Below are 112,685 nucleotides of genomic sequence, written 5' to 3'. Positions count from 1 at the left end.
CAAAGCGACCCAAAAACAGGAGAGTCCCCATGAGGTTGAGATCACTGGTCCCGTTTCGCGAACCCGGCGCGCTGATGCAGCCCGATTTCGGTTTGTTCGGCCTGCATCGAGAGATCGACAGGTTGTTCAACGAAGTCGCCCAAGGCATTGGCCCAAACGGCGCGCAGCTTGTCCCCAAGATCGATGTCTCGGAGAACGATAACGCGATTGAGGTCAGCGCTGAAATGCCCGGCCTCGAGCGCAAGGACGTCGAGATATCGATCGACGACGACATGCTCACCATTCGCGGCGAGAAGAAAATCGAGGACGACAAGACGGACAAGAACGTCCAGCACAGCGAGCGCAGCTACGGCGTGTTCTTGCGCGTCCTGCAGCTTCCGCCGGGAATCGACCCGTCGAGCGTGCAGGCGACAATGTCAAACGGAGTCCTCAAAATCTCGATTCCCAAGCCGGCAAAACCCGAACCGAAGAAAATCGAGGTCAAGGAAGGTAAGGAAGAAACCAAACAAGCCGCTTGAAGTCCCCAGGCGGCTTGCGGGACGCGCCTGCCGTTTCCCTCCCAACGGCCCAGGCGCGCCCCGCCTTGATGCGGAACTGGGCGCAACAAGCCGAATGTGCCGATGTGCTGTATAGCCGTGCCACGAACTTCGCCTGCCAGGTCGACGAACGTCAATGCGCCGGCAGTTCAAGCACCCAGGCGAACGAGCAACAGGCAGCGAAACCGATCAACGTGAGCCCCCATTCCAGCAATCCCCAATCCCGCATCAGCTTGCGGACGGGAGAGATCACCTGTCCAGGTGACATGGCGCAGAGCCAGATGTTCATCGGCATCATCACGAAATATGCATATGGCCAGCTCGCCAGGATCGTGATGCCGCCGATGATCCAGCGCACGTCGCCGTCAAGTCTGAACTGAATGTAAGCAAGGACAGCGGACGCGACCGCGAGGACGGACAGCGTGAGCGTGCCGCGACGAAAGCCAAACGTCCATTCCTTCAACATCGCGCGGCCGCCGAGCTTCAGACGGGCTGGCTGCTCAACTACCCCGATATAGAGCGTGGCCCCGAGAAAGGCGGCTGCGACAGCGAAGGCGTAAAGACCAGGCCGCATGCTGCGGGCTCCTCACACAGATCCAGAAACGGCATGGTCAATGCGACATGAACACCGGAACGGTCATCGACTTCAACATCTCACGGGTGACACCACCGAGAATGAACTCGCGAATCCGTGCGTGGCCATAGCCGCCCATGACGATCAGGCTTGCTGAGCAATCAGCTACGTAGGACAGGATGACACTTGCGACATCAATGTCGGGAGCCGGCATGACCTCGACCTCGACCTTGACATCGTGCCGGGCGAGGTGGTCCGCCATCTGAGCGCCGCGACTCTCATGTCCATCATTCTTTGTCTTCTCGTCAAGAACGATCAGCAACTTGACGGTGGTCGCCCTTACAAGCAGCGGAAGCGCATCGTTGATCGCGCGCGCGGCGGTGTTGCTTCCGTCCCAGCAGCATACGATGCGGTCGAGCTTCAAACGGTCCCTCTGGACGTACGGAACGACAATCAGCGGACGCCCTGATTGAAACAGCGAGCTCTCGATCAGGGCATCGTTCTGCACGCGCTTGGTATCGGACTGCATGAATACGCCAAGATCGAACCGCCGGACGAGCTTCGCCAGCATCGTGGGCGCGCCCTCTCCCATCGTTCTTAGCAGACGATGTTCGGCAGAAAGCTGGCTGCTCCCGGCGGCCGCGTCGAACTGATCGATCGCGGCCATCGCGACCTTCTTGCTCGCCTCGATCATTTGATCGAGCATCTCAGGCTGCAACTGTGGCGTCACGTAGCCGGGAAATTCCGGCACGTATACGAAGGTAACGCCGACGATATGCGCGTCGAAGCTCTCAGCAACCGAAATAGCAAAATCACGGGCCCGGTCGCGCGCGACGTCGTGCTCCAGATTGACGATGACGTCCTTGATCATCCGATGCTCTCCCGTCCAAACTGCGCGCGTTGCTCACGGGCACATCCTTCGGTCTGCCATCCATGAGTGTCGCTACTCCGTATTCGCCGGCGCATCGCGCTCCTTGGCAAAGCTCAGTAACAGTCCTCTACGCTGCGAAAGCGCCAAGCCCATCCATCCCAGATCCGCTCGCGTCTGACGATACAATGCGGTCCGTAGAACACGGGCTCATATACGTAATATGGCCTTGGTGCCGCGAGCGTAGCGCCAATCAGAGCCCCTGCCGCGAGCCCGCCCACCACCGGAGCGACCGGGAAAGGGTGCCTCCAGCGAGCTTGCACCGGTGACGGACTCGCAATTGCGGCAAAAGCAAAAGACGTTCCAGTGACGAGCGTTATCAGAACCTTCTTCATCGCAGATCTCCACTTTGTCTGCCTGACGAATTGAGCATCCAACCCGACAAGCGCAGCATACGTACACCCAGCCCAACTAGCCCATCGCCATGGAGATGCTACCCGCGTGCTCCGCTCGCGCATTGGCGTTCGTCAACGATTGCCCGACAATATCCGGGATGGGAGTACCGAGCTTGAGAGCGGATCGCATTGGCAAGACGATCCACCCCCTATTGTGGCGATGGCCAGAAGGACTATACCGGCTACCCTCGCTGACGCGGGATCGCGGCGAACAAAGGCTGCGTCGATCAGCATCGGCGGTGAGCGCGGTAGCTAGCCGCGCTCGACGCGCGCCTGCGGCTCAATAATACCGGGGAATCGGTCCGAGATGCGGCGTCGGCCGGTCCGAAAGATCGAACATCGTCTCGTCGACGTAGCACCAGCCCCAACCCTCTGGCGGATCATACGCCTCGATAATCGGATGTCTGGTCGCGCGAAAATGCCTGGTCGCGTGCCGATTGGGCGATTCATCGCAGCAGCCGACATGCCCGCACCGTCTGCAGACACGCAGATGCACCCATTGTGAGCCCGTCTTCAGGCATTCCTCACAGCCCGGTGCGCTCGGAACAACGTCGCGGATTGTCGCCAGGTGTCGGCAGAATATCGGCATGTGCGCCTCTCAATCTAATATATGCCTATCACAGCTTGGCACACGCCAAATTGACGGCCGTCAAAGCGCAACCGCGGGAGGGCAAACCAGAAAAGCGATCCGCCGCCTGGATCGGTCCGGTAACGAAGGACCCCGCCGTGGACGTCCACAAGCGAACGGCAGCGAGCGCGTGAGCCGCGGCGAACCCAATGATCATTCTCCAAATAGCTTGGATAGCCATCCTTTTGCAAAGCTCTTACGAATGGTTCTTCCGTCAGGAAGATGAACTACAAGGTCGATCGATCGCTCTTGCGCGATCTGTTGGGCGACCCGCTCCGCCGTTTCGCGCGTAGCATAACGAGCGATTTCATTGCCCGCGTCGGTTCGTACGATCCAGTCGTCGAAATTGGTGTTGGGGATTACGTGAACCGCGGCATCTGACATCATCTGAACTCCACGTGGGAAGCTGAAAGCTGGATAATGCCAGTATCGTTGAAGCACGCTGACAGACGTCAATCGTTCACTCGCCAGGGGCAGAACGGATACTGACCTTGACTGATGTCAACTTCTGATGCCTTTCGAGGTAATGGGACGCCATAGCTTCGCCCGCACTGATGAGCGGCGGCCCGGGTTGCTCCAACCCGGACGATTCAACGAGAAAGTCGATCTAAGTTTGGCACCGTTTCGGTTTGAGCCGCTTGCGCCGATTGACCCTGCGGCGTGCCCCGCGCTTCTAGTGGGGATGTCTCGCGAGAAAGGTTCAACGCGCAACAAATCAAGCCCACATGGCTGTAGGCTTGCGGAAAATTACCAAGCATGCGGCCGGCGAACGGATCGTATTCCTCGGCAAGCAGACCCACGTCATTGCAGCGCGAGAGGAGGCGATCAAACAGCCTACGGGCTTCCGAATAGCGTCCCTGGAGAATGTAGTTGTCGACGAGCCAAAAGCTGCACGCGAGAAAAGCGCCTTCTCCCGGCGGCAGCCCGTCGCTGTGATTTGCCCGTTCATACCGCAGAATGAAGTCGTCCTGGATCAAAAGTCTCCTCTCAATGGCCCGAACCGTGCTCTGCACGCGTTGATCACTTGCCGGCAGAAAGCCTACGAGCGGGATCAGCAGCAAGCCGGCATCGAGCTGTTTAGAGCCATAGGCCTGCACGAAAGTCCCAAGATCCCGGTTGAAGCCCCGCTCGCACACGTCGGTGTGGATTTCATCCGCCACCTCCCGCCAATGTCGTGCTGCCTCGGTTGATCCCTCGGTAGCGAACTCCTTCGCTGCGCGATCGAACGCAACCCAGGCCATGACTTTGGAATGGACAAAGTGCTGTCGCTCGCCACGAACTTCCCAAATGCCTTGATCTGGTTCTCGCCAGGCGCTTGCGAGATATTCCAACATGAGAGGCCGCAGGGCGCGCCCGCGATCGGTCAAACCTATTCCCCCCTTGGCGGCGTGGAACATGGCGTCAGCGACCTCGCCGAGCACGTCGAGTTGAAGCTGCTGGTAGGCCGCGTTTCCGACGCGCACCGGCGGGGATCTCTCATAGCCGGCGAGCCACGGAACTGTCATCTCGGGCAACCAGCGTTCGCCCCCTATCCCGTAGACGATCTGCACCTGCTGTGGACTGCCAGCGACAGCACGGAGCAGCCAGTCCCGCCACGCCCGTGCTTCGTCAAAATATCCGAGATGCATCAAGCCGAGCAGCGCAAAGGTGGCGTCGCGCAACCAGCAAAAACGATAGTCCCAATTCCGGATTCCTCCGATAAGCTCCGGCAGCGAGGTAGTGGGAGCGGCGACAATCGCGCCGGTCGGGGCATAGGTCAGGGCTTTCAACGTAATCAGCGAACGTTTGACGGCCTCCGTCCATGGTCCGACCGCGGGACACCGATCACTCCATCCGCGCCAAAATTCTTCGGTTCGCTTCAGTGCATTGAATGCACCAATCGCCGGTGGAGGGGCTTGAAACGAAGACCCGTAGCTAAGGACGAACGGGATTGACTGCCCTGCTTCGAGGGTAAACTCACCAACCGTCTTCAAATCCTCGCCGTGAAGCGGCGTTGCCGTACGCAGCACCAGTCGCTCCGGACCGGCGATCGCGCTGATACCCCCGTCGTCGAGCCGGCTGACCCAAGGGACCGTCGTGCCGTAGTCGAAGCGAACTACAAATTCAGTGCGAAAGTCTACTCGTCCGTGTTTGCCGATAAGAATGCGCACAAGATTAACGCCGTCTCCAGGCGTCATGAAATCGACCAGTGTCGCAGTGCCTGTCGTGGTTCGAAATTCCGTCTCGAGCACCAGAGTGCCTGAACGATAATGTCGCGTGGTCTCGATCGGCTCGCCCTTTGGTGCAATGAGCCAGCGCCCGTTGCCACTTTCGCCAAGCAGGGCCGCAAAGCAAGCTGCCGCGTCAAATCGCGGCCAGCACAGCCAATCGATCGAGCCGCTGCGCCCAACCAGGGCGACGGTCTTGCAGTCCCCAATCATTGCATAATCTTCGATTCTGAGCGCCATTTGATGCCTCAGGCCGATACCGACGAAAGCAAACGTCGGTGGGGATAAGTGACCTGCCAAAGTTGTCGCTGCCTCCCCGGCCTTTCCTCCCTGACTTGCGCCGCGGGCGCACGCCTTGCGGTCGCTTTATCATTTGGACTGCTTGCGGGAGTCGGAATACCGGAAAGGGCGACTGACCGATGAGCGTTTCGGCAATCCATTCAAGGCTCGACGCCAATCAATTCACGCCAAACGGTAAGCAGAGCCGCCATAATCACCGGGCCGAGAAATAGACCGATCAATCCAAACGATTCGACCCCGCCGAGGATTCCGATCAGTACCAACAGGAATGGTAGCTGCGCAGTGCCTCCAATCAGCGCCGGCTGAACGAGATTGTCACCGATCAGCAAGATCGCTGCGCCAAAAACGAATAAGCCTACGGGCGCCAGCAACGCACTGCTGTGCGAAGCCAATATCAGTGCCGCCGTGGTGAGCGCGATCCATGCGCCGAGAGGCACCATAGCCAACGCCGTCGTCAGAGCCGCGAACAGTAGCGGATGCGGCACTCCCATCGCGACATACGCGATACCGATGGCGGCGCCTTTCAGGATTGCTGCTGCGATCGTCCCGTTCACGGTGGCGCGGATTGCATCGGCGATCCTGCTTACCAAGCGCGCGCCGCGATGTCCGACTAGATTGTCGGCCGTGGTCAAGGCGCGATCAGCCAGCCAGTCTCCATCGCGAAGCGCGACAAACAGAGCGATCAGCGTAATTGCGAAGAGAAATAGGCGATGCAACAACGCTCCCCCGAGGGCTCCGGTCCAGGACGTGAGTGTTTCGATATTCACGCCGCGAAGCCATTCCCTCAAAACATCCGGATTGCCGAGGTTGGCGCGCCACCAGAGTTCGAGGTTCTGGCCGGCGATCGGCAGTTGCACAAGCCAGACCGGGACTGCAATTCCGCTCTCACGCAGGCGATAGAGCGCCCGTAGAAAGGCGCCGCTTCCCTGTGCAATCTGATGCGCCACCAAAATCAGGGGCACAAGCAGAACAAGTCCGGTCAGAAGCGTAAACAGCAATGGAGCTGACAAGGAAGCACGGCGGCGGGAGATCAGCCGCGCGAACTGAATGTAGACCGGCCAGATCGCGATGGCGATTAGCGCTGCCCAGGTCAGCGCCACCAGAAACTCACGCACCACCCAGAGCGCCAAGAGCACCACTGCGATCGCAATAGCCAATTGGGCGATCGCCCGGGTGCGTGAATCGAAAGTTGGCTCTAACTTGCCGATCGACCGGAGCCCGCCATCATTGCTCGATGTGAGTTCATAAAGCTGCATCTTAGCTCACGAATGTTTCGCCGTAAAATGACTGGCTGCAGTAGACAGAATACAACGCGTACCTTTGCACACATTGACGGCCATCAACTGCCAGCGATGCTGCACACCGTGCGCCGGGTTCAGGGATCGTGGGCCGCCCCGCGGCAACAAGGCAGCCTACCCGCCAGCTGCCCACCTCCGGCAGGGTCACACTGAGCTTTTCCGCTGGTACATCTCAAGACTTGGACGAGGAACGCCCGGAGGCAAGACGCGTTCAGAGCACCATCATCACTGGAGGCCGCAATGAAAGCCGTCAGCAATACTGCCCTAGCACTGCTTAAGGCGGCCCCTATCGCAATCGCGCAGTCATGCCCGGCAACAAGAACGGGCCGCAGGCCAGCCGCCATCGAAGTCGCGTAAACAATGCCTGCGTGGCCAACGTGCGCGGCCACGCCGGCAAACTGATGATAGGCGGCGCAAACCATTTCGGGCCGTCGCGCGTTTGCTGCTTATCAAGCAAAGCTGCTCCGGGCATTCGCGGCTACCTGGCACTGCGCAAGCAGGACCGCATGGAGACGCCATGACAGTCAATCTCGAAACTCTCAAGGCATCGTTGGTCATCTACGGCCTGGACGCAATCTACGCCGCGGTTCTATTGATCGTGGGCTGGTGGCTGTCGGGCGTGGCGTACCGCTCTGTGTGTCGCCTGCTGACCCTGACCCATCGCGTGGACGCACTGGTGACGGCGTTCCTGGCGAGCCTAGCCCGCTATGCGACGCTCGTCATCGTCGGTATCGCCGTGCTGCAGATGTTCGGAATCCAAACGGCAAGCCTCGTCGCCGTGCTGGGGGCGACCTCGTTGGCCATCGGCCTGGCGCTGCAGGGTACCCTCTCCAATCTTGCGGCTGGCGTGATGCTGCTCATCTTTCGGCCCTTTCGGATCGGCCACGAGGTCGATGTCGGCGGCAGGGCAGGCACGGTGAACTCTCCCTCGCTGTTCATGACGGAGCTCGTCGGGGCCGACAACACCCAGATCCTCCTGCCGAATGCCGCTGTCTGGGGTCAGCCGATCCTGAACCACAGTGCCTATCCCAGGACCGGCGACGTCAAGGTCTCCTTCCCGGTGCCGGCCGGCGCACCGGCAGACGCGATTGCTAACACCGTGTTGCGGGAGCTCCGCAGCGACCCCCGTCTGGATAGGCGAGCTCAGCCGGCGGTGCATGTGTCGCGCGTGATCGACATCACCCATGCGGATCGTCCCGTCGTCGAACTGACCGTGACGGCTGCCGTGAAGCCGACGGACACGGACGCCGTGCGGCAGGAGGTGCTGGACCGGGTCGGACGCCTGGTGGCGGAGACCTCGCCTAGCGCGTCCGCAGAAAGGTAATCGCGGGAGAGACGCGCTGAGTCCACGAGCTTGCCGGCTCCGCAGGAATGGCGGTCATCGGTACGTAGATGAGAAAGAAACGCATGAAGAAGAAAAAGGAGAGAAAGCGTAGATCGCGATCCACGGTCCTGACGATCGACGTAGGCGGGTCTCATGTGAAAGTCATGACCGACAAGGGCCGTACGAAACGCGAGTTTTCGTCTGGGCCGCATTTTTCCGCCAAGAGGATGGTGAAGAAAGTCAAAGAGCTCACAAAGGACTGGAGCTACGACGTCGTCTCGGTGGGATATCCCGGGCCCGTTATCCGCAACCGCCCGCTCGCGGAGCCCCACAACCTCGGACCCGGATGGGCGGGATTCGATTTCGAGAAAGCGTTCGGCCGTCCGACCAAGGTGGTCAATGATGCCCTGATGCAGGCCTTGGGAAACTATGAAGGCGGCAAGATGCTTTTTCTCGGGCTAGGCACGGGCCTGGGATCCGCCATGATCGTCGACGGCGTCCTCGAACCTATGGAGCTCGGACACCTGCCGTACCGGAAGGGAAAGACCTTCGAGGACTTCGTTGGTGCCGCCGGCCTCAAGCATCTCGGAAAGATAAAATGGAGACGGAGCGTCGACGACGTGGTGAAGCGCCTGATTGCGGCGCTGGAGCCCGAGTACGTCGTTCTGGGGGGCGGCAACGCCCACAAGATCGGCAAGCCGCCTCCCTACGCGCGACTGGGAACCAATGACAAGGCCTTCAAAGGCGGATTCAGGCTCTGGCAGGATGGGGCGACTAAACCTTCGGAGCACACGGTCGGAGGCCAAGAACTACGAGCGGGAAGTTGATGGTCGTCATGCCCCCCTGTCCAGAGGTTCGTACGATGAGCTGCAATCGTCCGAGTTTCATTCTTGCGGAATATGGAGCAGATCATGAAATCCGACAGCGAAATCGAACGAGACGTTCGTGATGAACTGCAATGGAACCCCGACCTGAACGCCGGAGATATCGCCGTCTCGGTCAGGGATGGCATCGTCACCTTGGCGGGCTTCACCCGTAGCTACACCGACCGCCTCGAGGCCGAAGCCGCTGCGAAGCGAGTTGCCGGGGTTCATGCCGTTGCCAACGACATCGAAGTGCGCCTCCCCACAATCGACCAGCGCCCCGATCCCGAGATCGCACGCGATGCGGTGGCCGCGCTGAGGTCAGAACTGCCGATGTCCCACGACAAGATCAAAGTGATCGTCAAGGACGGCTGGACCACGCTCGAAGGAACAGCCGAGTGGCAGTACCAGAAGACGATCGCCGAAAACGCGGTGCGGAAGATCAAGGGCGTGAAGGGTGTCACCAACGTGATCCAGCTGAGGCCGGCGGTCCAGCCCACCGACATCCAGCGCAGGATCCAGGAAGCGTTCAAGCGAAGCGCGACGCTCGATGCCAATCGCATCAGTGTCGAGGCCAGAGGCAGCGAGGTAATCTTGAACGGCACCGTCCGCTCCTGGACGGAGCGGGAGGAAGCCGAACGCGTTGCCTGGTCAGCGCCAGGTGTGACGCACGTTGAAGACGCATCGTGATCGGTCTCTGACCACAAGCGATCCATCCAAAGGACCGACGGAGAGTGCCCAAAGGAAACCGACAAGGCGATCGCCATTGACGAAGCCGATCCGAATGAAGCCGCCCCGACAGGGGGCCGGCCCAGGCAAACCGTCGGTCGTGGTACCGGAACGGCGAGCCGAAGACCGATCGGACGACGGCGATCAAATGAATTGATAGCGGAGGATTGCCGCCAACGGCGCGCGCTCCGGCAATTGTTCTCGCGACGCGGCCAACACTCTCGCCCCGGTGCACAACGCTCGCCGCGCCACCTCGTCGACGACATTATAGACTTCCGCATCGTCGGAAGCCGCATAGGTCACGCTGCCGTCGACATCGCTGACGAGCCCGGGCACGACGGCATCGAGGTCCACAAGCAACTGATCGACCGCACCTGCGGTCGCCGCATGGGCTGCGTAAGAGAGGTCCGTTGTGGCGCGCCGCGGCTTCAACTCCTCATATCGCGCGATCAAGTTGGTGACTTCCCGTGCATAGAGCTGATCAAGAATCGGAATCGCCCGATCCTCCAGTTCAGCGTCGGTAAGCCGGTCCGGATTGCCCTGCATGGCTTGCTCGACAAACTCTGGATAGTCGCAAACCGCGCGGAACATCGAAGCCAGCGGCTCGACAGCCACGAGGATAAGCGGCGTCGTATGCCCGCGCAGCACATTCTGGACGGCGTGATCCACCTTCTCGACATATTGGTGCAGGAGCACTTTCTCGCCTTCGAGATTTTGCAAGCGTCCCCGGGGCGCACGGACATGGAATGATGGACGATGCGACGCCTCCTCCGCATTCTTGGGCAGTCCTGGCACCCACACCCGCAACGGCGGAGAATTGGCAAAGACTTGCACAAGCCGGACGCTTTCTTCCGCGAGCGCCAGCACGAAAGCATCGTGCCGCGAGGTCATCGCCCGCAACAACGGCGCCAATTGCAAACGGTCGGCCACCTCCACCAGCTGCCTCGGTGTTTCCGCCATACGGAACGTGTGCAACATTTCGGGTACCGCCAGCACGGCAAGTCCGTTGCCTTGATAGTGCCAAAACGAGAGGCTCTCGTCCGGCTTGGCCCGCTGGCGCTGCCGGACCTTGTCCTGATCCGGATCGTGTTCGCCTCCGGCGAGTTGCTCGAAGCGCGATTCGAACGCCTCAATCACGCGCGTGTTGACGCCTGCTTGCCTCAATTGGACGAGCGCCTCCTTCGCCAGGTCCTTGAATAGCGTGCGATTGGCCTCGGCGTTCGCACCAAGCCGAGACATGGGCATGTACATGGAAATGCAGAACTCGGCCCTGAGTTGCGCAAGATCCCTGAACTCCGCGATGGTTGGAATATCGATGTGAAGCATCGGGTCCTCAAAGGCTGCCAGTGAACCGTCCATGCAATATTCGCGACATCGCCACCGAATGACCTTGACGACCGTCAATCACGGCGACTGCTCCATGCAACCGCGCCGCGCATGTCGCCGGCGAAAGTAGAAGCGTCATATTCTCGCGCTCGATGACTATGTCGCCAGGCGGACGTCCAAGCCCGATCTGGCTGAGATGCGGCCACAGCAGCCCGCCAGCAGCAAGGGTAGACCGAGCACGATGAGAACGGGCGCCATCCAGGCCGAATCCCTCATCAATTCTGGCGTCGCTGACCGAACAGTTGCAGCAGCAGCATGAATAGATTGACGAAATCGAGATAAAGTGCCAGCGCTCCCATCACGGCCTTCTTGCCGGCCGACTCCTCCGTGTCGGATTCCAGGTACATGGCCTTGATGCGCTGGGTATCGTAGGCAGTGAGCCCCACAAACAGTATCACGCCGGCGATTGAGATCACGAACTGGACGGCATCCGATCTTGTGAAGATGTTCACCAGCGAGGCGATCACAATGCCGATCAGGCCCATGAACAGAAAGGAACCGAACCGCGAGAGATCGGCACCCGTTGTAAACCCGTACAGGCTCGTGACGCCATAGGTTGCCGCCGTTATGAAGAAGACACGCGCGATGGAGCTTCCGGTGAAGACCAGGAAGATCCCGCCCAGCGACAGGCCCATCACCGCAGCGTAGATCCAGAACAGCAGGATCGCGGTGCCGACGCTGATGCGTTCGATCCCGAAGCTCAAAACCAGCACGAATCCAAGCGGCGCCAGCATCACGATCCAGAGCAGCGGCGTGCCTTCGATGGCCTGATAGAAGCCCGAGAACGCGGCGGCATAGGCGACGAGGCCGGTCAATATCAATCCACCTGCCATATAGCCATAAACGCGCTGCATGTGCTGCCGCAGCCCGGCTTCGATGCGAGCTTCCGCTGCCATTCCGAACGATGCATTGGGATCATTGGGCGTATAATAGCTCATCACTCGCTCCTGTAAGCTCGCTCGGTGCTGCAAGCGCAATAGCCAGTCGTCGTCTCGATCGCCGTGCCTCCCGGCAAGGCGGCTCAGCGGCCGTGCAGTGCTCGTTCACAGCGGACCTGGTCGGCGGTGTAGGGCGGCGCCTTGGGGTCGAAAGCGAGCCAGCCGGCCTTGCGATAGATTTCACTCCGCTCTTCAAGATTTACGGCTCTGCAATTCATCAATGGTTCGATGCGAGGCACATCTTCCTGCGCGGCGCGTGCGGCAACCAATGTTCCACCGCGCCGCACGCCCTCGACCAGAACATGTGCACCTTCTTCGTTGATTCCCGCGTTCGTGAGAGCGCTCAGAAGGCCGCCAGTTACTCCACCAGCCGCCATGCCGCCCAATATGGCTGCGAGCCAACCGACCCCGACCACAGGCCCGATCCCTGGCACGACGAGCATGGTGATAAGGCGCGCGGCAGTTCCAACGGTTGCCCCGCCCCCAGCACCGGCGCTCGCATCTTTAATGCTTGGGCCGGCGACGGTGGTTTCGCTATGCTTCCGCAAGGGCACAAGGTTAGATGCCACGGCGCCGATGTACCAGGCATCACAATTGTTGGAAACAAGGCTGGCGTCTGAAACCGGACCGCCCTCAATGTCCAACGAAAGAATGACGCGGTTGCCATCGGCGTAATCATCGTAGAAGCGACAGACCGTGGGCATGATGCGAGCCTTACGCGTAAACGACCAATCCCCACCGTCGGCGGTAAAGCGGCATTCATCACATCATCACGCCAATTGCACCTTGACGGTTATCAGTTGAAATGCCCGCAATCAGCTGGATGCGCTCTCGACTCCTCTGAAAGCGAGCATCTCTCTCCGCGAGCTCTTGCTGATGGTCGGCGTTGACATCCCCATTCAACTTTTCAGGGTTAATGCCTGGACGCTGGCGGTTCACAGCCGCGAACTGATCGAGGCGTGGCAGCGCATCACGGACGAGGTACATTAGACGGCAGGCCTGATGTTTGGCAGCTTCCGGGGCGGCGTGGACCAGACCAGGCCATAACTACAGGCCCCCGCGCGCAAACTGGGCAAATTGACGACCGTCATGGTTCGTCAGACCTCACATACTCATGGTGACTGACGCAGCGGACACCCGACCGAGCTGCTATGCGAGGACCATCCGCCATGACACTTCAATCGATCAACCCCACCACCGGCGAACTTTTCGCAGCGTATGAGGAATGGTCGACTGAGCAGGCGCAAGACGTCGTCTGTAAGGTTCACCAGGATTACGTCGCGTGGCACCGAACCGGCTTCGATCGCCGGGCTTCGCTGATGCGCAATGCTGCCGGGATCCTTAGGGACAACGCACGCGAATATGCAAAGCTGATGGCGGAGGAGATGGGAAAGCCCTTCCTCGACGGAATTGCAGAAGCCGAGAAATGTGCCAAAGCTTGCGAGTACTTTGCCGAAAATGCGGAGACTTTCCTGTCACGTCAGCCGGTATTGACTGATGCACGCAAAACCTTCGTCGCGTTCAACCCTCTTGGGGTGGTGTTGGCAATCATGCCCTGGAATTTTCCGTTCTGGCAGGTCTTTCGTTTTGCAGCACCGAGCCTGATGGCAGGAAATGCAGCATTGCTCAAGCATGCCTCGAATGTGCCGGGTTGTGCGCTCGCGATTGAAAAGATCTTTCGCGCCGCCGGCTTTCCCGAAAACCTGTTCCGCACATTGATGATCGCGAGCAAGCAGGTCGACGCCCTGATCGAGCATCCACTCGTGCGCGCGGTGACCCTGACGGGTAGCGGCGCCGCCGGACGCGCAGTCGCGAGCAAGGCCGGCGCCGTGCTCAAAAAGACCGTGCTCGAGCTCGGCGGCAGCGACCCGTATTTGATCCTGGAAGATGCCGATCCCCACTCCGCGGCAGCCATCTGCGCCAGAGGCCGGCTGGTCAATTCGGGCCAGAGCTGCATTGCTGCCAAACGGTTTATTGTGGTGGAAGAGGCCAGGCCGGCTTTCGAGAAACGCTTTGTCGAGCTGATGAGCAAGGCCAAGATGGGAGACCCGTTCGAGGGTGGGACAGAGATAGGTCCGCTGGCGCGGCACGATTTGCGCGACACCTTGCACCGGCAGGTCGTCGCTAGCGTCGGAAAGGGAGCGCGCCTCCTTCTCGGCGGCACCGTCCCCAATCATCCGGGTGCCTACTATCCGCCCACGGTTCTGACGGACGTCGGGAAAGGCATGCCGGCCTATGAGGAGGAATTATTCGGCCCGGTCGCGGCAATCATCCCCGCCAAGAGCGAGGCCGAGGCGATTGCGATCGCGAATGACACCTCCTTCGGACTTGGCGGCGCCGTGATCACCCGCGATCTTCCACGTGGAGAAAGGATCGCCGAGTTCGAGATCGAATCGGGAATGGTCTTTGTAAACGAGAACGTTCGTTCCGATCCGAAGGTGCCCTTTGGTGGTATCAAGGAAAGCGGCTATGGGCGTGAATTGTCGTCATATGGCATCAAGGAGTTCGTCAACATCAAGACCGTGATGGTGTATTCATGAGGCGGCAGATGCGGCTGAAGGCGCATGCTGGCGCAACCATTGGCCCAAGGCCTTCGCACGACCTATCCCGAACGAATGAGCCAAGCTGGCAGCTTCCTGAATGGCGAGCCTTGAGCGCTATCAATTCAGGAATGCAGACCCGGCTTTGCGGGCCGATATCCGCGCAACGCTGCGCCGCGCGCCGCAACAGTCAGCATGCAATGCATCCCCATGTTGATTCAGCGCAGGCACTGCCATGCAGAGAAATGTTGCTCCGGTTCCTTGTCCCGTGTGTGCAAGGCCGATCCGCTTCGTGATCCTAACGACGGACACACTTGAACTTGTATGTGTCGATTTCCGGGGCCGCGATCCCGCTGGATTGGCCCAGCTCACCAACTCGCGCGCGCGTGCTGGCGCCGAATGCAGATTGCCAGCCGAGAACGAAGCATCCGCAACGGTGCCCCCGAGACGTCTGGCAGCCCCACTTGCCTTTTGAGCTGCCCGGACAAGCACGGCCTTGACGACCGTCAAGGCGTACGCGCCTCTGATCGCGGATTACGACCAAGTCGAGGAACGTGGCAATCAAGCTGTCGCCGCTTCTTTGGAGTTTTTGCGCGTGATTGCGGAGGAGTGGCCGGTTTGGTCTTCTCGGGTGACGGATCGGTCAGGCCGTGCGGGCACAAGTGTTGCGCCGAGGGCTTTACCCTGCCTTCAGCATGGCACGATGGCAATGGATCGCCGGCGTTGGCTTGCCAGCGGCAAGGAGTTCGAAACGAGCCAGCGTGTCGGTCGCCAGAGCGTCGTTGATCGTGCACGTATCGGATTTGCTGGAGCGGAGATCTCACAAATGCACATCGAACCGGCCTTTCTATTTGACCTGGATGGCACCCTGGTCGACAGTGTCTATCAGCATGTTCTCGCATGGAAGACCGCGCTCGATGCCGAGGGTATCGAAATCTCTGTCTGGCGCATCCACCGCAAGATCGGCATGAGCGGTGGCCTGTTTACCCATCAGCTGTTGCGTGAGACCGAGGTCGAAATTGATCCCGAACGGATGGAACGGCTGCGGTGGCGCCACGCCGAGGCCTACCGGCGATACGCCGGCGACATCAACGCACTGCCTGGCGCGCGCAAGCTGCTCGCCTGGCTCGCCGAGAGCGCGATACCTTGGGCAATTGCGACCAGCGGGCGGATGGAAACCGCTGCGGTCAACCTTGCGGCACTGGATGTCGATCCTCGGCAGACCATCGTCATCACTCGCGATCAGGTTAAGTACGCAAAACCAGATCCAGACCTGTTCCTCGCTGCCGCGGCCCGGCTCGAGACCCCGATCGAGAACGCATTCGTCGTTGGCGACAGTATCTGGGATATGCTCGCGGCTACGCGCTGCCGGGCGTTGGGCGTCGGGCTGCTCAGCGGCGGCTACGGTTCGGACGAATTGAGGCAAGCCGGAGCTGTTCGCGTCTACGAAGATCCGGCTGATCTTTTGTTCCACATCGACGAACTAGGCGGCCGCTAATCAACTGTTCCTGCAAACCCATCGACGTCAGAGCTTCCGCCAACTTCGACCATCGCGCCTTAACAGCTCGAATGCGCCAGGAGGACCTTCGCTACCCGCGGGATAGAATTCCAATCCCTTTGTACCCACTTTTCTCCAGGCATCAAGAAAGGGCTGAACCGCCCGCCAAGCGGCCTCAACGCCGTCGGCGCGTTGAAACAAAAGATTGTCGCCGATCATGCAGTCGTAGATCAAGGTCTCATAGCCAGTTGCCGGCTCGGCCTCGAAGTAGTCCTTGTAGAGAAACTTCATTTGTACGCCGTCGATCCTGATCACAGGCCCCGGCACCTTGGTGTTGAATTGCAGCGTGATGCCCTCGTTTGGCTCGATGCAGATGACGAGATAGTTCTCAGCCAATTGCTCGACGGGCGTGCACCGAAACATCGCGAACGGCGCCTCGCGGAATTTAATCGCTACTTCCGTGCGCTTCATGGGGAGCGCCTTACCGGTGCGCAGGTAAAAGGGGACACCCGCCCAGCGCCAGTTGTCAATGCTCAGTTTCAGCGCGACGAAGGTCTCCGTAACGCTGTCCGGCCCCACGTCAGGGCTCTTGCGATAATCCGGAATCTCGGTGTCGCCGATCTTCCCGGCGGTGTACTGACCGCGCACCGAGTTTTTCAGCGCCTCCTCTTCGCTCTGGGTCTGGATCGCCGTCAGCACCTCGTCCTTTTCCGAACGGACGTTGTGGGCGTCGAAGTGTGTCGGCGGCTCCATCGCGATCAACGATAGCAGCTGAAACAGATGGTTCGGGACCATGTCGCGCAACGCGCCGGTCGCGTCATAGAAGCTGCCGCGGTGCCCAACGCCGAGCCGCTCATCCACCACGATCTGGACATGATCGATGTGATGACGGTTCCAAATCGGCTCGAACATTCCATTGGCAAAGCGCAGCACCAGGATGTTCTGGACAGTCTCTTTGCCCAGGTAATGATCGATTCGATAGATCTGGTGCTCGTTGAGAATGCTCAATAACTCCGCATTCAGCGCGCGCGCCGACGCCAGGTCAGTCCCAAAGGGCTTTTCGATCACGAGCCGTCGCCAAGCGCCATGATCCTCCTTCAACAAGCCGAGACGGCCGAGCTGGCGCACGATCGGCGCAAAGGCATCAGGCGGCGTTGCCAAATAAAATAGCCGATTGCCTCCGGTGCCGCGCGCGGCTTCCAATTCTTGAAGCTGCTCATTGAGACGGTCGTAAGAGGGACCGTCGTCAGGATCGGCCTCGACAGAGGTGATGCATTCCAGGAGACGGTGCGCGATCTTGTGATCGACCCGGCGCGTTGCAAACTGGTGCAGGCCCCTCATTAGGCTCTCGCGCAGTGCTTCATTCGTCATGGCGCGGCGCGCGACGCCGATGATACAGAATCTATCTGGCAAGAGTTCGGCTGCGGCGAGATTGTAGAGCGAAGGGATCACCAGTCGGTTGGCCAAGTCTCCCGTGACACCGAAGATGACAAAGGCGCAGGATTGCGGCTTCTGGTAGGGCTGGTCATTATTCATGAACAGCTATGGTCTGCGTCAAGGTCGGGATCCCATTCCAAACTCATCACGAACCTCGCGTTCGATTTGGCTGTCTGCCTTCATAAAACACCAACTTACTAGCGACACCGCCTTCGGGCCAATGTAGGAGCGGCGAGCATCATAGCGATGACGGGCGTCAACTTCTGTATGAGATTTGGCGATTCTGACAGATGTCACCTGTGGGTGAAGTTTTCGGATTACGGTGCCTGTGCGGCAGGCCGCCTGCCCGCCTCATTGAGAATCTGCTCGCCGAATTCCTTGGTGCGTTCATTCTTCCACTCCAGAGTAGCCTCAGCGATGCGTGTTGCCGATACCCGCTGCGGCACGAGGTCCGCCACTCGAATTCCTTCCGAAATTGATGACAGTCATGGCGGCTGCAGCCAGCTCACCCAAAATGGCCAGCAGAAGCGTGGCGCATTTGGAGGTGAAGAGTCATGGCGAAACAGCTCGAAAAATCGCAGTGGGGTATTTTCTTCGACCGGATTACGAACGCACTGCTGACCGGCAAACGAGCCGAGATAGAGGTCGCCTCGCTCAAGCTGGGCGACCAGATCGAAGCGGAATGGTTGCCATTGCTCGGGATTTCTTATGATCCAAAGGACGATGTTCTGGATGTCGACCTCGAAGGCCACGATCATCAGATTCGCAACCCTCGGGAGATCTATGTTGAAGCGCAGGGGCTGGAGCTATCTAGCATGGAAGTGATTGATGCCGACGGCACGCGCCACATCGTCATTCTCAGGGACCCGCTAGCGCTACCAGCTCCCTCTGCTGCTGCCGCTGCTCGATAGGTGAAGGCGCCTGCCGAGATGGGGTGCCCGTATGCGCGGCGTCCGGCTCACCATCCGGCACCTGCCCAGGTCCGGGCCGATCCCGCATTGGTCTCACATAGATCAAAGCGCCATCGCGAATACAGCGCAGGCTTGAGTCTCCCAATTGATACGATCAGACGAGCGTCGTTCTGACAATATAACGTACGCCATGGCCCTATATCGCGTCGAAGCCTTAGAACGAAACGCCCTCGGTCTTCACCAGACCGTCGACTTTCATGAATACGATGCCCCCGACCTGCCCGCTGCTCTTGCCGCTGCCGACACTTGGCTGCGGGCAAAGGATTTCGGCCAAACCACGGTCACCGAGGCCCAGATTACGGTCGGCGAGCGTATCATCGCGGTAAAGGAACTGGGGCAGTCGACGTGGAACGACCCATCATAGGTCTCGATCTTGCGACGGGACCGGTCGTTGACCCGACATCAGATCGCGTCCCGCCGCGGCATCCTCCCTCCGCGATCTCCTCGGCGCTTGAGCACTTCGCGCCGCCCTTGAAATCGGGCTTTCAGTGATGTTCTGGGGTGGCGTCGTGGGCGACCCACAAGCAGGGCGAGACTTGCCGATCCCAGCCGCAACATGGATGCCAACGCCCATCTGACGGGGTTCGCCGTTCGGCAAGACAAGCGACGCCTCCAAAGTGTTCGTTTTCGTGTCGGGCTACTCACACGACGAACTGCTGAGCTGCTGCCCGCCGCGCCCCTTCATCGAACGTTGTCGGTTGTTCGCTTGCAAAAATACCGTTTGAAAAATCAGAAGATCAAACGGCTTTGCCGGCCAAGATATTGAAATGGTGGGCGCACCAGGGCTCGAACCTGGGACCCGCTGATTAAGAGACATGATACGGCCGTTGATTTTTCAAGGGAATTTTTCCAACTAAGCCAAAATCCCACCGTTAGAGATCAATAGCTTACAAGGAGAAATCCAACTAAAAGGACGGTCGCGCTCCGTTCCCCAGGCCCACACGCAAGGAGGCAGCCGTGCTCCGCCACTTGCCCTCGGCTCAAGGCGTCGAAAATCGGTCGTAACGGCAGGGAATTGTAGGATTTCGCAGCGCCGCCCCCTTAAATCGAGGTCTTAGCTGGCGCTATCCGGACTCGTTCGGTGATTGGTGCGCTGCAAAGCTCGGGCGACGTATGGACAAGAAAGCTCTGATCGAGCCTGCGACGGAGTCCCAGGCCGATGTCGCTCACCGGCGTTTAGAGGAGATGATCGTCACCCTCCAGCTGCCGCCCAGCAGCCGGTCGTTCGCGCTTGACCGCGGCACGAGATTCAGCTCGCCTTTGCGCGCAGAAGCGTCTCCAGAAACAACGACGAGTCCATCAGCTCCAGATCGTCGGCGATCTTCCACGGCGCAAATTCCATTTGGTCAAGAACGTCGCGACGAACGTCGATGCCGGGTGCTACTTCCGTGAGGATCAGCCCATCTTGCACAACCTCGAAAACTGCGCGCTCCGTGATCACGCAGGCCGTCTGCCCTCCTTTTATACCGCCGGCAACCGAATACGTGATGTGGTCGGCCTTGTTGACGAATTTGCGAACCTTGCCTTCTTTCGCGATCCGCAGCTTGCCGTCTGAAAACGCCACTTCCAGTCCGCTCGTGGTAAAGGTGCCGGTGAACACAAGTCGGCTCGCACTTTCCGCAATGTTCACAAACCCTCCAGAGCCGGGATTTGCCACACCAAACTTCGATACGTTTACAAAGCCGCTTCGATCGAATTGAGCGAACGCCAAGGCGGCAAAACGGCACAAGCCGCCGTCGATGACATCGAACTGATAGACGCCATCAAGGATCGCGTCCGGGTTCAAGTTCGCCGAGAACTGCCAATCCGACATGACGACGCCACCGTATGACCCGTGCTCGGTGGTGAACCAATAGTCTTTCAGGTTGCCGTCGTCGAGTATACCTCGCTCAGCCATGACCAACGGCACGTCGGCCGCAGCGCCGAAGCCGAAGATTGACAATTCTCGCTTTCGAACCTCCCTCGCCGCACGCAAGGCCACCACCTTGTCCGCCGACATCGGAATAGGAGGCAGTTGCGACAATGGAACGCGCTTCCCACCGAAGTAAGCAGGTTCGAACTTCACCTCTGTCGTCATCATCATGGATGGGTCGACCACGACCGCATCAACGAAGATGCCCGGAATGCGGATCTCGGACGCAGGTCGCGAACCGTAGGGCACTGTCCGACGAACCTGGGCCACGACACGCCCGCCACTGGCCTTGGCCGCGAGGATCAGCGCGACCGTAGAGGAAATGAGCGCCTCGTTTTCGAAAGAGAGGTTACCCTCGTCGTCAGCCGATGACGCGCACACGAAGACAGTGTCAAGCTTCCAGCTTGGATAGAACAGATAGGGTTGACCATCGAGCTCGATCCGACGAATGAGGTCTTCACGCGCACATTCGGTGAACTTGCCACCGCCGTTCTCGGGATCAATATATGTGCCAAGTCCGACCCGCGTTATGTACCCCGGGCTGCGTCGCGCCACTTCGCGAAGCCAATGCATGGTCGTTCCGATCGGCTACGAATAGGCTTCGACCTTGTTTTCGCGGATCAAGCGCATCAGTTCAGGACGCTTGCCGGTCGTTGGATCGACCGGGTTGATATAGGAGCCGGAGACAATGCGCTTCATCAAGCCTTCTTGCGCAACGTGGTCCATTCCCTTGATGCCCTGGGCATCGCCCGTTCCCACGGGGAAATAGAAAGTCAAAGCACTCGGACCTGACGTCTTTCGAAACCGCTCGCCCAGCGCTCGCAACAGCGCATCCGGCGTCACCCAGCCGATCACGCCCACGCAGCCAACAGTGGATCCGTTCGGAATAGAGGCGACCGCAGTCGCAGCATCAACGATCTTGCTCACGCCTTCACCATGAAACGTTCAAATGTCCTGATCGAGCTCGGAGATTCGCAGTTCGACGCGAATTCTCTCGAGGCGACTTCGTCCAGGCGCTCCGCATCAGCCATGATCAAGGGTTCGTAGAACCGCTTGGTCGAGGCGAGCGCTTCGCGCGGAACGGCCGCAAGTCCCTCGGCGACGACGATCGCGTGAGCGAGTGCCTTGCCCGGCTCGACCACGTCGTCGACCAGTCCGATGCGCGCGGCCTCGATGCCGTCGATCGGCATCGCGCCCCAGGTCAGGCGGCGAGCCCGTATCGGGCCGGTCCGTGCGACCAGCGCAGTCAGGCCCCACGGAGGCAGCCAACCATTCGGGGTCGCTTGAGTGGTGTTGGTCAGCAGGGCATGCAGGTCCTGCGGCACCGTGCCGTCTGACAAGGCGATGACGTTGACCGCACCGCAGGCGTATTTTGCGCATAGATATCTCCTGAGGTTGGATAGGTGATGATCTAGGCGGGCGCCCACACCTCGCGGAGACCTATGGCGTCGATTGGAGGCATCGACGCTGGCTATGCCCTCCGCGCGTAGTGGTGGCTCGTGATCGCTGCTCGCGTGCCGACATACGGATTGTTCGTTGCCTTACGGGTAACGTGCCGATGCCGAGCTTGCTTCTATTATCGCTTACCGAATTGAGCTTCGATGGCGAACCTCACACATCCAAGCACGAACAAGAGCATCGGCACATGCGGACTCCGATCAAAACGTTTGATGGCCACAATGACGCGCTCCTGCGTCTGTTGAGATCAACGTCAGATGATCCTGTCGGTGAGTTTCTCGGTGGTGGACCAAAAGGTCATATCGACCTGCCAAAGGCGGCACCAGGGCACTTTGTCGGCGGCTTCTTTGCGCTCTATTCGCCCTCGGTAGCGGCTCCAATCGACTTCAACAACATGACCGAAGAAAGCTACGCTCTCGACATGCCACCGCGATTGACGCTGGGCGAGGCCCGGCCTCCAATATTCGCGATGATTGCCACCTTGACACGTGTCATCCGCAGATCGAACGGACGGGTCGCGCTTTGCACGACATCGTCCGACATTGAAGCCGCGATCAATCGCCAGTCACTCGCCGTGATCCTTCATCTCGAGGGCGCAGATGCGATCGACGAGGATTTGCATCTGCTCGAAGTCCTCTACGCCGCCGGTCTGCGCTCGCTTGGGCCGGTCTGGAGCCGCAACAACATCTTCGGCAGCGGCGTGCCGTGCCTGACGCCTCTCTCGCCGCCGACGATGGGCTGGTTGCGCCTGAGTTCGTGTGGTCTGCGCTGGACTGTCCGACTGGCTATGTATCTCAGTTCGATTCCGAAACTGGAAATTTCACGATCTTGCCGATATTGCTCTGCCGTCTTTCTGTGCGCATCGATCGACGTCCGCGACCGGGGGGCTTTACCCGAACGGATGTAGCCGATGTTACGGCTGCTAGACGAAGCGCCATATCCGAACTGACGACTGGGCTTTCGACCTTCCCGGGATGACATTCTGTCTGAAGTGTAGAACCCGTCCGATTGCGTGGAGCGATTGTGATGAGGGAGGCTACGATGGATTTTTCGCGGATGTCGGATGGGATCCGGCTGCATCACGCGCCTCATCGGCACGATGGGTACGCTGGTGACGATGAGGCGGGTCCGGCACCGAGCGCCCCGTTCCTGACCGCCGCGGTCGGCGGTCCCGACCCGTTTGCAAGTCAATTTGCTGGTCCTGCAGCGGCCCCCGCTAGCCCGAATACCCAGGACACGGGCGGCCACGCCGGTAACCACGCTGCGGCGAGCCTGGATGTTTCGTCCACCATGCCCGCCTCCAGCGCATCACATTCGGCGATGGGAATTGCTATAGCCGAGAGCGGAGCCAACACGGCCGGGAACGGCGGAGATGGCTACTTTTACGGAAGTATCATTCACGCGTCCCTGTTGATCTATGAACCGATCAACATCTCGGTGAGTTTGGGATACGGCTCGGTCGCCCTGGCCGACCAGTCCAACAATTTGAATGTCGATCAATCCGCCTTTCAAATGGCCGGCGTCGGCGGCCATGGCGGCAATGGCAACATTGCATTGGGAGGGAGCATAGGTACGTCCTCAGGCTCCGGCGTGATCGCGAGCGGCGACAACGGCGCCGGAAATGGGGGCAGCGGTTATTTCTCGGGTGCATTGGTGGACGCTCCCGTGGTGATCTACCATCCGATCAATATTGGCGTGGCGGGCTCGGGCGGCACTGCGCAGGCAAGCCAATCGAACACGGTCCACATCGATCAATCGGCCACTCAGATCGCGGGCATCGGCGGAAGCGGCGGAAATGCCAACGTGGCCGCCGGCGGCAGCGTCATGACGCTCGACCCCAGTTGGGGATCAAGCAACGGAGGGGGCGTCCCGGACGTTCACACCGGCGGAAGTCAGGCCGGCAATGGTGGTGACGGCGCATTCTACGGCGGTCTCGTTCATTCCTCCGTCGTGGTTTACGACCCGATCAACATCGCAGTCGCGGGCTATGGCTCCAACACTCATTCGGTCCAGACCAACGACGCCTACGTGGATCAATCCATCATTCAGATCGCCGGCATTGGCGGGCACGGCGGCAACGGCAACGCCGCGACGGGCGGCCATGCAAGCCTGCTTTCCCATGGCCTGTGGGGCGGCTCCGACACGATCGCGACCGGTTCGAACGGCGCAGGCAATGGCGGCAACGGATATTTTGCCGGCAGCCTGGTCGATGTCAGCGTCGCGATCTATGCACCCATCAATATCGCAATTGCAGGTCCCCATTCGACGGCCGTGGCCGATCAGGTCAACAACGTGCACATCGACCAGAGTGCGGTCCAGATCGCCGGTGTTGGCGGGGACGGCGGCCACGGCAATCTCGCGCTGGGTGGCGATCTTTCCGCACATTTTCTGTCGGATCTTCACCTGATGGGTTAGCGAAACATCACGCCGCTCGCACAGGTCCGATCGCGAACTGCGTCGATGCTCTGCGCATGCAAGCTCGCCCTGCGGGCCCTCCTGGATGCTTCGAACTCCGATGTTGCGCGACGAATGTTATACTTTCGTACGTAGGTCGACCAAGCCGGATGGTGTCCGATTTGGCATCTATCGCCACCGCGCGTGGGCGGATCAGACTTGCCGCGCGCGTCCGCCTGATCGGGATGGATGATGCACGAAAGCCAACAGAGGGAGGCACACATGATGCCCAAAGCGATCCACATTTCGGACTCGATCGAATTCAAATCGATCAGCACCGGTGGTCAGAACGTCGGAAATGGCGGTGACGGCAGCTTCAAGGGCGCTATCATCAGCAAGCCGACGCTCAACTTCGATCCGACCAACAAGGCGGTCGGTGCCGACGTGCACGTGAACACCGGCGATCACGTCAAGCAGACGGCAGATTGGGACGCCGGCGGCGCCAAGGCGACGGCCTCGTGGTTTTCGAAGGCCCATGGCGGAGACGCCGAGTCGAACGGAAGCCAGAAGTCCTACAGCGGTTACGATACCTCCAAGGTATACGCCAATACGGATGCGACCCAGATCAACAAGGTCTCGGTGGACCAGCACCAGGAAGTCGTGGCCGGCACCGGCGGAAATGGCGGAGACGGCAACGCCGCGCTGGGCGGAGAAGTGAGCTTCCACCTCGATACGTTCTGACCACCGGCTCGTCCGACTGTGCAGGATCGGTGGCCACCGCCACCGGTCCTGAAGTTCGAGTTAATACCCCGCTGATACCGTTGGCAGATGGTGTTGGCCATCGGTGAACTACGCCGGACCTCGATTTCAGGCGGTGACGATCATGCTGATGCCGCCCATTCGGTTGCCTATCCTGCCGCAGATCGGGACGCCACTGCACGCGGCCCTCCGGTCCTGCGCGGGACCGCTCGGTCTCGTATTCGCATATAGCTGCAGCTACAACCTGCTTCTGTTTGCGCCCTCCATCTATCTTCTCCAGATCTACGACCGGGTGTTGTCGAGCCGGAGCGGCGACACCTTGCTCCTGCTCACACTCATTGTCGCGATCACGGTGGTCGTCGGCGGCGTACTCGATGCATTGCGGCGCGCCGTCCTTGGACGCCTTGGCGCCTGGCTCGACGATCGCCTTCGTCCTTGCGTGCTTTCGGCAGGCCTCGAATCGGCGCTCCGCAGCGATTGGACGCGAGCTTCTGGCGCGTATCGGGATCTCACCGTGCTGCGCCAGTTCGTCGAGTCCGGCGCATGTCCGATGCTGTTCGATGCGCTCTGGGCGCCCTTGTTCCTCCTTGTCCTGTTTCTGATCCATCCCCTGCTTGGCGTGGTGGGCGCCTGCTGCGTCGCCTTCCTGTTCGCGCTCACGGTTGCCGGAGAGCTGGTCACGGAAGACGTTCTGCTCAGATCCGGTGCCGCGCTGTCCAGAAGCTGCGGCCGCCTCCAGACTGCAGCGAGCAACATCCACATGATCCGTGCCATGGGAATGCTCGATAGCGCTGCGCGCATGATCCACCGTGACGCGCAGCACGCCCGCAGAGAGCACGATGTGGCACTCCGTCGAGGCGAGATCGTCTCACTGGCCACCAAGCCGGTTCGTGCGCTGTCGCAGGTCCTGATCATGGGGGCTGCCGCGTGGCTCGTCCTCGATCACGGGAAGAGTCCGGCAATCATCTTTGCTGCTACGCTGATGTTCAGCCGGGCGCTCGCGCCGACCGAAAGTGCGGTCGCAGGCTGGAAATCACTCGTGACGGCGGTGAGCGCCTGTCAGCGGCTCGGCGAACTTCTCGCCGCATTCCCCGTAGCGCGGCAAGAGAGCGCCGTGGCTCTCCCGCCGCAGGCGCGAAGCGGCCTCGTCGTCGATAATGTCAGCGTGTGGCTTGCGGGGACCAACCATCTTCTGCTGAACAGCGTCTCGTTCAGCCTCATGCCCGGAGAATGCCTTGGCATTATCGGTCCGTCCGGGTCAGGCAAGTCCTTGCTCGGCCAAGTGATCGCTGGGCTGTCGATGCCGACGCATGGCCGTGTCCTCCTCGACAATACCGACGTCCCGCTGCTTCGCGAGGGCCGAAACGGCGACCGCCTCGGATATCTCCCACAGGACATCAACCTGATCGGCGACACCATCAACGACATCATCGCACGCCTTGAAGATGCCGACCGGCGGAAGGTCGTCGAAGCGGCCAAGCTCGCCGGAATCCATGGGGCGATCATGCGCCTGCCGGAGGGTTACGACACGGTGGTTCAGAGCGAAGCAACCTTCTCGCGCGGGTATCGGCAGCGCCTCGGTCTTGCCCGCGCCTTCTTCGGCAGTCCGCGCCTCATCGTTCTCGACGAACCCAACGCCAGCCTTGACTACGGGGGCGAGCGATTGCTCCTTGATGCCATCGAGCGCATGAAGCTCGCAGGCGTCATCCTTGTCGTCATCACTCACCGGACGGGTCTTCTCGCCGCTACGGACAAGATTGCCATCATGGAGGACGGTGCGGTCGCCGCGTTCGGCGACAGCGAGGACATCTTCGAACGGCACCTGAGCCGCCCCCAGGTTACTTCGCAGATTGCGCCATGATCTGGAACTCTCTCACCACCTGGAAGCTTCCCGCCGTCTCGAGGCTTCCCGTGATCTGGGACCAGCTCATGCGAGCGCCGGCGAGCCCGCCGCCCGCCCGGCGATTTGGCGTCGTGGTGACCGCAATCGATGATTTCGAGCCTCTGGAATTTCCGTGGTGCTCGACGCCCACGCCGACCTCTCCGCGCGGAAGGCTTCGCGGTATCACCGTCGCGGGCAATCTGCTGGTGCTCTGCTTCATGCTGGGGCTCGGGACATGGGCGAGCCTCGCGCCGCTCGAGAGCGCCGCGATCGCCTCCGGCGTCGTGGAATCGGAATCGAGCCGCAAGACGATCCAGCATCTGGAAGGCGGTATCATCAGCAAGATCCTGGTTTCGGATGGCGATATCGTGCGCAGCGGCCAAACACTGGTCGCGCTGGAGGACACTAGGGCGAGCTCGGAGGTGCAAAGTCTTCAAGGCCAATTTTGGGATGCAGCTGCTCGTGCCGCTCGGCTTCAAGCCGAGCAGCAGAGATTCGAGAGGATCGCAATTCCGGACGCGCTGGAACAGGACAGCAGGCAGAGCGGCGTGGCCGCCGCTGCGGTGTCGGCGCAGCAGTTCATTTTCCAGGCGCGCCTGCAGGTTCACGAGTCGCAGCTTGCGGTCATTCGCGAACGAAGGCGTCAAGTCGAGAAGGAGATCGAAGGTCTCAAGGCTCAGGAAACCGCCACCGGGCAGCGGGTCGACATCGTCCGGGAGGAACTGGATATGGTCGCGACCCTCGTCAACAAGGGACTCGAACGGCGGCCGCGGCTCCTGAACCTGCAGCGGGAGCTGGCCGACGTCGAGGGCCGCCGCGGCGAGATCACCGCGCAGATTTCCCGCGCCGGGCAGGTCATCAGCGAACAGCAGGCCACATTGTTCAAGCTCGAGAGCGAGAGACAGAACGAGATCGCACAGTCGCTTCGTGAAGCACAGAGCCAGATGTTCCAGCTTCGCGAGCGGTTGCTTGCGGCCAGGGATCAGCTATCGCGAACGGAGGTCAAGGCGCCCGAGGACGGTGTGATAACCGATCTGCGGGTTCATACATCCGGCGGCGTCATCGGAGCGGGTGCTCCGCTCATGGACCTGGTGCCCCGGCAAGACCGTCTCATCGTAACCGCGCGCCTGAGGCCCGAGGACATCGATGTAGTTCATCCCGGCCTCAGTGCCGAAGTTTACCTCGTACCGTATAATCAGCGTCGCGTGCCTCGCCTGAAGGGAACCGTCGTGCACGTATCCGCAGACCGGCTCCTCGACAAGCGCACCGACCAGCCATACTACGCGACCAGGGTTCGGATCGACGACGGGCAGATCGTCGCTAACGACATCCAGATCCTCCCCGGCATGCCGGTTCAAGTGTTCATCACGACAGGACGCGGCACCGTGGCTCTCTACGCGCTCAGGCCCCTGCTCGACAGCTTCCGTGGCGCATTCAGAGAGGACTAAGTCTCGTGCATGGGAGCCGCGCCGGGGTCATGATCGCGACTCTGCGCGGGCAACCGGCCGCGCCAGCGGAGGACGGCTTCCGTGCGATTGTGCGCAGCACATTTCCTCATGATATGCTGAATGTGCATTTTGACTGTGCTTTCCGAGAGGCCCAATTTGGCGGCGATCAGCTTGTTGGGCAGGCCGAGTTCCAGTTCCGCCAGAACCTGTTGCTCGCGAGGCGTGATATCGGTCACCCTCCTGTCGATAGCCACTCTGGTTCCCTCGCCCATCAGATATGAGGGCGCAAGCGCGCGGACATCCGGCGGCTCGAAATCCGGTATCCTGTTCATCCCGGCCACGGACAACGGCCTGTAGGCGCCGCCGACAAGAACAAGGCGCAGGCCAGCTACCGCGATCTCGATGGGCAGCGACGTGGAAAGAAAGCCACGCACGCCCCGCTGCATCGCGGCCTGCACGGTCGGCTCGTCGTCATGGTTTGACAGGACCACAGTAGCGGCGTTGGGACAACACTCCGCAACGAAGGCGAGATCGTCCTCAACCGAGGGATCGCCGATCGGCTTGTTCGCGATACTCAGCATCACCAGACGAACATCGCGGGCTGACGTGCAGTCCAGGCCTTGGACCGTTGCCATGTCAAGGATCTCAACTTCGTCCAACTCCCTCCTGAGGACGTGCAGAATGCATGTACGAGGCAACAGGAGCGGCTCGATGATCACCAGAACCGGCAAGTGAAGCGATTCATTGAGCCGTTTTGAAGTGTTGGTTATGTCGTGCATGATGTCCTCGAGATGAAAAGAATTTCCGCGATATTCCCATTCCGTATTGCGTCTCCCCTGCAGCTGCATTCATCCCGAATGCATCATCACGAGAGGTAGTGCCGCATCCACTGCTGGATCGCTTGACACCTGGGTGGAAATTCTTTCCCCTCAAATCATTTTTGCGTATACCGCGCGGTGGCTCAGTCGACGCATCACCTAATTGCAGATATTTCGATACGCAGTTGAGGCCGCCGACCCTGACTTGCCGTCGACGACATATGCTTCATCCTCCTTCACGAGATATAGAAACGGCCTCTCTCCAGTCTCGCCGCCTGACGCGCTTCTTCCTTTCACGCGCCCGCAAATCGTATCCACGCGACGGCCAAGTATGTTCTTTCGCATTGCGCGCTTCACGTCGCTGAGTTCGACCGTTTCCGGATCCCCCAACTGCGTCGCGATCGCAACCTTCGCCTTGTCCAGAGCAGGATCCGACTTTTCCGCAGTCCGCTCCGGTGCCGGGACGCTGATCGTCGTCCGCGGGGACGCCGCTTTGGCAAGGTCGGCCGATCCGCGTTTCTTCCGAGATGAAGTCCTGCCGGGCTTTGACGGCGTTGCGGAATTCGATCTGACCACCGCAGGCTCTTGCGCCAACGCCGTCGGCATTGGTCGCGCGGGTTGGGCGACGGCGCCCCTGTCGAAACAGGGTCGTGACGCGCACCCGAGGAAATACCCTCGGGAAGGCGCGAACCAGCCAAAGCCGATCAGGATTCCTGCCAGCACTCCGACAAAAATCAGTCCCATCCGATTCCCCTCCTCGGGAGCTCGGCTCGCATTCGTAACTTGGACTTCCGCGCTGGTGATCTATCTGTTGCGCAAAAGCATTAAGCGCCCATTAAGCGCGCGCCGTTGTCCGGCCCATGCCTGGAGGGGCGGATGAGATCGGACTCCAGACCCGGGCCGACATGACCGCAAAAGGCCAATCGTGAAAGCAATCATGGCCGATTTGGTCCGCCCTTGGACTCTTCTGCAATTTGCGAGTTCATCTGAAGGTTTGCGCTACCAACCGCTGCCGATCGCCGACTCAGGGCCTTCGGGCGGGTTTCGGAGCACCGCACCAGATTCGCACCAGAAACTGCGTGAACGAAAAAAATCGCAAGAGATAATAGGAGCTGACCAACATTCAGCCGCTCATAACGGTCTGGTTGCGTCGGCGTCACTCAGGCCGGACATCGGAGATCAAGAACGGAAAGATCAACCGGTTCAGCCTGAGCATGCTGGTCCGGCTTGCGCAACGCGCCGGGCTGCGCCCCGGGATCAAGTTACAGAAAGCGGCGTAACAGACTGTACGTCGCGGCGCCGGCCTGGTCGCGTGGAAGCTTGACTCTCTTGCCCCGAATGTCATCGCCGGCTCAGGCGCCATACTGCTCCGTCATGTATTTCAGGTAGTTGCCGAGGTGGTGCTGCCAGAAATAGTCCAGCTTCTGGCGCGGTTGATCGCCTCGACGACGAGCGAACCTTCCCGCGTTAGCAACGGCAGGCACTCCGTCCAGCCGGTGGCGACATCGACCATCGTGAGGGTTTGGATGAACGAGCCAGCCGCCGACGTGCCGCCATGGGCGCACGAGCTTGCCAGGCCCATGCAGCCATGGGCCACGTCAAACCGCGAAGACAACCGTATGCTACGAAGCCTTATGCCTTGTGATGGACGGCTTGCAGGCCATAGACGGGGGTCGGGATGCCCTCATAGCGAGCTTTCAACTGTAGGGACAGGAACTGCGAGTAGTGACGCGACTGGTGCAGATTGCCGCCGTGGAACCATAGCCCCTCCTGTTGTGTGGGCTTCCACATGTTGCGCTGCTCGCCTTCCCATGGGCCGGGATCCTTGGTCGTATTCGAGCCTAGTCCCCAGACCTTGCCGACCCTGTCGGCCATTTCCCGGCTGATCAGATCGGCGACAAAGCCGTTCATCGAACTGTAGCCCGTAGCATAGACGATCACATCGGCAGGCAGCTCTCTTCCGTTGTCGAGTTTGACACCGCTGGGCGTGATTTCCTCGACCTGGCCTGCGACCAGCTTGACCTTTCCGTCGATGATGAGCTGCGAGGCGCCAACGTCGATGTAATAGCCCGAGCCGCGACGCAGGTACTTCATGAACAGGCCGGAATCGTCGTCGCCGAAGTCGAGCCGGAAACCGGCTCTCGTCAACCCTGCATAAAAATCGGCGTCATCCTGGCGGATCTTGTCATAAACCGGCTTCTGCAACTGATGCAGGATCTTGTAAGGCAGCGAGGCGAAGATCAGGTCGGCCTTGGCTGTCGTCATGCCACCGCGGACGGCGCGCTCTGAATAGAGGTCGGCGATGGATGCCATCAGCGAATCCGAGCGCACGACATGGGTCGTCGAGCGCTGCACCATGGTCACGTCGACGCCGGCCTCGTGCAGCGCGGCGCAGATGTCATGTGCCGAGTTGTTCGAGCCGATCACGACTACCTTCTTGCCCTTGTAGTGATCGGGACCTGGGTGGCGCGAGGAATGGTGCTGTTCACCCTTGAAGGTATCCATGCCCTTGAATTGCGGCATGTTCGGCTTGGCGGACATGCCGGTCGCAAAAACAAGCTGCTTCGGGTTGAGCGTAATCTCCTTGCCATCGCGCTCGACGAGGACCGTCCATTCTTTTTTGGCGTCGTTCCAGTCAGCGTGTTTGGCCGTGGTGCCGGTCCAGTAGTTCAGCTCCATGACCTTGGTGTACATCTCCAGCCAGTCGCCGATCTTGTCCTTGGGCGAAAACACCGGCCAGTTCTTCGGAAAGTCGATGTAGGGCAAATGATCGTACCAGACCGGGTCATGCAGGCAGAGCGACTTGTAGCGGTTGCGCCAGGAGTCGCCGGGACGGGCGTTCTTCTCGACGATGATGGTGGGCACGCCGAGCTGGCGCAACCGCGCGCCGAGTGCGATGCCACCCTGGCCGCCGCCGATGATGAGCACGTACGGCTGTGTTTTAAGGCCGAGCTGCTCGGTTTCCTCGTCCCGCAATTCTTTCCAGGTTTTGGCGCCTGGATTGACGCCGTGGCGGGCGCCAAGCGGCCGGGTGAAGCCCGCCTTCTCCTCGTAACCCTTCAGTTCGACCATCGTCGTCAAAAGCGTCCAAATCTGGCCGTTCTGGAGACGGATTAGACCGTAGCCGCGAGCGACCTCGGTTTCGAACGAGATCCAGCATTCGGTCACTCCGTCGGCTTCAGTAGCGCTTTCCTCGTCGGCTATTTTCCAGCTGCGTGGCTTTGCGTGCGCCAAGCAAGAGTTGAGCATCTCGCGGATCTGATCGCGACCTTCCATGGTCTTGATGTTCCAGGTGAAGGCAACGAGGTCGCGCCAGTAGCACTCGGGTGCGAACATCGCTACGGCGGCATCCACGTCGCCTGCCACAAGCGCCGCTTCGAATTTGTCGAGAAAGGCCTGGATGCGCGCGTTAGGGGTGGTGTCGAGCATCATTTCCTCCCAAGGACTTTTGTTCTTTCGGCAACTGTCGCAAGCTTATCCGAACTTTCGACCGAAACCAGACTCACGCGGATCAACTTTTTCACAGCACTTCTAATCGAAGACCGGCACCTTGCCGCGCTGCGTCAATCTGCGGATTGCTCATGTTTCGCTTTGCCGAAAGGTTGTCATCAGGAGATGTCATAGCACCATGGCCTTGCCATCGTCCTTGCGGAAATTCGCAATGGTCTTGAAGTGTTAATCGGCGTGGGGTCCCTGCGCCGATCGGCGCGCTAAGTCGTTGATTCAGATGGCAGCGAAGGAATCGTGGTTCGGCGCCGATTTACAGCCCGGTCGCCTTGAGGCAGGCGTCCTCGGTTGCAGAAGCGATATCATCTTTTTGCGTCACTCGGGTACTCCCGCTCGACGAAACACTTCCGCAGCCTGCCGTCCGATTTCGTATGACGCGGCGGGAGAACCTTTCAACCAGCCGCTGACCGTCATAGTCGGCTGCAGCCTCAACAGCTCCTGCACCGTCTTGTGCGCATCGTCGTGCTGGCCGAGCAGCCATTGCGCGACCGTCATGACGCGCAGCGTCGAGGTGTGCTTGCGATTGGCCTTGAACGACCGCTGCGCCAGTTCGAGCGCGCGCTCGTACTTGCCGGCGGCGGCGGCAGCGGTGGCGGCCAGCGAATCGTAGAAGTAGCGGTGCGGATCGAGCGGCGACAGCGCCAGCGCGCGCTCGGTATGCTCGACCGCCTGCTCTCCCTTGCTCTTGAAAGCGTGCAGTGTACCCTTCAGCAGCCAAGCGAACGCGTTGCTCGGATTGGCGGCCAGGGCACGCTCGTAGGAATTCTCGGCAAGGTCGAACTTCTTCAGGAGATTGATGTGCACGAACCCGTTGACAGCAAGGGCCAGCGAATTGTCAGGATCCATGTCGAGCGCACGCTTGGTGCACTCTGACGCGAGATAGGTGTCGCGCTGCGGATCCTCGGACCAGCCCTGCGAGACCCGCAAGACGTGCCAGGTGCCGAGCCAGGCCACGGGAAGCGGATGACGCACGCCGCGATCGATCAGCGGCTGCAGGAGGAGATGGGCCTCCTCGAAGTCGGGCAACGACAGGCGGTGCATCAGGCTGACGGCGCCCACAGGCGCAGAAGCATCTTAAGCCGTACCCACTGAGAACGGCCTATTCAATTCATGAAGCAAGCCGTTTTGGAGATTGGCCAATCTGAAAAATCGAAATCGACCCGTGCCTGGGGTGATCGCTCCCGACCGGAACGACGATCATTCCCTGGCAGTTTGAACCGACACTGGATACGGCCACACTAAGAGCCGGGTGCGATGTCCGCGCCTGTGCCTTGACCCTACCGATCGGCGGCACGACGGCACCGGCCACCGATGGTTGACAAACGGACGTTCTATGCAGTTCTTCCTTTACGAGATCGCTGCGCGCCTGTTCGGCCTCTATCTGGCCGTCGATTGCCTCCGCACGCTGCGGGCCGGCTATGGCGACAGGAAGATCAGGAGCTTCTATCACAGTTCGACCATTCTAGACTGGGTGATCGACGTGTGGCTGCCGAGGCCCGTCTACGAACGGGACACATCGCCGGTTCGCTACTGGATGGAGATGAGCGGGCAGGCGTTCGTCTTTCTGTGCTGCGTTGTGATGGTGATCTTCGGCTGGGTCAGCGCGAGCACCTGAGCATCCGCCGATGGCAGCGGCGCGTCGTTCTGACGAGCGATCCTAGCGCACGCTGACGAACATGCGACACAGATTCACGCCGCGTGCAATCTTCCATCCGTTTAGCCCTAGCAGTTTGCTAGGGCTAATTTCGGCCCAAGACCTACGCGATACCTGCGTCATGCTTCTCGATCGGGCTGGCTGCGACTTGCTGACGATCTGCGACATCACTGGGCATTCATACCGAAGCGCGCAGACTATCGTGAAGCACTACCGCGCCCGCAATGCGGCTCGCGCCGATTCCGGTATCGACAGGCTTGAATTGCAGGTGCGGAAGGAGGGCATGAAGAGCTAAACGCACACCGGTAGGTCTCATTTGGCTGCGCGTTTCAGCGGGAGACCTAATTATCCGACTCGTCGCACGGCGTGCGACCATTAAAAGCGTCGCACGAGACCGGTTTGTTCTGCCGAGGAATTTAAAAAAGCCCTTGCGGGCCAATCTCTTAAGGGTGGTGGGCGCACCAGGGCTCGAACCTGGGACCCGCTGATTAAGAGTCAGCTGCTCTACCAACTGAGCTATGCGCCCGAAAGGCGGTCAATGCCTTGCGAGGCCGGTCGTTTAGCAAAGCGATCCGGGTCTGGCAAGCGATGCGAGGCATGTTTTCCAAGGTTCTTCCACAGCCCCCGGAAAGGCGAAAAGCCGCTGGATTCCAGCGGCTTCGCAGAGGTTAATGCCCCGGAAATCCCGGTCCGCTCAGAGCCGGCCTTCCCGGTCGGCGCCCTCGTCCCGGTCGCCGCCGCGCATGTGGTCCATGCCGTGATCCATCATGCGGTCCATGCGCTCCCTGAAACGGTGGGGCGGGCCGTCTTCGCCGCCGCCGAACGGGCCGCGATGGCGGGTCAGCAGGGCAAGGCGACGCTTCTGGCCGTCATCGAGGCTCTTGTAGAGCGGATCGGCGGCATCGGCGATCTTCTTCAGGGCTGCCGAGCTCGCGCCCATGTCTTCGGCGCGCTGGCGCAGGCGGGCGACGGGGTCATCCGGCTTGTCGGGGTCGCCGGGACCATTCATCCGCGCATTGGCGCGGTCGAGCCGCAGCTTGGCGAAGTCGCGCACCGCGGCCTCGACCGGCGGCCACAGCTTCTCCTGATCGGCGTTGAGCCTCAAGCCGGCATGGACGGCAGCAATGCGCGCGTCGACCAGGGCCGCGCGGTCTTCCGGGTTCATGCGGATGTGGTGGAAATGCTCCATCCACGGGCGATGAAATTGGGCATAGACCGCGCCCGAGCCGGCGATGCTGAGCACGGCGATGGCGGCGATGGTAAACTTCCTCATCCGAACCTCCTCTGGAAGGATACGCTGAAGATGAGCGTCGGAAGGCCGGTGCGCAACTTACAACTTGGACAGGAAGGCCCGTTCTTACGGGATCTAACGCCTATTAATCTTGGTTCAGCCGCAACCGGAAATCATTCGCAACAAAGAGCTTCCGTGCGGCTCGCACGGAAGCCTCATCCATCGTTCATCCAGACTGGTTTGTCGTGCTGTTAATTAGTAGTGCTCTTGGCTTCCTTCTGGAATTCGTCGATCAGCGGCTGGCCGACGCGGCTCGCGGCGTCCTTGTAGACCGGCTCCATCGCCTTGCGCATCGCTTCGTCCTGCTCGCTCGTCAGCTTGATGATTTCGCTCTTGCCGCTCTTTTTGATCTCGGCGAGCGCGTCGTCGTTTTCCTTCTGCGACTGCGCGTTGTTGAAATCGGTCGCTTCCTTCATCGCCTTCGCGAGCTGGTCGCGGATGTCGGCCGGCAGGTCGTCCCAGAACTTCTTGTTCACGATCACCACGTAGCCGATATAGCCGTGATTGGTCTCGGTGATGTACTTCTGCACCTCGTGCATCTTCTGGGTATAGATGTTCGACCAGGTGTTCTCCTGCCCATCGACCACGCCGGTCTGCAGCGCCTGATAGACCTCGCCGAACGCCATCACCTGCGGCAGCGAGCCGAGCGCCTTGAACTGGGCCTGCAGCACACGCGAGGACTGGATGCGGAACTTGACGCCCTGGTAGTCAGCTGGCGCGATGAGCTTCTTGTTGGCGCTCATCTGCTTGAAGCCGTTGTCCCAATAGGCAAGGCCGGTGATGCCCTTCGGCTCGAGCAGCTTGAGCAGCTTTGCACCGAGCGGGCCTTCCGTCACCTTCCGCAGCGTCTTCAGATCAGGAAGGATATAGGGCAGGTCGAACACCTCGAACTCGCGGATGCCGAGCGGGCCGAACTTGGAGTTGGACGGCGCCAGCATCTGCACGCTGCCGAGCTGCAGCGCTTCGAGCTCCTCCTTGTCCTTGTACAGCGTCGAGTTCGGGTAGACCTCGACCTTGACCTTGCCGTTCGTGTACTTCTCGGCGAGCTCCTTGAATTTTTCCGACGCCTTGCCCTTCGGCGTGTCGGTCGCAACCACGTGGCTGAACTTGATGATGATCGGGTCGGCGCTGGCCTGGCCGGCAAGGCCAAGTGCCAGTGCCGCGACGGACGCCGCGATCGCGAAGCTGCGCATAATCTCTCCCTGTTGTTGTTTGGGCCGCCCGTGCGCGGACGGCCGATCTTTATGCCGACAGCACCAATAGCGGCTCGCGCATCGAGCCGCTATTGGCCGTTCGCAGGGCAGCTATTCGTGATGAATGCGAGCCGTCATTCCGGGGCGATGCGTCAGCATCGAACCCGGAATCTCGAGATTCCGGGTTCTCGCTGCGCGAGCCCCGGAATGACAAGCTTTGCTTGTCAGCTCGCCGCGGCCGTCGTCACGGTGTCGCGCTGGCGCTTCATGACGATCTTGTTGAGGGCGCCGAGATAGGCTTTGGCGGACGCCACCAGCGTGTCCGGATCCGCCGCGCGGGCCGTCATCGAGCGCCCCTCCTGCGACAGCCGCACCGACACTTCCGCCTGCGCATCGGTGCCTTCGGTCACGGCGTGGACCTGATACAGTTCGAGCTTGGCCTCGTGCGGCACCAGGCGCTTGATGCAGTTGAATACCGCATCAACAGGACCGTTGCCCTCGGCTTCCTCGATCTTGATCTGGCCGTCGACATCGAGCTTCATGGTCGCGCGCTGCGGGCCATGAGTGCCGGCGATCACGGTCAGCGAGGTCAGCTTGATGCGGTCGTGCGAGGCGGCCATCTCCTCATCGACCAGCGCCTCGATGTCCTCGTCATAGATGTCCTTCTTGCGGTCGGCGAGCGCCTTCATCCGCGTGAACGCATCTTCCAGCTGGTTCGGGCCGAGCTTGTATCCCATCTCCTCCAGCTTGTGCACGAAGGCATGACGGCCGGAATGCTTGCCCAGCACCAGCGAGGACTGCTTCAGGCCGACCATCTCGGGCCGCATGATCTCGTAGGTCGAGGCATCCTTCAGCACGCCGTCCTGATGGATGCCGCTCTCATGCGCGAACGCATTGCGGCCGACGATCGCCTTGTTGTACTGGACGGGGAACGAGGTTGCGGCCGACACCACCTTCGAGGCGCGGGTCAGCTGCGTGGTGTCGATCTTGTTCCAGTAGGGGAATTTGTCGTTGCGCACGTTGATCGCCATCACGATCTCTTCGAGCGCGGCATTGCCGGCACGCTCGCCGATGCCGTTGATAGTGCATTCGACCTGGCGGGCGCCGCCGACGACGCCGGCCAGCGAATTCGCCACCGCCATGCCGAGGTCGTTATGGCAGTGGACCGAGAACACGGCCTTGTCGGAGTTCGGCACGCGCTCGATCAGCGTCTTCATGAAGTGGGTGTATTCCTCCGGCACCGTGTAGCCGACGGTGTCGGGGATGTTCACCGTGGTCGCGCCGGCCTTGATGACGGCCTCGACGATGCGGCACAGATAATCCATCTCGCTGCGGGTGCCGTCTTCGGCCGACCATTCGACGTCGTCGATCTGGTTGCGGGCGCGCGCGACCATCGCGACCGAGGTCTCGATCACCTCTTCCGGGGTCTTGTTCAGCTTCACCCGCATATGCAGCGGCGAGGTCGCTATCACGGTGTGGACGCGGCCGCGTTTTGCAAACTTCACGGCCTCCGCGCAACGGTCGATGTCGGCCGGGTGCGCACGGGACAGGCCGGCGATGACGGCATTCTTGGAGCGGCGGGCGATCTCGCTCACCGCCTGGAAGTCGCCCTCGGAGGTGATCGGGAAGCCGGCCTCGATGACATCGACGCCCATATCATCCAGCAGTTCGGCAACCTCGAGCTTCTCCTCGAAGGTCATGGTGGCGCCGGGGCATTGCTCGCCGTCGCGCAAGGTGGTGTCGAAAATGATGACGCGGTCCTTGTCGGACTTGTTCACGGAGGCCATTCTAAATTCCTTTTGAGCTTTCGCGCCGTCAGTCTTATGGGCGCCTGAGGTGTCCGGTGATCTCGACCAACCCCTGAGTGCCCAGGCGCGCAGCGCCCAGCCGGCCCTCAGGGGCAGCTAAGAAGAAGCCCGCCAAGAAGCAGGGTGGGCAGCGCGGCCGGGATCGCGGCGGCGGCCAGAGCCACCTCCCCAGAAATCCCATCGATTTGGCCGCGAATCAGCATTGCCAGACCCTTTTGAGCCCCAAATCCTCGGTCAAAACCGTTGACGGTTGGTTGCCGGGAGGCTCGGTGCACCGTTTCTAGACGACAAATGGCAGCAACTGCAACGCCAAAAGATGGTCAGGGGGGCTGACCTTATTGGGGGCGCTCTCCGTGCCCCGGACGCGCTGCAGCGTCCAACGCTGCCATACTCTCTCCACTCGTCATTGCGAGGAGCCCTTGCGACGAAGCAATCCAGAAATCCCTCCGCGGAAAGATTCTGGATTGCTTCGCTGCGCTCGCAATGACGGAGTGTGAGGCGGCATCGCGATCGTCCAATGCGCATTTCAATATAGACACGTCTTCGCGTCCCCGCGGCGCGTTTCGCCCGAGCTTTGCTTTCCTTGTCTCGCCCCTCTCAAAACAGAGGGTGCAGGGAAGGCCAAGTGCCGGCAGGCACCCGCGGTCTGCTGCGCGAAGATGTAGCGCAAAGAGACCGCACAGCAGCATACACGACAAATCCGAATTTCGGCAAAGCGGAATATCTCAAGGGGTGGTTTACCGAACTGTGGGATGTTTTGCTTGTAGCCCGGATGAAGCGCAGCGCAATCCGGGACAGCTCGTGTTTGTGGCACGCCCCCGGATTGCGCTGCGCTCCATCCGGGCTACGAACCAACCAATGTGCGAGCCGAGCCTATCCCACCCGGCGCGCGCGGGCCCTGCTCTCCCAGCGATCCAGCATCAGACCGAGTTGACCAAGCTCGCCGGTAGCCGCATGTGCAATCTGATTGGCGGCGGTCGCGTCGTTTGTGTTGGCGGGCGCATTGGCGTTCAGCCAATCCGGTTGCGCGTAGCCGCTCCAACGGCGGGCTTCCGCACGACGTTTACGAGACTGCTGATCGCGCAGGAGATAGCCCGCCGCAAACGCAATCCCGAGCAGCACGCTCAATATGACAACTTCCACAACCAACTCCGACCTTTCGCCCCAAACAGTTTTTGCGAAGCATCGCATGCGAGGTCAAGGCTTGACATGAGCGAAGCTCGCTTCCCGCGAACTGCAGAGACAGAACGCACTGCCAGCCGCCCAAACGCGGCCGCAATGCGGCCATGTTTCGACCTCGACACGCCAGATTATCTCGTAGAGGATGCGAACCTTCCTCTCGCAACCAGGCGCGGACCAGACTAACCTTGCACCTGCTCGGCCGGATCAACCGGCCAGCCAATATGATCCGGGAGGACGCGAATGACACGCCAACAGCCGCGTGAGCAGGATGCTGCGCTTTCACGACGAACGCTGGTTCAGGGCCTTGCGCTCGGAGCCGCGGCCACGATGGCCGGCACGGGCACAGCGCTCGCCCAGAACGGCCCTGCCGCCCCGCCGACGACGATCACCACGCCGCCGCGCGACTTCGGCCCCCGCGGCGCGCCGACCACTTATTTCTGGGACCCCGACATCATCGCGGTCGATCCCTCCTTCGAGGACCTCGCGCAGCCCAACACCGCGATCAAGCGGCTCTATACCGGTCTGTTGTGGGCGGAAGGCCCGGCGTGGAGCGCGCAAGGACGCTATCTGCTCTGGAGCGACATTCCCAACAACAGGCAGATGCGCTGGAGCGAGGATGACGGCCATGTCAGCGTATTCCGCATGCCCTCCAACAATTCCAACGGCAACTCGTTCGATTTCCAGGGGCGCCAGCTGTCCTGCGAACACCTGACCCGGCGGGTGACGCGCTACGAGCATGATGGCACCGCCACCGTGCTCGCCGACAATTACAACGGCAAGAAGCTGAACTCGCCGAACGATGTCGTCGCCCATCCTGACGGCAGCTACTGGTTCACCGATCCGCCCTATGGCGGCCAGCTTTACGAGGGCGAGCCCGACGGCCCGGGCGGACCGAGCAATGCGGCCGGCAAGCTCAATCCGAAGATCGGGCAGCCGGCCGGCTTCGCACCCGGCAAGCGCGAGCTGCCGACCAACTGCTATCGCATCGACCCCTCAGGCCGCGTCGATCTCGTCGTCACCGAAGATCAGGTGCCCGACCCGAACGGCCTCTGCTTCTCGCCCGACTACAAGAAGCTCTACGTGGTCTCGACCGGCAAGGGCCCCGGCGACACCGGCGCCGGCGGCAAGGGCGAAGTCTTCGTGTTCGATGTCGGCAGCGACAACAAGCTCTCGAACCAGAAGAGGTTCAGCGACTTCATGATCGACGGCGTGAAGTGCGGGCCGGACGGCGTGCGCTGCGACGTCAACGGCAATGTGTGGGCCTCCAGCAATGCCGGCCGCGCGGTCGGCTATAGCGGCGTGACGGTGTGGTCGCCGGAGGGCAAGCTGCTCGGGCGCATTCGCCTGCCCGAAGTCTGCGGCAACGTCTGCTTCGGCGGACCGAAGCGCAACCGCCTGTTCATGGCCGCGAGCCAGTCGCTCTATGCGGTGTACACGGCGACGCAAGGCGCGGGGCCGGGCTGAGGGGGTGTAGGCTGAATTGCGACGAGGCGCCGGCGTGCCCCGCCGGCGCCGACTTGTTTCGAATGTTCATCATCGACGGGTGAACATAGACGCAAAAGAGGTGACTTCCGCGCGAAGCGCGTGATAGTTGAAGCATGGCAGACAAAATTCGCGTTGTTGTTCTCTATGGCGGCAGGTCCGGCGAGCACGAGGTCTCCCTGAAATCGGCCGCTTCCGTGCTTCGGCATCTGGATCGTGCGCGCTTCGAGGTGATCCCCGTTTCCATCGACAAGACGGGGCGGTGGCAGTGGAACGATCTGGCGGCGATCGACCCGGCGCAGCCGTCCTTGCCGATCCTGCTCGATGCACCCGAGATGCGGCTCGCCAGAGGCACTGACGGACGCGGCGTTCTCATGCCTGTTTCCGCAGGCGCAGTTGGCCCGATCGAGATCGACGTCGTGTTTCCAGTCATGCACGGTCCCCTGTGCGAGGATGGCACCGCGCAGGGCCTTTTGGAGCTGGCCGAAGTCGCCTATGTCGGATCGGGCGTTCTCGCCTCCGCCATCAGCATGGACAAGGACGTCGCCAAGCGGCTGGCTGAATTCGCCGGCGTTCCGGTCGCGCCCTATCGCGTGCTGACGCGTAAAGCCTTCGCCGCCGATCGCCCCGCCTCTCTCGCCAGGGCGATCGAGGGCCTGAGCCTGCCGGTGTTCGTCAAGCCGTGCAACATGGGCTCCAGTGTCGGCATCCACAAGGTGAAGACGCTGGATGCGCTTGGGCCCGCGCTCGATGATGCGTTCCGCTACGATCTCAAGGTGCTGGTCGAACAGGGCATCGACGCCCGCGAGATCGAGGTTGCCGTGCTCGAGGGCGAGACGCTGTTTGCGAGCGTTGCCAGCGAGCTCAATCCCAACGCTCAGCACGAATTCTATTCCTACGAGGCCAAATATCTGGATCCCGACGGCGCGCGCGTCGATCTTCCGGCCAGGCTCGATGCCGCCCAGATGGCGCGCGTGCGCGCGCTCGCGGTGCAGGTGTTCGCGGCGCTCGAATGCGGCGGCCTTGCGCGCGTCGATTTCTTCCTCGATCGGCAAACCGGCGAATTCTGCTTCAACGAGATCAACACGCTGCCCGGCTTCACCTCGATCAGCATGTATCCGAAGATGATGGAGGCCTCCGGCGTGCCGTACGGAGAGCTGCTGACACGCCTCGTCCATCTGGCGTTGGACCGCCATCAACAACGCCAGGCGCTGGAACGCGGCTATTCGAGTTAGGTTGTCTCCGCAACAATAGGCGCCACGTCAGGGATAAGCCATGCGCGTTGTGATCTGCGGCGGCGGCGTGATCGGGGCCTGCACCGCCTACTTCCTCCGCCGCCACGGCGCCGAAGTCATCGTCGTGGAGCGGACCGAAGTCGCGGCGGCGGCCTCCGGCAAGGCCGGCGGCTTTCTGGCGCGCGACTGGTGTGCGGGCACGCCGCTCGACACGTTGGCGCGGCGCAGCTTTGCCCTTCACGCACAACTGCCCGGCGAGATCGCCGGCGATTGGGGCTATCGCCCGATGAGTGCGTATAGCGGCTATGTCGCGACCGATGACGATCCGCGTCGGACTACGTCGTCCGAGCTCGACTGGCTGAGCGATTGTGTCGTCCTCACGCAACGCATCGGCACGACCGAGACGACCGCGATCGTTCATCCCAGAAAGTTCACGTCGGCCGTGATGAACGCGGCGATCGCGCAAGGCGCCGAGCTTCGCCATGGCCGCTTTACTGGCATCGCGCGCGACGCAGATCGCGGCGCTGTCAAGGGCGTCGGGGTGGAACACGATGTCATCGAAGCGGATGCCGTCGTGATCGCAATGGGGCCCTGGTCGCTTCTCGCTGCAAGCTGGATGAGTCTGCCAGCCCTCTATGCCCAAGACAGCCCGAGCATTTTGTACGACACAGGCACAAAGGTCTCGGCAGACGCCTTGTTTCTGGATACGGAGATCCACGGCCACGCCACCAGCATCGAGGTGTTTCCTCGCCCGGACGGCAGCACCTATGTCACCGGCTTCCCCGACACCTCTGCCTTCCCCACTGATCCGGCCGACGTGGAGCCCGGGCCGAACACCACCCGATGGCTGCAACAGATATCGGAGCGACTATCGCCGCTGTTCCGGCCGGAGAAGATCATCGCGAGACAGGCCTGCTTTCGTCCGGTGACGGCGGACGGCTTGCCGCTGATTGGCCGCGTACCGCAGGATGAAGGGCTCTATGTTGCGACCGGACACAGTGTCTGGGGTATCCTGAATGCCCCTGCAACCGGTGAAGCCTTGGCGGAGTTGATCGTCGAGGGCGCAACGCGCAATGTCGACCTCGCGCCGTTCGATCCTGCCCGGCTCAAGCCACTCGATCTGCCGCGGCGGCGATGGCCCTGATACGCTTGCGCGCCGCGCTGCGCTCGCATGCCAGCCGACGAAATCTGCATGCCTGCGTGCGGAATAACGCTCCGTCCTGCCCGGTATTTACGCAGCTAGACTTTAGTCCCCTTCGTACACTCCTGAATACAGTTCCACTTGCCGAGGATTCTCTCGCCGTTATAGTCGCGCGCCAATAGCAAAAAGAAGCTTGGTTCAAAGGGAGAGAACAATATGAATAAAGCACTCTCTGGTGCATTGCGATGTGCGTTTGGTGCCGCCGCCGCGGGCGTCGTGTTAGCGGCCTCAAATGCGGCCTTTGCAGCCGATCCGATCAAGATCGGCGTGATCGCGGAGGCGCAGGCCATTGCCGGCGCATCGATCCCGCAGGCGGCGCAGCTCGCCGCCGACGAGATCAACGCCGGCGGCGGCGTCGATGGCCGCAAGATCGAGATCATCGGCTACGACAATCACTCCTCCTCGGCAGATTCGGTGCGCGCGTTCCAGCGCGCGGTGAACGAGGACAAGGTCAACGTCGTCATCGCCAGCTATATCAGCGAAGTGGTGCTGGCGCTGGAGCCCTGGGCCTCGCGGCTGAAGACGCCGTTCGTGACGCCGGGTGCTGCCTCCAACGAGATCAGCAAGAGCGTCCACGCCGATTACGAGAAGAACAAGTACACGTTCCACGGCTACCTGACCTCGGCGGCACTGGCGCTTTCTGTGTGCGACGGTGCCAAGGACCTGCTCGTCGACAAGATGCACATGAAGACGGCGGTCATCATGAGCGAGGACGCCGCCTGGACCAAGCCGCTCGACGTCGGGTACGAGGAGTGCCTGCCCAAGGTCGGACTGAAGGTGCTCGACCACATCCGCTTCTCGCCTGATACCACCGACTTCACCCCGATCTTCAACAAGATCGAGGGCGCCAAGCCCGACGTGATCATCACCGGCATCTCCCATGTCGGCGTGCAGCCGACGGTGCAGTGGAAGAACCAGCAGGTGCCGATCCCGATGTTCGGCATCTCCTCGCAGGCGACCAACGAAACCTTCGGCAAGGACACCAATCAGGCCGCCGAAGGCGTGCTCTATCAAGGCGTCTCCGGGCCCGGCGTCGCCGTGACGCCGAAGTCGGTGCCGTTCGCGGAAAACTTCAAGAAGAAGTACGGCAACTACCCGTCCTATGCCGGCTACACCGCCTATGACGAGGTCTATTACATCGCGGATGCGGTGAAGCGCGCGGGCTCGACTGATGCCGACAAGCTGGTCGATGCGCTGGAGAAGACCGACTGGGAAGGCACGATCGGCCGCGTCCAGTTCTATGGCAAGGACGATCCGTTCACGCACTCGATCAAGTACGGCAGGGGCCTGATCACCGGGCTGATGCTGCAATGGCAGGACGGCAAGCAGAGCGCGGTCTGGCCCAAGGAGGTCGCCAAGGTCGACATCAAGTTCCCGAGCTTCATCAAGCTCAGCAACTGATCGGAACAGCTCCCGGGGCCATCGCCCGGGAGCTTCCACTTGCGGCGCTGCACCTTTCCTCAACGCCGCAGCCTGACTGCCAGCCCATAGACCGGATTGCCAATCTTCAATGCGAGCTTTCCAGATTCTGATCGATGGCTTTGCCATCAGCGCTCTCTACGCTCTCGGCGCCACCGGCTTCACACTGATCTTCGGCGTCTCCGGCGTGCTCAACCTCTCCCACGGCGCCATCATGGTGGCGGCTGCGGTGGCGGCATGGGCTGCCGCGAGCATTCTGGGCGTCGGCACCTATGCCGGCGCACTTATTGGCGTCGGCGTCGCCCTCCTCACCGCTTTCCTCACCTACTTCGCCGTCGTGAAGCCGATCCAGGATTCCCGGCGCATCCCGAATGAGGAAAAGGAGATTTTCGTCCTCACCGGCACCCTGCTCTGGGGCATCATGATCCAGGAGCTGATCGCCTATTTCTTCACCAACAACGCCAAGACCGTGCTGCCGATCGTCGAAGGCGTGGTCGATATCCTCGGCGTCCGTACGCCCACGAACGAGATCTTCACCGCGATCGTGTGCTGCCTCGTCATCGCTCTGTTGTGGCTCCTGGTGAACCGCACCCGCACCGGCAAGGCGGTGCTGGCGGCCTCGATGAACCCGCGCGGCGTCACCCTGCTCGGGCTCGAGCTCACCAACATCTATATCGTGGTGTGGGCGATCTACGGCATCCTCGCCGGCATCGCCGGCGTGCTGCTCGGCATGTTCCTCGGCGTCAGCTCCTACAGCGTCGGACCGTTGACCGCGAGCGCGTTCTCGATCGTGGTGCTCGGCGGCCTCGGCAGCGTCTCCGGCTCGCTGATCGCGGCCTTCGTGGTCGGCTATCTCGAAACGCTCACGGCCTATCTGGTCTCGCCGGCCTATCGCACCATTCCGGCGCTGCTGCTGCTCGTGTTCGTGATGTACATCCGGCCCCAGGGCCTGCTGGGGAGGCGCTGAGATGGCCGGCTTCTTGACCTCGCGCCTGTTCTTCGTCTCGCTGGCGCTCGTCATCATCGCGGCGACGCTGCCGCTCTACGTCTCCGGCTACGTGCTCGGGCTGCTCACGGTCGCGTTCTATTTCGGCGTATTCGCGATGGCATGGGATCTGCTGTTCGGCTTTGCGGGCGAGGTCAATTTCGGCCCGACCTTCCTGATCGGCGTCGGCGCCTACACGGCTGGCATCCTCAATGCCCAGTTTGGCTGGTCGGTCTATCTCTGCATCGTGCTCGGCGCGCTTGCCTCGGTCATCGCGGGCCTCGTGCTGGCGCTGCCGGCGCTGCGCGTGCGCGGACCGTATTTCGGCCTGACCACGCTGGTAGCGGTGCTGATGCTGCAAAACTTCGTCGTCGTGTTCGCCGACCTTACCGGCGGCGAAATCGGCCTCACCATCCCTGACGTCATCACCATCAATGCCGGCGCCAATTACTGGATCGCGCTCGGCTTCATGACGATCTCGGCGGCGATCCTCTACGGCCTATCGCAATCCCCTGTCGGTCTCGTGCTGCAAGCGAGCGGCCAGGATCCGGTGCAGGCCGGCGCGCTCGGCTTCAACATCGTCAAGCACAAGCTCGCCGCCTTCATCGTCAGCGCGTTCTTCTCGGGGCTGTCGGGCGCGCTGCTGGTGTTCTACTTCGGCACCGCCTCGGTCGGCACCGTCGTCGACGTCGCGGTCGGCGTCAACGTCATCGTCTCGGCCGTCCTCGGCGGAAGGCGCACCGTGCTCGGCGCGGCGCTGGGCGCGATCTTCCTGATCGTCGCCGGCGAGTTTCTGCGCCCGACGGGCGAGCTTGCGACCTTCATCGTCTCGGCGGTGGCGCTGCTCGTCGTCCTGTTCTTCCCCGGCGGCTTCCTAGGAGCGGCCCTCTCGCGCGAGGCTCGCTCGTAATGGATCAGAGGCTTTCCAACCGGCCCGTGCTCGAAGTCCGCGGCCTCACCAAACGCTTTGGCGGCCTGACCGCGGTGAAGAACCTCAACTTCGACGTCAACAGCGGCGAGATCTTTGGCCTGATCGGGCCGAACGGCTCGGGCAAGTCGACCGCGATGAAGAGCGTGATGGGCATCGAGCGCCCGACCGCAGGCGACGTCGTGTTCGAAGGCGAGAATGTCGCCGGCCTGCCCGCACACAAGATCGCGCGCAAAGGCTTTGGCATGGTGTTCCAGCACTCGCGGCCGCTGAACCGGCAGACGGTGCTGGAGAACATCATGGTGGCGCTGCTGCCGGACAGCCTGTTCATGCTGTTTCCGGACAAGGCGCTGGTCGAGCGCGCCAAATGGATCGCCGACCGTGTCGGCTTGGGCTCCGTGATGAACCGCCGCCCGCCGACGCTGCCCTTCGCCGATCTGCGCCGGCTCGAGCTTGCGAAAGCGATCGCGCGCGACCCAAAAGTGGTGCTGGTCGACGAGCCCTTCGCCGGTCTCACCCGCGCCGAGGTGGACGTGTTCTCCGACCTGATCCGCAGCTTCCGCGATGACGGCCGCGCGGTGATGCTGGTCGACCACAACGTCAAGAGCGTCGCGGCCCTCGTCGACCGCGTGCTGGCGATGTATCTCGGCGAGGAGATCGTCACCGGCAGGGCCGACGACGTCATGCGGAACGAGACGGTGCGGCGGGTCTATCTCGGCGGCGCCATTGAGACCCATGCGCGGCCCGAGACGAGCTTCAAGGACAAGGTGCCGCTGCTCCAGGTCGAGAATGTCAGCGTCCATTACGGCAAAGCGCAGGCGCTGGAGAATGTCTCCATCCACATCCACGAAGGCGAGTTCGTCTCCATCGTCGGCCTCAACGGCGCCGGCAAGACCACGCTGTTCAACACCATCTCCGGCTTCCTGCCCTACACCGGCGAGATCGTCCGCGGCGGCGAGAAGCTGCGCGGCACCAGCCCCGCCAGGATCGCGCGCAGCGGCCTCGTACAATGCCCTGAGTCCCGCGAGCTGTTCGGCGAGATGACCGTGCGGGAAAATCTCGATCTCGGCGGCCAGCACCTGGACGACGAAGCAAGGGCGAAGCAGCTCGCCTGGCTGTTCGAGCTGTTTCCGATCCTGAAGGAGCGCCAGGGGCAAATGGCGCAAACGCTGTCAGGCGGCGAGCAGCAGATGCTGGCAATCGGCCGCGCGCTGATGATGCAGCCGCAAATCCTGATCCTGGACGAGCCGACACTCGGCCTTGCGCCCGTCATCCTCGAGCTGCTCTCCAAGGCGCTGGAGAAGTTGCGGCAGACCACATCGATCACCGTGCTGCTCGGCGAGCAGAACGTGACCTTCGCGCTGCCCCATGCCGACCGCGTCTATGTGCTGGAGCACGCCAGGATCGTCTGGGAGGGCGATCCCGGCCGCTTCGCCGCGGAAGCCGGTGCCGATTTTCTCTAAGTCGCGCGTATCAACAAAGAAAACAACGAAAGGGAAACGACCATGCGATCATCGACGGTTTTGGGTGCCGCCTTCCTCAGCTCCGCTCTGGCGCTATGCCTCGCAGCTCCCGCCTACGCGCAGTCGAACGACCCGATCAAGATCGGCGTCATCGCCGAGGTGCAGGCGATCGCAGGCGCGGCGACACCCGGCGGCGCGCAGATCGCTGCCGACGAGATCAACGCGAGGGGCGGCATTCTCGGCCGCAAGGTCGAGATCGTCACCTATGACAACAAGAGCTCCTCGGCCGACTCGGTGCGCGCGTTCCAGCGCGCGGTGAGCGAGGACAAGGTCTCGGCCGTGATCGCGAGCTACATCTCCGAGGTCGTGCTGGCGCTGGAGCCCTGGGCCGCGCGGCTGAAGATGCCGCTGATCACGCCAGGCGCCGCCTCGAACGAGATCACCAAGGCGATCCATAACGACTACGAGAAGAACAAGTACACCTTCCACGGCTACCTGACGTCAGCCGCGCAGGCCCAGCTCGTCTGCGATGCCGCCAAGGACCTGCTGGTCGACAAGCTCAAGTTCAAGACCGTCGCGATCATGAGCGAGGACGCCGCCTGGACCAAGCCGCTCGACGTCGGCTACGAGGCCTGCCTGCCCAAGGCCGGGCTGAAGGTCGTCGAGCATGTGCGCTTCTCGCCTGACACCACCGACTTCACACCGATCTTCAACAACATCGAAGGCAAGAAGCCCGATGTGATCGTGACAGGCATCTCCCATGTCGGCGTGCAGCCGACGGTGCAGTGGAAGAACCAGCAGGTGCCGGTACCGATGTTCGGCATCAGCGCGCAGGCGCTGAGCCCGACCTTCTGGAAGGACACCAACGGCGCAGCCGACGGCGTGCCCTCGCTTGCGGTCGCGACGCCCGACGTCGCCGTGACCTCGAAGACCAAGCCGTTCGCGGCCGCGTTCAAGGCCAAGTTCGGCGCGCCGCCGGCCTATACCGGCTACACCGCCTATGACGAGGTCTACATCATCACCGACGCAATCAAGCGCGCGGGATCGACCGACCCGGACAAGATGGTCGCCGAACTCGAGAAGACCGATTACGAAGGCACGATCGGCAAGATTCAGTTCTACGGCAAGGATGACGAATTCACCCACGGCATCAAGTCCGGCCCGGGCGCGGTGACCGGCTTGGTCTTCCAGTGGCAGGACGAGAAGCAGGTCGTGGTCTGGCCGGAGAAGATCGCGGAAGGCAAGCTGAAGTTTCCGAACTTCGTGAAGCTGTCGCAGTAACAGGCCTAAACGCCAGATCACATGCGCGATGCCCGGGCCCTCCCGGGCATTTCGTTTTCGACCCTTGAAGCGAACCACGCTTGCAAAATCGTCAGGGTCGATCAAACTAACGATCGCACGCAGGCCACCTTAAGAATCTGCGGCTTATCGCGGAGGACGCATGCTCCCCTATGTCGTTCACGACCCTCGCTTCGAGAAGCTGGTCATCGGCCATGTCAATCTCGAAAAGCTCTTCACCGGCTGCCGCTGGGCCGAAGGCCCCGCCTATTTTCCGGCCGGGCGCTACCTGATCTGGTCCGACATCCCGAACAACCGGATGATGCGCTTTGACGAGACCGACGGATCGGTGTCGGTGTTCCGCGCGCCGAGCTTCAATTCCAACGGCAACACCACCGATCGCCAGGGCCGGCTGGTGAGCTGCGAGCATTTCATGCGGCGCGTTAGCAGGACCGAGCATGACGGCTCGATCACCGTGCTGGCCGACGCGTTCGAGGGCCGACGGCTGAATTCGCCGAACGATGTCGTGGTCAAGTCGGACCATTCGATCTGGTTCTCCGACCCGACCTACGGTATCGACAGCGACTATGAGGGCCAGCAAAGCCCGTCCGAGATCGGCGCCTCCAACGTCTATCGAATCGATGCCAACACCAAGGCCATCACACGCGTCGTGTCCGACCGGGTGCAGCCGAATGGCCTCGCCTTCTCGCCGGACGAGACGCGGCTCTACGTCGCCGACACCGGCGCGACGCATGTGCGCGGGCTGCCGCCGACGATCTGGTCCTACGAGGTCAAGGGGCAGACGGTCGGAGAAGCCTCGCTGTTCGCGACCTGCCCGGACGGGCTCTATGACGGTTTCCGTGTCGACATCCATGGCAACATCTGGACCTCGGCGGGCCGCAGCGTGTTCTGCTACGCGCCTGACGGCACCCACATCGGCACGGTCCCGATCGGCGAGATCGTCGCCAATGTCTGCTTCGGCGGCCCGCGCCGCAACCGCCTCTATATCTGCGGACAGACCTCGCTGTATTCGATCTATCTCAACACGCGGGCGGCGGTGTAGGGCGTGCGAGGCTACACCGCTTCTCTCGCTGCATATTGCTCGCGTGGGGCTGCCTGATACGTGCCAGCGTGCGACGCACTCGATCGGGCCTCGATGTGGTCTGCCACAAACTCTGCATCACGCCCGATGCCGACGAACCGGCCGGAGCCCCAGGTGTAGAGCCAGGGCAGGCCGATCACATAGGCGCCGTCGACCGACGTGACGCCCCGCTTGTGGGTTGGATAACCGGTGCCGTCGAACATCGGCAGGTCGACCCAGGACCAGTCGGAGCGGAAGCCGGTCGTCCAGATGATGCTCGTGATGCCGCTCGCTGCGAGATCGAGCTCCGTGGGCACCGCGGCGGGGGTCCACACGGGCTCGTAGTGAGGCGTCTCGGGCGCGGCGATCCTGTTCCTAGCGATGTGCTCGTCGATCATCCGGCAGATGCCGTTGTAGACTTTGTCGGCATTGTCGAGATTGACCTGGAGATCATCGCCAAGCTGCAGGCGCGTTCCACGACCGTCCTTGAGGCGACCGTAGAGCTTCATGCCCTCGAGCGCGAATTTGCGCAGATCGATGTCGCGGCCGCCGTCCCGTCCGGTCAGGTAATGGTTGGCGTTCTTGCGGACCCCCTCCTTCAGCGAATGCTTGTCGACCGGCAGGTCGTACTGGCCGAGATCGTCGAGCCAGTCGACGGCATCGCGGCCGCGATAGAAACGCGGGCACCGCGGCGCGCTGCCGACGGCGAGATGCACCTTGCGGCCCGCCAGGTGCAGATCCTCCGCGATCTGGCAGCCCGATTGCCCGCTTCCCACCACGAGGATCTCGCCCGGCGGCAGCTGATCCGGATTGCGGTAGGCAGAGGAGTGGATCTGCATGATCGAGGCATCGAGCCGGTCGGCAAACGGCAGCACTTTTGGAACGTGATATCCGCTGACGGCGAGCACGACATTGTCGGCGGCGATCTCGCCTGCGGTGGTCTCGAGCATGAAGCCGCGACCGGATCGCCACAGACGCGTCACGGCGACGCCCTCGCGGACTGGCGCATCGATGTGCCTGGCGAAATCCTCGATGTATCTGACGATCTCGTCGCGCAGCATGAAGCCGTGCGGATCGCTGCCGGCATACGGAAATCCCGGCAGCTTGCATTGCCAGTTCGGCGTCACCAGGCAGAACGCGTCCCACCGCTGCGTCTTCCAGGAATGCGCGATGGTGTTTTTCTCCAGCACAATATGCGCGATGCCGCGCGCCTTGAGCTGCGCGCTCATCGCAAGGCCAGCCTGGCCGCCGCCGATCACGACGACCGGATAATGGGTGTGAAGGTCGGACATGATCAGCTCCTGCTAGTCTTCAAACGAGACGATGGTGACGGAGGCGCCAGGCGTGGCCTCGAACTGCGCGGCCGCCGCTTCGATCCGGGCGAGCTGACCGAGGGCGCGCGAGCAGAGAAAGCCGTACTTCTCGCGGACGCGCTCGGCCGCGATCGTCAGCGCGATGCGGCTGCGCTCGCGGAAATCGTCGAGCGCATAGGTCGTGCCGACGACGAAGTGGTCCTTGATGACGAGGGAGGGCGAATAGCAGGCCTCGATCCGCTCATCGGGCCAGCGCACGTGGAAGTGCATCTCAGGCATAATGCACCTCGCGCATGTCCTGATAGGTCGTCATGTGTGCCTTGGCGGTGCGGCGCCAGTCATGAAGCCGGGCGACCCTGGCGCCATTCGCAATCAGGCGCGAGCGCAGCGGCTCAGTGAGCGCGCTCAGGGCGGCATCCGCGATCGAGCCGGGATGATGCGGATCGCACCAGGCAACATCGTCCGCGCCGAGATATTCCGTGAACGGCGCGAGATGCGAGACCACCGCGGGCACGTTGCTCGCCATCGCCTCCAGCACGGCCAGGCCAAAGCCTTCGCGCAACGACGGGAACAGCAGCACATCGGCCAGACGAAACAGCGATGGCATCTCGGCATCCGCCAGCGGACCGGTTTCGATGACGGTATCAACAGGCAACCCCGCATCGCGCAGCCGCGAATTGAACTGCTCTCGATACGCGCCATGATCCAGCAGAGAAGCCCCGCCGGCGATGACGAGCTGCGCGGACCGATGCACGGCGTGCACCTGGCGGAACGCCTCAAAAATGCCGAGCGTATTCTTGCGCTGCTCGACGCCGCCGATGGAAAGCAGGATCGGGCCTGCGCGAAGGCTGAGCCGTGCACGCAACACCTGGTCGCCAGGAGCAACAGTGGGCGAATAGCGCGCCGTGTCGACACCATTGCCGACCAGCGTCGCCGCGCGTGACATCTCCGCCTCCAGCTGCGCCTGCCAGAACCGGCTGACGACGAACAGGCCATCGGCGTGGACGATCGAGCGACGGTCGAGCTCGCCGAGCCGCTCGTCGGCGAATGCATCGATGTGATGAACGGTGCGGACATAGCGCTGGATCAGGCCGCGCTGTTTCAACGTCGCGAGCGCATTGCCGGAGATGCCGTCCTGGGCGTGGAAGACGTCGAACTGACGATGCGCTGGATCCTCAAAATATTTGACATAGTCGGCGATACGCGCCTCGACCATCGCGACGACGTCGCCCGAGACTGATGATGCAGGCACCGAGCGCGTCGCGGCGACGCTGCGGCGGAAGAAGCCTCTGCCTGTTGGGTCCGGCGCATGCGCGACCGGCCTATGTCCGAGGTCGGCAAGGGCGTCCGCCAGCGCGAGCGCATGCACCACGCCACCTCTTGGATTGGTGGAGTGCGCGAGGATCGCGATACGAAGCCGGGGCAAGTCGTCGCTCATGCCACGCTCCGCTGCTGATGGCCCTGCCTTGGCGCACAGCCGATCAGCGGCTGCGCCGCAAAATCCCAGACCGTTGCCCGAGCGGAACCGGCGCTGATATCGACTGATGTCCCGGCGGCGACTTCTCCGATCGCGGCGGCCGCAATGCCGCGCCGCTGGAAGCGCGACAGGATCTCGTCGACGTCTCCGGGCCTGGCTGACAACAGATAGCCGAAGCTCGGAAACGTCAGCAGCCAGCGCTCGAGCGGCGCGCTCGCAGGAATCGGAATCGCCTCGACGTCCAGGGTGATGGCGACCTGCGAACACTCGGCCAGCATCGCCGCGGTCCCAACGATGCCGCCCTGGCTGATGTCCTTGGCGGCAAGCGCGAGCCCCGCCTCGGCAATGGACGGCAGGATCTCCAGATCGCCCCGCAAGCGCTCCGCCGGCGCGTCGGTCGCTGCCTCCCAGTTCGCGAACGGCTCGCGGTAACGGCCGCGCAGATCGATCGCCGCGATGAGCTTGTCGCCGGGCCTGGCGTCGAAGCTGGTGAGAAGCCGTCTGGCGCGACCGAGGATCGCGACGGCGAACTGGCTCTGGCTGCTGCGCACATTGGTATGGCCGCCGATGACAGGCACGCCGAATGCCTTCGCCGCAGCCTTCAATCCGTCGAGAATGGGCGCGGCCTTGTCCGCGCCATTGGACCAGATCGCATTGACGATGGCCGTCGGCCGTCCACCCATCGCGGCAACATCGGAGATGTTGACCATGGCGCCGCACCAGCCGGCGAACCAGGGATCGGCAGCGACGAATTCGTTCATGAAACCTTCGATGGCGAACAGGGTGTAGCCGTCACCCTCCGGGATCGCTGCGCAATCGTCCCCCACCGCAATGGCGTCGCTGCCCGACAGGTCGAGCGCAGCGGCAACGGCCGCGATGTCAGCCTTGGCGGCGATGCCGCGGCTTTTGCGGAGTGTTTCGGCGAGGCCAGTGAGCGCGGCGCCCGTCAGCATGATCAGGCCGCCAGCTTTGCCAGTGACAGGAAGCCGGTTTCAGGCGTGCGAAACGGCGGGTAGTGATCGAGGTCGGCCTCCATGCGATGGTGCGGCCGGCCATGGAGCTCGAACTCGCCCAGGGAATGCCAATGCATGTGCTGGAACAGCAGCGCGTTCTGGCTTTGCACATTGGCAAGAAAGCGCCGGCAACCGCGCGCATGCGCGGAGGAGACCGCAAGCCGGATCAGGCCGGCACCGACTGCGCTGAGACGCCGGTAGCTCTTCGCAACAGCAAGGCGGGAGCCCCACCACACATCCGCCTCGTGCTCATCGGCGTGAATGCGCACGGTGCCGACGACCTCGTCCTCGGCAACGCCAAGCAGCGACACGGCCACGAGCGGAATGGCCGAAAGGTCGATCGCGTCGCGATCATCGCCCGCAAACACGCCCTGCTCGTCGCAGAACACCTTGCGCCGCAAGACTGCGGCCGCGTTGCGCTCCCAGGCTTCGGTTGCGAACTTCACCTGGAATTCCGGCGCGACGAACGGCTTGAACGGCTCGAACATCATGCGCTTGCTCCGCGTTCGTAAGTGGACAGGGCCGAGCAGGCGCCGCATTTGCCGCAGCCTGCCTTGATGTCGGTGGCGCGCAGACCGCCGGCGCGCAGCATCTCGGCGAGCGGACGCAGGATGTCATGCATGAATGCCGCCGACGGCGTCGGATGACTCTCCAGCGGCGTGCCGGCGATCGACACGAACGGCACGACGAAGGGATAGACGCCGAGATCGATCAGCCGGCGCGACAGCGCGAGGATTTCGGACGGCTCGTCGCCAAGTCCCGCGAGGATGTAAGTCGAGACCTGACCGCGGCCGAACACCGGAACGGCCGCGGCAAACGCGTCCATGTATTGCGCGACCTGGACCTGCGCCTTGCCCGGCATGATCTTTTGCCGCACGGCGGGCCCGATCACCTCCAGATGCATGCCGAGCGCGTCGACGCCGGAACTCTTCATGCGCTCGAACCAGGCAAAATCGTCCGGCGGCTCGCACTGTGCCTGGATCGGCAGGTCGACGGCGGCTTTGACGGCCTCTGCACTCTCGGCAAGGATGCCGGCACCGCGATCGGACGTGTGCGGTGTGCCCGTCGTCATCACCATGTGCCTGACGCCGTCGAGCTCGACGGCGACCTTGGCGACTTCGGCGAGCTGCGCCGGCGTCTTGCGCTCGACCGTGCGTCCGGCCGCGAGCGACTGGCCGATGGCGCAAAACTGGCAGGTCTTGGTGCGGCTCTGGTAGCGAATGCAGGTCTGCAGCACGGTAGTGGCGAGCACGTCGCGCCCGTGCAGCGTCGCGATCTTCCAATAGGGAATGCCGTCTTCGGTGGTGCGGTCGTAAAATTTCGGCCGCAGCGGAAACGAGACGTCGGCCAGCACCACGCCGTCGCGCGAGATGCGGCTGCGCCCAGCCGCGTCCGGGCGCTCGACCAGATAGGGGCTCTCGAAGGCCGGCGCGTTGTGGACCGGGATCATCACGGTGGCGCCGTCGATCGTGAACGGCGTGTGATCCGACGGCCCGGCGCCGCCGCGGCGGCTGGTTCCCCCGGTCTTGGGATCAGCGAGCCGGACCCCGAAGGACTGCAATTCGTTGATCAGCTGCTCGGTCGGCATCGCCATCGGAATCGCCTTGGGCTGCGGCATCTGCGGTCTCATCTGATTGGTCTTTCGGAATGGGTGCGAGGCGGTTCGGGTGAAGTGCGTGCATCGGACGCGCAGGCGCGTCGTTCAGCACCAGCGACAGCAGCTCGGGCCGGGCGTAGTGGCCGACCGAGTCCATCATCCGCTTGCGCTTGGTGATCAAAGCGAGATCGAGATCGGCGACAAGGATGCCCTCGCCGCTGGTCAGCGGCGGCACCAGGTGATTGCCTTCAGGAGAGACGATCGCGGTCATGCAGCCGCCGCGCAGGCCCTTGCGCAGGCCCTCCTCCGGCGAGATTTTGGCGATCTGCTCCTCGGTCAGCCAGCCGGTGGCGTTGACGACGAAGCATCCGCTTTCCAGCGCATGATGCCGGATCGTCACCTCGATCTGGTCGGCGAAGACCTGCCCCACCAGCGAGCCCGGAAACTGGGCCGCGTGAATCTCTTCATGCTGGGCCATCAGCGCGTAGCGGGCGAGCGGATTGTAATGCTCCCAGCAGGCCAGCGCGCCGACACGGCCGACCGCGGTCTCGACCACCTTCAGGCCGGCGCCATCGCCCTGCCCCCAGATCATGCGCTCGTGAAACGTCGGCGTGATCTTGCGGCGCTTGAGCAGAAGCGCGCCGTTCGCGTCGAACACGAGTTGAGTATTGTAAAGCGAGCCGTGATCGCGCTCGTTGACCCCGAGCACCACCACCATGCCGTGGCGCTTGGCCGCCTGCGCAACGGCATCCGCCACCGGACCAGGCACGACGACGGCGTTGTCATAGAGCTGGATGTGCTCGGCGCCGCTGAGGACCGGCGGACGGACAAAGGAGAAATACGGGTACCATGGAACGAACGTCTCCGGAAAAACGGCGAACTGGACGCCCTTGCCCGCCGCCTCCGCGATGGCCGCCAGGATCCGGTCGACCGTTCCGGTCGGCGTGTCCAGATCCGGCGCGATTTGAATCGCGCCAGCCCTGACCGTGCGTTTCGCTGTCACTGTATCCTCCCTCGTCCGTCGCGTGGGCCGACCGAGGTCAGACGGTCCAGGTGTGGAGCATGAACGCGTCGTCCCTGCGGTGAAGCAGGATGAGGTCGAGCACATCGAGCGGGTTGATCGGCCGGATGCCCGGAATCAGCGACGGCTCGCCATGGCCGTAGAGCGCCTGCAGCGCGAACCGGCAGGCATAGACCTTGCCGCCTTCGTCCATGAATTTCGCGAGCTGGTTGTTGAAGTTCTGCGCGCCGGGGAAGGCCTCGTCGCCGATCTTGGGAAAGCCGCGCTGAATGCCGAGCGTGACACCGGGACCGTAAAGCAGAACCGAGGTCTCAAAGCCCTTCCGCTTCAGGCGCAGCGCCTGGAGAATATTGACGAGGCCGATCGAGCCTTCGAACGCGACGGTGTGGAAGGTGACCAGCGCCTTCTCACCCGACTTTGCTTTGACGTCCTCGAAAACCTTCTCTTCGTAGTCGACAAGAAAGTCGCCCTTCTGACGTGCGGGCATGTTCACTGCTGGCATAGACACCTCCTGTTCACGTCCGGCCCTCCCGGATCGAGATCAGGTTTTGCAATCAATGTGCCAAGCAGCGTTCTGCACTACAAATCATCAAACCATACAATATGCATTCACTTATCCATTCAATGTTGAATGGAGACCTGACTGGATTTGATGGTGCTCGCGTGATGATCGAAAAATACTGCCTTAAAAATACTGGGCAGCGCGCTCGATCTATGTGCAACACGCGCAGCCGGAACGCCTCGCCAGGGTGATCAAAACGCGCAATACAATTGCCTGGACGCTCGCAACAATATACAGTCAATTCTACTGACGTAATTGACCGGAACCGAGCAATGGCCGACTGGCGCCCCGATCTCTCGAACAGCGACAAGCCGCGCTATCTCGCCATCGCCGACGCGATTGCCGACGACATCGCGGCCGGACGGCTGGTGATCGGCGACCGCCTGCCGCCACAGCGGAAACTGGCCAAGCGCCTCGACGTCGATTTCACCACCGTCGCGCGCGGCTATGTCGAGGCGCAGAAGCGCGGGCTGATTGAATCCAGGGTCGGACAGGGAACCTTCGTTCGCGACAAGCCGAGGCCGCGGCGTTCGGCGACAAGCTTTCCGCCCCGCCCCGTCGACCTCTCGATGAACCTGCCGCCCGAGCCTGACGATCCTGAATTGATCGAGCGCATGCAGGCCGGCGCTGAACATGTGCTGCGCGACATCGCATCGCTGCTGCGCTACCAGGGATTTGGCGGCACGCAGGCCGACAAGGATGCCGCCTCGAGCTGGCTCGGCCGCCGCGCGCTGGTGCCGGCACAGAACCGCATTTTCGTCTCGCCGGGGGCCCATCCCGCGCTGCTCGGCATCCTCTCGATCCTGGCAAAGGCAGGCGAGGTGGTGCTGTGCGAGGCGATCACCTATCCCGGGATCAGGTCGATCGCCGCGCAGCTCGGCATCACCCTCGTCGGCCTGCCGATGGATCAGGATGGCGTCGAGCCGCAGGCGTTGACCGATGCCTGCAAGAAGCTGAAGCCGAGGGCGATCTACCTCAATCCGACGCTGCAGAATCCGACGACGCTGACAATTCCGGATTCGCGACGGCGCGAGATCGTCGCGATCGCCCGCCGCTTCAAGCTGCCTGTTATCGAGGACGACGCCTATGGCTTCATTCCCGAGCACGGCCATGGCCACGCGCCGTTCGCCGCGATCGCGCCCGATCTGACCTGGCACGTCGCGGGACTGGCCAAGTGCATCGGAGCGGGCTTGCGCGCCGCCTATGTCGTCGTGCCCGACACGCGCTCGGCCTGGCCGTTCGCCTCGGCGCTGCGGTCAGCGACCGTGATGGCATCTCCCCTGACCGTGGCGATCGCGACGCGCTGGATCGAAGACGGCACCGCGGACACGATGTTGCGGTTCATCCGCGCCGAGACGTCGGCACGGCAGAAGCTCGCCGCCGAGATCCTGCCCAAGGGGTCCTATCGCGGCGATCCCCTCAGCTTCAACCTCTGGGTCGAGCTGCCGACGCCCTGGAGGCGCTCGGCTTTCGTGGAGCATATGCGGCAGACCGGCATCGGCGTGGTCGCAAGCGACGCCTTCGTCGTGGGCGATCCACCGCCCGAGGCCGTGAGAATATGCATCGGCGGCCCGTCAACGCGAACGCAGATCAGGGGCGCGCTCGAATATGCCGCTCACGCGCTGGTCGAAACGCCGGCCCTGGCGTCACCGTTTCTCTGATCGATCAGGAAATGATGAGGCAACTTTGAGCACAAACGATGCTATTCGAGCACGCACTGTCAGGTTAGTTTGAAATGCGATCTGTCTGCATTGGCATCGCACGCAAGGTTTGCAGCATGACATCAGTTGCCACGCCAGTCGCACACATTCCTTCCGCCGCTTGGCCAAAATCGACGAGGCTATGATATGTCGGGCCCCGGGCCTTCATGAGTGGGACAAGCCAGGCGGCATGTCCATGCGACTTCAGCCCGCTGAAATACAGTTGCTGCGTTGAAAACGGGATGTTGGAATCACGCGGATCGGAGATCAGGAATATCCTGCGCGCAGGTTGATCCGGTATCTGATCCAAGGCGTCATAAGGATCGAAAAATATCTCCGTCTTCAGACGGCTGACCCATCCCCTGGCCTTCAATCGTGCACGGTACGCCGCAGCCGGAGAAGAAAGAACAACGCAATCAAGATCATTGCGCTGAGCAAGGAACTCTGCCGCAAGCGTCCCGCCTCCGCTGTGCCCTCCAAGCACCCAGCGACCGATGCGATAGCGTGACTTCAGGGTATCGATTGCGGAGGCCATCAGCTTCGCCTCGAGTGGCGTGTGCCTGATGTCGTAGTGCTTTCCTGCACTTCCATACGTACCTGGCCTCCCCAGGAAAATGAACGGCACACCGTATCGTCCGAACTGCCCTTGCGACTGTTCGATCATCGCTGCGACGCCGAGCCCTGCTTGGTGGCGTACGCCTTTGGGCCCGCCCATCACGTCACCCGGCATCCAGACTACAGCCAATGGATTTTGTCCGTCTGCCTTCAATCCTGCAGCGAAGTACCGCAGGCAATATCCGTTGCTCTCGGCACTGACCCAGATAGCGGTTTGACGCGCCTCCATCTCTTTGCAGACCTCTAGCGAAATCTGCGTTCCGTCAATGACTTTAGCTGGATCGAACATCTCATCGTCCGGCCGGGACTGCGCCAAACCTGCCGACGACATCAAGAACGAATTTGCACTCACAATCAGAGACACGAGGATTCCGGCGATTTTCAACGTTGGCACTCCAGCTATGCAACGGCGCTTGACTGGCGACGGCGCCTCTAAAGGCGCATGGCGCGATTTGGCAGCCCCAGTTGCATCTGGAAAGTGGCTTGATCAGGACCAGAGCGCGGTTGGCGGCGATCTACACCGTCGTTCAGCTTGCTCGATCGGGCTCTACGGCTTCGCGCTGCTGATCCTAGCCCTAGCTCGTGACACGCTCGCCGCGGCCGTAGACCAGCAGCATGAAGATGATGACGAGGCCGTAGATCACCTGGCGGCCGGCCTCGGGCATGTCCATGATCGAGAGCACGCTGTTGAGCAGCACGATCAGCACGACGCCGATCAGCGTGCCGAGATAGCGGCCGCGGCCGCCGAGGATGTTGGTGCCCCCGATCACCACCGCCGCGATCGAGGGCAGCAGATAGGCATCGCCCATGCCCTGATAGGCCTTCGTGGAGTAGCCGGCCAGCAGAACACCGGCGAGCGCGGCGGCAAGGCCGCAAAGGACGAAGCAGATCACGGTGACGCGTCGGGTGTCGACGCCGGCGAGATACGCGGCCGCCTCCTTGTTGCCGATGGCGTAGACGTAGCGTCCGAGCGCCGTGCGCTGGAGGATAATCGTGACGATCACAGATACTGCGGCCCAGACGAACAGGGCATTGGGAATGCCGAGCGTGCGGTCGCCGGCCAGCATCCGCATCAGGTCGGTCGCAGCGGTCTGCGGAGCGTAGCCGCCGGTATGCGCGACCATCAGGCCGCGCATCACCGCGTTGACGCCGAGGGTGAAGATCATCGAGGGCACGCGCAAGTAAGCGACCCCGATGCCGTTGATGAGACCGACCACGAGGCCGACGCCGAGCCCGACCGGAATGGCGAGCGGCCCGCCGATCGATGTTGCCATCATCGCGGCCGCGGCGAGCGTCCACGGCACCGACAGGTCGATCTGCGCGATCAGGATCACCATCATCATGCCGGCGGCGACAATGCCGAGGAAGGCGCCGATCTGGAGCTGCTGCAGCAAATAGGTCGGCGACAACAACGGCGCGCTGCCGAAACGGGCAAAGGTATAGACCGTGCCGGCGACCAGGATGACGAGGATGAACAGCGCCGCGATCAGGATCGGGCGGTCGTCGCGGGAGAGTCCGAGGGACGCGGTCGTCATCGAAACAGCTCCAGCGTATTCTTGACACGCAACACGCCGAGCGCGCCGATGCAGACCGCCCCCAGCAGGATCAGGCCCTCGAACAGCGGCTGCAACAGCGGCGCGATGTCGAAGATGCGGAAGAAGAACGAGATGACGCGCAGCACCATGGCGCCGAAGATCGAGCCGATGGCGCTGCCGGTGCCCCCTAACAGCGAGGTGCCGCCGATGACGACGGAGGCGATCGAGTTGAGCGTATAGGCACCCGCCTGCGGGATGTCGGCATTGCCGGATGAGGTCTGGATGGCGAGGAACAGCCCGCCGCAGCCGGCAAAGAAGCCGGCGAGCGTGAAGGCCGCGATCTTGGCGCGGTCGATCGGCAGGCCGGACATGTAGGCGGCGCCCTCGGCCGAGCCGACCGCATAGACGGCGCGGCCGAGCACGGAGCGGCGGAACGGCACCCAGACCAGGAGCGCAATCAGGATCAGCAGCACGAACGGCACCGGGATCCAGGCGATCGGCGCAAACCAGGCCGCTGCACCATCGCCAAAAATATGGACCGTCGCGGCGAAATCGCCGAGCGAGTTGGTCAGCGCCCAGTTGAGATCCTCGTCGATCTTGCCGCCCGGCGTCGGCCGCAGGAACAGCGCGATGCCGATATAAACAGCGCCGGTCGCAAGCGTCGCGATGATCGGCTGGATGCGTCCATAGACGACGATGCAGCCGTTGATGAAGCCGGCCAGCGCGCCGATCGCAAGGCACACGACGATCCCGAGCAGGATGCCGCTCACCCCGCCGGGAAAGGTGCCGAGGCCGAGATGCAGGCCGAAAATGTCGAGATGCAGCGGCGTGCCGCCCGCCGCCCCCGTGAGCAGGTAGCTCGCAAAACACCCCACCATGGTCATGACGGCGCCCACGGAGAGATCCAGCCCCGACGCCAACACCGGCACGGTCTGGGCCATCGCCAGCATGGCGAGCGCAAAGATCTCGTCGCCGTTCTGCACCAGAACCGCCGACGAGAAGCCCTTGGGGTGCGCAAGATTGTAGAGCAGATATAGGATGGTGAACAACAGGACGGCGGTGACGATGCCGATGTTCTGGCGCACCCGGATGGCGATATCGTCAAGCATGGGTGGCTCCGGCAGCGTCCGGCGTCGCCGCGCCGATATTCAGCGCGCTTGCGATAATGTTGGTCTCGGTGAGCTCGTCACCTTCGAGCTCGCGCACGATGCGCCCGTCATACATGATCGCCACCCGGTCGCAGCAGCCGATGAGTTCGTCATAGTCGGTCGAGTAGAACAGGATGGCGGCGCCCTGGTCGGCGAGCTCGCGCATCAGCCGGTAAAGCTCCTGCTTGGTGCCGACGTCGATGCCGCGCGTGGGATCGTTGAGCAGGATGAGCTTTGGCTCGGTCATCAGCCATTTGGCGAGAACGACCTTCTGCTGGTTGCCGCCGGACAGCGTCGAGACCGCATCGCCCGGCGCGCCGATCTTGATCTGCAGCCGCGCGATGGCGCGCTTGATCATGTCGCTCTCGCGCGCGCGGTCGACCAGAGGGCCGGTCGAGATCGCATCGAGCGAGGCGATCACCAGATTGTCCGCGATCGACATCGGCAGCATCAGGCCCTCGGTCTTGCGATCCTCCGGTACCAGCGCGATGCCGACCGACTTCGCCGCCGCCGGAGACCCCGGCCGCACCTCGCGGCCTTCGACGATGATCTGCCCGGTGACGCCGCGCAGCACGCCGAACAGCGCCAGCAGCAGGGATTTCTGGCCCTGGCCATCGAGCCCGCCGAGCCCGACGATCTCGCCGGCGCCGACGCGGAGCGAGATGCGATCGAGGCGCCGGTCCCAGCTCAAATTCTCGATATCAAGCACCGGCGGCGGCGATCCGCGCGGCGGCTTCGGCGGATATTGGGTCGCGATATCGCGTCCGATCATGAGCTGAACGATATCAGCGGTCGAACGCTTGCCCTTGTCGAAGGTCTCGATATGGCGGCCGTTGCGGAACACGGAGGCGCGGTCGGCCAGCGCCTCGACCTCGTGCATGCGGTGCGAGATGTAGAGAATGGCAACGCCCTCGGCCTTGAGCCGCGCCAGCATGGCGTACACCTTCTCGACGTCGGCGCTGGTGAGGGCCGAGGTGGCCTCATCCAGGATCAGGAGCTGCGGCTTCTTGCCGAGCGCCTTGGCGATCTCCACCACCTGCCGGCGCGACAGCGGCAGGTCGCGCACGCGCATCAGGGGATTGACGTCCTCGCAGCCGATCTCGGCCAGCAGCTGTTCGGCACGGCGGCGCTGCGCCCGCGCGTCGATCAGGCCGAAGCGGCGCGGCGGCGAGGAGATCGAGATGTTGTCCGCGACCGAGAGGTCGGGCATCAGCGACAGCTCCTGGAAGATGCAGACGACGCCGGCGGCATTGGCGGCGGAGGGCGTCGCAAAGCTGACGTCCTGGCCGGCAAGCCGCATGCTGCCGGAATCGGGCTGCACCACACCCGAGATGATCTTGATCAGCGTCGACTTGCCGGCGCCGTTCTCGCCCAGCACCGCATGGATCTTGCCGCGCTCGCAGGCGAAATCGACGCCTTCGAGCGCGCGCACGCCGGCGTACCGCTTGGAGATTCCTGACAGCGTGAGGAAGGCATGACGGGTCAGAACGGCATCGGACATGGCGGGCTCACGCAGCGGCGGCCCGGCGAAGGCCGGGCCGCAACCGTGACGTCTCCAGCAGGCTCACTGGGTATTCTTTTCGCTCTGCGACATGATCTCCGGCGCCGTGAAGTTGACGCCGCAGGGCGTGAACTGGTTCGGCGCGAAGAAGTTTGCATTCAGCTCCGGCCAGTAGTTCTCGCCGGGCTTGAGGTCCTTGTAGGTCGCGACTGGAATCGGGATCGAGATCAGCTGCGGCATGACATTGCCCTGCAGCGCCGAGATCGCCGCCTTGGTGGCGATCGCGACCAGCGCCGGCGACTGGCCGTAGGACATGCCCTTGAGCCCGTCCTTGGCGTGATCGGCGATCTGCTTGCGGAACTCGTTCTCACCCTCGCCCGACATCGGCACGAAGGGGTGCTTGGCCGCCATCATCGCCTGCACGGTGCCGTCGGAGCCGCCCTGCGTGAACACGCCGTCGAAATGGCCGTGCACCGCGAGCGCATCCGCCGTCACCTTCTGCGAGGTGCCGGTGTCCCAATTGCCGACCACTTCAGTGATCTTGAAGCTGTTGCCCGGCGCTTCCATCACCTCGCGGAAGCCGAGATGGCGGTCGCGGTCGACGGAATTGCCCGGCAGGCCGCGTACCTCGAGAATGTCGCCGCTCTTCTTACCGCTCTCATCGATCAGCCATTTCGCCGACATGCGGCCCATTTCCTTCTGGTCCTCGTTGACCATCATCACCTTGTCGGTGTCGAGGACGTTGTCGAAGGGCACCACGACCACGTTGTTCTTGTCGGCGAGGCGGATGATGCGGTCGAAGCCGTCAGGGGCGACAGCGATGGTGACGATGGCGTCAAAGCCCTGATTGATGAAGTCCTCCATCGCGCCGAGTTGCGCCGCAACATCGGTGCCGGTGGAGACGACCTTGAACTCCTTGATGTTCTCCTTGATGCCCGGCTGCGCGGCGAAGGCCTTCGCGGTCTTCACCATCTGGATGCGCCAGGTGTTGCCGACGAAGCCGTTGACGAGGGCGATCTTGTAGGGACCGGGCTTCTTGTCCCACTGGAAGAACTTGGTCTCGGATGACCAGGGCTTGAAACATCCGGGATCGGCGCCCGGACCGGACACGACCTTGGGCCCTGCGAGGGCGCTGACGGAGGACAGCAACAGGCCAACGCAGGCGAGCCCCGTAAAACGAAGCGTCCAAACCATATCTCTTCTCCTGAGCTTTTGTTTCCACCCATAATGCGGCGCAAGCCGGGAATTGGGCTTCCCGTGCAATTTACCGCGCTAGGATGCCACGCAACCTCCGAGGCGCACAAGCCGAATGCCGGTCATGGGCCCTGCCCTGCTGCAACGCGTGAAGCGACGCCATCGCATCTGCGGAAAGCGATATCGCGTCGCGGCGAAGCTGAAAACCCACGCGTGACAGGCGGATGTTCGCCTCCACCCCGATGCAATGCCGAGGAATGATTGCGAACCAAAGCACGGCCCGGCGCAAAAGAATGAGACTCAGGGAAAAATTCCGACGCGATCACGCTCGGCTGCATGCATCCGAATTGCCTAGTGCGGCGCATGTTGACTTTCGGAATCGCCCTCCAAATACTTGCCGGAAAACATAAGACCAGTCGCAAATGACTGATCCGAGGGAGGATAGGATGCCGACTTCACGCAGGCAGCTGCTGAAGGGTACGGCGGCTGCCGCCGCCACGCTCAGCCTCGATTGGACCCGGGCCCAGGCGCAAGCCGAGACTCTGCGCATCGGCCTGATCTACGATCTCACCGGACCATTCGCGGCCGGAGGCTCGGTCGCCTCCTCGGTCGGCGCGCAGATCGCGATCGATCTCGTCAACGAGAAGGGCGGCATTGGCGGCAAGACCAAGATTGTTCCGGTCGCCGCGGATTCCCAGAGCAAGCCCGACGTGGCGATCAACGAGGCCGAGCGCCTGATCAGCCAGGAGAAGATCGACATCCTCAACGGGGTCTATGCCAGCGCGCATGCCGTGCCGCTCGCAGCCAAGGTCGAACAGCAGAAGAAGATCCTCTGGATCACGACCGCGGTGTCGACCGCCGTGTTCAAGGACAAGAACCTGCAATATGTGTTTCGCGCGCAGATCCATTCGGATCAATACGGCCAGGCGTTTGCCGGCTTCCTCGCCGAACACGCCAAGGGCAAGCTCGGCATGGAGCCCAAGGACGTCAAGGTCGCGCTGATCCATGAGGACGGTCCCTATGGCGTCGGCGTCGCCGCCGCTGACGAAGCATATGCCAAGGAGGCCGGCATCCAGGTGGTGCTGCGCGAAGGCTATTCGGCCTCGGCACCCGATCTCTCGGTGCTCGTGACCAAGCTGAAGCGCGCCAAGGTCGATGTGATCTCGCATGCCGGCTATAACCCCGACATCACCCTGTTCCTGCGCCAGGCGCGCGAGAGCGGACTTCGGTTCAAGATGCTGTTCGGCGCCGGCGCCGGCTACAGCCAGCTCGACAAGCTGCGCGCAACCTTCGGCGCCGACATCGACAATTTCTGCAACATCGATCCGGTGCCGGCGCAGCTGCTCGATCCGTCGAAGCTGGCGCCTGGCATGGGCGAGCTGATCAAGACCATGGTCACGCGCTACCAGGCCAAGACCAATGCCACTGATGTGCCGCCGCACTGCTCGATGGGTTTTAATCAGACCTGGGTTTTGCTCAACAACGTGCTGCCGGTGGCGAAAGAGAAATACGGCAGCTTCGAGCCGGAAGCCATTCGCAAAGCCGCACTCGACGTCGACATCCCGCCCGGCGGCACCATCCAAGGCTACGGCGTGAAGTTCTTCCCGCCGGGCACGCCGTTGTCCGGCCAGAACGAACGCTCCACGCCGGTGGTGATGCAGAACGCCGGCGAGCACATTTCCGTGGTGTGGCCGACCAACATCAGGACACAAGACCCGGTGTTTCCGCTGCCGAAGGGATCGACCTACGGGGCGTGAAAGAGGCGACTTGCCCTCCGCAGATCTATCGCAGATGGATGCACGATGCGACGGCATCGGCACTGGGCTCCCTCTCCCGCTTGGCAAGCGGGAGAGGCGGAGCAAGCCCGCGGGTCGTCGTCTATTCCAATGGTGATTGCCCTGCCCGGAGGGGGAAGAAAGCGGCGTCCACAACACGTCGGCGCCGACCGCGTGCAAGCAGGAACACTTACACCCACCGATCATTGTTTGCGCGCTATGGTTGGATTTTGGGCCGCCCGGCAACTCGCGCTGGTTGTGAGACGAAGTCTCTTTGAAACAAAAGCCTTCTAGAGTGTGAACTGGGTGACTGGCGGCGCTCGATTTTCGTACGTACAAACCGGACAGCCAACGGCATTTCAGCTCGGGTTGGCCTCTCAGGCAACCGGCTCGCATTTTCGCAGAAGCCGTGCAGCGGGATCAGATATTTCAGAGCTTGAATTGCAGCGATGGGGGTGACAATGCCCGCCCTATTCGAATTGCTCTACAAGGAATTCTGCCGTGCCCGCCTTGCCGAGATGCGCAAGCAGCTTCTGCTCACCCGCAAGCATCCAGCGCAGTTTCTCCCGGATGACGCTCCTTCCGACCCTGATGGGATGGACGAGCAACACGACGCCGAATTGAAGCGCTCGAGGGAATAGTCGCTTGGCGACAGCTACAGCACCACCCGCCGCCCCTCCTCCGCGGCCCAATAGCCGGCATAGTTGACCTTGATGGTCTCGTAGGCCAGCGCCAGGTCCGACAAAGGCTGTCGTCCCGTGGCGGCGCATTCCATGAAATCCTGGATCTCCTGGAGATAGCCTCGCGTCCATTCCTCCTCAATGCACACATATTGCCAGCCGGTTTTGCGGTCGACCTTCTCGGTGATGTAGACGCTCGCGAGCTTCTCCTCGGAGGTCTGGTAGCTCATCAGATGATTGTTCGGCGTGATGTTGGCGAACAGCGATCCGCCCGACGTGTAGGTCTCGATCAAATTGCGCACGCCGCCCATGATCATGTCACCGGAGAATATCGTGGCCTTGGTGCCGTCGGAGAAGGTCGCGGTCAGCGTGCCCCAATCCTCGACGTCGACGGGCTTGGCCTTGATGTAGGTGCGTTCGTCCGGCCTGAGGACGGCGGTGACATTGCCGATATCGCCGGTGACGCTGACGACATGGATTTTCTCCGCTCGGGTGCGCGCTTCGACCTGCTTGAGATAGAGCACCGCCGAGAGCGGATGGCAGCCCATCCGGATCAGCGAGCCGCCGCCGGTCATCGCCCATTGTGCGGCATGCGCGGCGTGCGAGCCGGAATGGCTCTCCTCGCCCCTCATGAACAGGATCTTGTCTTTGGTGGCCTTGAGGATCTCGGCGGTCTTGGTCACTGCAGGCGCGTAGATCCAGTCCTCGGCATACATGAAGAGTTTTCCGGTGCGCTCGATCGCGGCGCGGGTGGCGTCCATCTCCTCGATCAGGCGCTCATACATCAGGGCCTTTGGCACGTGCCTGCCGATCGGCTGCTGGTCGCCATTGCGGCCGAAATAGCCGGCAAACGGCTTTTCGCAGATGACGTGCTTGCCGGCCTGCATGCTGGCGACGATCATCTCGGCATGGAGACTGGGCGGCGTGCAGATGTCGATCACATCGAGCTCGCGGTCCGCGATCAGCTCCGCAAAGCTGCGATAGACGCGCGGGATGTTGTGGCGGCCCGCGAATGCGACGACATGATCGCCGCGCGCGGCGACCGCGGCCACCTCGACATCCACGCCATAGACGCGCCGGAATGCATACATATGCAGCTCCGACACGAAGCCGCAGCCGACGAGTCCCACCCTGATGCGAGCCATAACGCCCCCCTTGCCTCGGGCGGCACTATAGCGCGAAGGCAGAGCTATTCCACCGAGACCCGCACCACGCCTGCACTCATCATGCCGAGCGCACGGGCGGCGGGCACCGAGAGATCGACGATACGGCCGCGGATGAAAGGGCCGCGATCATTGACGCGGCACTGAATCGTCCGTCCGCTATAGGACACTTTCAGCACGCTGCCGAACGGACGCGTTCGGTGCGCGCAAGTCAGCTCGCCGCTCCTCGCGGCTTTTCCGTATCCATAGTATGAGGCAAGTCCGCTTTCGGCGTGGGCGACAGAAAATGCAGAAAGCGAGAAAATCGTCAGGCAATACAATAACGTCGGCTGCGCTCGCACGGCACCGCTCCACGGTTGGCCCTGCCCGGCGCTGCAACGTCGTCCGGTTCCAGATGGTTCCGGGAACTCCGCCAGGCCATGCCCGGCGGGTCCATCACACATTGTTACTGTTTGTGAAAGACGAGGGTGCGCACCTCGATGCTTTCGCGCGGCGAAGCATCCGGTGGCGTGGTCGGATCGACGAAGGCGGTGTGCGGCGCGAAGCGGGTGCGGCCGTCAGTTGCGGAATCATAGCATTTGAGCAGCAGCGCCTCGTCCGGTGTCATCTCGGGAAAATAGAACCAGCGATGATCAGGATTGTATTTCACCGAATAGGTTTCACCGCGCCGATTGGGATAGATCAGGTCCGAGGCGACGAGATCTTCTGAAGCCACCGTCGTGCCGTCGGCCATGGCGAGCGGTGAATCGCGCAAGGGACCGCGGATCGGCCGCCACAGGTTGATCACCTGCACGCGGCCCTTGAGCAACTCCTCCGCCTCGTCAGGCAGATGCTCGCGCACGCGATTGGCGCCGGAGACGACGGTCTGGTCGACATGTACGCGCGTCGCAGGCTGGCGTGGCCCGCCGTCGCGAATGTCGGGAGCACCTTCGACGCGCTTGCGGACGGTATGGTCGAAGATGAAGACACGGTCGGCCTTCAATGTCGCGCGCAGGAAAGCCTCGACGGCAGGATAGTAGACGCTGCGGATTTCCTCATCGTTGTAAAAATCCTTCACTCGATGCGGATGGCGCACCAGCGCAAAACCTTCGCGATCAAGCGAGAAATTTTCTGCGATCAGCCGCGCATCGAAGACCGGCACCAGATGCGGCTCCGGCAGCGAGGTGCTCTTCGGCTCCCCCGGGGGTGGATCGAAAGCATAGGTGCGCGGCTTGCCTGACACAGGCGCGAGATAGTTGAGTTCAGCGGTGACGAAGGGAAGCGATTCGATTTTTGTTTCTTGCAGGCCCATGGCCGGTCTCCCGATGTGGTCGTCTGATTGATTTTTGAGGGGATGGAGCGGGCCGCAAGGGAGGTGGTGCAAATAGAAATGAGGGTGTTGTTGCGGACAAGAATGCAGAAAGAATCCTTCGAGGATTGTCGCCATGCGAGAAGCCTCGTCCTCATCTCACAGGCGCTTGATGACCTCGTGAGATCTCGTGCCCTGGAGGCAGTATCGTAGGGTGGGCAAAGCGGAGCGTGCCCACGCAATCTTCACGATCGAAAGAGGTGGTGGGCACGGCCCAAGTGCGCCTTTGCCCACCCTGCGAAACCGGACATGCGAAGAGACTCCCCTCATCCGGCAGCTACAGCCCGGCCTTCGCGATCGCGTCCGCAAAGGAGCGATCGACGATCTCGGCAGCATCGAGCTTCTGCTTGATCAGGCCCCAGCGGAAATAGAGATCGATGGTGCTCTGCTCGTCCGCAACCACGCTGTCGTCGATCGGTGCGATCCTGATTTTTGCGCGCGAGAGCCAGTTCTGCGGCACGGCGGTCTGGATGTGCATCAACTTGCCCCAGGTCGCGGCATAGCTGTCGATGTTGTTCAGCGACCACGCCCGCGCCGCGGTCAGGCGGCGGATGAAATCAGTCAGCTCGGCGCGCTTGTCGCGGATCGCGTCCGGCCGCGCCACCTGGAAGCTGAGGCCCGGCGTCAGGCCCTCCGAAGTGATGATACGACGCGATTTGAACAGCACCTCCTCCTGGCTGACATAAGGCTCCCAGGTCGACCAGGCATCGACCGACCCCTGCGTGTAGGCGATCTTGGCATCGGACGGCGCCAGGAACGCGATCTGCACGTCAGCAGCACTCCAGCCGTTCTTTTCGAGCGCGGCGAGGATCAGCTGATGCCCGATCGAGCCGCGGCCGGTTGCGATCTTCTTAGCCCGGAGATCGCCGAAGGTCTTGATCGGCGAGTTCTCGGGCACGAGGATCGCAAGCCCCTCGCGGGTCTGCCGGATCGCCGCAATCGCCTTCACCGGCGCACCGGAGGCGGCGGCAAAGGTGAAGGGCGCATCGCCGACGAGCCCGGTCTCGATCGCGCCGGCGCTCAGCGCTTCCAGCAGCGGCGCGGCGGCCGGAAACTCCCTCCACTCGATCTTGTAAGGCACGTCGTTGAGCACGCCCGCGGCTTCCATCACTGCCCGCGCGTTGCCCTTCTGGTCACCGACGCGCAGCGTCGTTTGCGCGACCGCGAGATCAGCGCCCGCAAGCGCGAGCGCCACAGCAACAACGAGCCGGATCATTCCGCCGCAATCCCCCGCTGCTGGTCGCGTTCGGCGATCAGCTTACGCGTCAGCGGGATCAGCTCACGGCCATAGTCGATGGCATCGGGCAGCGGATCGAAGCCGCGGATCAGGAAATGGCTGACGCCGAGGTCGTAATAGTCGGCGAAGACCTCGGCGACCTGCTCCGGCGTGCCGACCAGCGCGGTCGAGTTGCTGTTGGCGCCGGTGAGCTTGGCGATCTCGGTCCACAGTCGCTTGTCGATGCGCGCGCCCTGGTCTGCCAGCGCAAGGAGACGCTTGGCGCCGTCGGTGGCGTGATTGGGCCGGCGATAGCCGGTCTGGTCCTGGAGTGCGGTGGCACGCGCGAGGATCCCTTCGGCCTTCTTCCAGGCCTTCTCCTCGGTGTCGGCGAGGATCGGCCGCACCGACAGGCTGAAGCGCGGGCTCGGCCGCCCATGCTTCGCGGCCGCCGCGCGGACCCGCGCGGTGACGTCGCGCACCTGCGCATAGGATTCGCCCCACAGCGCAAAGGTGTCGGCATGCTTGCCCGAGACCTCTATCGCAGCGTCCGATCCGCCGCCGACGAAGGTAAAGATGCCACCCTTCTGCAGCGGCTTCACCTGCGAAAAGCCGTTCTCGACGGTGTAGTACTTGCCGCTATAGTTGAACGGCTTCTCGCTGGTCCATTCCAGCCTGACAACGTCGAGGAATTCGCTGGTGCGGGCGTAGCGTTCGTCCTTGTCGTCCAGCGTATTGCCGTCCTGACGCAGCTCGATGGCGTTGCCGCCGGTGATGACGTGCAGCGAGACGCGGCCGCCATAGAGCTGGTCGAGCGTGGCGAGCTGACGCGCCAGCAATGTCGGCGCGGTGAAGCCAGGCCGCTGCGCGATCATCACTTTGAGGTTCTTGGTGATGGCCAGCACGTGCTGGGCGACCTGGAGCGAATCCGGCGTGGTCGAGTGGAACGCCAGCAGCGCGCGGTCGAAGCCGGCGAGCTCGTGCGCCTTCGCCACCGTCTCGATATAGTGCGGGTCGAGGATCGGACCCTGGCGCACGATGGTCTCGGAAGCATTGCTGTTGGCGATAAAGCCGATGAACTCGACCGACATGATGGTCTCCTTGTTGATTTTCTAAAGTCCGAGCGCGGCGCGGCCGAGGCCGGTGCGCGTGGCGTCGTCCTGCGGCGTATGCACGCGCCCGCACAGGACGTCGCGATAATGCCGCTCCAGCGGATTGCTGCGGGACAGGCCGTGATTGCCGGTCAGCGACAAGGCGTCCTCGACCACGGCAACCGCGTTATTGGTCACTGTCAGCTTGATGACGTTGGATTCGCCGGCGGAGAGCTGGACCCCATCGTCGAAATCGCGGGCAAACGTGTCGAGCAGCCGTGCATTGACTGCGAGCCTCGCCTCGATCGCTCCCAGGATCTCCTGCGCGCGGGCCAGGGTCGCGAGCGGCGCGCCGAGGCTGGCGGGGACGCGCTGTTTCAGGAACTGGACGAACCAGTCGCGCGCGGCGCGGGCGATGCCGTCATAGATCGCGGCGACGAAGACGGTATGCACGGTCGCCTGCGCGATATCGGGCGCGCGCCAGTCCGCCGGCTCGCGGACATCGATCTCCGCATCGAGCGGGATCACGACGTCGTCGAAGATGACGTCATGGCTGCCGCTGGCCCGCAGGCCATGGTGGTCCCAGGTCTCGACGATGCTTGTGCCCGGCAGGCCCGCCGGCGCCAGGAACTGGCCGACGCGCGGCTCGGCCTCGTCCGTGCGGGCCCAGACCAGATACCATTTCAGGATCGGCGAGCCCGTCGAATAGATCTTGTGGCCAGAGAGGCGCCAGCCGGTTTCGGTGCGGCGCGCGATCGTCGCCGGCAATCCGCCACGCGCCGGCGAGCCGAGCTCGGGCTCGACCCGCAGGGCGTTGATCAGCGCGACGCCTTCGACGGTCTCAATTGCGAGCTTGCGCGACAGTTTCAACGGCCAGCTCGGGTTGCGTGCCATCACCAGATGGTTGATGTAGTGCATCGACAGCACCAGTGCCGTCGACGGGCAGGCCTTGCCGATGATGCCGAGGACGCGGGCGGTGTATCTTGCGCCCGCGCCCGCCCCGCCAAAGGCGGCCGGCACCGTCAGCGAGAGCAGGCCGGCCTCGGAGAGCTCGCGAAAATTCTCGAAGGGAAAGCTGCCGGTGCGGTCATGCTCGACCGCGCGCGCGGCAAAGGCCGGCGCCAGCACGTCCGCGCGCGCGATATAGTCGGGCTCGCTACGGGCCACCCGTCCCTGAGCGACAGACGTCACCATGTGGCATCCAATCCCAACAGGCCGAGAATCTGGCGGCGCAGATCGGCAAGATACGGATCGCCGCGATGGCGCGGATAGGGCCGGTTCACACGGATGTCGGCCTTCACGCGAGCGGGGCGCTCGCTGAAGACGATGACGCGGCCCGCGAGCACCAGCGCCTCCTCGGCGTCATGCGTGACGAGCAGCGTGGTAAATCTCTTGCGCTGCCACAGCGAAACCAGCTCGGCCTGCATGGTGATGCGGGTCAGCGAGTCGAGCTTGCCGAGCGGCTCATCCAAGATCAGGATCTTGGGATCGTTCACCAGCGCACGCGCCAGTGCCACGCGCTGCGCCATACCGCCGGAGAGCTGGTGCGGATAGGCATTGCGGAACGACGACAGCCCGACCAGATCCAGCGCGGCGTCGACGCGCTGGCGCTGGCTCTTGAGGATGCCCTGGGCCTCGAGGCCGAGGGCCACGTTGTCCCAGACCGACCGCCAGGGAAACAGGGTCGGATCCTGGAACACGACGACGCGTGACGGATGCGGCGCCCTGATGCGGCTCTCGTCCTCGCGCAGGCTTCCCGCTTTGGGCTTGTCGAGGCCTGCGACCAGCCGCAGCAAGGTCGACTTGCCGCAGCCGGAGGGGCCGAGCAGCGCGACGAATTCGCCGGGCTCGACCGCGATACTGACGTCGCTCAGCACCGGCAGCTCGGCGCCGTCGATATCGAAGGCATGGCTGACCTGCTCGATGTCGAGAGCGGCGCCGGCGGACGAATGCGTGATCGCTTCGGCGAGAGCCGCTACCATTTGACAGTTCCCTTCTGCCAGACCAGCAGGCGATCGCGGATCGCAAACAGCAGCGTGATGGCACCGGAGCAGAGCAGCGACATCACGATCAGCGCCGCATACATATTGGCATAGGCGGCCCAGCCTTGCGCCCATTGCAGGTACCAGCCGAGCCCCGCCTTGACGCCGATCATCTCGGCAACGACAAGCACGGCAAAGGACGCTCCGAGCCCCATGAACAGGCCGACGAAGACGTGCGGCAAGGCGGCGGGGATCGCGACCTTCAGCACCAGGAAGGACGGCTTTGCCCCAAGGGTGCGCGCAACGTCGTAATAGGCCGTGCTGACGCTCGCAACGCCCGACCAGGTCAGCACCGTGACCGGAAAGCCGGTCGCCAGCGCAATCAGGAAGGTCGAGGCGCTCCAGCTCGAGGGAAAGGTGAAGAAGGCGATCGGCAGCCAGGCGGTCGCCGGCAGCGGGCCGATGAAGCGCAGCACGGGATGCACCCAATAGGCGACCTCGCGCGACCAGCCGATCGAGACACCGGTCAGGAAGCCGACCACGGCGCCGATGATGTAGCCGCCAAGCTGGAGCTTGACCGATGCGAACACGCTGTCGAGCAGCTTCGGCAGATCGTCGGTATAGACCTCGATGATCGCCTGCGGCGGCGGGAAGAACGGCAGCGGCAGCCAACCGAATTTTGCGGTGGCGACCTCCCACACCGTGAGGAAGGCCCCAAGTGCGATGAGCCAGGGCGCACGCTGACGCAGCGCCCTGCCCGCTGAACCGATATAGTCGGCGCCGACCGTTCCGAACAGGGCGACCGCCGCGATGACGAAGGCGGTGATGCCAAGCGAATGCGTGCGCGACCAGTCGCCGACGTCCTCCCACCACAGACATGAGAGGCCGAAGGCGATCCAGGCGAGGCTCGCGGCAACACCGGCACCGCACTCCCTAAACCAGGCGGCAAGCCAGGGCGCGCGCGAGAGGCGCGGCGCGCCGGAGGCAAGCCCGTCAGACAGAGAATACGTCGACATAGATGTGCTCCGCGAATTTGGTCGTGTCGGTGCTTTGCTTGAAGACCTGCACGCTCTTGAGATCGTCGGCGTAAGCCTTCAACTCGCGCTTCAGCACCTCGCCGGTGGGGTGATGGTGATGCGTGTGGTAGCGCACCATGCCCTCGATATCGGCCAGCGTTGCGGCCTTCGGCGCATAGGGCTGGAACGACTTCGCCGCGACGGCCGGATTCTGCGAGGTGAACATCGCGGCATCGAGCAGCGCCTGCGTGATCGCACGCGCGACCTGCGGCTCCTCGCGCACCAGGCTGCCGCGCAGGCCGACGATGCAGCAGCTCTTGTCGCGATAGTCACCGTCGAGATTGGAGGCAACTTCCCTGTACTGCGTATCCTTCAGCCAGAGATAGGCGAGCGGATCGGAGGACAGGAAGGCCTGCACTTCGCCCTTCTGGACCGCGACATCGAGCAGATTGCCGGGATAGGCACGCCAGTCGACATCCTTGTTCGGGTCGATACCGAGCTTGGCAAGCTGAATGGAGAAGAAGTTCTTGTCGGGGCCGGCGAGATCGCCGACCGCGACGATCTTGCCCTTGAGATCGGCGAGCTTGGCCACGCCGGAATCGGCGCGGCTCAGCACGCGCATGCAGCCGCCATGGGTGCCGGCCGCGATCTTGACGTCAAAGCCCTGCTCCAGCGGCTTCAGCCAGCGCAGCGCCATGCCGAGACCGGCATCGCTCTTGCCGGTGGCGATCGCCTCGAGCAGTTGGTCGGTCGAGCCGGAATAATTGACGAGCTCGACGTCGAGATTCTGCTTCTGGAAGAAGCCGTGCTCGATCGCGACCGGCAGCGGCGCAAGGCAGACCGCGCCGGCATTCCACGACAGTTTCAGCTTGCGCGGCGCGCCTGATAGCGCTGGCGCATCGGAAGCCGTGCGGCAGAGCGGGAATTCCGAGAAATCGATGCCAGGTGCCGGCGCCGGTGGCACGAAGGCCTGGGCGCCCCACGCGCCGAGCGGCGCCGCGAAAGCCGCCGCCAGCCCGGCTTGAAGCAGGTGACGCCGGTCGAGCCCCGATCCAGCGCGCTTGTTGTCGTTGCGCATCAGCCCCACTCCTGAGTTGGCATGACTCCGCCGTCCGCGCAACGGATCGCGTTGCGCATGTTCCGTACGGAGCTGCGTTGAGAGAACATTTTTATCGCGAGCGCTTCCGGCGCCGCGTTGATGCGATGCGCAAATCATGCGGCGCGAGTGCCGCATCGTCAATGAAATGGAATTTCGAATGTAGCGCGCCGCGAAGTCATTCTCTCCATTGGCGCGCGCCGCAACGATGAAAGGATTTTTCGCAGATTCATCAGTTCGCGCGCACCTTCACGACTCTGCGAGAGGCATCCCCGTCACGCAGTCCAAAGTCAACGCGCCGCTTTTCTCGAAAGCACGCATTCGTTGAAACGTCCTTGCTCAATGCGCGCGCAATACGGTTGGCCATTTCATTGACTGAAGACCGCGCGATCATAGACTTGATCGCCTCGCTGCATCGTTCGCTCTCACGTCGTGAGCCAAAGTAACAAACAAGCAACAAGACAGATCACATGAGCCTCAACTCTTCGGACCATCCCATCACGCGCCGCCTGGCCGCCTCGCTGTTCGCCGCAGCCGTCACCCTGTCGACGGCGGCCGCATCGTTCGCGGCCGACAATGTCGTGCTGCGCGTCGGCGACCAGAAAGGCGGCAACCGCTCGCTGCTGGAGATCTCCGGCTATGCGAAGGACCTGCCTTATAGGATCGAATGGTCGGAATTCCCTGCGGCAGCTCCAATCCTGGAAGCGCTCAACGCCGGCGCGCTCGACGTCGGCTATACCGGCGATCTCTCCTTCCTGTCGGTCTACGCGGCCGGCGCGCCGATCAAGGCGATCGGCGGCACCAGGTCGGATGCGAAGACGCAGGCGATCCTGGTGCGCCAGGATTCGCCGATCAAGTCGGCCACCGATCTCAAGGGCAAACGTCTCGCCGGCACGCGCGGCGGCTGGGGCCAGTTTCTGATCGACGCGACCTTGGAGAAGGCGCAGATCAAGCTGGAGGACGCGACCTTTGCGCCGCTCGGCCCTGTCGATGCCAAGGTCGCGCTCGTCGCCGGCTCGATCGATGCCTGGGCGGTGTGGGAGCCCTACGTGTCGTTTGCGACCTCAAGGGACAAGGCTCGCGTCATCGCCGACGGCGACGGCCTGACGCCGACCATCACCTTTATCGTCGCCTCGGACAACGCCATCGCCACCAAGCGCGCAGCCGTGCAGGACCTCGTGCAACGTCTGAACAAGGCCCGGCTTTGGTCGCGGGATCATATTGCCGAATATGCCAGGAGCACGGCCGAGCTGACGATACTGCCCGAGGATGTGCTGCTATCGGCCTACACCGCGCAGCGCACCAACCCGATTCCGATCGACGAGGTCGTGATCAAGGAGGTGCAGGAAGCCTCCGACCGCGCGACGCGCTACGGCATCCTGCCCAAGACCCTCGACGTCGGCAAAGCCGTCGACCGCAGCTTCACCGCCGCGGCGGCGGGGTCGAACTAACGCGGAGGCGGCGAGATGAGCAGGCTTCGCCTCAAGGCCGGCCCGCTTCATCTCGCCGCAATCGTGCTCGCGCATTTTGCCTGCATGAGCCTGATCGTGTGGCTGTCGCTCTAGCGCTCACCAATAGCGGCGGTAGTAGTGACGGTAGTACGGCCGGTAGTAGCCGTAGCGATAGCCGTAATACGGACGGTAGGGGCGGTAGTAGCGAGGATAGGCCGGCCCGTAGCCGTAGCCATAATAGGCCGGCGCATAGCCATAGCCGTAAGCCGGATAGCCGTAGCCGTAATACGGTCCCCCGCCATAATAGCCGTAGGGCGCGCCGGCGATGGCGCTGCCGATGAGCGCACCTGCCGCGAAGCCGCCCAGGCCCCAGCCCCAGCCGCCACCACGCCAATGAACCTGGGTGACATCATCGCCGGCCGCGGCCTTCATGGTCGCGACATTGGTCGGCATCGGCGCCGCTGATGCCTGCCCGATTTGGCCGGCCATGACGCCTGCTGTCAACGAGCAGGCGATTGCCATCTTCCAGATACTCATCGTCTTACTCCCTGTCTGACGTTTCGTTTGAAACAGCATCGCATGCCATGATGTTGCATCCTTGCGCGAAGTCAAAGCCTCGAATTTGCGTGCAGCGCACAAGACGGCTCGGCATGCCTGATTTATGACCGCCGGGCGAGGGCGCCGAAGGGCTGCCGCCGCGGCCAAAGCGTTAAGCTTCCCGTGCGTTCGCAACCAACAAGCATCTTCACGATTACCTATTCGTACCGTTACTATCGGTTCCAATGATGCGCGGCCGCAAGGTACTTCGCGAAGCCTTCGGTTTACGCCAGAATTTGGCCAGCGCCAGATGAGTGGGAGGAAGACATGAGTGCTGCCGGAAATGAGCCGCTTGCCCGCCAGGCTTTGGCATTTGTCCTGGCGGGCGGCCGCGGCAGCCGGCTGCTGGAATTGACCGACCGGCGCGCCAAGCCCGCGGTCTATTTCGGCGGCAAATCCCGCATCATCGATTTCGCGCTGTCGAACGCGGTGAACTCCGGCATCCGCCGCATCGCCGTCGCCACCCAATACAAGGCGCATAGCCTGATCCGGCATCTCCAGATGGGCTGGAACTTCTTCCGTCCCGAACGCAACGAAAGCTTCGACATCCTGCCCGCGAGCCAGCGCGTCTCGGAGAGCATGTGGTATGTCGGCACGGCGGATGCCATCTACCAGAACATCGACATCATCGAGTCGCACAATGCCCGCTTTATCGTGGTGCTGGCCGGCGACCACATCTACAAGATGGACTACGAGGTGATGCTGCGTCAGCACGTCGACAGCGGCGCCGACGTCACGGTCGGCTGCCTCGAAATGCCGCGTGCAGAATCCTCCGGCTTCGGCATCATGCATGTCGACGAGAACGGCTGGATCCAGCAATTCCTGGAAAAGCCCAAGGATCCCCCGCCGATGCCGGGCAAGCCCGACGTCTCGCTCGCCAGCATGGGCATCTACGTCTTCGACACGAAATTCCTGTTCGACCAGCTCAAGCGCGACGCCGAGGATACGAGCTCCAGTCACGATTTCGGCAAGGATATCATCCCCTATGTCGTCAAGAACGGCCGCGCCATCGCGCATCAATTCTCGACCTCCTGCGTTCGCTCGGGCAGCGACCCCCGCTCCTATTGGCGCGATGCCGGCACGGTAGATGCCTATTGGGCCGCCAATATCGACTTGACCGACGTGGTGCCGGAGCTCGATCTGTTCGACCGTGCCTGGCCGATCTGGTCCTATGCGGAGATCACGCCGCCCGCCAAGTTCGTCCATGACGAGGAGAGCCGGCGCGGCCAGGCGGTGAGCTCGCTGGTCTCGGGCGGCTGCATCATTTCCGGCGCCTCGCTGCGTCGCTCGCTGCTGTTCACCGGCGTGCGCATCAACTCCTATGCCAATGTCGAGAACGCCGTGATCATGCCTTACGTGCATGTCGGGCGCGGCGCGCGCTTGAAAAATGTCGTGATTGACCGCGGCGTCGAGATCCCCGAAGGCCTTGTGGTCGGCGAGGATCCCGAGTTCGACGCCAAGCGCTTCCGCACCACCGAGCAGGGCATCTCGCTGATCACCCAGCCGATGATCGACAGGCTCAATACATGACGCCTGTTCGCGTCCTGGCGGTTGCTTCCGAAGTCTATCCCATCGTCAAGACCGGCGGCCTCGCCGATGTCGCCGGCGCACTGCCGCTTGCGCTGAAAGCGCATGGCGTCGAGATGCGCACCTTGATGCCGGGCTATCCTGAGGTGATGCGGCGGCTCGCGGGCGCGGATGAGATCCGGCTTTGGCCGGATTATTTCGGCGGGCCGGGACGCCTGCTTGCCGGTTCGCACGACGGGCTCGACCTGTTCGTGCTCGACGTGCCACATCTCTATGCGCGGCCGGGCAACCCCTACGTCACCGCCGAGGGTGTCGACTGGCCGGACAATGGTGTGCGCTTCGCGGCACTGGCGCGCGTCGCGGCCGATATCGGCCGCGGTCTCGTCGCAAGCTTCGTCCCCGATGTGGTCCATGCCCATGACTGGCAGGCCGGGCTGGCGCCGGCCTATCTGCACTACGATGGCGGGGCGCGGCCCGGCACCGTGATGACGATTCACAACATGGCCTATCAGGGGAAGTTCGACCGCGCGCTGGCCGGTGCGATCGGCCTGCCCTGGGACGCCTCGCTCGACATCCATGGCCTCGAATATTTCGGCGGCATCAGCTTCCTGAAAGCCGGGCTGCAACTGGCCGATCGCATCACCACGGTGTCGCCGACCTACGCACGCGAGATCCAGAGCGACGAAGGCGGCATGGGACTGGGCGGCCTGCTGCGCGAACGCGCCGGCGTGCTCAGCGGCATCCTCAACGGCATCGACGTCGCCGTGTGGAATCCGCAAACCGATCCGCATATCGCCTATCGTTTCGGTGCGGAGGATCTCACGTTCCGGGCCGCGAACAAGGCGGTGCTGCAGCAACAGTTCAACCTCGATTCCTCCGACGAGGCGCCGCTGCTCGGCGTCATCAGCCGGCTGTCCTGGCAGAAGGGCCTGGACCTGCTGCTCGAGGCGATCCCGACAATCCTGGAGCAGGGCATGCAGCTTGCACTGCTCGGCAGCGGCGACCGCGATCTCCAGGATCGCTATCAGGCCGCAGCGCGCGCCAATCCTGGCCGGATCGGCGTGATGATCGGCTATGACGAGATCCTCGCCCACCTGATCCAGGCCGGCTCCGACGCGCTGCTCGTGCCCTCGCGGTTCGAGCCGTGCGGGCTGACCCAGCTCTGCGCGCTGCGCTATGGCGCGGTCCCGATCGTCTCCCGTGTCGGCGGTCTGGAGGACACCATCGTCGACATCAGCGAGACCGGCCGCGACGCCACAGGCTTCAAGTTCGCTCCGGTGACGGCCGACGCCCTCACCGGCAGCTTGCGGAAAGCCAACGCCGCCTTCCACGACAAGGCCACCTGGCGGCGGCTGCAGTTAAGCGGACTCGCCACCGACGTGTCCTGGCGCAACCGCGCCGGCGAGTATGCGGCGCTGTATCGGGGCCTGGTGGCGTCGCGCAATGCGTAGGGCGGATTAGCCCGCGGCTGCGCGTAGCGCAGTCCCTGGCGTAATCCGCCACCTTTGCCGCGCCTCAATGGCGGATTACGCTTCGCTAATCCGCCCTACATATTTATCCGAACACATACGACGCCATCGCGACGTTGGCGACCTCGTCGACGAAAACCCGCTTGCCGACGTCGCTGCCGGCGGCACCGGCCGCGACCATCAGCGGCAAGAGATGATCCTCGCGCGGATGCGCCAGACGCGCGCTCGGCGCATTCTCCCAATCGACCAGCATGGCGTTGCGGCGCGCCGCGTCCGGATTGCTGATCGCCTCGTTCAGATAGGCCTCGAAATCATACGACACTGGTTTGGACTCGGCGCGGCCGAAGCCGCGCATGTTGTGATAGGTGAGCCCGCTGCCGACAATCAGGATGCCCTCGTCGCGCAGCGAGGTGATCGCCTGTCCGACCTTGATGTGCTCGGCCGCATCATAGCTCGACTTCAGCGACAGCAGCACGATCGGCATGTCGGCATTTGGATACATCAGCCCGAGCGGCACGAAGGTGCCGTGATCAAAGCCCTGCCTGGGATCTTCCCGGCAATCGAAACCGGCGCGCGCAAGCAGCGCCTTCACCTCTGCTGCGAGCTCGGGCCGGCCCGGCGCCGGATATGTGATGTGGTAGGTATGCTCGGGGAAACCATAGTAGTCATACACCATCGGCGGATGTGCCGAGGTCGACACGGTGAAGGCGTCGGCCTCCCAATGGCCGGTGATGACCAGCACCGCCTTCGGTCTTTCGGGGAGCAGCTGCGGCAGCCGGCCGAACTCCGCGGCAGTCTTGGCATATTGCACCCGGCGGTCCTCCATGAAAGGCCAGGGGCCGCCGCCATGCGACAGAAACAGGGTCGGAAATCGCGTCATGTTTTCAGGCTCGCCTCAAAGACATCTTGCGCGGATGAGACCTCCGCGCGCTCCGCGGGCGAGCATAGGCAAACCGGCATGGTTAGCAAGCCGTTAACGATTTGCCGCTCACAATCCTGATGTGGCCGCAGGAATCGGCCAGAATACATGCGAGACGTTACGATGAAGAAGTTTGCGCTGGGGGACGTCGTCAACTCTGACAAGGGCCGCCGCGGCGTCGTTCGCGCCGCCTACCGGTCCAAGGACGGCCAGCAGTTCTATGCCGTCGAGAAGGACGGCACGATGGACTATCTCGAAGAGGACCGCCTCACGCCGGCGCCGCGCGTCGAGCTCGCGGCCTAGCATCAACTCACTTCTCGCTTTCGCGTGCAAGCCGGTCCAGACGCTCCGATGAGGGATCGTCGCCGCTCGCAATGCGATCGTTTGCGATCAGCAGCAGACGGTCGCGGTCGGCGGCCGCATCCCAACGCGGCAGCTCGGGCCCGTTGGGATCGCCGTTCTTCGCAAAGTTGATCCAGTAAGATCGCATGCGGCTTGCGACCTCGCGATCCCGTCGCGAGAAGATGCCCGCGCCTGGCACGCCCTCGACGCCGAAGATGAACTGCAACTCGCGCCCATGGCCTTCGTCGGGATTGGCGCGGCGGGCTTCCGGCACGTAGGTGAAGCGATAGCGGAAGGTGGGCGCGCCGGTTGCGGCATGAAGCCGGGCGAGCATTCGCACCGGCTCGGAGAAGACCTTGTCGGTGTAGAAGCTGGCGGCAATTTCAGACGGCGTCCTGGCGTCAGGATAGAGCCCGCGCAACTCATCGAGGCTCGCGATGGAGGATGACAACGCCTCCTTGACTTCCAGCTCGCTGTCGAAACGGGTCTCGTCATCGTTCGAACCGATGATGAGGGGAATGCGGCTCTCGTGTCCTGCCGCAAATCCCGCGGCGATATCTTCGGTCACCAGGTTTCCGTCCATCGCCGGCGCAAATCTGCGCGGCGATTTCTCCAGCAGTTTTCTCTCGGCGGCCAGCAGCCGCGCCGGTTCGACGGCGCGCAAATCCGCCAGCTTCCCGAGCGCGGCGACGAATTGGCGCCCGGCAGCCTCGGCCTCCTGTGACGATGGCAGGCGCGCGCGGCCGGGCACCGATTGCAGGATCGCTTTCTGGAAGAGATCGCGGGATTGCGCGCACAGCATCAAGAGCGCGATCGACGTCGCGCCCGCACCGTTGCCGAACAGCGTGACGTTGTTCGCATCGCCGCCGAAGGCCGCGATGTTGTCGTGAACCCAGCGCAGCGCTGCGATCTGATCCATCAAGCCGAAATTGCCGGAGCCGTTCTCCGTCAGCGCGGGAGGCTCGAGCCAGCCGAGCGCGCCGAGCCGATAATTCACGGTGACGACGATGAGGCCGGCCTGGGCGAATCTTGCACCGTCGAAAAGCGGATCGTTGGCGGTGCCGCTGACAAAACCGCCGCCATGGATGAACACCATCACCGGCAGCGGCCCGTCGACGCCGAAGGGCCTGAATACGTTGAGCGTGAGGCAATCCTCGCGCGCGGCCGGTAGCGACGGCTGCAGACAGGGCGCGCCATAATCGTAGGCCGTGCTCATCTCCGAGCTCTCCGGCAGGTCCTGCGGCGGCCGCCAGCGCAGGCTGCCGACCGGCGGCGCCGCATAGGCAAGCCCCTTGAAGGAGGCCACTTCGCCTTCGACCGCGCCGAGCATCTGGCCTGCGCGCGTCAGCGCAAATGGATACTGGCCGACCGGCTGGGCGACGGCGGGACGGGCGCAGAGCAATCCAAGGGCTGCAATGAGCGCAAGCAGGGATCGCATCTTCAGGGGATCTCGATGCGCGGAAATGGTCCCGGCAGGTTACGTCCGCAGGGCGCGGTCAGGCAAGCGTCGAAGTGTCAGCCAGAGCGCATACTCGTAAATTTCGGGCAAGGGTCTGCCAGACCGGCCACACCTTCGACAAGGACGGCCCGCACCAAGCGGGTCACGGCTGCTCGCTGGCCATGACCTTCTTGTCGAACCGGAACAGCAGGAAATACCCTGTTGGCACGAAAAACAAAGTCAACAACGAGGCGACGGCAAGCCCGGACATCATGAGCACCGCCATCGGCTGCCACAAAGCGCCGCCCGCGATCGCCATTGGCGCCAACCCCAGGACCGTGGTCGCCGAGGTCAGCAGGATCGGACGCAGGCGCTTCTCCGACGCCGCGACAATGGCAGTGCGCAAATCCAGCTTCTCGCGCTCGATGTCGATCTGATCGATGAGCACGATCGCGTTGTTGATGATGATGCCGGAAAGGCTGATGATGCCGAGCGTGCCGAAGAACGAGAGCGGCTGTCCGGCGGCCAGCAGGCCGAAGGGGATGCCGATCAGGATCAGCGGTATGGTGATGAACGTCAGTAGCGTGCGGCGGAAAGAGTTGAATTGCAGGATGATCGCAAGAATCATCACGCCGAGGGCTGCGGGAAATCCCGCAACGAGCTTCTGGTTGGTTTCAGCGCTCTTCTGGATCTCGCCGGCGATATCGATGTGATATCCGCCGCTGAGGTCGAGCGACTGCAGGGCGGGGCGAATGGAATCCAGCAGTTGCCCGGCGGTCAATGACGCGCTCCGCGCCGTCACCGTAATCGTCCGTTCCTGATTCTTGCGGCGGATCCGCGCCACATCGAAGCCGGGTTTCAGCCTCGCGATTTGCGCAAGTGGAATGAGGGTCCCATTTTTCGCAAAGGTTGCGCTGGTAAGACCTTCCAGACTCTCGGAGGTATGGGCGGTGGCCCGGAGCACGATCGGAATGAGGTTATCGCCTTCGCGATAGATCGACACCGCGGCTCCGCTGAAATAGGTATTGAGCAGCTGGGTGATTTCCTCCGAGGTTATTCCGAGCTGGCGCGCGCGATCCTGGTCGATATCGATCACCACCTTGATCAGCTTGTTGCCCCAATCGTCTTCGTTGTCGCGAATCCCGGGAGCGGCTTGAAACAGCGATCTCACCTTCTGGCTGAGCGCCAGCAGCCGGTCGCCGTCGGGTCCCGAAATCTCTACTTCGACAATGCCAGATTCCACCGAGCCCATCGCCAGCCGCTTGATCTTGAAACGCGCCTCCGGATGGTTGGCATAAAGATGGCTCCAGGCGCGATCCGCTGCTTTGACGGCGCTCCGATAATCGCCCGTGTTGATCAGGAAGAAGGCTGACACGGGATCAGGCGCGACCGGCGTGAGCGTCAGATAGAATCTGGGGCCGCCGTCTCCGACGTAGAGGATATGGCTTGCGATCTCGGGATTCTGCGCCTTGTCGCCAAGCCATTTCGAAATGTCCAGCGCACGCGCTTCGGTTTGCGAAATGTCCGTTCCATCGGGCATGTTCATATAGATGAGGAACTGACTGCGCTCGCTCAGCGGAAACATCTGCTTCGGCAGACGGCCGAACTCCGTCAACGACAGCGCGACCAAGGCAATGCATCCGATCAACACGATAGGCGCATTGCGGAGCGCGATCTGCAGTGCCGAACCATAGAGGCGCTGCAGACGGGACGGCGAAGTTTCCCCTTTGCGGGGAGCGTGCCCGCGGCCGATGAACCAGGCCGTGAGCGCAGGCAGGATGTAGAGCGCGGAAATCCAGGAGCCGGCCAGTGTCAAGGCGACGACCGCGGCCAGCGAGAACGCATATTCGCCGGAAGATCCCGGCAGCAGGAACAGCGGCAGAAAGGCCGCAATCGTCGTGATCGACGATATCAGCAGTGGAAGGGCATACTGCTCGCCGGCCGCGAGACCCGCGGCTTGAGCCGGCACTCCCCGATCAATCCGGCTGACGATGTCCTCGACCATGACCACGCCATTGTCGACCAGAAGCCCAAGCGCGATGATGATGGCGGCGATCGAGACCTGCTCGAGCGCGATCCCGAAGACGCGCATACCGATGAGCGAGAACATCACGGCGAACGGGACGATCATCGCCGCGATGATCCCGGCGCGCAGGCCCAGAAACAAAACCACCAGCGCGGCAACGACGATGAAGGTCTGCCCCACGTTCGAAAGCGCCGAGTTGACGGATGCACGGACCTGCTCGGCCTGATAGGTCGCAAAATCGATCGCGTAGCCGATCGGAAGCTGCTGCTCGTAGTCGTGTGCGGCTGCGCGCAGTCTCCGGCCGAGCTGGGTGACGTCCTGATCGGGCTGCATGACCACACTCAGGACGACGGCGGGCCGTTCATCAAAGTAAACCGGCTTGATTTTGGGGGACGCATAGCCGCGGTGAACGGTCACGAGGTCAGCGAGCCGCACCAGATTGTCGCCCGCTCCGACCTTCGTCAGCATTGTCTCTATGGCGCGCACATTCGGAAAGTCGCCCGACGTCTCAAGCAGCAGGCGCGTACCATCCGCATTGATGGCGCCGGATGGCAGAACGACGTTCTGGCCCTGAAGGTCCTTGATCAGGGCATTCACCTGAACCCCGACCGCGGCAAGCTTGCGCGTGTCAAGCTCAAGCCAGACCCGTTCGTCCTGAACGCCCAACAGGTCGATCTTTGAGATTCCGGAGAGCAAATACAGCTTCTTGCGAAACTCCTCCGCGACATCCTTCATTTCGCGCTGGGAGAAGCCCTCGCCGGTGATGGCGATCGTGGCAATCGAAACATCGCCAAAGTCGCTGTTGACGAAAGGACCAATAACGCCCTCCGGCAATTCGACCTTGACGTCGCCCATCTTGTCGCGGAGACGCTGCCAGGCCGCGTTGACGTTGCCAACCTCATCCTTCAGGTCCACGTAAATCGTGAGGGCTCCTTCGGTTGCGAGCGTCCTGATGTCCTTGACCTCGGCAAGCTCGCGGATTTTGCGCTCGATCGGGATTGCAACGAGGTTTTCCAACCGGTCCGGCGCCATGCCCGGAAACAGCGCCGACACCACGGCGGTGCGGATGACGATGACGGGGTCCTCGCGCTTTGGGAAATTCGGATAGAGAACAACGCCGGCAAGCAGAAGGCAGATCATGACCGCGATGGTGAATCGCGACCGCGCAAGGCCAAATAGCGTGAGGAGATTCACGGTGCCTACTCCTGCACGGGGAGAAGCTTCACTTTTTGTCCGTCAGCCAGATAGGAAACGCCTGCGGACGCGACGATGTCGCCCGCGCCAAGACCCCCGGTCACGATCAGGCGATTGTCGCGAACTCCACCTACTGTGATATCGTGCCTTTTGACGGTCGAACTCTGGCCGTCATAGAGGAAGATGGTCGCCTTGCCCTGCAGCTCCTTTCCGCCCTCGGGCGCAAGAACGCTGAGCGGCAGCAGGAATCCACTTGATCCACCGGCGACCGGCTCTTCGAGAGTGACTTCGACCGACATGCCCGCGTTCAATCCGGGGGCGTTGTTATCGAGATGAACGACGACCGGAAATGCCGAGACCTGCTCCGCTTTCGAACCAAGTTCCTCGATCTCGCCCTTGAGCGAAACGTCGGGCATATCGGCGACCTTGACCGAGACCGGCTGGCCGACTTTCAGGCTCTGGAACGTCGGCGATGGCGCCAGAAAGGACATCTCGAACCGGTCGTCGCTGTACAGCGTCAGGATCGGCTGTCCGGCTGTGACCTGTGCGAACGACTTGACGTCGACGCGCGCCACCGTGCCTGAGAACGGCGCCACGAGCTTGCTTCGATCGAGATTGTGGTCTGCCAGCTCAAGTTGGCGCTTGGCCTGGTCGAGTTGTGCTTTGGAGGTCAACAGGGCGGCCTTGGATTGATCGTAGATCGCCTGCGTCGTGACGCCTTTCTTGAGCAGTTCGTCCTTGCGCTGGAAATCCGCCTCCGCATTGTCGGCCTGCGCCTGCGCCTGTTGCACGCCGGCGCTGGCCTGTTCAACCTGCGTCTGCAGCGAGCGCGGATCGATTTCCGCAAGCACCTCGCCCAACTGCACTTTCTGGCCGACGGCGAGGGTCAGAGCTTTCAATTGGCCCGCGATTTCGAATGAGAGGCTGCTCACGTCTGCTGGCTGCAGGACGGTGGGAAAGCGGCGAACCCGGCTTTCGGCCGCCGCGGAGACCTTATAGGCGCGAAGGCCGCGGACCGGCTGGTCGGAGGCCTGCGGCTCTTTCTGACCGCAGCCCGGCAAGCCTGGCATGAGCGCCGCGCAAATCAGGAATCGCAGGGGCGATCGAAGCATGGCCGGCTCCGTGCGGGGAGTTAACTTCGGCAGGTTGCATTCTTCCCCAAAGGAAGTCGCCTGCCAAGGGCGACTGGTCCGCTGCATGCCACCTTGGCGGGATCATCAACCAGCTTGGGCGTGGTGACCAGCGCCCGCCGGCTTCCGCCCCATCGGGCGCAATCCAAACTTGAAAAAGTCCGGCGGACGCGAGAGCATGACGCGCGCAATCCCATCGACCGCCCCCAGTGGAGAGATCCATGGCTATCACGGAGGCTGACGTCAATGCGGCTCAACAGGCATGGTGCGATGGCCTGGTCGAGATCGGAAGAGTCCACAGAGCATCGGGAGATGTTCGGGCGACAGCCACAGCGTTGGTCGAAGGCCTTTACGACTATCGGGACGGTGTGGTGTTCTTCAAACCGACATTGGCACACGGCAAGCACACCTTTCGCAACACGGCGAAGGGCGCGCTGTCATACTTCATCGGCGGCGATCCCGGCTTTCCCAACGACAAGGGTTTTGCCTTAAAGCCCTGGGCACGCGCCTGGTACGACAACAACGCTGCCGAAAATGGCATTCAGATCCACGGAACGATCGCCATCACGATGGGCAATGTCTATGCAGTCGACTATCAGGGCAACGAGATCATGGTCGACAAGACATTCGTGTTTCGCCTCTGTCGGGACGGTAAGCTCCGGCTTTGCGCCCACAAGTCCGCGCTGCCCTACGTTCCGGATGCCTGATTGAGCCCACGCCGCTGCCAGAGTGAACTCGCCGGCTCTGTCCGGGGAGTTGGAAAGGGGGGATGTTGTCAGCGTTCGCGGTCACGCGTGGCGATATTTTCGGCGGCCTCACTGCCGGCATCGTCGCCCTGCCGCTTTGCCTCGCGTTCGGCGTTGCCTCGGGCTTGGGGCCCGCCGCCGGATTATACGGCGGAATTATCCTGGGCATCGTTGCCGCGGTGGTGGGCGGCACGCCCGTCCAGATCTCCGGCCCGACGGCCCCCATGACGCTCATTGCAGCGAGCATTGTCGCGGCAAACACGCCATCGAATGGGCAGATGCAGCTTGGGCCGATTGTCGGCGTGTTCTGCCTCGCAGGTGCGTTGCAGGTGCTGTTCGGGGTCGCAAGGCTCGGCAATTACATTCGCTTCCTCCCCTACCCGGCGATCTCCGGCCTGATGACCGGCATCGGGATCATCATCATCATTCAGCAGATCTTCCCGATCGCGGGTCTGCAGTCGCCGTCGTCCAGTCCGGCCGAAATCCTGAAATCCCTGGGCGCTCTCACGCAAGGTGCTCGTCTCGATGCATTTCTGCTCGCGGCGGCGACCATTGCGATATCATTCGTTCTTCCGAGGTTTTTCTCGGCAGTGCCACCGTCTCTCGTCGCATTGATCTTGCTGACGAGCCTGGCGGTGGCTTTCGGCCTTTCTGCACCGACGATCGGAGATATTCCCAAGGGGCTGCCGGACTTCGTCCTGCCCCAGCTCAACTTAGCCGATCTCAAATTTGCTGTTGTCACCGCCTTTCAATTGGCATTCCTGGGCGCGATCGACGCTCTGACAACGTCGCTCGCCGCCGACAACATGACGAGGACGCATCACGACAGCAATCGAGAGCTCATCGGGCAAGGCGCCGGCAACATAGGGGCGGCGCTGTTTGGCGGCATTCCAGGCGCCGGTGCCTTCATGCGAACCGCCATCAATGTTCGCGCCGGCGGACGGCATCGCTCCTCGGGCGTGATTCATGGTCTTTTTCTGCTGGCCGTTCTCCTCGGTCTGTCGAGCGTGGTGCGGTACATTCCTCATGCCGTCCTGTCGGGAATTCTGGTCAGTGCCGGGCTAGGCATCATCGATTATCGCAGCCTCGGTCATCTGTTCCGCGCCCCGCGCGGTGACACCTGGATCATGCTGATCGTGGTTGTGCTGACGGTATTCACCGATCTGATCACCGCGATCGGCACCGGCGCCGTGCTCGCTTCGCTGATCTTCATGACCAAGATTGCGCGCGCAATGGAACAGGGCACGACCCTGACGCTGATCGAGGACGAGCTGTGGCAGGATGAAGTCGAGATTCCGGACGGCCTGAAGCAACGGCTGCTGATCAAGCACGTCAACGGGCCGTTGTTCTTTGGTTTTGTCTATGCGTTTCGGCGCATTGCCGAGCGGGCGACGGACGGCAAGATGCTGGTGCTGCGCATGGAGCGCGTAACCTACATGGACCAATCCGGAATCTATGCACTCGGGGACGTGCTGGTCGACCTGGAAGCCGCTGGATTGAAGGTGTTTGTCGTCGGGCTTGCTCGAGACCAGATCGACCAGCTCGAGGCGATGCACATTATTCCGGACCTCTTGTCCGAGGAGAGCATCTTCCCGAGTTTCGACAGCTTCAAACAGAGGCTCCCCGCCATAGTGGAGGAGCTTAGCCGCGCGAGCGACGCTGGACCGCCGCTGAAATCGATGACAGGCTGAGTCCACGCCCTAACCGCCCTTGGCAATGATCTCCGCGAGCGCGCGCCGCGCGATGATGCCGAGTTCGCCAAGGGTGGAATGGCCGGATTGTGCAGCCTGGATCAGGCGCTCGGCGATGAATCTGCGACTGTCGTGATTGCCGCCATGCGGCAATTGCCGGCACGTCTGCTCCAGGACGACGTCCATGTTGGCTTTGGTTCGTTCACTCAAATCTGTCATGACGGCCGGCTGCTACGCGTGGCTAGTAGCCGCAAGCATACACAGGCGGATGGTCCATGATTAGCCCGGGCAATCACGGCCATCGTGCAGCGCATGCGTGCATCGAAGGCAACGTTCGCGCCGCCTTGATACCGCAAATGGGACTACCGAAGATTGCACTTGCTCTGATGACAAGCCGGGCCTGCCGGACTAGCCTGCGGGCAAACAAAAGACACGGGAGGAAATAACCATGCCGGAAGCAATGGTCGCCGCACGTCCGTCCGAAGCGGCTGATGGAACCGTCCAGCAAGTCGATGTTGCCGTGGTCGGCGCCGGATTTGCCGGCCTCTATCTGCTCCATCGCTTGCGCAAGGCCGGCCTGTCGGCCGTCGGGCTCGAGGAGGCCGGCGATGTCGGCGGCACCTGGTATTGGAACCGTTATCCCGGCGCGCGCTGCGATATCCAGACCATCGACTACGGCTACACGTTCGACCCGGAACTCGACAAGGTGTGGACCTGGTCGGAGAAATACGCGACCCAGCCCGAGATCCTGCGCTATCTCGGCTTCGTCGCCGATCGCTACGACCTCAGGCGCGACATTCGCTTCGGGACCAAGGTCACCGCAGCCAAATGGGACGAGACGGCCGAGCGCTGGCAACTCACCACGAACAACGGCGCCGCGGTCTCCTGCCGCTTCTACATCATGGCGACAGGCTGTCTCTCCGCACCGAAACCGCCGGAGATCGACGGCGTCAGGGATTTCAGGGGCGAGGTCTATTTCACCGGACGCTGGCCGCATGACGGCGTCAACCTCGCGGGAAAGCGCGTCGCCGTGATCGGCACCGGCTCGTCCGGCATTCAATCGATCCCGGTGATCGCCGAGCAGGCCGCACATCTGACCGTATTCCAGCGCACGCCGAATTTCGCGCTGCCCGCCCATAACGGCCCCTCGCCGGCAGATCGCAGGGACCTGTTCCAGAGCGACCGCGCGGCCTATCGCGCGCAGGCACGCCAGTCGATGTCCGGGGTGCCCTATCCGCAGCAGACCGTCGTCAGCTGGCAGCTCAGCGATGCCGAGCGTCGCGAGCGGTTCGAGCGGGCCTGGGCCGCCGGCGACCTCGTCCACATCCTGACGCAGCTCTGGGCCGACCAGGCGGTCGATGTCGACGGCAACAAGATCGTCCAGGACCTGATCCGCGAAAAGATCCGCGCCGCCGTCAGGGATCCCGAGACGGCGGCGGCGCTGATGCCGGAGGATCATCCGTTTGGCGCCAAACGCCCCTGCCTCGAGACCAATTATTACGCGACCTACAACCGGCCCAACGTCACGCTGGTCAATCTGCGCCAGGAGCCGATCAAGGCGATCACCGCAGGCGGCATCACGACGGCCAAGCGCAATGTCGACGTCGACGTCATCGTGTTCGCGACCGGCTTCGACGCCATGACCGGCGCGATCCGCGCCGTGCATCCGATCACCGGACGCGACGGCAAGTCGCTGACCGATGTCTGGGCGCAGGGGCCGCAGAGCTATCTGGGGCTCACGGTCGCGGGCTTCCCGAACTTCTTCATGATCACCGGGCCCGGCAGCCCGTCGGTGCTGTCGAACATGGCTGTTTCGATCGAGCAGCATGTCGACTGGGTCGTGGATCGGCTCAAGGCGCTGCACGAGGCCGGCTTCACCACGATCGAGCCGACCGAGACGGCGCAGGCCGGCTGGAACAGGCATATGGCCGACTGCTCGATGCTGACGCTGCACCGGCTCGCCAACACCTGGTACACGGGCGCCAACGTGCCCGGCAAGGTGCAGGGCCTGATGCCCTATACCGGCGGCGTCGGTCCCTATCGCAGCATCTGCGACGAAGTCGTCAGCCGCGGCATGCTCGGCTTCAGGCTGACCGGCCCCAACGTCCCAGCACAATGCAATGACGGCGAGGTGGTGCGGCTGCAGCCGGACGTGCGGCTGGTGCTGAACCTGCTGGCCTCGCTGAACCTGCCGCCGATCGAGTCGATGGGGGCGGCCGGCGCCCGCGCCTTCGTCAACGAATTCAACAAGGGTCGGCCTGCGGGACGGCCGATCGGCGGCATCGTCGACGGCACGCTCCCCGGCGCCGACGGCCCGCTGCCCTATCGCGTCTACAAGCCGGCAACGCCGGGCCCGCATCAGGTCGTGGTCTATTTCCACGGCGGCGGCTGGGTGCTCGGCGATCAGCAGTCGGATGAGCCGTTCTGCCGCGACATGGTGCGGCGGACCGGCATGATGTTCGTCAGCGTCGGCTATCGCCACGCCCCGGAGCATCGCTTCCCGGCCGCGGCCGAGGACGGCTATGCCGCGACGCGCTGGATCTCGGAGCATCTGGCCGAGCTCGGCGGCATCCAGAGCCCGGTGCTGGTCGCCGGCTGGAGCGCCGGCGGCAACATCGCCGCCGTCACCTGCCAGCTCGCGCGCGACCGCGGCGGGCCGCAGATTGCGGGTCAGCTGCTGGTGTGTCCGGTGACGGACAGCAGCTTCGACCGGCCCTCCTACAACGACAATGCGACCGGCTACTTCCTGACGCGGTCGCTGATGTACTGGTTCTGGGACCTGTACTGCTCACCTGATGATCGCACCGATCCGCGCGTCTCGCCGCTGCGCGGCAGGGTTTCAGGCCTGCCGCCGGCCTTCATCGTCACCTGCGAGTTCGATCCGCTCCGTGACGAGGGCATCGCCTATGCCGAGGCGATGGCCGCCGCCGGCGTCCCGGTCGAGCAGCTCAAGGCGCACGGCCATTTCCACTCGTCCTTTGTGATGGTGGACGTGGTGATCACAGGCGTCCAGGGCCGCGTCCAGATGGCGCAAGCCCTGCGGCGCTTTGCAGGGCTTGCGCCGGAGGTCAGAAGCGACGAGAGAACCCACGGCCGTGTGAGCCCAGGGGACAAAATTGCAGCGGCCGCGAGTTGAGCCGCCATCGGCCGGGAACCTTTTCCCGGCCGCCGTGTTGTCGGTGCGTGGCATTGAGATGCAGCGATGGGTAATGGGCCCTGGCACGCAAGGCTCGCGTGTCAGGGTTCTTTTTGCGTGAGGCGGGGCTATGGGGGACGCATCATCTTCGGCGACAAAGGTCGATTTCAGCGCGCTCGCCGTGCTGCAGAAATGGCCGTCCCTCGGAAATCAGCGCCGGCCGGACCGCGAGCCCTATCAGGTCAGCGAGGGCACGCTCGATGCCTGCATCACGGCATTCATGCAGAAGCCAGCACTATCAAGGCATCTCTATGAAATCCGCACGGCGGCACAGCCGCCGCTGGTGACCGATATTCTCTCACCCGAGCACGTCATCGAGCTGTCGCGCTTGAGAGAATTTCTCTGAACCGCAGGTGAACACCGCTGCCTGCCTGCAACGAACGTCTTATCCGCATCCCGGACTCTGCAGGAACCTTCTTCCGGTTTTTCCCGTTAACGGGGATCGGATAAGCCGAGACGTGAGCAATCCAATGCTTGAAGCGGGCGTACCCTCCCCGATCGTGCCGTATGGCGCCGACCAGACTCTGTTCGTGGTAATCGATCGCCTCGACGAGACCACTGAAATTCGCGTCGAGCGAAGCGATCTCGATGCAGCGATCAACGAGCTCGTCGCGGGCTGCTTCAACGATCCCATCAAGGTGATCTCGTTCAACACGCTCGAGCACTGGATGAAGGACATCTCGACCGATGTTGCCGATGAAATCCAGGCGCGCTGCGATATCGACGGCGTGACGCTGCCTGATTATCTCAGCGATTTCGTCGAGAGCCATAGTTGAGCGCGCGCCATCGCGACAGGCTTGCAAGGCAACAAAAAGCGCCGCTTCCGCGGCGCTTTTTCGCGTCTGCATCACGCTCTCAGTGATGCCAGAAGATCGCCAGCAGCAGGATGATCGGCAACGGCACGCCAAGCAACCAAAGCAAAGCACCTCGTCCAAAGCCCATGATTTCCTCCTCCATGGTCATGACTGACATGACGCCGGAGCGAAGAAGAAGTTCCGCTTCTATCGGCGAGGGCAAATGCGTTCAGAGCATGGATCTAAAGCGCGATAAGATCGGGTTGAGATAAGATCGGGTTGAATCGTCATCGCGCTTTGGCTCTTTGTTCGAGCTCTCACGGCGTCAGCCGCGCCGCCTGGCGGCGATGACCTCGATCTCGCGGCGGCGCTCGCCGGCGAAGGTCAGGAGCTTTTCGATCGTGGGCGTATCCGTGATCCGTTTGGCAAGCCGCTCGGCGCGCGCCGCCTGATCTTCAAGATACTGGATCGTGTTCAAGCGGCGTCTCCCCCAAAGCCACGAATTGCAGGACGCCCATGGTGCGGGAGAGCCGCTAAAAGTCGGTTAAGCGCGGATCATGCTCTATCGCACGACGTCGAGCCTGACATTGGCGAGGCCCTTGTCGACCATGCCGAGCGCCTCGGCCGCGGACGGCGAGATGTCGACGACGCGCCCGCGCACGAAAGGCCCGCGGTCGTTGACCCTGACGGTCACGAAGCGGCCGGAGGAGACATCGGTGACGCGCAGCTTGGTCCCGAACGGCAGCGTGGGATGGGCCGCAGTCATTTCGTTCCTGTCGAACCGCTCCCCGCTCGCGGTCTCCGTGTCCGAATAGAAGCTCGCCAGGCCCTGCGCCCCCGTCGATTTGGCGTTGGCTGTCGCGCTGGACCGATGCGGCCTGTAGATCGGTCGTGGATGCAGCGCCGCGACGCGGTGCGGGTGCTCGATTGCAGCCTGCTTCGTGGTTGGAGCGAGATCGGCCCTCTGGCGGCCAACCGGTGATTGCGCGCAGGCGGCGAGCGATGCGGCCCCCATGATGGCAAGGAGCAACCGGGACGCGGTTGCCGGCGAAGCCAGGGTCGTTTCGGCACGTGCAATGCAAGACATGATGCGCCCTCCGAACACGCCCTGAGTTTCGGTGGGCAATGAGGGCAGAACCTTGGCTGAACAAAAGCGGCCTTGCGGCCGCCATCGTTTCGCGCCGGCTGTGATGAATCCACCACAGTCAGACTGTCCTGAATTGAGACAAAATGCCGAGAAATCAGCCCGATACGACGCGCCAGACCACCATGTGCGGCTCCGGCGCCGGCTCACCGGCCTCGAGGTTCCCCCTGATGAGCCGCGCGAGCTCGCGCCGATAGAGCATCCGCCAGCCGGTTTTCAGGCTGGCAAGAAAGTCGAGCTCCCGTTGCGTCAGCATGCACATCATGAACCCGATCCGCCTGCGGGCCGCACCTGAGGTCCCAATCCTTTCGCGGCAAACTACCAAGCGTAGTGTTACACAGCGTAACGCTTGCGGCGGGTAGGCGCAAGCCGGGATCGCCGGTCTCCCCTCCCGATCATGCTTTAGAAATTCGGCCCGAGCGCGATCTTCGTGATCGTCCCGTTCCTGACACCGATGCGCCATTCCGCCGAGCCGTTGGCGAACTGGGCGAGATAGATGTCGCTGTCGAGCGCGGTCACGCCACGGAACGAGACGGCACGGAGCGCACCGAGCCGCGCCAGGATCGCCTGGTCGAACGGAAGCTGCGCACGCGTGACGTTGGCGACCTCGGTCGTCATATGATCGTAGTCGGGCCGCCCCTTGCCGACACCCTCGATATACTGCCGCAGCATCGCCTCGCCATTGGCGATCGGAACGGCACGACGCGCGGCGCGCCCCAGCCGCGTCCCGAGATTCGCGGCCTCGACATTGTGGAAGCGCGTCTGCCGCCCCGGCACCAGGATCTCCACGCATTTCCCCGATTTGTCGGCAATGACCCACGGATTGTTCACGGTGGTCAGCGTCACCCAGGTCATGTCTGACCTGACGACGCTCTGCGCCTTGCGTTCGCCATTCGCATCGAGATTGAAGACCTGAATGTCGCCCTCGGTCTCGTTGTAGAGCATGATCCTGATCGGCGACGTGCCGGCAAGGCCGCGCACATTCGCCTCTTCCGAACAGGGGACGATGCCGCCGAGCTCGTCATTGCCGTCGGGCCGGAAGATCACGTCACCGGCCTTGCCGTCGGGCTCGATCAGCAGACGGAACTCGGCGGTGCCGTTCTCGAACTTGGCGCCATAGATGTCGTAGCCACCGGGCCCGACGCCGCGGAAGAAGATCGACTCGACCGCGCCGAGCGCGGCGAAGGTCGCGCGCAATTCATCGAGGCGACGACGGATGTTGTCGGCGAGCGGCGCGCTCATCCGATCATAGTTCGGCGTGCCGCGGCGCATATCCTCGATCCCTTTCAGGATCATCTCCTTGCTGCCGGCCGCGGGGACCTGCTCCCTGAACCTGTCAGGCACTTCCGCGAGGCGGCGGGCGAAGTCGGCCTCGATCGCCTGGGCCTGCGCCGCGTCGATCCGCGAGGCCAGGCGCGCGCCGGACGCGGCGTTCTGGACCAGCACGCGGGACACGCTCGCCTGTTCATCACGCAGGAAGATCAGGAGATGATCGCCGTGGACGGAGAAGGCGTCGGTGCCTTCGGGCAGCGCCAGTGATCGGCCCTGCCCGGTCTCCTGCACCTGCAGACCTTCGCCGTCGCGCCTGACGGTGAGCACGCGGTTCGGCGCGATCCTGTACCAGCCGACATATTGATCAAGCGACGCCGGACCTGTCGTCGGCGCCGGCATGGCGGCGACGTGGACGGCGCGCACGTCGCGGCCGTGCAAATGCAGCGTTAGCTCGGACGAGCGATGCTCCAGGTCGATGGGAAACGTGATCTCGCCGAATGCCGCCGCGTAGGACGCGGTGCCGTCGCTCGCAACGGCCAAGGGCTGCCTGCGCTGGCCGGTGAGCTGGCCAGAGAGCTCATCGCCCTCGCGGAAGATCGCGAACACCGAAGCCGGGCCCATGGCGTAGAAATTCACTGACGGATGGTAATGCTCGGCCGGCACGAGACCGAGATCAGCGCCTGATGGCACCGGATCCGGCGTGCGGTAGGCGATCATGCCGGCCGAGACAATCACGACGGGCACGATCGACGCCGCGATCCACAGCCGCTTGCGCCAGCCGACCGCCGCGGGCATGGCAGCGGCAGCGATGATGCGCTCGACCCGCGCGCGCACGGTCGAGACCTGCGCCATCGCAAGCTCCATGGGCCGCGGCTTTACGGACGTCGCGACGTCGAGCAGGATCTCCGCATAGGACAGCCGGTCATCGATCATCTCGATGGCGCGGGCGTCGCTGATGATCTCGGCAAGCTCGGCCAGACGCGCCAGCTGCCACCACGAGAACGGGCTGAACCAGAACATCACGCGATTGAGCGAGGCCAGCAAAAGAACATAGAAATCGCCATTGGCAACATGCGCGCCCTCATGCGCGAGCACCGCGAGGCGCTTCTTGGCGTCCCAGCCGAAAAACTGCGGCGGCACCAGGATGGTCGAGCCGAAGGTGACGGGGCCGCCGACGTCGCGGCTGACGCGCAAATCCGCGCCGATCATGCCCTTCACCGGCTTTGCGGCGCGCACCAGACGCCAGGTCAGGCACAGGCCGATGGCGAGCCGCATCAGCAACAGGGCGGCGACGCAGGCATAAACGGTGGTGGCAACCGTCCACCAGTCGATCGAGATGCTGTGCTTCGCCATCGGAGCGATGGCAGTGCCAGGCGCGATCGGCAGGGACGGCGGCGGCCGGTCCAGCATCGTGATATCGGCCGGCCAGGCTTCATTCGTCACCGGCATGGACAAAGGCAGCCGGTCGAGGGTGAGCGTCGGCCAGTGCATCACGAATGGCATCGCCAGCGATGCCAGCAGCACGACCACCCACGCCGTCATGTGCACGTGCGGATTGCGCACGCGAAACACGGTGAGACCGATCCAGACGACGCCTCCCAGCGCAAGGGAGCGTAACGCCGCCTCAGCCAGAGCTGCGATCATTCCTTTTTACTCCCCTCGCCTTCTTCGCCTTGGCCACCTGGTCCGCCAGCGCGCGCAATTGCTGCTGGTCGAGCATCGCATTGTCCACCATGCCGACGAGGACTTCCTCCATCGAGCCGTTGCAGAACCAGTCGACGATGCGCTGCACCGCCTTGGCCGCGACCCGGGCACGCGCCTCGGTGGCATGGTAGACGTAAGTGCGTCCATCAACCGTGTGGCGAGCATAGCCTTTTTCTTCGAGGCGGCGCAGCACCGTCCGCACCGTGGATTCCTTCAGACGCCGGGACAGGCGCTCGCGCACGATTTCGGCCGTGACCGGCCCATGGGCCCATACTATCTGCATGACCTCGTGCTCGAGATCGCCCAGGTCGGGCAAACGATCGTCCATGGTGGCTGACCTATTGAGATTCTTGTAACGCTACGGAGCGTCGCACATAAGGCCACGGCAGACAATCTGATTGCGGGCGTGGCGCGCAGCTTGCTTTTCGGCCATCCCTCCAGACGCCGCATGCTGCGGAGCCGTCAGGATGAGGTGGTGCTTGCGGCGAGATATGAGACCCTCATGGAGAGGAGCCCGCCAAAGCGGGCGTCTCGAACCATGCAGGCCGAGCTTTCCCGGCAGTCTCCAGCCGTCCCAGGCCTCAGTATTTCGGCTCGTACATCTGCGACTTGACCAGGCCCTTGACGTCGTTGGGCGCGGGCCCGTCCGCAAGCCCCCGCTGATAGGCGACATCAGCCACGGCCGCCGCGATGCGCGCCGAGACCTCCCGTATGCGCGGCAGCGCCGGATACAGGCTGCCTTGATCGAGATCCTCCTTGCCGACGCAATTGGCGAGCGTATGAGCGGCGGCCATGAACATCTCGTCGGTCACGAGCCGCGACCTGCTGGCGATGACGCCGAGGCCGACGCCGGGGAAGATGTAGGAGTTATTGCCCTGGCGCGGCACGAAGGTGCGGCCATTGAGCGTGACCGGGTCATAGGGACTGCCGCAGGCGAACAGCGCCCGGCCCTCGGTGTAGCGATAGGCATCCTCCGCCGAGCACTCGGCCTTCGAGGTCGGATTGGACAGCGCGAACACGATCGGCTGCTCATTGAGCTCGGCCATCATCTTGAGCACCTCGGGCGTGAAGGCGCCGCCGACCGCGGCGACGCCGATGATGGCCGTCGGCTTCAGCGTCTTGATCGCGGTGAGGAAGTCGGCGATCGGCGCCTGGTCGGTGTGGGCATAGCGCAGCTTGTGGCCGGAGAGGCCGTCGCGGCCGCTGACGACGAGGCCGCGGGAATCCACCAGCCAGTTGCGCCGGAGTGCCTCGGCTTCCGTTGCGCCCTCCGCCATCATGGCGGAGACGACGAGATCGGCGATGCCGGTCGCTGCCTCGCCCGCACCCAGGAACAGGATGCGCTGATCGCGGAGCTTGCCGCCGTTCACTTTCAGCGCCGAGAACAGGCCGGCGAGCGCGACGGCCGCGGTACCCTGGATGTCGTCGTTGAAAACGCAGGCCTCGTCCCGGTACTTGTGCAGCAGCTTGAACGCCGAATGATTGGCGAAATCCTCGAACTGGATCAGCACGCCGGGGAAGGTCTTCCGCGCGGCGGTCATGAACTCGTCGACGAAGCTGTCATAGGCTTCGCCCGTCAGGCGCCGCTCGCGCAGGCCGAGATAATAGGGATCGCTCAGCAATTCCTCGTTGTTGGTGCCGACGTCCAGCACGATGGGCAGGCACGCTTCCGGATGCACGCCGGCGCAGGCCGAGTAGAGCGACAGCTTGCCGACGGGAATCCCCATGCCATTGGCACCGAGGTCGCCCAATCCCAAGATGCGCTCGCCATCGGTGACGACGATCAACTTGGCCTGATAAGGCCAGTTCTTCAGAACCTCGCCAATCTGACCGCGCTCGCGCGAGGAGATGAACATGCCGCGCGGGCGCTGAAAGATCAGGCCAAATTTCTGGCAGGCGAGCCCGACCGTCGGGGTGTAGATGATCGGCTGGATCTCATCGATGTTGTCGACGACAACACGAAAGAACAGCGCTTCGTTGCGGTCATGCAGCGCATTCAGGGCGACGTATTTTTCGAGGTCGGTCGGCAGCGAGCGTAGATTGATCAGCACGCGCTCGACCTGCTCCTCGATCGTCAGGACGCAAGCTGGCAGCAAGCCGCGCAGGCCGAGTGCATCGCGCTCGGCTTCCGTGAAGGCCGTGCCCTTGTTGAGCAGGGGATCGCGCAGCAGCGTCATGCCGTGCGTGGTGTCGGATGATATCGAATGGGCGCTGACCCGAGCAGGTCTATTCACGAATCCCCCAGGGAGTTTCTTATTGAAGGGCAGGCATTGTCCGCCACCATCCCTCTGAGATCAAGGACGTTGCCCCCCTGGGCCGCGATTGTGATCTCGCACCGCAGCGAGACTTTCGCGAGGGATCCGCAGGTTACCCTCTCCCCGTCATTTCGGGGCGCGCGTTAGCGCGAGCTACGGTGCGCAATTGCGCACCGTAGCTCGTGACTTCGTCGCGCCCCGGAATGACGGGAGCTAACCCACGGCCCGTCTCGGCGTCAGGTTGGCGGCGAGATCGGCCGGCGGCGCGACATGCATCAAAATGGTCTGGGTCGCGGATGCGACCTCGATGCCGTTCTGCTGGAAGCGCTGCTTCATGCGACGGTTGAATTCGCGCTGCACCGGCCAGCGGCCGGCCTCGGTGCAGCGGATCTGACCGACGATCGACACCATCGCACCATCGACCTTGTCGATGCCCCACAGCTCGAGGTCGCCGCGGATCAGCGGGCGGAATTCGCTCTCGCGGCGCATCTCCTCGACGATGTCCTTGAGGATCTGGCCGGCGCGATCGGTGTCCTCCTTGTAGGCGACATTGACGCTGACGGAGGCATTGCCGGCGCCGCGGCTGGCATTGGTGATGGTCGTCACCGCGCTGAACGGCACGATGTGCAGGGCGCCGTCACCCGCACGCAGGCGAATGGTGCGGATCGAGACGTTCTCGACCACGCCTGTGAGCCCCGACACGCTGACCGTGTCGCCGACTTGCACCGTGTTCTCCAGCAGCAGGAACAGGCCTGTGATGAGATCCTGCACCAGTTTCTGCGAGCCGAAGCCGATGGCGATGCCGACGATGCCGGCGCCCGCGAGCAGCGGCGCGACATTGACGCCGATTTCGCTGAGCGCGGTGAGGCCGACGACGGTGGCGATGAGGCACAGCAGCGCCGTGCGCAGCATCGGCTGGAAGGTGCGCAGCCGCGCGGCGCGGGCATAATGTCCGTCGCGCGACAGCGTGTTGATCTGGCGGTCCAGCAGGGCATTGCTGGCCTCCCAGATCGCCGCGGCGACGACGACGGCGACGCCGATCGTCGCCACCGCCGACAGCAGCCGGCCGCCGATCTGGCCGCCATAGAACCAGACGATGGCGTCGACGCCCCAGACCTCGAGCACGGCGACGAAGCCGATGAAGGCAATGACGCCGGAGACGATCCTGCGCAGCAGCGGCAGATAGCGATTGGCGCGGATTTCCAGGCCAGGAAAGCGATGGAGAATTTCCGGCTGGATGCGGAAGCCGCGGTCGATCAGGCTCAGCGTCACCATGATGGCGACGCGTGTCATCAGCGCCACCACGACGGTCCCGACGAAATATTGCAGCAGCAGCGAATAGCCATTGCGGATGTTCAGCGCCCAGACCGCCCACAGCGCGAGGTCGAGCGCGATTGCAAGATAATGCCAGCCGCCGGCGATGCGATTGCGCAGACGCGCCGCAATGCCCTGCCGTTCGGCGGGCGGGCGAATGGCGTCGGCCACCTGACGGCGGCATTGCAGGATGATGACGACGACGAAGAGATGGACAACCAGCATCACCATGCGCAGCAGCGCGGCATAGCCGGTGCGGGGCAAGCCGAGCAGGAGGGCGACATTGGCAAGGGCGATGCCGGACACGCCGACGCCGACGATGCGGCGGGCCCAGATCTCGACATAGGCCGCGGTCTCGGCTCGGACCGGAAACAGGCCGAACGGTCCCGCCAGGGCACGGACGATGCAGATGAGCCCGCGTGAGAACGCATAGGCATTGACGACCGCGAGGATCACGAGGCGGACCGTTGCGGGTTCGCCGATCTCCGTTCCGAGCAGCGCGGTCGAAAGACCGACGAAAACGAACACCGGCAGCAACTCGAGCACGAGCCGTCCGAGCACCAAGGGCAGCCGCAGCAGCAATTGCCAGACGCGTGCGAGGCTGTGACGGTGCCTGTGCAATTCGGCCGCGGGAGTGACCTCAGTGACCGATAACGGCGGATCGGCAACGGGAAGCGACTGGGCCGACAGGCGTGCGGTCTGCGGCACCCGCCCTTCGAGGAAGGCAACGGGACGCCGGATCAGGCGGACGCCAACCCATTCCGCCGCGAGCGCGCAGCCGAACACCAGTGCCAGCTTCCAGGCGATCTCGATCAGCAAATGATAGGCATCAGGGTCATTCGCGGTCCGCACGATCCAGTAATAGAATGCCGGGAAATTCGTGAGCGTCCGCGCCATGTCGGCAACGTCGCGCGAAATCTCGCCGATCTCCTCGGACACGGTCAGCAGAAGCTGTGCGCCGAGTCCATCGGACGAGAGCGGGATTGGCGACTTCTGCTCCGGCGCCGGCGGCCGCTGTTCGCCCGACGCATTGGCGATCGCGCGCAGTGTGTCGATCATCAGCGCGCGCTTCTTGTCGTCCTGAAGCGTCTCCAGCGCCCGCTTGGCCTCGTCGGACGACAGTGAGGCCGCGCTCTTGGCGGCGGGCGCAGGCGGCTCTGCCTGGACGGGGGAGAAAGATGAGAGCGCGAGAAGGAACGCTGCGACAAGCACCGAGGCGAACTTATGCGACACGCGGATTCCCTGAAAAATGACATGCGCTGGCAGCGGTCGAATCGTCGCCGCACCAAACGCATGCGTCATGTCGGAAGCCGCTATTCGCCCCGGTCGTATGTCGGAAGTTTGCCGGTGAGGCGACGATCTCTAGGCATTTCATGCCATGCAGCGAACGCGTCGAAAACGCACAGCGCCGGGCAGGTAGGGGCTATGCCTTACTGTCTGCAGCCCACTAAACCTTGACCCGGCGTGCCGTTCGCGGTTTCTGCCGCTATGCGATAGTCCGAACGAGCTCCATCGCACTTAACGCGGCTGGATTTGCGGAGGTGGAGTCATAGACCTCCCCTTGCTCATGAGGTGGACGTTACGCGTCGCGCTGATCGCGACCACAGCCATGCTCCTCCCATGACATAAAACTGTCAAGCGGGATCAATGTCACCAAGGATCACATTTGCACAGCTGTTCCGGGACAGACTGACCGCGTAGGAGCCGCGTAGGGGCGCGGAATAAATCCCTCTTCGCAGCGTTTGTGTGAGAGACGATCTCCGCCTCCCTCGCCATCCCTTTTCCAGAAAGCCAGAGATGAAAGCATTATCCTGCATCGCCGCTCTCGCGGTCCTCGTCACCGGTTCAGCTCTCGCGCAGACGCCGCCGCAGACCTCGACGAAGAAAGTCGAGGGCACCGACAATGTCTACATCTTCCGCTATGGCGGCCATCAGTCGATGTTCGTGGTGACTCCGAAGGGCGTGATCGCGACCGACCCGATCTCCTATTTGCGTCCGGCAAAGCCCTATATTGACGCGATCAAGGCCGTGACCGACAAGCCGATCAAATACGTCATCTACAGCCACCACCATTACGATCACATCGCCGGCGGCCAGCCGTTCAAGGATCTCGGCGCCACCTTTATCGCGCATCGCCGCACCAAGGAGCGGTTGCTCGAGCTCAAGAAGCAGAATTCGCTTCTAGCCGATGTCGTGATGCCGGACCAGTTGGTCGACAACCAGAAGATCATCACGCTCGGCGGCACCACGCTGGAGCTCGACTATGTCGGCCGCAACCATTCCGACAATTCGCTGGTGATGCGGCTGCCGAAGGAGAAAATCATCTTCGTGGTCGACTTCGCGCCGATCGAATCCGTCCAGTTCCGCAACATTCCAGATAACGCCTCGCCGCTGGAATATATCGGCTCGCTGAAGAAGCTGGCCTCGCTCGATTGGGAGCGGATGATCCCCGGCCATCCCAGCGCCGGCGGCCGGCTCGGCACCAAGAAGGACGTCGAGGACGACATTGCCTACATGGAGGATCTCTCGGCGGAGGTGAAGAAAGCCGCCGATGCCGGCAAGTGCATCGACACCGCGATGAAGGAAGTGAAGCTGCCTAAATACGAGAAATGGGCGAATTACGAGGCGGGCCTGCCCGCCAATGTCGAGCGCTTCTGCTACTGGTGGGGACGCGGGTACTAACGGCTTGCACCGACGCGACGAGCTTGGCTCGCCGTGAGATCGTAGATCGTAGATCGTAGATCGTAGGGTGGGTTAGCCGAAGGCGTAACCCACCACTGTCTGCCCTCGCGGGACCAAAAGAGGTGGGTCACGCCGAGCAGATGCGCTTCGCGCATCTGCAGGGCTAACCCACCCTACGACAGCCGTCGCGATGGTGACATTATGCCCCTGTTTTGCCCGACGGATCAAGCAATCCTTCTCAAAATCCGAATATCGAGCACATTCGCCGGAAAGCCATTGATTCCGTTATCATCGGCTACTGTGCATGGGGTTGTTTTCGAAGATCAGAGAAACATGTCGGTCAAATCGACCGTAGACGAACGACCGATCCGGTCGAAGTTTTGTGTCAGCCAGCTTCGCGCGGCCTCGCGGCCCTCATCGCGCAGACGACACAACAGGCTCCATTCGGGATGGAACTGCGTCGCCGTTCCGAGCTGCGACATCAGCTGGTCGTTTCCGATCCAGTGCATGAACATGCGGCTGTGCGTGTTGGGATCGAGCTCGCCGTTGTCGATGAGCCGGGTCGCGAAGGCAATCGCGCGCATCTCGCGCATCAGTGACGAATTGAAGCTGATCTCGTTGATGCGATGCAGGACGTCGGCGGCGCTTGCCGGAAGCTCGTCACGCCGGATCGCGGTCACCTGCACGATGATGACGTCGTGACTGCCCTTGCGATAGATCAGCGGAAAGATCGCGGGATTGCCGAGATAGCCGCCGTCCCAATAATGCTCGCCGTCGATCTCGACCGCCTGGAAATAGGGCGGCAGGCAGGCCGACGCGAGCACGGTCTCTGCGCTGAGCAGCGGCGTCTGGAACACCTTGATCTTGCCGGTTCGGACATTGGTGGCGTTGAGAAAGAGCTGCGGTGCGTCCGGCGACGAATTGAGCCGGTCGAAATCGATCACGCGTTGCAGCAGGGACCGGAGCGGATTGAAGTGGAACGGGTTGAGCAGGTTCGGTGGCACCGTGTGCGTCAGCGTATGGATGAAGGCGTGGACGGGGTGATATTCCGGCGGCAGCTTGAGGGCCTGGATCACCTGGTTGACGGGTGAAAACAGGTCATAGAGCTGGTCCATCCGCGAGACCTCGTACCAGAACGCATGCAGGTTCTGCCGCGCCGCCTCGGCTCCGCCGATGGCCATGCCCGAGGCGAGCGCCACCGCGTTCATCGCGCCCGCGCTTGTGGCGCTGATCGCCTCGATCGCGAGCCTGCCGTCCTCGAGCACCTGGTCGAGCACGCCCCAGACAAAGGCGCCGTGCGCGCCGCCGCCCTGCAGCGCGAAGTTGACGTTCTTCTGGTTCCTGGCCTCGGGAGCGGTCACTTTTTGCGCTTCCTTCCTCCCTTGCCCTCGCTCTCCAGCGCCTTGCGGACCTCGGCAAACTCGCGCAGCGAAGCCTTGTCGGCACGGGGGAAGCGCAGGTCCAGCTTTTCAAGCTCCGCCACGATCACGGAGCCTATCACAACGCGGGCGAACCATTTGTGGTCGGCGGGCACGACATACCAGGGCGCATGCGGCATTGCGGTGTGGCGCACGATGTCCTGATAGACCGCCTGGTAGCGCGGCCACAGCGCGCGCTCCTTGATGTCGTCCATCGAGAATTTCCACTGCTTGCCCGGCTCTTCCAACCGGTCGAGAAAGCGCTTGCGCTGCTCCTCCTTGGAAACGTTGAGGAAGAATTTCAGCACCACGGTGCCGTTGCGCATCAGGTAGCGCTCCCAGGCGGCGATGTCCTCGAACCGCTCCCTCCAGATGTTCTTGGTGACGAGCCGCTGCGGCAGCTTTTCCTTGGCGAGGAGCTCCGGGTGCACGCGCGTCACCAGGCATTCCTCGTAATGGGAGCGGTTGAAGATGCCGATATGGCCACGCTCCGGCAACGCGACCACGTGACGCCAGAGGAAATCATGGTCCAGCTCCTTGCTGCTCGGCGCCTTGAAGGCGGAGACCTCGCAGCCCTGCGGATTGATGCCCTCGAAGATCGCCTTGATCGCACTGTCCTTGCCGCCGGCATCCATGGCCTGGAACACGATCAGCACCGACCAGCGGTCCTGGGCGTAGAGCTTCTCCTGGAATTCGACGAGACGCTTCTTGTTGGCATCGAGAATCTCCTGAGCCTTATCCTTGTCCAGATCGCCCTTCTCGTTGGTCTTGTAGTCCTTCAGGTGAAACTTGCCGGACCCGTCATGGCGGAATGGCGTGATGTAGCGGTCAAGTTCCTGGGCGAGCGATTTGGACGGCTTTTTGCTCATGAGCGCGGGGCACCTTGCGTTGCGGCTTCAATCGATCGAGCAGGCTACCAAGGATGCCCTTGGGAAGAAATATGATGAAAAGCACCAGCAGCACGCCGTAGACGAGATTGTCCCAGCCGACCGCCTTGGTGCCGAAGCCGATCCGCAAGGTTTCCGCGAGCAGGATGGTGATGACAGCACCGACGGTGGGGCCAAGCGACACGAACAGGCCGCCGACAATGGCCGCGAACACCATCTGCAACGACACTGCGATGCCGCTGACCGTGTCGGGCGTGATGAACATCTGGTACTGGCAATAGATCGCGCCGGCGAGCGCGGTCATCAAGGCGCTGATCAGCGTGATCTTCAGTTTCTCCGCGGTGACATTGACGCCAGCGGCGGCCGCGGCGTCCTCGTCCTCCGAGATCGCCTCCAGCGCATAGCGGCTCATGCTGCGATCGATCAAATGCCAGACGACGATGCCGATAAGCCAGACCGCAAGCGCGATCAGATACCAGCTGGTCTTGTCGTCGAATTGCAGCGCCAGCAGCTTGTTGCCGGACGCGCGGTTCGGCGTGTAGCCGAGCGAGCCGCCGGTGTAATCGCGCGTCGCCGTGATGACCTGAAGCACGATGCCTGACAGCGCCAGCGTCACCAGCACGAAATAGTGCCCGGTGATGCGGAAGCGGAAGCAGGGATAGCCGACAATCAGCGCCAGCGCGCCGGCTGCGACCATGCTGACCGGAATGCCGATCCACGGCGACAGGCCGAGGTGATTCCACAGCAGCGCGGTGACATAGGCGCCGATACCCATGAAGCCGCCGTGCCCGAGCGAGACCAGGCCGAACCGCCCCATCATCGACCATGATGTGTAGGCGAACGACCAGATCAGGATCAGCACCAGGATGTGCAGATGATAGGGATCGCGATAGACGAAGGGCAGCGCGACCAGCGCCGCCAATCCGATCCCCCATGCCGCAAGCCGTCCCTGCCCCGTCATCGCCGCCTCGCGAGCAGGCCCGCGGGCCGGATGAACATCATGACAATGAAGAAGGCAAAGGCGAGCACGTAGCCCCATTCGAGATCGGAGAACAGGCCGCCGAGCGAAATGATCTCGGCGAACACGAAGGCGGCGATGAAGCCGCCGATGAAATTGCCGAGACCGCCGAGCACGCAGATCAGGAAGGTGATCGGCCCGAACGAGAGACCGACGAAGGGGTGCACGTCATATTGCAGCACCAGCAGGCAGGCGGCGAGCCCGGCCAGCCCGCCGCCGATCGCGGAGGTAATGAGATAGATGCGTTTGGTATCGACGCCCATCAGCGCCATGATCTGTCGGTCCTGCGAGATGGCGCGGATCGCGGTGCCGGTGAAGGTGCGGGTCATGAACAGATACACCGCGACCATGCCGACCAGCGCCGCCAGGAACGAGAGGAGGCGCGCGTAACTGAAATTCATGTCGCCGAAGGCGAGCACCGGCAGGCGGATGCCGAGGTTGCGGAAGTCGATGCCGAAAGCGACAGTGGCAAAGCTCTGCAGCACGAACAGCACGCCACCGGTCGCAAGCAGCTGGTTGATCGGCGGCGCTGTGAGCAGCGGCGCGATCACGAGGTAATGCAAGAGTGCACCGAGGATCGCGACAAGCAGGATGGTCAGGGGCGCCGCGATGAAATAGCTGAAGCCGTAATACTGGACCATGAAATACATGGCGTACATGCCGATCATCACCAGTTCGGCGTAGCAGATCCAGGTGACGTCGATGACGCCGAAGATCAGGTTGAGCCCGAGCGCAAGCAGCGCCAGCACGCCGCCAAGCAGGATGCCGTTGATCACCGCTTCCAGCAGATAGATGTCGAAAATGTCCAGGACCGCCTGCATATGCGCCTCATACCCCCAGATACGCTTCCTTGACCGTGTCGCTCGCCAGCATCTCGGCTGAAGTGCCTGAGCTGCGAATCGTGCCGGCCTCGATCAGATAAGCGCGATCGACCACACGCAGCACCTGCTGCACGTTCTGCTCGACGATCAGCACCGTCAGCCCGCTGGCCCGGATCCGCTTCACCAGCTCGAACACCTGCTGCACCACGACCGGCGCCAGCCCGGCGGACGGCTCGTCGAGAAGCAGAAGTTTTGGGTTGGACATCAGCGCACGGCCGATCGCGCACATCTGCTGCTCACCGCCCGACATGGTGCCGGCCATCTGATGGCGGCGTTCCTTCAGCCGGGGAAACAGGTCGAACACGACCTCTAGCCGCTCGGCATAACGACCGCGCGCCTCCTTCATGAAGGCACCCATCTTGAGATTATCGTCGACCGAGAGCTGCGGAAACAGCCGCCGGTTCTCCGGCACATGCGCAATGCCAAGGCTGACGATCTGGTGCGCCGGCGTAGCAAGAACGTCGACGCCCTCCATCGCGATCGATCCGCGCGAAGGTCGGATCAGGCCGGAGATGACACGCATCAAGGTGGTCTTGCCGGCGCCATTGGGACCTATGACGCCGACGGCCTCACCAGCCTTGACGTCGAGATCGACGTCGAACAGCGCCTGGAAGGTGCCATAGCCGGCGTTGACGCCACGCAGCTCCAGCATCATTGGCCTCCCGCGCGACGGCGGGCTTCGGCAGCCGCGGCCTGGGTGGTCTCGGCATCAGTGCCGAGATAGACCTCGATGACGCGGGGGTCGCCGGCAACCGCGCTCGGCAGCCCTTCCGAGATTTTTTCGCCGTGATCGAGCACCATGACGCGGTCGACGACGCGCATCAACACGCCCATGATGTGTTCAACCCAGATGATGGTGATGCCGAGCTCGTCGCGGATGTTGCGCAGCATGTCCGCCGCCTGGTCCATCTCGGTCTCGTCGAGACCGCCGAGGCTCTCGTCGGCAAGCAGAAGCTTTGGCGCGGTGGCGAGTGCTTTCGCAAGCTCGAGCTTCTTCAAACCGGCCGCGCCGAGGCCGTCGACGCTGGCCTGGCGATCGGTTGGCAATCCTACCATCCTAAGCGAGCGCTCGGCCGCCTCCTCGGCCTTGGCGCGGCTATGGCGACCCTGGCCATAGAAGCCGGCAAGGGCGACGTTCTCGAAAATGGAGAGGCGACGGAACGGCCGCGGGATCTGGAAGGTGCGACCGATGCCGCGGTTGATGATCCGGTGCGGCGCGAGGCCTGCGATCTCCGAGCCATCGAACCGGATTGATCCGGCGCTCGGCGAAAGCGTCCCTGAGAGCACGTTGAAGATCGTGCTCTTGCCTGAGCCGTTGGGGCCGATCAGGCCGACAATCTCGCCCTGCCCGACCCTGAACGACACGTTGTTGACGGCGGTGAAGCCGCCGAACCGCTTCACCAATCCGTTCACTTCCAGCACCGCCCTGCTCCGCCGCTACTGGTTGCTGTAGGTGGTGCCCTTCGGCAGCGGCAACACGGCTTCGCGCTGCGCCTGACTCTTGGGCCACACCACCCAGGACTTGTCGTCGATATACTGGATCACGACGGGGAACGAGCGCTCGTTCTGCCCTGCCATTGGCGTGCCCTCACCGAAGAACTTGACGCCGAAGCCGAGCATGGTGCCGCCCTCGGGGATATCGGTATCCAGCGCAGCCTTGCGCAACGCCTCCGGATCAACCCCGCCATACTTCTTGATCGCGCGCGGCAGCACGTCATCCATGAAGACGTAGGTGTTGGACGCGCCGATGCCGACATGAGCCGAGCGGATAGCAACGCCGGGCTTGATCTTGTCGAACTCCTCGCCGACCATCTTGATGACGGGGGCAAGCTTCGGATCCATGGTCTTCTGGTTGGCGAGCCAGATCGAGATCGGATCGGCGTTGAAGACGTAGCTCGCGTCAGCGCCCATCCCCTCCTTGAGCTTTTCGTAGACGCCGTAGCCCGCGCCGTGGCCGACGAGCGCTGCGAACTTCAGCCCCTGCTCGCGTGCTTGCCGCAACAGCAGCGTGATATCAGGGTTGTAGCCGGTGTGGAAAATGACGTCAGGCTTGGCACGCTTGAGCTTGGTCACCAGCGCGGAGAGATCCGGCGCGGTGGCCGAATAGCCCTCCTTCAGCACGATGTTGAAGCCGGCCTTCCTGGCGCCGGCCTCGTTGCCCTTGGCGACGTCGACGCCATAGGAGCCATCCTCGTGGATGATGGCGACGCGGAGGTCCTTCGGCTCCTTGCCCAACTTCGCCTGAGCGTTCTGCGCAATGAAATCCATCGTCATCGCGCCGAACTGATCGCCGCTGGCCTGCGGACGGAAGACGTATTTGTAGTTCTTGTCAGCGAACACGGCAGACGAGATGCAGGTCGTCATCCACATGAACTTCTTGAGCTGCTCGACGCGGGCGGCCACCGGCACGCATTGCGCCGACGAGAAGAAGCCGAGCACCATGTCGACCTTCTCCTGCTCGAGCAGGCGGACGGATTCGTTGATGGCGACGTCGGGCTTGCTCTGTGCGTCGGCGTAAACGGCCTCGACCTTGTAGCCCTCGACGCCGGTCTTGGTGAAATGGTCGAGGATGATCTTGGTACCGAGATATTCGAGCTCAGAGCCGCCGCCCGCGAGC

104 protein-coding genes and 1 tRNA gene (1 of these 105 cut by a window edge) are annotated in these 112,685 nt (G+C 62.7%); 37 read left to right on the top strand and 68 right to left on the bottom strand.

The window, feature by feature from the left end:
• Nucleotides 1-74: 74 nt before the first annotated feature.
• Nucleotides 75-518, top strand: a complete 444-nt coding sequence (locus ACNJX9_RS12575; protein WP_057751348.1) for an Hsp20/alpha crystallin family protein — start codon at nt 75-77, stop codon at nt 516-518.
• Between the two features lie 151 nt (nt 519-669).
• Here ACNJX9_RS12575 and ACNJX9_RS12570 read toward each other — a convergent pair whose 3' ends face one another.
• The 6 genes from ACNJX9_RS12570 to ACNJX9_RS12545 all read right to left on the bottom strand — a co-directional run bounded on the left by ACNJX9_RS12570 (nt 670) and on the right by ACNJX9_RS12545 (nt 6,824).
• Entirely contained in the window at nt 670-1,110 is a 441-nt protein-coding gene (locus tag ACNJX9_RS12570) for an anthrone oxygenase family protein (RefSeq protein ID WP_057751350.1), read from the bottom strand.
• A 37-nt stretch (nt 1,111-1,147) separates the two neighbouring features.
• The gene (locus tag ACNJX9_RS12565) at nt 1,148-1,981 is read right to left on the bottom strand and encodes a universal stress protein (RefSeq protein WP_439409064.1); all 834 of its coding nucleotides are present in this window, start codon (nt 1,979-1,981) and stop codon (nt 1,148-1,150) included.
• Nucleotides 1,982-2,713: 732 nt separating this feature from the next.
• The gene (locus ACNJX9_RS12560; protein WP_439409063.1) at nt 2,714-3,022 is read right to left on the bottom strand and encodes a UBP-type zinc finger domain-containing protein; all 309 of its coding nucleotides are present in this window, start codon (nt 3,020-3,022) and stop codon (nt 2,714-2,716) included.
• Nucleotides 3,023-3,214: 192 nt separating this feature from the next.
• Complete coding sequence (locus ACNJX9_RS12555; RefSeq protein WP_083514417.1) at nt 3,215-3,448, bottom strand: DUF2188 domain-containing protein; 234 nt, start codon at nt 3,446-3,448, stop codon at nt 3,215-3,217.
• A gap of 203 nt (nt 3,449-3,651) precedes the next feature.
• The gene (locus tag ACNJX9_RS12550; RefSeq protein ID WP_439409062.1) at nt 3,652-5,508 is read right to left on the bottom strand and encodes a glycoside hydrolase family 15 protein; all 1,857 of its coding nucleotides are present in this window, start codon (nt 5,506-5,508) and stop codon (nt 3,652-3,654) included.
• A gap of 200 nt (nt 5,509-5,708) precedes the next feature.
• Nucleotides 5,709-6,824, bottom strand: a complete 1,116-nt coding sequence (locus tag ACNJX9_RS12545; RefSeq protein WP_057751362.1) for an AI-2E family transporter — start codon at nt 6,822-6,824, stop codon at nt 5,709-5,711.
• A gap of 347 nt (nt 6,825-7,171) precedes the next feature.
• On the opposite strand from ACNJX9_RS12545, the gene ACNJX9_RS12540 reads away from it, so the two are divergent.
• The 4 genes from ACNJX9_RS12540 to ACNJX9_RS12525 all read left to right on the top strand — a co-directional run bounded on the left by ACNJX9_RS12540 (nt 7,172) and on the right by ACNJX9_RS12525 (nt 9,743).
• Nucleotides 7,172-7,387, top strand: a complete 216-nt coding sequence (locus ACNJX9_RS12540; RefSeq protein ID WP_439409061.1) for a hypothetical protein — start codon at nt 7,172-7,174, stop codon at nt 7,385-7,387.
• A complete protein-coding gene (locus tag ACNJX9_RS12535; protein ID WP_439409060.1) occupies nt 7,384-8,190 on the top strand; it encodes a mechanosensitive ion channel family protein in 807 nt (268 codons plus the stop codon). Before ACNJX9_RS12540 ends, ACNJX9_RS12535 begins: the two co-directional genes overlap by 4 nt.
• Before the next feature lie 83 nt (nt 8,191-8,273).
• Nucleotides 8,274-9,017, top strand: a complete 744-nt coding sequence (locus ACNJX9_RS12530) for an ROK family protein (protein ID WP_439409059.1) — start codon at nt 8,274-8,276, stop codon at nt 9,015-9,017.
• A gap of 84 nt (nt 9,018-9,101) precedes the next feature.
• A complete protein-coding gene (locus ACNJX9_RS12525) occupies nt 9,102-9,743 on the top strand; it encodes a BON domain-containing protein (protein WP_439409058.1) in 642 nt (213 codons plus the stop codon).
• 183 nt (nt 9,744-9,926) lie between these two features.
• Here the strand turns inward: ACNJX9_RS12525 and ACNJX9_RS12520 are convergent, their stop codons facing one another.
• The 5 genes from ACNJX9_RS12520 to ACNJX9_RS12500 form a co-directional block, all read right to left on the bottom strand.
• Nucleotides 9,927-11,141 carry a baeRF11 domain-containing protein gene (locus ACNJX9_RS12520; protein WP_439409057.1) on the bottom strand — a complete coding sequence of 405 codons (1,215 nt, stop codon included), beginning with the start codon at nt 11,139-11,141 and terminating at the stop codon, nt 9,927-9,929.
• Nucleotides 11,116-11,370, bottom strand: a complete 255-nt coding sequence (locus ACNJX9_RS12515; protein ID WP_439410047.1) for a DUF2905 domain-containing protein — start codon at nt 11,368-11,370, stop codon at nt 11,116-11,118. The genes ACNJX9_RS12520 and ACNJX9_RS12515 overlap by 26 nt, the downstream gene beginning before the upstream one ends.
• A gap of 13 nt (nt 11,371-11,383) precedes the next feature.
• A complete protein-coding gene (locus ACNJX9_RS12510) occupies nt 11,384-12,106 on the bottom strand; it encodes a Bax inhibitor-1/YccA family protein (RefSeq protein ID WP_439409056.1) in 723 nt (240 codons plus the stop codon).
• A gap of 83 nt (nt 12,107-12,189) precedes the next feature.
• A complete protein-coding gene (locus ACNJX9_RS12505) occupies nt 12,190-12,810 on the bottom strand; it encodes a hypothetical protein (RefSeq protein ID WP_057750277.1) in 621 nt (206 codons plus the stop codon).
• 58 nt (nt 12,811-12,868) lie between these two features.
• Nucleotides 12,869-13,093: a hypothetical protein gene (locus tag ACNJX9_RS12500; protein ID WP_439409055.1), complete on the bottom strand. Its 225-nt coding sequence runs from the start codon at nt 13,091-13,093 to the stop codon at nt 12,869-12,871.
• Between the two features lie 182 nt (nt 13,094-13,275).
• Here ACNJX9_RS12500 and ACNJX9_RS12495 point away from each other — a divergent pair, with 182 nt between their 5' ends.
• Nucleotides 13,276-14,646 carry an NAD-dependent succinate-semialdehyde dehydrogenase gene (locus tag ACNJX9_RS12495; protein ID WP_439409054.1) on the top strand — a complete coding sequence of 457 codons (1,371 nt, stop codon included), beginning with the start codon at nt 13,276-13,278 and terminating at the stop codon, nt 14,644-14,646.
• Nucleotides 14,647-15,472: 826 nt separating this feature from the next.
• Nucleotides 15,473-16,144 carry an HAD family hydrolase gene (locus ACNJX9_RS12490; RefSeq protein ID WP_057750591.1) on the top strand — a complete coding sequence of 224 codons (672 nt, stop codon included), beginning with the start codon at nt 15,473-15,475 and terminating at the stop codon, nt 16,142-16,144.
• Between the two features lie 27 nt (nt 16,145-16,171).
• Here ACNJX9_RS12490 and zwf read toward each other — a convergent pair whose 3' ends face one another.
• Nucleotides 16,172-17,680: a glucose-6-phosphate dehydrogenase gene (gene zwf / locus ACNJX9_RS12485; RefSeq protein WP_439409053.1), complete on the bottom strand. Its 1,509-nt coding sequence runs from the start codon at nt 17,678-17,680 to the stop codon at nt 16,172-16,174.
• Between the two features lie 218 nt (nt 17,681-17,898).
• Nucleotides 17,899-18,039, bottom strand: a complete 141-nt coding sequence (locus ACNJX9_RS12480) for a hypothetical protein (RefSeq protein WP_439409052.1) — start codon at nt 18,037-18,039, stop codon at nt 17,899-17,901.
• A 96-nt stretch (nt 18,040-18,135) separates the two neighbouring features.
• On the opposite strand from ACNJX9_RS12480, the gene ACNJX9_RS12475 reads away from it, so the two are divergent.
• Both ACNJX9_RS12475 and ACNJX9_RS12470 read left to right on the top strand, forming a co-directional pair.
• Nucleotides 18,136-18,492 (top strand): DUF5335 family protein, encoded by a 357-nt coding sequence (locus ACNJX9_RS12475; RefSeq protein ID WP_439409051.1) that lies wholly within the window; start codon nt 18,136-18,138, stop codon nt 18,490-18,492.
• 190 nt (nt 18,493-18,682) lie between these two features.
• Nucleotides 18,683-18,916 (top strand): hypothetical protein, encoded by a 234-nt coding sequence (locus ACNJX9_RS12470; protein WP_439409050.1) that lies wholly within the window; start codon nt 18,683-18,685, stop codon nt 18,914-18,916.
• Nucleotides 18,917-19,801: 885 nt separating this feature from the next.
• Here ACNJX9_RS12470 and ACNJX9_RS12465 read toward each other — a convergent pair.
• Genes ACNJX9_RS12465 through ACNJX9_RS12455 form a run of 3 tightly spaced genes read right to left on the bottom strand, consistent with a single transcriptional unit; the run spans nt 19,802 to nt 21,804 of the window.
• Entirely contained in the window at nt 19,802-21,049 is a 1,248-nt protein-coding gene (locus tag ACNJX9_RS12465; RefSeq protein ID WP_439410046.1) for a CoA-transferase, read from the bottom strand.
• 3 nt (nt 21,050-21,052) lie between these two features.
• Nucleotides 21,053-21,391 (bottom strand): hypothetical protein, encoded by a 339-nt coding sequence (locus ACNJX9_RS12460; RefSeq protein ID WP_439409049.1) that lies wholly within the window; start codon nt 21,389-21,391, stop codon nt 21,053-21,055.
• A complete protein-coding gene (locus ACNJX9_RS12455; protein ID WP_439409047.1) occupies nt 21,388-21,804 on the bottom strand; it encodes an enoyl-CoA hydratase/isomerase family protein in 417 nt (138 codons plus the stop codon). The genes ACNJX9_RS12460 and ACNJX9_RS12455 overlap by 4 nt, the downstream gene beginning before the upstream one ends.
• A 305-nt stretch (nt 21,805-22,109) precedes the next feature.
• On the opposite strand from ACNJX9_RS12455, the gene ACNJX9_RS12450 reads away from it, so the two are divergent.
• The 5 genes from ACNJX9_RS12450 to ACNJX9_RS12430 all read left to right on the top strand — a co-directional run bounded on the left by ACNJX9_RS12450 (nt 22,110) and on the right by ACNJX9_RS12430 (nt 28,405).
• On the top strand, nt 22,110-22,829 hold the full coding sequence (locus ACNJX9_RS12450; protein WP_439409045.1) for a dipeptidase: 720 nt from the start codon (nt 22,110-22,112) through the stop codon (nt 22,827-22,829).
• A gap of 134 nt (nt 22,830-22,963) precedes the next feature.
• Nucleotides 22,964-24,337, top strand: a complete 1,374-nt coding sequence (locus ACNJX9_RS12445) for a hypothetical protein (RefSeq protein WP_439409043.1) — start codon at nt 22,964-22,966, stop codon at nt 24,335-24,337.
• Between the two features lie 261 nt (nt 24,338-24,598).
• Nucleotides 24,599-25,057: a hypothetical protein gene (locus tag ACNJX9_RS12440; RefSeq protein WP_439409041.1), complete on the top strand. Its 459-nt coding sequence runs from the start codon at nt 24,599-24,601 to the stop codon at nt 25,055-25,057.
• A 142-nt stretch (nt 25,058-25,199) separates the two neighbouring features.
• Entirely contained in the window at nt 25,200-26,936 is a 1,737-nt protein-coding gene (locus ACNJX9_RS12435) for a type I secretion system permease/ATPase (protein WP_439409039.1), read from the top strand.
• Nucleotides 26,937-26,986: 50 nt separating this feature from the next.
• Nucleotides 26,987-28,405, top strand: coding sequence for an HlyD family type I secretion periplasmic adaptor subunit (locus tag ACNJX9_RS12430; protein WP_439409037.1), 1,419 nt, complete (start codon nt 26,987-26,989; stop codon nt 28,403-28,405).
• On the opposite strand, the gene ACNJX9_RS12425 is transcribed toward ACNJX9_RS12430, so the two are convergent.
• The 5 genes from ACNJX9_RS12425 to ACNJX9_RS12405 all read right to left on the bottom strand — a co-directional run bounded on the left by ACNJX9_RS12425 (nt 28,402) and on the right by ACNJX9_RS12405 (nt 33,789).
• A complete protein-coding gene (locus ACNJX9_RS12425) occupies nt 28,402-29,253 on the bottom strand; it encodes a LuxR C-terminal-related transcriptional regulator (protein WP_439409036.1) in 852 nt (283 codons plus the stop codon). The two genes, ACNJX9_RS12430 and ACNJX9_RS12425, sit on opposite strands and share 4 nt — an antisense overlap.
• Nucleotides 29,254-29,382: 129 nt before the next feature.
• A complete protein-coding gene (locus ACNJX9_RS12420; protein WP_439409034.1) occupies nt 29,383-29,967 on the bottom strand; it encodes a hypothetical protein in 585 nt (194 codons plus the stop codon).
• Nucleotides 29,968-30,604: 637 nt separating this feature from the next.
• Entirely contained in the window at nt 30,605-30,805 is a 201-nt protein-coding gene (locus tag ACNJX9_RS12415) for a hypothetical protein (RefSeq protein ID WP_439409033.1), read from the bottom strand.
• Between the two features lie 50 nt (nt 30,806-30,855).
• Entirely contained in the window at nt 30,856-32,652 is a 1,797-nt protein-coding gene (locus tag ACNJX9_RS12410; protein WP_439409031.1) for an NAD(P)/FAD-dependent oxidoreductase, read from the bottom strand.
• Between the two features lie 393 nt (nt 32,653-33,045).
• A complete protein-coding gene (locus tag ACNJX9_RS12405; RefSeq protein WP_439409029.1) occupies nt 33,046-33,789 on the bottom strand; it encodes a tetratricopeptide repeat protein in 744 nt (247 codons plus the stop codon).
• 274 nt (nt 33,790-34,063) lie between these two features.
• Here ACNJX9_RS12405 and ACNJX9_RS12400 point away from each other — a divergent pair, with 274 nt between their 5' ends.
• On the top strand, nt 34,064-34,345 hold the full coding sequence (locus tag ACNJX9_RS12400; protein ID WP_439409027.1) for a hypothetical protein: 282 nt from the start codon (nt 34,064-34,066) through the stop codon (nt 34,343-34,345).
• 489 nt (nt 34,346-34,834) lie between these two features.
• Here the strand turns inward: ACNJX9_RS12400 and ACNJX9_RS12395 are convergent.
• The 5 genes from ACNJX9_RS12395 to ACNJX9_RS12375 all read right to left on the bottom strand — a co-directional run bounded on the left by ACNJX9_RS12395 (nt 34,835) and on the right by ACNJX9_RS12375 (nt 39,867).
• Nucleotides 34,835-34,910, bottom strand: a tRNA-Lys gene (locus tag ACNJX9_RS12395).
• 168 nt (nt 34,911-35,078) lie between these two features.
• A complete protein-coding gene (locus ACNJX9_RS12390; RefSeq protein ID WP_057750437.1) occupies nt 35,079-35,657 on the bottom strand; it encodes a Spy/CpxP family protein refolding chaperone in 579 nt (192 codons plus the stop codon).
• A gap of 209 nt (nt 35,658-35,866) precedes the next feature.
• Nucleotides 35,867-36,868 (bottom strand): TRAP transporter substrate-binding protein, encoded by a 1,002-nt coding sequence (locus tag ACNJX9_RS12385; RefSeq protein WP_057750440.1) that lies wholly within the window; start codon nt 36,866-36,868, stop codon nt 35,867-35,869.
• 224 nt (nt 36,869-37,092) lie between these two features.
• Nucleotides 37,093-38,655 carry a 2-isopropylmalate synthase gene (locus ACNJX9_RS12380; RefSeq protein WP_057750443.1) on the bottom strand — a complete coding sequence of 521 codons (1,563 nt, stop codon included), beginning with the start codon at nt 38,653-38,655 and terminating at the stop codon, nt 37,093-37,095.
• Between the two features lie 894 nt (nt 38,656-39,549).
• On the bottom strand, nt 39,550-39,867 hold the full coding sequence (locus ACNJX9_RS12375) for a hypothetical protein (RefSeq protein ID WP_439409025.1): 318 nt from the start codon (nt 39,865-39,867) through the stop codon (nt 39,550-39,552).
• A 231-nt stretch (nt 39,868-40,098) separates the two neighbouring features.
• On the opposite strand from ACNJX9_RS12375, the gene ACNJX9_RS12370 reads away from it, so the two are divergent.
• From ACNJX9_RS12370 to ACNJX9_RS12330, 9 genes are all read left to right on the top strand, one after another.
• Nucleotides 40,099-41,322, top strand: a complete 1,224-nt coding sequence (locus ACNJX9_RS12370) for an SMP-30/gluconolactonase/LRE family protein (protein ID WP_439409023.1) — start codon at nt 40,099-40,101, stop codon at nt 41,320-41,322.
• A 134-nt stretch (nt 41,323-41,456) separates the two neighbouring features.
• Nucleotides 41,457-42,575 carry a D-alanine--D-alanine ligase family protein gene (locus ACNJX9_RS12365; RefSeq protein WP_439409022.1) on the top strand — a complete coding sequence of 373 codons (1,119 nt, stop codon included), beginning with the start codon at nt 41,457-41,459 and terminating at the stop codon, nt 42,573-42,575.
• Between the two features lie 40 nt (nt 42,576-42,615).
• Entirely contained in the window at nt 42,616-43,719 is a 1,104-nt protein-coding gene (locus ACNJX9_RS12360; protein WP_439409020.1) for an NAD(P)/FAD-dependent oxidoreductase, read from the top strand.
• A 213-nt stretch (nt 43,720-43,932) separates the two neighbouring features.
• Nucleotides 43,933-45,177, top strand: coding sequence for an ABC transporter substrate-binding protein (locus tag ACNJX9_RS12355; protein WP_057750459.1), 1,245 nt, complete (start codon nt 43,933-43,935; stop codon nt 45,175-45,177).
• A gap of 109 nt (nt 45,178-45,286) precedes the next feature.
• Nucleotides 45,287-46,162, top strand: coding sequence for a branched-chain amino acid ABC transporter permease (locus ACNJX9_RS12350; RefSeq protein WP_057750463.1), 876 nt, complete (start codon nt 45,287-45,289; stop codon nt 46,160-46,162).
• Nucleotide 46,163: 1 nt separating this feature from the next.
• Nucleotides 46,164-47,090: a branched-chain amino acid ABC transporter permease gene (locus tag ACNJX9_RS12345; RefSeq protein WP_057750466.1), complete on the top strand. Its 927-nt coding sequence runs from the start codon at nt 46,164-46,166 to the stop codon at nt 47,088-47,090.
• Nucleotides 47,090-48,571, top strand: coding sequence for an ATP-binding cassette domain-containing protein (locus tag ACNJX9_RS12340; protein WP_057750471.1), 1,482 nt, complete (start codon nt 47,090-47,092; stop codon nt 48,569-48,571). The genes ACNJX9_RS12345 and ACNJX9_RS12340 overlap by 1 nt, the downstream gene beginning before the upstream one ends.
• A gap of 42 nt (nt 48,572-48,613) precedes the next feature.
• Complete coding sequence (locus ACNJX9_RS12335; protein ID WP_439409017.1) at nt 48,614-49,852, top strand: ABC transporter substrate-binding protein; 1,239 nt, start codon at nt 48,614-48,616, stop codon at nt 49,850-49,852.
• Between the two features lie 160 nt (nt 49,853-50,012).
• Nucleotides 50,013-50,912, top strand: coding sequence for an SMP-30/gluconolactonase/LRE family protein (locus ACNJX9_RS12330; RefSeq protein WP_439409015.1), 900 nt, complete (start codon nt 50,013-50,015; stop codon nt 50,910-50,912).
• Nucleotides 50,913-50,923: 11 nt separating this feature from the next.
• Here the strand turns inward: ACNJX9_RS12330 and ACNJX9_RS12325 are convergent, their stop codons facing one another.
• Genes ACNJX9_RS12325 through ACNJX9_RS12290 form a run of 8 tightly spaced genes read right to left on the bottom strand, consistent with a single transcriptional unit; the run spans nt 50,924 to nt 57,853 of the window.
• On the bottom strand, nt 50,924-52,222 hold the full coding sequence (locus ACNJX9_RS12325; RefSeq protein WP_439409013.1) for an MSMEG_0569 family flavin-dependent oxidoreductase: 1,299 nt from the start codon (nt 52,220-52,222) through the stop codon (nt 50,924-50,926).
• A 12-nt stretch (nt 52,223-52,234) separates the two neighbouring features.
• The gene (locus ACNJX9_RS12320) at nt 52,235-52,522 is read right to left on the bottom strand and encodes an MSMEG_0570 family nitrogen starvation response protein (protein WP_439409011.1); all 288 of its coding nucleotides are present in this window, start codon (nt 52,520-52,522) and stop codon (nt 52,235-52,237) included.
• Nucleotides 52,515-53,681, bottom strand: a complete 1,167-nt coding sequence (locus tag ACNJX9_RS12315) for an MSMEG_0565 family glycosyltransferase (RefSeq protein ID WP_439409009.1) — start codon at nt 53,679-53,681, stop codon at nt 52,515-52,517. The genes ACNJX9_RS12320 and ACNJX9_RS12315 overlap by 8 nt, the downstream gene beginning before the upstream one ends.
• Nucleotides 53,678-54,673: a sll0787 family AIR synthase-like protein gene (locus tag ACNJX9_RS12310; protein WP_439409007.1), complete on the bottom strand. Its 996-nt coding sequence runs from the start codon at nt 54,671-54,673 to the stop codon at nt 53,678-53,680. The genes ACNJX9_RS12315 and ACNJX9_RS12310 overlap by 4 nt, the downstream gene beginning before the upstream one ends.
• Before the next feature lie 2 nt (nt 54,674-54,675).
• On the bottom strand, nt 54,676-55,224 hold the full coding sequence (locus ACNJX9_RS12305; protein ID WP_057750493.1) for an MSMEG_0567/Sll0786 family nitrogen starvation N-acetyltransferase: 549 nt from the start codon (nt 55,222-55,224) through the stop codon (nt 54,676-54,678).
• Nucleotides 55,221-56,351 carry an MSMEG_0568 family radical SAM protein gene (locus ACNJX9_RS12300; RefSeq protein WP_439409005.1) on the bottom strand — a complete coding sequence of 377 codons (1,131 nt, stop codon included), beginning with the start codon at nt 56,349-56,351 and terminating at the stop codon, nt 55,221-55,223. Before ACNJX9_RS12300 ends, ACNJX9_RS12305 begins: the two co-directional genes overlap by 4 nt.
• Nucleotides 56,266-57,333: a Nit6803 family nitrilase gene (locus ACNJX9_RS12295; RefSeq protein ID WP_057750497.1), complete on the bottom strand. Its 1,068-nt coding sequence runs from the start codon at nt 57,331-57,333 to the stop codon at nt 56,266-56,268. The genes ACNJX9_RS12300 and ACNJX9_RS12295 overlap by 86 nt, the downstream gene beginning before the upstream one ends.
• 37 nt (nt 57,334-57,370) lie before the next feature.
• Nucleotides 57,371-57,853 (bottom strand): MSMEG_0572/Sll0783 family nitrogen starvation response protein, encoded by a 483-nt coding sequence (locus ACNJX9_RS12290; protein ID WP_057750501.1) that lies wholly within the window; start codon nt 57,851-57,853, stop codon nt 57,371-57,373.
• A 332-nt stretch (nt 57,854-58,185) separates the two neighbouring features.
• Between ACNJX9_RS12290 and ACNJX9_RS12285 the strand changes: the two genes are divergently transcribed.
• A complete protein-coding gene (locus ACNJX9_RS12285) occupies nt 58,186-59,574 on the top strand; it encodes a PLP-dependent aminotransferase family protein (protein WP_439409003.1) in 1,389 nt (462 codons plus the stop codon).
• A 64-nt stretch (nt 59,575-59,638) separates the two neighbouring features.
• Here ACNJX9_RS12285 and ACNJX9_RS12280 read toward each other — a convergent pair whose 3' ends face one another.
• From ACNJX9_RS12280 to ACNJX9_RS12260, 5 genes are all read right to left on the bottom strand, one after another.
• Entirely contained in the window at nt 59,639-60,613 is a 975-nt protein-coding gene (locus ACNJX9_RS12280; RefSeq protein ID WP_439409001.1) for an alpha/beta hydrolase family protein, read from the bottom strand.
• Nucleotides 60,614-60,803: 190 nt separating this feature from the next.
• Entirely contained in the window at nt 60,804-61,763 is a 960-nt protein-coding gene (locus ACNJX9_RS12275) for an ABC transporter permease (RefSeq protein ID WP_057750517.1), read from the bottom strand.
• Nucleotides 61,760-62,872, bottom strand: a complete 1,113-nt coding sequence (locus tag ACNJX9_RS12270) for an ABC transporter permease (RefSeq protein ID WP_439408998.1) — start codon at nt 62,870-62,872, stop codon at nt 61,760-61,762. The genes ACNJX9_RS12275 and ACNJX9_RS12270 overlap by 4 nt, the downstream gene beginning before the upstream one ends.
• Nucleotides 62,865-64,412, bottom strand: coding sequence for a sugar ABC transporter ATP-binding protein (locus tag ACNJX9_RS12265; protein WP_439408996.1), 1,548 nt, complete (start codon nt 64,410-64,412; stop codon nt 62,865-62,867). Before ACNJX9_RS12265 ends, ACNJX9_RS12270 begins: the two co-directional genes overlap by 8 nt.
• A gap of 63 nt (nt 64,413-64,475) precedes the next feature.
• Nucleotides 64,476-65,606 carry a sugar ABC transporter substrate-binding protein gene (locus ACNJX9_RS12260; protein WP_057750525.1) on the bottom strand — a complete coding sequence of 377 codons (1,131 nt, stop codon included), beginning with the start codon at nt 65,604-65,606 and terminating at the stop codon, nt 64,476-64,478.
• A 446-nt stretch (nt 65,607-66,052) separates the two neighbouring features.
• Here ACNJX9_RS12260 and ACNJX9_RS12255 point away from each other — a divergent pair, with 446 nt between their 5' ends.
• Nucleotides 66,053-67,363, top strand: coding sequence for an ABC transporter substrate-binding protein (locus ACNJX9_RS12255; protein ID WP_439408994.1), 1,311 nt, complete (start codon nt 66,053-66,055; stop codon nt 67,361-67,363).
• Between the two features lie 479 nt (nt 67,364-67,842).
• Complete coding sequence (locus ACNJX9_RS12250; protein ID WP_162268389.1) at nt 67,843-68,022, top strand: hypothetical protein; 180 nt, start codon at nt 67,843-67,845, stop codon at nt 68,020-68,022.
• Between the two features lie 14 nt (nt 68,023-68,036).
• Here ACNJX9_RS12250 and ACNJX9_RS12245 read toward each other — a convergent pair whose 3' ends face one another.
• From ACNJX9_RS12245 to ACNJX9_RS12205, 9 genes are all read right to left on the bottom strand, one after another.
• Nucleotides 68,037-69,206, bottom strand: coding sequence for a Gfo/Idh/MocA family protein (locus ACNJX9_RS12245; protein ID WP_439408992.1), 1,170 nt, complete (start codon nt 69,204-69,206; stop codon nt 68,037-68,039).
• Between the two features lie 44 nt (nt 69,207-69,250).
• On the bottom strand, nt 69,251-69,565 hold the full coding sequence (locus tag ACNJX9_RS12240; protein ID WP_057750533.1) for a septal ring lytic transglycosylase RlpA family protein: 315 nt from the start codon (nt 69,563-69,565) through the stop codon (nt 69,251-69,253).
• Between the two features lie 104 nt (nt 69,566-69,669).
• Entirely contained in the window at nt 69,670-70,515 is an 846-nt protein-coding gene (locus ACNJX9_RS12235; protein WP_439408989.1) for a CmcJ/NvfI family oxidoreductase, read from the bottom strand.
• 334 nt (nt 70,516-70,849) lie between these two features.
• Nucleotides 70,850-71,788, bottom strand: a complete 939-nt coding sequence (locus tag ACNJX9_RS12230) for an ABC transporter substrate-binding protein (RefSeq protein ID WP_439408988.1) — start codon at nt 71,786-71,788, stop codon at nt 70,850-70,852.
• Nucleotides 71,785-72,879: an LLM class flavin-dependent oxidoreductase gene (locus ACNJX9_RS12225; RefSeq protein ID WP_439408986.1), complete on the bottom strand. Its 1,095-nt coding sequence runs from the start codon at nt 72,877-72,879 to the stop codon at nt 71,785-71,787. The genes ACNJX9_RS12230 and ACNJX9_RS12225 overlap by 4 nt, the downstream gene beginning before the upstream one ends.
• Nucleotides 72,880-72,900: 21 nt before the next feature.
• Nucleotides 72,901-74,073 (bottom strand): acyl-CoA dehydrogenase family protein, encoded by a 1,173-nt coding sequence (locus tag ACNJX9_RS12220; RefSeq protein WP_439408984.1) that lies wholly within the window; start codon nt 74,071-74,073, stop codon nt 72,901-72,903.
• A complete protein-coding gene (locus ACNJX9_RS12215) occupies nt 74,067-74,861 on the bottom strand; it encodes an ABC transporter ATP-binding protein (protein ID WP_439408983.1) in 795 nt (264 codons plus the stop codon). Before ACNJX9_RS12215 ends, ACNJX9_RS12220 begins: the two co-directional genes overlap by 7 nt.
• Nucleotides 74,855-75,877: an ABC transporter permease gene (locus ACNJX9_RS12210; RefSeq protein ID WP_439408981.1), complete on the bottom strand. Its 1,023-nt coding sequence runs from the start codon at nt 75,875-75,877 to the stop codon at nt 74,855-74,857. The genes ACNJX9_RS12215 and ACNJX9_RS12210 overlap by 7 nt, the downstream gene beginning before the upstream one ends.
• Complete coding sequence (locus ACNJX9_RS12205) at nt 75,855-76,955, bottom strand: ABC transporter substrate-binding protein (protein WP_439408979.1); 1,101 nt, start codon at nt 76,953-76,955, stop codon at nt 75,855-75,857. Before ACNJX9_RS12205 ends, ACNJX9_RS12210 begins: the two co-directional genes overlap by 23 nt.
• A 488-nt stretch (nt 76,956-77,443) precedes the next feature.
• On the opposite strand from ACNJX9_RS12205, the gene ACNJX9_RS12200 reads away from it, so the two are divergent.
• Nucleotides 77,444-78,424, top strand: coding sequence for an ABC transporter substrate-binding protein (locus tag ACNJX9_RS12200; protein ID WP_439408978.1), 981 nt, complete (start codon nt 77,444-77,446; stop codon nt 78,422-78,424).
• A 117-nt stretch (nt 78,425-78,541) separates the two neighbouring features.
• Here the strand turns inward: ACNJX9_RS12200 and ACNJX9_RS12195 are convergent, their stop codons facing one another.
• Nucleotides 78,542-78,961 (bottom strand): hypothetical protein, encoded by a 420-nt coding sequence (locus ACNJX9_RS12195; protein ID WP_439408976.1) that lies wholly within the window; start codon nt 78,959-78,961, stop codon nt 78,542-78,544.
• A 327-nt stretch (nt 78,962-79,288) separates the two neighbouring features.
• Here ACNJX9_RS12195 and glgC point away from each other — a divergent pair, with 327 nt between their 5' ends.
• Together glgC and glgA are read left to right on the top strand one after the other, a co-directional pair.
• Nucleotides 79,289-80,551, top strand: coding sequence for a glucose-1-phosphate adenylyltransferase (gene glgC / locus ACNJX9_RS12190; protein WP_057750542.1), 1,263 nt, complete (start codon nt 79,289-79,291; stop codon nt 80,549-80,551).
• Nucleotides 80,548-81,999, top strand: coding sequence for a glycogen synthase GlgA (gene glgA, locus ACNJX9_RS12185; RefSeq protein ID WP_439408974.1), 1,452 nt, complete (start codon nt 80,548-80,550; stop codon nt 81,997-81,999). Before glgC ends, glgA begins: the two co-directional genes overlap by 4 nt.
• A 103-nt stretch (nt 82,000-82,102) precedes the next feature.
• Here the strand turns inward: glgA and ACNJX9_RS12180 are convergent, their stop codons facing one another.
• Nucleotides 82,103-82,897: a DODA-type extradiol aromatic ring-opening family dioxygenase gene (locus tag ACNJX9_RS12180; protein ID WP_057750548.1), complete on the bottom strand. Its 795-nt coding sequence runs from the start codon at nt 82,895-82,897 to the stop codon at nt 82,103-82,105.
• Between the two features lie 162 nt (nt 82,898-83,059).
• On the opposite strand from ACNJX9_RS12180, the gene ACNJX9_RS12175 reads away from it, so the two are divergent.
• Nucleotides 83,060-83,239 (top strand): hypothetical protein, encoded by a 180-nt coding sequence (locus tag ACNJX9_RS12175; protein ID WP_057750604.1) that lies wholly within the window; start codon nt 83,060-83,062, stop codon nt 83,237-83,239.
• Between the two features lie 7 nt (nt 83,240-83,246).
• Here ACNJX9_RS12175 and ACNJX9_RS12170 read toward each other — a convergent pair whose 3' ends face one another.
• The 3 genes from ACNJX9_RS12170 to ACNJX9_RS12160 form a co-directional block, all read right to left on the bottom strand.
• Nucleotides 83,247-84,716, bottom strand: coding sequence for a carboxylesterase/lipase family protein (locus tag ACNJX9_RS12170; protein WP_439408972.1), 1,470 nt, complete (start codon nt 84,714-84,716; stop codon nt 83,247-83,249).
• A 163-nt stretch (nt 84,717-84,879) separates the two neighbouring features.
• A complete protein-coding gene (locus ACNJX9_RS12165) occupies nt 84,880-87,936 on the bottom strand; it encodes an efflux RND transporter permease subunit (RefSeq protein WP_439408971.1) in 3,057 nt (1,018 codons plus the stop codon).
• A 5-nt stretch (nt 87,937-87,941) separates the two neighbouring features.
• Complete coding sequence (locus tag ACNJX9_RS12160; RefSeq protein WP_083514384.1) at nt 87,942-89,135, bottom strand: efflux RND transporter periplasmic adaptor subunit; 1,194 nt, start codon at nt 89,133-89,135, stop codon at nt 87,942-87,944.
• A 152-nt stretch (nt 89,136-89,287) separates the two neighbouring features.
• On the opposite strand from ACNJX9_RS12160, the gene ACNJX9_RS12155 reads away from it, so the two are divergent.
• Entirely contained in the window at nt 89,288-89,773 is a 486-nt protein-coding gene (locus tag ACNJX9_RS12155) for a phosphoribosyl-AMP cyclohydrolase (RefSeq protein WP_439408970.1), read from the top strand.
• Nucleotides 89,774-89,835: 62 nt separating this feature from the next.
• Nucleotides 89,836-91,503, top strand: a complete 1,668-nt coding sequence (locus tag ACNJX9_RS12150) for a SulP family inorganic anion transporter (RefSeq protein ID WP_057750559.1) — start codon at nt 89,836-89,838, stop codon at nt 91,501-91,503.
• A gap of 9 nt (nt 91,504-91,512) precedes the next feature.
• Here the strand turns inward: ACNJX9_RS12150 and ACNJX9_RS12145 are convergent, their stop codons facing one another.
• The gene (locus ACNJX9_RS12145) at nt 91,513-91,722 is read right to left on the bottom strand and encodes a hypothetical protein (RefSeq protein WP_057750566.1); all 210 of its coding nucleotides are present in this window, start codon (nt 91,720-91,722) and stop codon (nt 91,513-91,515) included.
• Nucleotides 91,723-91,951: 229 nt separating this feature from the next.
• On the opposite strand from ACNJX9_RS12145, the gene ACNJX9_RS12140 reads away from it, so the two are divergent.
• The 3 genes from ACNJX9_RS12140 (at nt 91,952) to ACNJX9_RS12130 (ending at nt 95,475) form a co-directional block, all read left to right on the top strand.
• Nucleotides 91,952-94,639, top strand: a complete 2,688-nt coding sequence (locus tag ACNJX9_RS12140; protein WP_439408968.1) for a flavin-containing monooxygenase — start codon at nt 91,952-91,954, stop codon at nt 94,637-94,639.
• A gap of 130 nt (nt 94,640-94,769) precedes the next feature.
• The gene (locus ACNJX9_RS12135; RefSeq protein ID WP_057750570.1) at nt 94,770-95,045 is read left to right on the top strand and encodes a hypothetical protein; all 276 of its coding nucleotides are present in this window, start codon (nt 94,770-94,772) and stop codon (nt 95,043-95,045) included.
• 124 nt (nt 95,046-95,169) lie between these two features.
• A complete protein-coding gene (locus tag ACNJX9_RS12130; protein WP_057750574.1) occupies nt 95,170-95,475 on the top strand; it encodes a hypothetical protein in 306 nt (101 codons plus the stop codon).
• A gap of 343 nt (nt 95,476-95,818) precedes the next feature.
• On the opposite strand, the gene ACNJX9_RS12125 is transcribed toward ACNJX9_RS12130, so the two are convergent.
• The 7 genes from ACNJX9_RS12125 to ACNJX9_RS12095 form a co-directional block, all read right to left on the bottom strand.
• On the bottom strand, nt 95,819-95,971 hold the full coding sequence (locus tag ACNJX9_RS12125; RefSeq protein WP_167353988.1) for a hypothetical protein: 153 nt from the start codon (nt 95,969-95,971) through the stop codon (nt 95,819-95,821).
• An 84-nt stretch (nt 95,972-96,055) separates the two neighbouring features.
• Nucleotides 96,056-96,580, bottom strand: coding sequence for a septal ring lytic transglycosylase RlpA family protein (locus ACNJX9_RS12120; RefSeq protein ID WP_057750610.1), 525 nt, complete (start codon nt 96,578-96,580; stop codon nt 96,056-96,058).
• Nucleotides 96,581-96,734: 154 nt separating this feature from the next.
• Entirely contained in the window at nt 96,735-96,902 is a 168-nt protein-coding gene (locus ACNJX9_RS12115; protein ID WP_439408966.1) for a hypothetical protein, read from the bottom strand.
• A gap of 137 nt (nt 96,903-97,039) precedes the next feature.
• Nucleotides 97,040-99,553 (bottom strand): M56 family metallopeptidase, encoded by a 2,514-nt coding sequence (locus ACNJX9_RS12110; protein ID WP_439408965.1) that lies wholly within the window; start codon nt 99,551-99,553, stop codon nt 97,040-97,042.
• On the bottom strand, nt 99,534-99,941 hold the full coding sequence (locus tag ACNJX9_RS12105; RefSeq protein WP_057750580.1) for a BlaI/MecI/CopY family transcriptional regulator: 408 nt from the start codon (nt 99,939-99,941) through the stop codon (nt 99,534-99,536). The genes ACNJX9_RS12110 and ACNJX9_RS12105 overlap by 20 nt, the downstream gene beginning before the upstream one ends.
• A gap of 253 nt (nt 99,942-100,194) precedes the next feature.
• Nucleotides 100,195-101,847, bottom strand: coding sequence for an NAD-dependent malic enzyme (locus tag ACNJX9_RS12100; protein WP_439408963.1), 1,653 nt, complete (start codon nt 101,845-101,847; stop codon nt 100,195-100,197).
• 234 nt (nt 101,848-102,081) lie between these two features.
• Complete coding sequence (locus ACNJX9_RS12095; protein WP_439408962.1) at nt 102,082-104,415, bottom strand: mechanosensitive ion channel domain-containing protein; 2,334 nt, start codon at nt 104,413-104,415, stop codon at nt 102,082-102,084.
• Between the two features lie 564 nt (nt 104,416-104,979).
• Here ACNJX9_RS12095 and ACNJX9_RS12090 point away from each other — a divergent pair.
• Entirely contained in the window at nt 104,980-105,864 is an 885-nt protein-coding gene (locus ACNJX9_RS12090; RefSeq protein WP_439408960.1) for an MBL fold metallo-hydrolase, read from the top strand.
• Nucleotides 105,865-106,187: 323 nt separating this feature from the next.
• Here ACNJX9_RS12090 and ACNJX9_RS12085 read toward each other — a convergent pair whose 3' ends face one another.
• The 7 genes in view from ACNJX9_RS12085 to ACNJX9_RS12055 are tightly spaced (at most 15 nt apart) and all read right to left on the bottom strand, a layout consistent with a single transcriptional unit that may run on beyond the window.
• Nucleotides 106,188-107,225, bottom strand: coding sequence for a patatin-like phospholipase family protein (locus ACNJX9_RS12085; protein WP_057747271.1), 1,038 nt, complete (start codon nt 107,223-107,225; stop codon nt 106,188-106,190).
• On the bottom strand, nt 107,222-108,151 hold the full coding sequence (locus tag ACNJX9_RS12080) for a polyphosphate kinase 2 family protein (RefSeq protein ID WP_057747270.1): 930 nt from the start codon (nt 108,149-108,151) through the stop codon (nt 107,222-107,224). The genes ACNJX9_RS12085 and ACNJX9_RS12080 overlap by 4 nt, the downstream gene beginning before the upstream one ends.
• Nucleotides 108,111-109,130, bottom strand: a complete 1,020-nt coding sequence (locus ACNJX9_RS12075) for a branched-chain amino acid ABC transporter permease (RefSeq protein ID WP_439408958.1) — start codon at nt 109,128-109,130, stop codon at nt 108,111-108,113. Before ACNJX9_RS12075 ends, ACNJX9_RS12080 begins: the two co-directional genes overlap by 41 nt.
• Complete coding sequence (locus ACNJX9_RS12070) at nt 109,127-110,008, bottom strand: branched-chain amino acid ABC transporter permease (RefSeq protein ID WP_057747268.1); 882 nt, start codon at nt 110,006-110,008, stop codon at nt 109,127-109,129. Before ACNJX9_RS12070 ends, ACNJX9_RS12075 begins: the two co-directional genes overlap by 4 nt.
• Before the next feature lie 7 nt (nt 110,009-110,015).
• Nucleotides 110,016-110,720, bottom strand: a complete 705-nt coding sequence (locus tag ACNJX9_RS12065; protein ID WP_057747282.1) for an ABC transporter ATP-binding protein — start codon at nt 110,718-110,720, stop codon at nt 110,016-110,018.
• Entirely contained in the window at nt 110,720-111,490 is a 771-nt protein-coding gene (locus tag ACNJX9_RS12060) for an ABC transporter ATP-binding protein (protein WP_439408956.1), read from the bottom strand. The genes ACNJX9_RS12065 and ACNJX9_RS12060 overlap by 1 nt, the downstream gene beginning before the upstream one ends.
• Before the next feature lie 15 nt (nt 111,491-111,505).
• Nucleotides 111,506-112,685, bottom strand: partial view of an ABC transporter substrate-binding protein gene (locus tag ACNJX9_RS12055; protein ID WP_439408954.1) — the 3' portion only. 143 nt of this gene lie beyond the right edge of the window; only the last 1,180 of its 1,323 coding nucleotides appear in the window; its start codon lies off the right edge, out of view; the stop codon is at nt 111,506-111,508.

Origin of the sequence: Bradyrhizobium sp. BLXBL-03 (assembly GCF_051853015.1) — a bacterium.
In the GTDB taxonomy this organism is placed as follows: domain Bacteria; phylum Pseudomonadota; class Alphaproteobacteria; order Rhizobiales; family Xanthobacteraceae; genus Bradyrhizobium; species Bradyrhizobium manausense.
This window is presented reverse-complemented; position numbering and strand designations above follow the sequence as displayed.

Excerpts from the sequence above, each read along its gene's own strand:
- ACNJX9_RS12575 (WP_057751348.1), top strand. The coding sequence starts at position 75 with ATGCAGCCCGATTTCGGTTTGTTCGGCCTGCATCGAGAGATCGACAGG.
- ACNJX9_RS12570 (WP_057751350.1), bottom strand. The coding sequence starts at position 1,110 with ATGCGGCCTGGTCTTTACGCCTTCGCTGTCGCAGCCGCCTTTCTCGGG.
- ACNJX9_RS12565 (WP_439409064.1), bottom strand. The coding sequence starts at position 1,981 with ATGATCAAGGACGTCATCGTCAATCTGGAGCACGACGTCGCGCGCGAC.
- ACNJX9_RS12560 (WP_439409063.1), bottom strand. The coding sequence starts at position 3,022 with ATGCCGATATTCTGCCGACACCTGGCGACAATCCGCGACGTTGTTCCG.
- ACNJX9_RS12555 (WP_083514417.1), bottom strand. The coding sequence starts at position 3,448 with ATGATGTCAGATGCCGCGGTTCACGTAATCCCCAACACCAATTTCGAC.
- ACNJX9_RS12550 (WP_439409062.1), bottom strand. The coding sequence starts at position 5,508 with ATGGCGCTCAGAATCGAAGATTATGCAATGATTGGGGACTGCAAGACC.
- ACNJX9_RS12545 (WP_057751362.1), bottom strand. The coding sequence starts at position 6,824 with ATGCAGCTTTATGAACTCACATCGAGCAATGATGGCGGGCTCCGGTCG.
- ACNJX9_RS12540 (WP_439409061.1), top strand. The coding sequence starts at position 7,172 with ATGCCCGGCAACAAGAACGGGCCGCAGGCCAGCCGCCATCGAAGTCGC.
- ACNJX9_RS12535 (WP_439409060.1), top strand. The coding sequence starts at position 7,384 with ATGACAGTCAATCTCGAAACTCTCAAGGCATCGTTGGTCATCTACGGC.
- ACNJX9_RS12530 (WP_439409059.1), top strand. The coding sequence starts at position 8,274 with ATGAAGAAGAAAAAGGAGAGAAAGCGTAGATCGCGATCCACGGTCCTG.
- ACNJX9_RS12525 (WP_439409058.1), top strand. The coding sequence starts at position 9,102 with ATGAAATCCGACAGCGAAATCGAACGAGACGTTCGTGATGAACTGCAA.
- ACNJX9_RS12520 (WP_439409057.1), bottom strand. The coding sequence starts at position 11,141 with ATGGACGGTTCACTGGCAGCCTTTGAGGACCCGATGCTTCACATCGAT.
- ACNJX9_RS12510 (WP_439409056.1), bottom strand. The coding sequence starts at position 12,106 with ATGAGCTATTATACGCCCAATGATCCCAATGCATCGTTCGGAATGGCA.
- ACNJX9_RS12505 (WP_057750277.1), bottom strand. The coding sequence starts at position 12,810 with ATGCCCACGGTCTGTCGCTTCTACGATGATTACGCCGATGGCAACCGC.
- ACNJX9_RS12500 (WP_439409055.1), bottom strand. The coding sequence starts at position 13,093 with ATGTACCTCGTCCGTGATGCGCTGCCACGCCTCGATCAGTTCGCGGCT.
- ACNJX9_RS12495 (WP_439409054.1), top strand. The coding sequence starts at position 13,276 with ATGACACTTCAATCGATCAACCCCACCACCGGCGAACTTTTCGCAGCG.
- ACNJX9_RS12490 (WP_057750591.1), top strand. The coding sequence starts at position 15,473 with ATGCACATCGAACCGGCCTTTCTATTTGACCTGGATGGCACCCTGGTC.
- zwf (WP_439409053.1), bottom strand. The coding sequence starts at position 17,680 with ATGAATAATGACCAGCCCTACCAGAAGCCGCAATCCTGCGCCTTTGTC.
- ACNJX9_RS12475 (WP_439409051.1), top strand. The coding sequence starts at position 18,136 with ATGGCGAAACAGCTCGAAAAATCGCAGTGGGGTATTTTCTTCGACCGG.
- ACNJX9_RS12470 (WP_439409050.1), top strand. The coding sequence starts at position 18,683 with ATGGCCCTATATCGCGTCGAAGCCTTAGAACGAAACGCCCTCGGTCTT.
- ACNJX9_RS12450 (WP_439409045.1), top strand. The coding sequence starts at position 22,110 with ATGCGGACTCCGATCAAAACGTTTGATGGCCACAATGACGCGCTCCTG.
- ACNJX9_RS12445 (WP_439409043.1), top strand. The coding sequence starts at position 22,964 with ATGGATTTTTCGCGGATGTCGGATGGGATCCGGCTGCATCACGCGCCT.
- ACNJX9_RS12440 (WP_439409041.1), top strand. The coding sequence starts at position 24,599 with ATGATGCCCAAAGCGATCCACATTTCGGACTCGATCGAATTCAAATCG.
- ACNJX9_RS12435 (WP_439409039.1), top strand. The coding sequence starts at position 25,200 with ATGCTGATGCCGCCCATTCGGTTGCCTATCCTGCCGCAGATCGGGACG.
- ACNJX9_RS12425 (WP_439409036.1), bottom strand. The coding sequence starts at position 29,253 with ATGCAGCTGCAGGGGAGACGCAATACGGAATGGGAATATCGCGGAAAT.
- ACNJX9_RS12420 (WP_439409034.1), bottom strand. The coding sequence starts at position 29,967 with ATGGGACTGATTTTTGTCGGAGTGCTGGCAGGAATCCTGATCGGCTTT.
- ACNJX9_RS12415 (WP_439409033.1), bottom strand. The coding sequence starts at position 30,805 with ATGGGCCTGGCAAGCTCGTGCGCCCATGGCGGCACGTCGGCGGCTGGC.
- ACNJX9_RS12410 (WP_439409031.1), bottom strand. The coding sequence starts at position 32,652 with ATGCTCGACACCACCCCTAACGCGCGCATCCAGGCCTTTCTCGACAAA.
- ACNJX9_RS12400 (WP_439409027.1), top strand. The coding sequence starts at position 34,064 with ATGCAGTTCTTCCTTTACGAGATCGCTGCGCGCCTGTTCGGCCTCTAT.
- ACNJX9_RS12390 (WP_057750437.1), bottom strand. The coding sequence starts at position 35,657 with ATGAGGAAGTTTACCATCGCCGCCATCGCCGTGCTCAGCATCGCCGGC.
- ACNJX9_RS12385 (WP_057750440.1), bottom strand. The coding sequence starts at position 36,868 with ATGCGCAGCTTCGCGATCGCGGCGTCCGTCGCGGCACTGGCACTTGGC.
- ACNJX9_RS12380 (WP_057750443.1), bottom strand. The coding sequence starts at position 38,655 with ATGGCCTCCGTGAACAAGTCCGACAAGGACCGCGTCATCATTTTCGAC.
- ACNJX9_RS12375 (WP_439409025.1), bottom strand. The coding sequence starts at position 39,867 with ATGCGATGCTTCGCAAAAACTGTTTGGGGCGAAAGGTCGGAGTTGGTT.
- ACNJX9_RS12370 (WP_439409023.1), top strand. The coding sequence starts at position 40,099 with ATGACACGCCAACAGCCGCGTGAGCAGGATGCTGCGCTTTCACGACGA.
- ACNJX9_RS12365 (WP_439409022.1), top strand. The coding sequence starts at position 41,457 with ATGGCAGACAAAATTCGCGTTGTTGTTCTCTATGGCGGCAGGTCCGGC.
- ACNJX9_RS12360 (WP_439409020.1), top strand. The coding sequence starts at position 42,616 with ATGCGCGTTGTGATCTGCGGCGGCGGCGTGATCGGGGCCTGCACCGCC.
- ACNJX9_RS12355 (WP_057750459.1), top strand. The coding sequence starts at position 43,933 with ATGAATAAAGCACTCTCTGGTGCATTGCGATGTGCGTTTGGTGCCGCC.
- ACNJX9_RS12350 (WP_057750463.1), top strand. The coding sequence starts at position 45,287 with ATGCGAGCTTTCCAGATTCTGATCGATGGCTTTGCCATCAGCGCTCTC.
- ACNJX9_RS12345 (WP_057750466.1), top strand. The coding sequence starts at position 46,164 with ATGGCCGGCTTCTTGACCTCGCGCCTGTTCTTCGTCTCGCTGGCGCTC.
- ACNJX9_RS12340 (WP_057750471.1), top strand. The coding sequence starts at position 47,090 with ATGGATCAGAGGCTTTCCAACCGGCCCGTGCTCGAAGTCCGCGGCCTC.
- ACNJX9_RS12335 (WP_439409017.1), top strand. The coding sequence starts at position 48,614 with ATGCGATCATCGACGGTTTTGGGTGCCGCCTTCCTCAGCTCCGCTCTG.
- ACNJX9_RS12330 (WP_439409015.1), top strand. The coding sequence starts at position 50,013 with ATGCTCCCCTATGTCGTTCACGACCCTCGCTTCGAGAAGCTGGTCATC.
- ACNJX9_RS12325 (WP_439409013.1), bottom strand. The coding sequence starts at position 52,222 with ATGTCCGACCTTCACACCCATTATCCGGTCGTCGTGATCGGCGGCGGC.
- ACNJX9_RS12320 (WP_439409011.1), bottom strand. The coding sequence starts at position 52,522 with ATGCCTGAGATGCACTTCCACGTGCGCTGGCCCGATGAGCGGATCGAG.
- ACNJX9_RS12315 (WP_439409009.1), bottom strand. The coding sequence starts at position 53,681 with ATGAGCGACGACTTGCCCCGGCTTCGTATCGCGATCCTCGCGCACTCC.
- ACNJX9_RS12310 (WP_439409007.1), bottom strand. The coding sequence starts at position 54,673 with ATGCTGACGGGCGCCGCGCTCACTGGCCTCGCCGAAACACTCCGCAAA.
- ACNJX9_RS12305 (WP_057750493.1), bottom strand. The coding sequence starts at position 55,224 with ATGATGTTCGAGCCGTTCAAGCCGTTCGTCGCGCCGGAATTCCAGGTG.
- ACNJX9_RS12300 (WP_439409005.1), bottom strand. The coding sequence starts at position 56,351 with ATGCCGCAGCCCAAGGCGATTCCGATGGCGATGCCGACCGAGCAGCTG.
- ACNJX9_RS12290 (WP_057750501.1), bottom strand. The coding sequence starts at position 57,853 with ATGCCAGCAGTGAACATGCCCGCACGTCAGAAGGGCGACTTTCTTGTC.
- ACNJX9_RS12285 (WP_439409003.1), top strand. The coding sequence starts at position 58,186 with ATGGCCGACTGGCGCCCCGATCTCTCGAACAGCGACAAGCCGCGCTAT.
- ACNJX9_RS12275 (WP_057750517.1), bottom strand. The coding sequence starts at position 61,763 with ATGACGACCGCGTCCCTCGGACTCTCCCGCGACGACCGCCCGATCCTG.
- ACNJX9_RS12270 (WP_439408998.1), bottom strand. The coding sequence starts at position 62,872 with ATGCTTGACGATATCGCCATCCGGGTGCGCCAGAACATCGGCATCGTC.
- ACNJX9_RS12265 (WP_439408996.1), bottom strand. The coding sequence starts at position 64,412 with ATGTCCGATGCCGTTCTGACCCGTCATGCCTTCCTCACGCTGTCAGGA.
- ACNJX9_RS12260 (WP_057750525.1), bottom strand. The coding sequence starts at position 65,606 with ATGGTTTGGACGCTTCGTTTTACGGGGCTCGCCTGCGTTGGCCTGTTG.
- ACNJX9_RS12255 (WP_439408994.1), top strand. The coding sequence starts at position 66,053 with ATGCCGACTTCACGCAGGCAGCTGCTGAAGGGTACGGCGGCTGCCGCC.
- ACNJX9_RS12250 (WP_162268389.1), top strand. The coding sequence starts at position 67,843 with ATGCCCGCCCTATTCGAATTGCTCTACAAGGAATTCTGCCGTGCCCGC.
- ACNJX9_RS12245 (WP_439408992.1), bottom strand. The coding sequence starts at position 69,206 with ATGGCTCGCATCAGGGTGGGACTCGTCGGCTGCGGCTTCGTGTCGGAG.
- ACNJX9_RS12235 (WP_439408989.1), bottom strand. The coding sequence starts at position 70,515 with ATGGGCCTGCAAGAAACAAAAATCGAATCGCTTCCCTTCGTCACCGCT.
- ACNJX9_RS12230 (WP_439408988.1), bottom strand. The coding sequence starts at position 71,788 with ATGATCCGGCTCGTTGTTGCTGTGGCGCTCGCGCTTGCGGGCGCTGAT.
- ACNJX9_RS12225 (WP_439408986.1), bottom strand. The coding sequence starts at position 72,879 with ATGTCGGTCGAGTTCATCGGCTTTATCGCCAACAGCAATGCTTCCGAG.
- ACNJX9_RS12220 (WP_439408984.1), bottom strand. The coding sequence starts at position 74,073 with ATGGTGACGTCTGTCGCTCAGGGACGGGTGGCCCGTAGCGAGCCCGAC.
- ACNJX9_RS12215 (WP_439408983.1), bottom strand. The coding sequence starts at position 74,861 with ATGGTAGCGGCTCTCGCCGAAGCGATCACGCATTCGTCCGCCGGCGCC.
- ACNJX9_RS12210 (WP_439408981.1), bottom strand. The coding sequence starts at position 75,877 with ATGTCGACGTATTCTCTGTCTGACGGGCTTGCCTCCGGCGCGCCGCGC.
- ACNJX9_RS12205 (WP_439408979.1), bottom strand. The coding sequence starts at position 76,955 with ATGCGCAACGACAACAAGCGCGCTGGATCGGGGCTCGACCGGCGTCAC.
- ACNJX9_RS12200 (WP_439408978.1), top strand. The coding sequence starts at position 77,444 with ATGAGCCTCAACTCTTCGGACCATCCCATCACGCGCCGCCTGGCCGCC.
- ACNJX9_RS12195 (WP_439408976.1), bottom strand. The coding sequence starts at position 78,961 with ATGAGTATCTGGAAGATGGCAATCGCCTGCTCGTTGACAGCAGGCGTC.
- glgC (WP_057750542.1), top strand. The coding sequence starts at position 79,289 with ATGAGTGCTGCCGGAAATGAGCCGCTTGCCCGCCAGGCTTTGGCATTT.
- glgA (WP_439408974.1), top strand. The coding sequence starts at position 80,548 with ATGACGCCTGTTCGCGTCCTGGCGGTTGCTTCCGAAGTCTATCCCATC.
- ACNJX9_RS12180 (WP_057750548.1), bottom strand. The coding sequence starts at position 82,897 with ATGACGCGATTTCCGACCCTGTTTCTGTCGCATGGCGGCGGCCCCTGG.
- ACNJX9_RS12175 (WP_057750604.1), top strand. The coding sequence starts at position 83,060 with ATGAAGAAGTTTGCGCTGGGGGACGTCGTCAACTCTGACAAGGGCCGC.
- ACNJX9_RS12170 (WP_439408972.1), bottom strand. The coding sequence starts at position 84,716 with ATGCGATCCCTGCTTGCGCTCATTGCAGCCCTTGGATTGCTCTGCGCC.
- ACNJX9_RS12160 (WP_083514384.1), bottom strand. The coding sequence starts at position 89,135 with ATGCAGCGGACCAGTCGCCCTTGGCAGGCGACTTCCTTTGGGGAAGAA.
- ACNJX9_RS12155 (WP_439408970.1), top strand. The coding sequence starts at position 89,288 with ATGGCTATCACGGAGGCTGACGTCAATGCGGCTCAACAGGCATGGTGC.
- ACNJX9_RS12150 (WP_057750559.1), top strand. The coding sequence starts at position 89,836 with ATGTTGTCAGCGTTCGCGGTCACGCGTGGCGATATTTTCGGCGGCCTC.
- ACNJX9_RS12145 (WP_057750566.1), bottom strand. The coding sequence starts at position 91,722 with ATGACAGATTTGAGTGAACGAACCAAAGCCAACATGGACGTCGTCCTG.
- ACNJX9_RS12140 (WP_439408968.1), top strand. The coding sequence starts at position 91,952 with ATGCCGGAAGCAATGGTCGCCGCACGTCCGTCCGAAGCGGCTGATGGA.
- ACNJX9_RS12135 (WP_057750570.1), top strand. The coding sequence starts at position 94,770 with ATGGGGGACGCATCATCTTCGGCGACAAAGGTCGATTTCAGCGCGCTC.
- ACNJX9_RS12130 (WP_057750574.1), top strand. The coding sequence starts at position 95,170 with ATGCTTGAAGCGGGCGTACCCTCCCCGATCGTGCCGTATGGCGCCGAC.
- ACNJX9_RS12120 (WP_057750610.1), bottom strand. The coding sequence starts at position 96,580 with ATGTCTTGCATTGCACGTGCCGAAACGACCCTGGCTTCGCCGGCAACC.
- ACNJX9_RS12115 (WP_439408966.1), bottom strand. The coding sequence starts at position 96,902 with ATGATGTGCATGCTGACGCAACGGGAGCTCGACTTTCTTGCCAGCCTG.
- ACNJX9_RS12110 (WP_439408965.1), bottom strand. The coding sequence starts at position 99,553 with ATGATCGCAGCTCTGGCTGAGGCGGCGTTACGCTCCCTTGCGCTGGGA.
- ACNJX9_RS12105 (WP_057750580.1), bottom strand. The coding sequence starts at position 99,941 with ATGGACGATCGTTTGCCCGACCTGGGCGATCTCGAGCACGAGGTCATG.
- ACNJX9_RS12090 (WP_439408960.1), top strand. The coding sequence starts at position 104,980 with ATGAAAGCATTATCCTGCATCGCCGCTCTCGCGGTCCTCGTCACCGGT.
- ACNJX9_RS12080 (WP_057747270.1), bottom strand. The coding sequence starts at position 108,151 with ATGAGCAAAAAGCCGTCCAAATCGCTCGCCCAGGAACTTGACCGCTAC.
- ACNJX9_RS12075 (WP_439408958.1), bottom strand. The coding sequence starts at position 109,130 with ATGACGGGGCAGGGACGGCTTGCGGCATGGGGGATCGGATTGGCGGCG.
- ACNJX9_RS12070 (WP_057747268.1), bottom strand. The coding sequence starts at position 110,008 with ATGCAGGCGGTCCTGGACATTTTCGACATCTATCTGCTGGAAGCGGTG.
- ACNJX9_RS12065 (WP_057747282.1), bottom strand. The coding sequence starts at position 110,720 with ATGCTGGAGCTGCGTGGCGTCAACGCCGGCTATGGCACCTTCCAGGCG.